Annotated in this window: 111 protein-coding genes, 3 tRNA genes and 4 pseudogenes; 69 read left to right on the top strand and 49 right to left on the bottom strand. The window is 39.0% G+C overall.

Annotated elements, in window-relative coordinates; all coding sequences use genetic code 11:
* The first annotated feature begins 63 nt into the window (after window positions 1-63).
* The 4 genes from hinT to rlmC are packed head-to-tail and all read left to right on the top strand — an operon-like array spanning window position 64 to window position 2,978.
* The gene (hinT, locus tag ACUXZ4_RS03100) at window positions 64-414 is read left to right on the top strand and encodes a purine nucleoside phosphoramidase (protein WP_464973586.1); all 351 of its coding nucleotides are present in this window, start codon (window positions 64-66) and stop codon (window positions 412-414) included.
* A 2-nt stretch (window positions 415-416) separates the two neighbouring features.
* The gene (locus ACUXZ4_RS03095; protein ID WP_464973585.1) at window positions 417-773 is read left to right on the top strand and encodes a putative periplasmic lipoprotein; all 357 of its coding nucleotides are present in this window, start codon (window positions 417-419) and stop codon (window positions 771-773) included.
* Window positions 773-1,822 (top strand): beta-N-acetylhexosaminidase, encoded by a 1,050-nt coding sequence (gene nagZ, locus ACUXZ4_RS03090; protein ID WP_464973584.1) that lies wholly within the window; start codon window positions 773-775, stop codon window positions 1,820-1,822. The genes ACUXZ4_RS03095 and nagZ overlap by 1 nt, the downstream gene beginning before the upstream one ends.
* 1 nt (window position 1,823) lies before the next feature.
* Window positions 1,824-2,978, top strand: a complete 1,155-nt coding sequence (gene rlmC / locus ACUXZ4_RS03085; protein ID WP_464973583.1) for a 23S rRNA (uracil(747)-C(5))-methyltransferase RlmC — start codon at window positions 1,824-1,826, stop codon at window positions 2,976-2,978.
* A 4-nt stretch (window positions 2,979-2,982) separates the two neighbouring features.
* On the opposite strand, the gene ACUXZ4_RS03080 is transcribed toward rlmC, so the two are convergent.
* On the bottom strand, window positions 2,983-4,368 hold the full coding sequence (locus ACUXZ4_RS03080) for a WG repeat-containing protein (RefSeq protein ID WP_464973582.1): 1,386 nt from the start codon (window positions 4,366-4,368) through the stop codon (window positions 2,983-2,985).
* Window positions 4,369-4,383: 15 nt separating this feature from the next.
* The gene (gene murJ / locus ACUXZ4_RS03075) at window positions 4,384-5,955 is read right to left on the bottom strand and encodes a murein biosynthesis integral membrane protein MurJ (RefSeq protein WP_464973581.1); all 1,572 of its coding nucleotides are present in this window, start codon (window positions 5,953-5,955) and stop codon (window positions 4,384-4,386) included.
* A gap of 239 nt (window positions 5,956-6,194) precedes the next feature.
* Here murJ and rpsT point away from each other — a divergent pair, with 239 nt between their 5' ends.
* Window positions 6,195-6,458 (top strand): 30S ribosomal protein S20, encoded by a 264-nt coding sequence (gene rpsT, locus ACUXZ4_RS03070; protein ID WP_464973580.1) that lies wholly within the window; start codon window positions 6,195-6,197, stop codon window positions 6,456-6,458.
* A 74-nt stretch (window positions 6,459-6,532) separates the two neighbouring features.
* Here the strand turns inward: rpsT and galU are convergent, their stop codons facing one another.
* The 7 genes from galU to tpiA form a co-directional block, all read right to left on the bottom strand.
* Window positions 6,533-7,420: a UTP--glucose-1-phosphate uridylyltransferase GalU gene (galU, locus tag ACUXZ4_RS03065; protein WP_464973579.1), complete on the bottom strand. Its 888-nt coding sequence runs from the start codon at window positions 7,418-7,420 to the stop codon at window positions 6,533-6,535.
* Window positions 7,421-7,479: 59 nt separating this feature from the next.
* A complete protein-coding gene (locus ACUXZ4_RS03060) occupies window positions 7,480-8,844 on the bottom strand; it encodes a phosphohexomutase domain-containing protein (RefSeq protein WP_464973578.1) in 1,365 nt (454 codons plus the stop codon).
* A 10-nt stretch (window positions 8,845-8,854) separates the two neighbouring features.
* Complete coding sequence (gene csrA, locus ACUXZ4_RS03055; protein ID WP_464973577.1) at window positions 8,855-9,043, bottom strand: carbon storage regulator CsrA; 189 nt, start codon at window positions 9,041-9,043, stop codon at window positions 8,855-8,857.
* 108 nt (window positions 9,044-9,151) lie between these two features.
* Entirely contained in the window at window positions 9,152-11,776 is a 2,625-nt protein-coding gene (gene alaS / locus ACUXZ4_RS03050; RefSeq protein ID WP_464973576.1) for an alanine--tRNA ligase, read from the bottom strand.
* Between the two features lie 67 nt (window positions 11,777-11,843).
* Window positions 11,844-12,323: a pantetheine-phosphate adenylyltransferase gene (gene coaD, locus ACUXZ4_RS03045; RefSeq protein WP_464973575.1), complete on the bottom strand. Its 480-nt coding sequence runs from the start codon at window positions 12,321-12,323 to the stop codon at window positions 11,844-11,846.
* 1 nt (window position 12,324) lies between these two features.
* Entirely contained in the window at window positions 12,325-13,602 is a 1,278-nt protein-coding gene (gene waaA, locus ACUXZ4_RS03040) for a lipid IV(A) 3-deoxy-D-manno-octulosonic acid transferase (RefSeq protein ID WP_464973574.1), read from the bottom strand.
* Between the two features lie 105 nt (window positions 13,603-13,707).
* A complete protein-coding gene (gene tpiA, locus ACUXZ4_RS03035; RefSeq protein ID WP_464973573.1) occupies window positions 13,708-14,502 on the bottom strand; it encodes a triose-phosphate isomerase in 795 nt (264 codons plus the stop codon).
* Between the two features lie 183 nt (window positions 14,503-14,685).
* On the opposite strand from tpiA, the gene ACUXZ4_RS03030 reads away from it, so the two are divergent.
* On the top strand, window positions 14,686-15,123 hold the full coding sequence (locus ACUXZ4_RS03030) for a GNAT family N-acetyltransferase (RefSeq protein ID WP_464973572.1): 438 nt from the start codon (window positions 14,686-14,688) through the stop codon (window positions 15,121-15,123).
* Here ACUXZ4_RS03030 and yggU read toward each other — a convergent pair.
* From yggU to ACUXZ4_RS03005, 5 genes are all read right to left on the bottom strand, one after another.
* On the bottom strand, window positions 15,115-15,414 hold the full coding sequence (gene yggU, locus ACUXZ4_RS03025; RefSeq protein WP_464973571.1) for a DUF167 family protein YggU: 300 nt from the start codon (window positions 15,412-15,414) through the stop codon (window positions 15,115-15,117). The two genes, ACUXZ4_RS03030 and yggU, sit on opposite strands and share 9 nt — an antisense overlap.
* Before the next feature lie 29 nt (window positions 15,415-15,443).
* Window positions 15,444-16,013, bottom strand: a complete 570-nt coding sequence (locus tag ACUXZ4_RS03020) for a YggT family protein (RefSeq protein ID WP_464973570.1) — start codon at window positions 16,011-16,013, stop codon at window positions 15,444-15,446.
* A 68-nt stretch (window positions 16,014-16,081) separates the two neighbouring features.
* Complete coding sequence (locus ACUXZ4_RS03015) at window positions 16,082-16,597, bottom strand: MltR family transcriptional regulator (protein ID WP_464973569.1); 516 nt, start codon at window positions 16,595-16,597, stop codon at window positions 16,082-16,084.
* Between the two features lie 85 nt (window positions 16,598-16,682).
* Complete coding sequence (locus ACUXZ4_RS03010; RefSeq protein ID WP_464973568.1) at window positions 16,683-17,834, bottom strand: mannitol-1-phosphate 5-dehydrogenase; 1,152 nt, start codon at window positions 17,832-17,834, stop codon at window positions 16,683-16,685.
* Window positions 17,835-17,892: 58 nt separating this feature from the next.
* A complete protein-coding gene (locus ACUXZ4_RS03005) occupies window positions 17,893-19,770 on the bottom strand; it encodes a PTS mannitol transporter subunit IICBA (protein WP_464973567.1) in 1,878 nt (625 codons plus the stop codon).
* Window positions 19,771-20,135: 365 nt separating this feature from the next.
* Here ACUXZ4_RS03005 and ACUXZ4_RS03000 point away from each other — a divergent pair, with 365 nt between their 5' ends.
* The gene (locus ACUXZ4_RS03000) at window positions 20,136-21,188 is read left to right on the top strand and encodes a rod shape-determining protein (RefSeq protein ID WP_464973566.1); all 1,053 of its coding nucleotides are present in this window, start codon (window positions 20,136-20,138) and stop codon (window positions 21,186-21,188) included.
* Between the two features lie 123 nt (window positions 21,189-21,311).
* Window positions 21,312-21,746 (top strand): hypothetical protein, encoded by a 435-nt coding sequence (locus ACUXZ4_RS02995; RefSeq protein ID WP_464973565.1) that lies wholly within the window; start codon window positions 21,312-21,314, stop codon window positions 21,744-21,746.
* Here the strand turns inward: ACUXZ4_RS02995 and ACUXZ4_RS02990 are convergent.
* Window positions 21,713-22,144, bottom strand: coding sequence for a hypothetical protein (locus ACUXZ4_RS02990; RefSeq protein WP_464973564.1), 432 nt, complete (start codon window positions 22,142-22,144; stop codon window positions 21,713-21,715). The genes ACUXZ4_RS02995 and ACUXZ4_RS02990 overlap by 34 nt on opposite strands.
* Before the next feature lie 9 nt (window positions 22,145-22,153).
* Window positions 22,154-23,191 carry an IS1595 family transposase gene (locus ACUXZ4_RS02985; protein ID WP_464973563.1) on the bottom strand — a complete coding sequence of 346 codons (1,038 nt, stop codon included), beginning with the start codon at window positions 23,189-23,191 and terminating at the stop codon, window positions 22,154-22,156.
* A gap of 118 nt (window positions 23,192-23,309) precedes the next feature.
* Between ACUXZ4_RS02985 and ACUXZ4_RS02980 the strand changes: the two genes are divergently transcribed.
* From ACUXZ4_RS02980 to mreD, 7 genes are all read left to right on the top strand, one after another.
* Window positions 23,310-23,645 (top strand): helix-turn-helix domain-containing protein, encoded by a 336-nt coding sequence (locus ACUXZ4_RS02980; RefSeq protein ID WP_464973562.1) that lies wholly within the window; start codon window positions 23,310-23,312, stop codon window positions 23,643-23,645.
* Window positions 23,646-24,869: a hypothetical protein gene (locus tag ACUXZ4_RS02975; protein ID WP_464973561.1), complete on the top strand. Its 1,224-nt coding sequence runs from the start codon at window positions 23,646-23,648 to the stop codon at window positions 24,867-24,869. It begins immediately after the preceding gene.
* Between the two features lie 278 nt (window positions 24,870-25,147).
* Window positions 25,148-26,278: a glycosyltransferase family 9 protein gene (locus ACUXZ4_RS02970; protein WP_464973560.1), complete on the top strand. Its 1,131-nt coding sequence runs from the start codon at window positions 25,148-25,150 to the stop codon at window positions 26,276-26,278.
* 248 nt (window positions 26,279-26,526) lie between these two features.
* On the top strand, window positions 26,527-30,225 hold the full coding sequence (locus ACUXZ4_RS02965; RefSeq protein WP_464973559.1) for a YadA family autotransporter adhesin: 3,699 nt from the start codon (window positions 26,527-26,529) through the stop codon (window positions 30,223-30,225).
* Between the two features lie 409 nt (window positions 30,226-30,634).
* On the top strand, window positions 30,635-31,753 hold the full coding sequence (locus tag ACUXZ4_RS02960; protein WP_464973558.1) for a transposase: 1,119 nt from the start codon (window positions 30,635-30,637) through the stop codon (window positions 31,751-31,753).
* Between the two features lie 304 nt (window positions 31,754-32,057).
* Window positions 32,058-33,110, top strand: a complete 1,053-nt coding sequence (mreC, locus tag ACUXZ4_RS02955) for a rod shape-determining protein MreC (protein ID WP_464973557.1) — start codon at window positions 32,058-32,060, stop codon at window positions 33,108-33,110.
* Entirely contained in the window at window positions 33,110-33,601 is a 492-nt protein-coding gene (gene mreD / locus ACUXZ4_RS02950) for a rod shape-determining protein MreD (RefSeq protein WP_464973556.1), read from the top strand. Before mreC ends, mreD begins: the two co-directional genes overlap by 1 nt.
* A gap of 37 nt (window positions 33,602-33,638) precedes the next feature.
* On the opposite strand, the gene ACUXZ4_RS02945 is transcribed toward mreD, so the two are convergent.
* Complete coding sequence (locus ACUXZ4_RS02945; protein ID WP_464973555.1) at window positions 33,639-34,973, bottom strand: NAD(P)/FAD-dependent oxidoreductase; 1,335 nt, start codon at window positions 34,971-34,973, stop codon at window positions 33,639-33,641.
* Window positions 34,974-35,149: 176 nt separating this feature from the next.
* Between ACUXZ4_RS02945 and rep the strand changes: the two genes are divergently transcribed.
* The 8 genes from rep to purT all read left to right on the top strand — a co-directional run bounded on the left by rep (window position 35,150) and on the right by purT (window position 40,653).
* A complete protein-coding gene (gene rep, locus ACUXZ4_RS02940; RefSeq protein WP_464973554.1) occupies window positions 35,150-37,168 on the top strand; it encodes a DNA helicase Rep in 2,019 nt (672 codons plus the stop codon).
* Window positions 37,169-37,260: 92 nt separating this feature from the next.
* Window positions 37,261-37,354: transfer RNA gene (locus tag ACUXZ4_RS02935), tRNA-Ser, on the top strand.
* Window positions 37,355-37,385: 31 nt separating this feature from the next.
* Window positions 37,386-37,462, top strand: a tRNA-Arg gene (locus ACUXZ4_RS02930).
* Window positions 37,463-37,513: 51 nt separating this feature from the next.
* A tRNA-Arg gene (locus tag ACUXZ4_RS02925) sits at window positions 37,514-37,590 on the top strand.
* 119 nt (window positions 37,591-37,709) lie between these two features.
* The gene (locus ACUXZ4_RS02920) at window positions 37,710-38,318 is read left to right on the top strand and encodes a beta-phosphoglucomutase family hydrolase (RefSeq protein WP_464973553.1); all 609 of its coding nucleotides are present in this window, start codon (window positions 37,710-37,712) and stop codon (window positions 38,316-38,318) included.
* A complete protein-coding gene (locus tag ACUXZ4_RS02915; protein WP_464973552.1) occupies window positions 38,311-38,790 on the top strand; it encodes a YqaA family protein in 480 nt (159 codons plus the stop codon). Before ACUXZ4_RS02920 ends, ACUXZ4_RS02915 begins: the two co-directional genes overlap by 8 nt.
* Before the next feature lie 163 nt (window positions 38,791-38,953).
* Window positions 38,954-39,460 (top strand): S-ribosylhomocysteine lyase, encoded by a 507-nt coding sequence (gene luxS, locus ACUXZ4_RS02910; protein ID WP_464973551.1) that lies wholly within the window; start codon window positions 38,954-38,956, stop codon window positions 39,458-39,460.
* A gap of 11 nt (window positions 39,461-39,471) precedes the next feature.
* Window positions 39,472-40,653, top strand: coding sequence for a formate-dependent phosphoribosylglycinamide formyltransferase (gene purT / locus ACUXZ4_RS02905; RefSeq protein ID WP_464973550.1), 1,182 nt, complete (start codon window positions 39,472-39,474; stop codon window positions 40,651-40,653).
* Window positions 40,654-40,665: 12 nt separating this feature from the next.
* Here the strand turns inward: purT and tsaA are convergent, their stop codons facing one another.
* Window positions 40,666-41,394 carry a tRNA (N6-threonylcarbamoyladenosine(37)-N6)-methyltransferase TrmO gene (gene tsaA, locus ACUXZ4_RS02900; protein WP_464973549.1) on the bottom strand — a complete coding sequence of 243 codons (729 nt, stop codon included), beginning with the start codon at window positions 41,392-41,394 and terminating at the stop codon, window positions 40,666-40,668.
* 81 nt (window positions 41,395-41,475) lie between these two features.
* Between tsaA and ACUXZ4_RS02895 the strand changes: the two genes are divergently transcribed.
* From ACUXZ4_RS02895 to ACUXZ4_RS02865, 7 genes are all read left to right on the top strand, one after another.
* The gene (locus ACUXZ4_RS02895; RefSeq protein ID WP_464973548.1) at window positions 41,476-42,372 is read left to right on the top strand and encodes a 1,4-dihydroxy-2-naphthoate polyprenyltransferase; all 897 of its coding nucleotides are present in this window, start codon (window positions 41,476-41,478) and stop codon (window positions 42,370-42,372) included.
* 51 nt (window positions 42,373-42,423) lie between these two features.
* Complete coding sequence (rraA, locus tag ACUXZ4_RS02890) at window positions 42,424-42,924, top strand: ribonuclease E activity regulator RraA (RefSeq protein ID WP_464973547.1); 501 nt, start codon at window positions 42,424-42,426, stop codon at window positions 42,922-42,924.
* Window positions 42,925-43,083: 159 nt separating this feature from the next.
* Window positions 43,084-44,469: a DASS family sodium-coupled anion symporter gene (locus tag ACUXZ4_RS02885; RefSeq protein ID WP_464973546.1), complete on the top strand. Its 1,386-nt coding sequence runs from the start codon at window positions 43,084-43,086 to the stop codon at window positions 44,467-44,469.
* A gap of 201 nt (window positions 44,470-44,670) precedes the next feature.
* Window positions 44,671-45,285, top strand: coding sequence for a PepSY domain-containing protein (locus ACUXZ4_RS02880; protein WP_464973545.1), 615 nt, complete (start codon window positions 44,671-44,673; stop codon window positions 45,283-45,285).
* 51 nt (window positions 45,286-45,336) lie between these two features.
* A complete protein-coding gene (locus ACUXZ4_RS02875; protein WP_464973544.1) occupies window positions 45,337-45,891 on the top strand; it encodes a hypothetical protein in 555 nt (184 codons plus the stop codon).
* A gap of 72 nt (window positions 45,892-45,963) precedes the next feature.
* Window positions 45,964-46,629, top strand: coding sequence for a response regulator (locus ACUXZ4_RS02870; protein WP_464973543.1), 666 nt, complete (start codon window positions 45,964-45,966; stop codon window positions 46,627-46,629).
* Between the two features lie 70 nt (window positions 46,630-46,699).
* Entirely contained in the window at window positions 46,700-48,064 is a 1,365-nt protein-coding gene (locus ACUXZ4_RS02865) for an ATP-binding protein (RefSeq protein ID WP_464973542.1), read from the top strand.
* Window positions 48,065-48,545: 481 nt separating this feature from the next.
* Here ACUXZ4_RS02865 and acrB read toward each other — a convergent pair whose 3' ends face one another.
* The 5 genes from acrB to priA all read right to left on the bottom strand — a co-directional run bounded on the left by acrB (window position 48,546) and on the right by priA (window position 56,726).
* On the bottom strand, window positions 48,546-51,653 hold the full coding sequence (gene acrB, locus ACUXZ4_RS02860) for a multidrug efflux RND transporter permease subunit AcrB (protein WP_464973541.1): 3,108 nt from the start codon (window positions 51,651-51,653) through the stop codon (window positions 48,546-48,548).
* 16 nt (window positions 51,654-51,669) lie between these two features.
* Window positions 51,670-52,866: an efflux RND transporter periplasmic adaptor subunit gene (locus ACUXZ4_RS02855; protein WP_464973540.1), complete on the bottom strand. Its 1,197-nt coding sequence runs from the start codon at window positions 52,864-52,866 to the stop codon at window positions 51,670-51,672.
* A gap of 27 nt (window positions 52,867-52,893) precedes the next feature.
* Window positions 52,894-53,460 (bottom strand): TetR/AcrR family transcriptional regulator, encoded by a 567-nt coding sequence (locus ACUXZ4_RS02850; protein WP_464973539.1) that lies wholly within the window; start codon window positions 53,458-53,460, stop codon window positions 52,894-52,896.
* A 159-nt stretch (window positions 53,461-53,619) separates the two neighbouring features.
* Window positions 53,620-54,450, bottom strand: a complete 831-nt coding sequence (ftsN, locus tag ACUXZ4_RS02845; protein WP_464973538.1) for a cell division protein FtsN — start codon at window positions 54,448-54,450, stop codon at window positions 53,620-53,622.
* A gap of 71 nt (window positions 54,451-54,521) precedes the next feature.
* Complete coding sequence (priA, locus tag ACUXZ4_RS02840) at window positions 54,522-56,726, bottom strand: primosomal protein N' (protein ID WP_464973982.1); 2,205 nt, start codon at window positions 56,724-56,726, stop codon at window positions 54,522-54,524.
* A gap of 204 nt (window positions 56,727-56,930) precedes the next feature.
* On the opposite strand from priA, the gene rpmE reads away from it, so the two are divergent.
* Window positions 56,931-57,143: a 50S ribosomal protein L31 gene (gene rpmE, locus ACUXZ4_RS02835; protein WP_464973537.1), complete on the top strand. Its 213-nt coding sequence runs from the start codon at window positions 56,931-56,933 to the stop codon at window positions 57,141-57,143.
* A 62-nt stretch (window positions 57,144-57,205) separates the two neighbouring features.
* Here the strand turns inward: rpmE and ACUXZ4_RS02830 are convergent, their stop codons facing one another.
* Window positions 57,206-57,868, bottom strand: a complete 663-nt coding sequence (locus ACUXZ4_RS02830; RefSeq protein ID WP_464973536.1) for a YtjB family periplasmic protein — start codon at window positions 57,866-57,868, stop codon at window positions 57,206-57,208.
* A gap of 71 nt (window positions 57,869-57,939) precedes the next feature.
* Between ACUXZ4_RS02830 and serB the strand changes: the two genes are divergently transcribed.
* Window positions 57,940-58,878 carry a phosphoserine phosphatase gene (gene serB / locus ACUXZ4_RS02825; RefSeq protein WP_464973535.1) on the top strand — a complete coding sequence of 313 codons (939 nt, stop codon included), beginning with the start codon at window positions 57,940-57,942 and terminating at the stop codon, window positions 58,876-58,878.
* Window positions 58,879-58,891: 13 nt separating this feature from the next.
* Window positions 58,892-59,383: a YajQ family cyclic di-GMP-binding protein gene (locus ACUXZ4_RS02820; RefSeq protein WP_464973534.1), complete on the top strand. Its 492-nt coding sequence runs from the start codon at window positions 58,892-58,894 to the stop codon at window positions 59,381-59,383.
* A 51-nt stretch (window positions 59,384-59,434) separates the two neighbouring features.
* Here ACUXZ4_RS02820 and ACUXZ4_RS02815 read toward each other — a convergent pair whose 3' ends face one another.
* From ACUXZ4_RS02815 to ACUXZ4_RS02800, 4 genes are all read right to left on the bottom strand, one after another.
* Window positions 59,435-60,160 carry a TerC family protein gene (locus tag ACUXZ4_RS02815; protein WP_464973533.1) on the bottom strand — a complete coding sequence of 242 codons (726 nt, stop codon included), beginning with the start codon at window positions 60,158-60,160 and terminating at the stop codon, window positions 59,435-59,437.
* 70 nt (window positions 60,161-60,230) lie between these two features.
* Window positions 60,231-60,899 carry a DNA mismatch repair endonuclease MutH gene (mutH, locus tag ACUXZ4_RS02810; protein WP_464973532.1) on the bottom strand — a complete coding sequence of 223 codons (669 nt, stop codon included), beginning with the start codon at window positions 60,897-60,899 and terminating at the stop codon, window positions 60,231-60,233.
* A 9-nt stretch (window positions 60,900-60,908) separates the two neighbouring features.
* On the bottom strand, window positions 60,909-61,397 hold the full coding sequence (locus ACUXZ4_RS02805; protein ID WP_464973531.1) for a methylated-DNA--[protein]-cysteine S-methyltransferase: 489 nt from the start codon (window positions 61,395-61,397) through the stop codon (window positions 60,909-60,911).
* Window positions 61,398-61,491: 94 nt separating this feature from the next.
* Window positions 61,492-62,850, bottom strand: coding sequence for an outer membrane protein transport protein (locus ACUXZ4_RS02800; protein WP_464973530.1), 1,359 nt, complete (start codon window positions 62,848-62,850; stop codon window positions 61,492-61,494).
* A 185-nt stretch (window positions 62,851-63,035) separates the two neighbouring features.
* On the opposite strand from ACUXZ4_RS02800, the gene ACUXZ4_RS02795 reads away from it, so the two are divergent.
* The 9 genes from ACUXZ4_RS02795 to ACUXZ4_RS02755 all read left to right on the top strand — a co-directional run bounded on the left by ACUXZ4_RS02795 (window position 63,036) and on the right by ACUXZ4_RS02755 (window position 69,911).
* Window positions 63,036-63,323, top strand: coding sequence for a DUF406 family protein (locus tag ACUXZ4_RS02795; RefSeq protein ID WP_464973529.1), 288 nt, complete (start codon window positions 63,036-63,038; stop codon window positions 63,321-63,323).
* Window positions 63,324-63,335: 12 nt separating this feature from the next.
* Window positions 63,336-64,001, top strand: coding sequence for a fructose-6-phosphate aldolase (gene fsa / locus ACUXZ4_RS02790; protein WP_464973528.1), 666 nt, complete (start codon window positions 63,336-63,338; stop codon window positions 63,999-64,001).
* A 245-nt stretch (window positions 64,002-64,246) separates the two neighbouring features.
* Window positions 64,247-64,798, top strand: a complete 552-nt coding sequence (gene srlA, locus ACUXZ4_RS02785) for a PTS glucitol/sorbitol transporter subunit IIC (protein ID WP_464973527.1) — start codon at window positions 64,247-64,249, stop codon at window positions 64,796-64,798.
* A 30-nt stretch (window positions 64,799-64,828) separates the two neighbouring features.
* Window positions 64,829-65,818, top strand: a complete 990-nt coding sequence (gene srlE / locus ACUXZ4_RS02780; RefSeq protein ID WP_464973526.1) for a PTS glucitol/sorbitol transporter subunit IIB — start codon at window positions 64,829-64,831, stop codon at window positions 65,816-65,818.
* A 44-nt stretch (window positions 65,819-65,862) separates the two neighbouring features.
* Window positions 65,863-66,228, top strand: a complete 366-nt coding sequence (gene srlB, locus ACUXZ4_RS02775) for a PTS glucitol/sorbitol transporter subunit IIA (RefSeq protein WP_464973525.1) — start codon at window positions 65,863-65,865, stop codon at window positions 66,226-66,228.
* Window positions 66,229-66,255: 27 nt separating this feature from the next.
* Entirely contained in the window at window positions 66,256-67,041 is a 786-nt protein-coding gene (gene srlD, locus ACUXZ4_RS02770) for a sorbitol-6-phosphate dehydrogenase (RefSeq protein ID WP_464973524.1), read from the top strand.
* A gap of 92 nt (window positions 67,042-67,133) precedes the next feature.
* Complete coding sequence (gene gutM, locus ACUXZ4_RS02765) at window positions 67,134-67,496, top strand: transcriptional regulator GutM (RefSeq protein ID WP_464973523.1); 363 nt, start codon at window positions 67,134-67,136, stop codon at window positions 67,494-67,496.
* Window positions 67,497-67,506: 10 nt separating this feature from the next.
* Window positions 67,507-68,277, top strand: coding sequence for a glucitol operon DNA-binding transcriptional repressor SrlR (gene srlR, locus ACUXZ4_RS02760; RefSeq protein ID WP_464973522.1), 771 nt, complete (start codon window positions 67,507-67,509; stop codon window positions 68,275-68,277).
* A 188-nt stretch (window positions 68,278-68,465) separates the two neighbouring features.
* Window positions 68,466-69,911, top strand: coding sequence for an alanine/glycine:cation symporter family protein (locus ACUXZ4_RS02755; protein WP_464973521.1), 1,446 nt, complete (start codon window positions 68,466-68,468; stop codon window positions 69,909-69,911).
* Between the two features lie 87 nt (window positions 69,912-69,998).
* Here ACUXZ4_RS02755 and ACUXZ4_RS02750 read toward each other — a convergent pair whose 3' ends face one another.
* Both ACUXZ4_RS02750 and greB read right to left on the bottom strand, forming a co-directional pair.
* A complete protein-coding gene (locus ACUXZ4_RS02750) occupies window positions 69,999-72,314 on the bottom strand; it encodes a Tex family protein (protein ID WP_464973520.1) in 2,316 nt (771 codons plus the stop codon).
* 116 nt (window positions 72,315-72,430) lie between these two features.
* Window positions 72,431-72,910 carry a transcription elongation factor GreB gene (greB, locus tag ACUXZ4_RS02745; protein WP_464973519.1) on the bottom strand — a complete coding sequence of 160 codons (480 nt, stop codon included), beginning with the start codon at window positions 72,908-72,910 and terminating at the stop codon, window positions 72,431-72,433.
* A gap of 138 nt (window positions 72,911-73,048) precedes the next feature.
* On the opposite strand from greB, the gene tatA reads away from it, so the two are divergent.
* From tatA to hemB, 4 genes are read left to right on the top strand one after another with little or no spacing between them, the layout of a single operon-like run.
* Window positions 73,049-73,270 (top strand): Sec-independent protein translocase subunit TatA, encoded by a 222-nt coding sequence (gene tatA, locus ACUXZ4_RS02740; protein WP_464973518.1) that lies wholly within the window; start codon window positions 73,049-73,051, stop codon window positions 73,268-73,270.
* A gap of 3 nt (window positions 73,271-73,273) precedes the next feature.
* Window positions 73,274-73,861, top strand: a complete 588-nt coding sequence (tatB, locus tag ACUXZ4_RS02735; RefSeq protein ID WP_464973517.1) for a Sec-independent protein translocase protein TatB — start codon at window positions 73,274-73,276, stop codon at window positions 73,859-73,861.
* Window positions 73,862-73,866: 5 nt separating this feature from the next.
* Entirely contained in the window at window positions 73,867-74,613 is a 747-nt protein-coding gene (gene tatC / locus ACUXZ4_RS02730; protein WP_464973516.1) for a twin-arginine translocase subunit TatC, read from the top strand.
* A gap of 50 nt (window positions 74,614-74,663) precedes the next feature.
* Entirely contained in the window at window positions 74,664-75,686 is a 1,023-nt protein-coding gene (gene hemB, locus ACUXZ4_RS02725; protein ID WP_464973515.1) for a porphobilinogen synthase, read from the top strand.
* A gap of 46 nt (window positions 75,687-75,732) precedes the next feature.
* On the opposite strand, the gene ACUXZ4_RS02720 is transcribed toward hemB, so the two are convergent.
* The gene (locus ACUXZ4_RS02720) at window positions 75,733-76,761 is read right to left on the bottom strand and encodes a glycosyltransferase family 9 protein (protein WP_464973514.1); all 1,029 of its coding nucleotides are present in this window, start codon (window positions 76,759-76,761) and stop codon (window positions 75,733-75,735) included.
* A 190-nt stretch (window positions 76,762-76,951) separates the two neighbouring features.
* Here ACUXZ4_RS02720 and rpsP point away from each other — a divergent pair, with 190 nt between their 5' ends.
* The 9 genes from rpsP to metH all read left to right on the top strand — a co-directional run bounded on the left by rpsP (window position 76,952) and on the right by metH (window position 89,576).
* Complete coding sequence (gene rpsP / locus ACUXZ4_RS02715) at window positions 76,952-77,200, top strand: 30S ribosomal protein S16 (RefSeq protein ID WP_464973513.1); 249 nt, start codon at window positions 76,952-76,954, stop codon at window positions 77,198-77,200.
* Between the two features lie 36 nt (window positions 77,201-77,236).
* Window positions 77,237-77,764, top strand: coding sequence for a ribosome maturation factor RimM (gene rimM, locus ACUXZ4_RS02710; RefSeq protein WP_464973512.1), 528 nt, complete (start codon window positions 77,237-77,239; stop codon window positions 77,762-77,764).
* A 55-nt stretch (window positions 77,765-77,819) separates the two neighbouring features.
* Window positions 77,820-78,557: a tRNA (guanosine(37)-N1)-methyltransferase TrmD gene (gene trmD / locus ACUXZ4_RS02705; protein WP_464973511.1), complete on the top strand. Its 738-nt coding sequence runs from the start codon at window positions 77,820-77,822 to the stop codon at window positions 78,555-78,557.
* 33 nt (window positions 78,558-78,590) lie between these two features.
* The gene (rplS, locus tag ACUXZ4_RS02700) at window positions 78,591-78,941 is read left to right on the top strand and encodes a 50S ribosomal protein L19 (RefSeq protein ID WP_464973510.1); all 351 of its coding nucleotides are present in this window, start codon (window positions 78,591-78,593) and stop codon (window positions 78,939-78,941) included.
* A gap of 179 nt (window positions 78,942-79,120) precedes the next feature.
* Window positions 79,121-80,497 (top strand): GntP family permease, encoded by a 1,377-nt coding sequence (locus ACUXZ4_RS02695; RefSeq protein WP_464973509.1) that lies wholly within the window; start codon window positions 79,121-79,123, stop codon window positions 80,495-80,497.
* Between the two features lie 228 nt (window positions 80,498-80,725).
* Window positions 80,726-82,093, top strand: coding sequence for an L-serine ammonia-lyase (locus ACUXZ4_RS02690; protein WP_464973508.1), 1,368 nt, complete (start codon window positions 80,726-80,728; stop codon window positions 82,091-82,093).
* Window positions 82,094-82,203: 110 nt separating this feature from the next.
* Entirely contained in the window at window positions 82,204-85,074 is a 2,871-nt protein-coding gene (gene polA, locus ACUXZ4_RS02685) for a DNA polymerase I (protein WP_464973507.1), read from the top strand.
* A 4-nt stretch (window positions 85,075-85,078) separates the two neighbouring features.
* Complete coding sequence (gene nudC, locus ACUXZ4_RS02680) at window positions 85,079-85,876, top strand: NAD(+) diphosphatase (protein ID WP_464973506.1); 798 nt, start codon at window positions 85,079-85,081, stop codon at window positions 85,874-85,876.
* Window positions 85,877-85,895: 19 nt separating this feature from the next.
* The gene (metH, locus tag ACUXZ4_RS02675) at window positions 85,896-89,576 is read left to right on the top strand and encodes a methionine synthase (RefSeq protein WP_464973505.1); all 3,681 of its coding nucleotides are present in this window, start codon (window positions 85,896-85,898) and stop codon (window positions 89,574-89,576) included.
* 90 nt (window positions 89,577-89,666) lie between these two features.
* Here metH and ACUXZ4_RS02670 read toward each other — a convergent pair whose 3' ends face one another.
* Window positions 89,667-91,340 carry an ATP-dependent nuclease gene (locus tag ACUXZ4_RS02670; protein WP_464973504.1) on the bottom strand — a complete coding sequence of 558 codons (1,674 nt, stop codon included), beginning with the start codon at window positions 91,338-91,340 and terminating at the stop codon, window positions 89,667-89,669.
* A 257-nt stretch (window positions 91,341-91,597) separates the two neighbouring features.
* Here ACUXZ4_RS02670 and ACUXZ4_RS02665 point away from each other — a divergent pair, with 257 nt between their 5' ends.
* Both ACUXZ4_RS02665 and ACUXZ4_RS02660 read left to right on the top strand, forming a co-directional pair.
* Complete coding sequence (locus ACUXZ4_RS02665) at window positions 91,598-92,419, top strand: DUF72 domain-containing protein (RefSeq protein WP_464973981.1); 822 nt, start codon at window positions 91,598-91,600, stop codon at window positions 92,417-92,419.
* A gap of 65 nt (window positions 92,420-92,484) precedes the next feature.
* Window positions 92,485-92,955 carry a hypothetical protein gene (locus tag ACUXZ4_RS02660; protein ID WP_464973503.1) on the top strand — a complete coding sequence of 157 codons (471 nt, stop codon included), beginning with the start codon at window positions 92,485-92,487 and terminating at the stop codon, window positions 92,953-92,955.
* A gap of 85 nt (window positions 92,956-93,040) precedes the next feature.
* On the opposite strand, the gene ACUXZ4_RS02655 is transcribed toward ACUXZ4_RS02660, so the two are convergent.
* The 8 genes from ACUXZ4_RS02655 to ACUXZ4_RS02620 all read right to left on the bottom strand — a co-directional run bounded on the left by ACUXZ4_RS02655 (window position 93,041) and on the right by ACUXZ4_RS02620 (window position 100,524).
* Window positions 93,041-94,234: an ATP-binding protein gene (locus tag ACUXZ4_RS02655; protein ID WP_464973502.1), complete on the bottom strand. Its 1,194-nt coding sequence runs from the start codon at window positions 94,232-94,234 to the stop codon at window positions 93,041-93,043.
* Window positions 94,235-94,337: 103 nt separating this feature from the next.
* Window positions 94,338-95,069 (bottom strand): ABC transporter ATP-binding protein, encoded by a 732-nt coding sequence (locus ACUXZ4_RS02650; RefSeq protein ID WP_464973501.1) that lies wholly within the window; start codon window positions 95,067-95,069, stop codon window positions 94,338-94,340.
* A complete protein-coding gene (locus tag ACUXZ4_RS02645; protein WP_464973500.1) occupies window positions 95,062-96,036 on the bottom strand; it encodes a FecCD family ABC transporter permease in 975 nt (324 codons plus the stop codon). The genes ACUXZ4_RS02650 and ACUXZ4_RS02645 overlap by 8 nt, the downstream gene beginning before the upstream one ends.
* Before the next feature lie 5 nt (window positions 96,037-96,041).
* A complete protein-coding gene (locus tag ACUXZ4_RS02640) occupies window positions 96,042-96,836 on the bottom strand; it encodes a substrate-binding domain-containing protein (protein WP_464973499.1) in 795 nt (264 codons plus the stop codon).
* A 41-nt stretch (window positions 96,837-96,877) separates the two neighbouring features.
* Complete coding sequence (locus ACUXZ4_RS02635) at window positions 96,878-98,824, bottom strand: TonB-dependent receptor plug domain-containing protein (protein ID WP_464973498.1); 1,947 nt, start codon at window positions 98,822-98,824, stop codon at window positions 96,878-96,880.
* Between the two features lie 362 nt (window positions 98,825-99,186).
* Window positions 99,187-99,399 (bottom strand): Gfo/Idh/MocA family oxidoreductase, encoded by a 213-nt coding sequence (locus tag ACUXZ4_RS02630; protein WP_005628486.1) that lies wholly within the window; start codon window positions 99,397-99,399, stop codon window positions 99,187-99,189.
* Between the two features lie 95 nt (window positions 99,400-99,494).
* Complete coding sequence (locus tag ACUXZ4_RS02625; protein WP_058652120.1) at window positions 99,495-100,181, bottom strand: DUF4405 domain-containing protein; 687 nt, start codon at window positions 100,179-100,181, stop codon at window positions 99,495-99,497.
* Window positions 100,182-100,230: 49 nt separating this feature from the next.
* A complete protein-coding gene (locus ACUXZ4_RS02620) occupies window positions 100,231-100,524 on the bottom strand; it encodes a flavodoxin (protein WP_005612106.1) in 294 nt (97 codons plus the stop codon).
* Between ACUXZ4_RS02620 and ACUXZ4_RS02615 the strand changes: the two genes are divergently transcribed.
* The gene (locus ACUXZ4_RS02615) at window positions 100,438-100,827 is read left to right on the top strand and encodes an IS1 family transposase (RefSeq protein ID WP_464973497.1); all 390 of its coding nucleotides are present in this window, start codon (window positions 100,438-100,440) and stop codon (window positions 100,825-100,827) included. The genes ACUXZ4_RS02620 and ACUXZ4_RS02615 overlap by 87 nt on opposite strands.
* A gap of 53 nt (window positions 100,828-100,880) precedes the next feature.
* A pseudogene (locus ACUXZ4_RS02610) lies at window positions 100,881-101,024 on the top strand (arsenical-resistance protein); the annotation flags it as partial.
* Window positions 101,025-101,093: 69 nt separating this feature from the next.
* Here the strand turns inward: ACUXZ4_RS02610 and ACUXZ4_RS02605 are convergent.
* Window positions 101,094-102,641, bottom strand: a complete 1,548-nt coding sequence (locus ACUXZ4_RS02605) for a multicopper oxidase family protein (protein ID WP_464973496.1) — start codon at window positions 102,639-102,641, stop codon at window positions 101,094-101,096.
* A gap of 10 nt (window positions 102,642-102,651) precedes the next feature.
* A complete protein-coding gene (locus tag ACUXZ4_RS02600; protein WP_279438880.1) occupies window positions 102,652-103,107 on the bottom strand; it encodes a DUF411 domain-containing protein in 456 nt (151 codons plus the stop codon).
* Between the two features lie 152 nt (window positions 103,108-103,259).
* On the opposite strand from ACUXZ4_RS02600, the pseudogene ACUXZ4_RS02595 reads away from it, so the two are divergent.
* Window positions 103,260-103,813, top strand: a pseudogene (locus tag ACUXZ4_RS02595) (zinc-binding dehydrogenase); the annotation flags it as partial.
* Window positions 103,814-103,865: 52 nt separating this feature from the next.
* On the opposite strand, the pseudogene ACUXZ4_RS02590 reads toward ACUXZ4_RS02595, so the two are convergent.
* Window positions 103,866-104,225 (bottom strand): annotated as a pseudogene (locus ACUXZ4_RS02590) (arsenical-resistance protein); the annotation flags it as partial.
* A gap of 14 nt (window positions 104,226-104,239) precedes the next feature.
* The gene (locus tag ACUXZ4_RS02585) at window positions 104,240-104,638 is read right to left on the bottom strand and encodes a Cd(II)/Pb(II)-responsive transcriptional regulator (RefSeq protein WP_010907411.1); all 399 of its coding nucleotides are present in this window, start codon (window positions 104,636-104,638) and stop codon (window positions 104,240-104,242) included.
* 72 nt (window positions 104,639-104,710) lie between these two features.
* On the opposite strand from ACUXZ4_RS02585, the gene ACUXZ4_RS02580 reads away from it, so the two are divergent.
* Window positions 104,711-105,325, top strand: a complete 615-nt coding sequence (locus tag ACUXZ4_RS02580) for a cation diffusion facilitator family transporter (RefSeq protein ID WP_078277646.1) — start codon at window positions 104,711-104,713, stop codon at window positions 105,323-105,325.
* 88 nt (window positions 105,326-105,413) lie between these two features.
* Here the strand turns inward: ACUXZ4_RS02580 and ACUXZ4_RS02575 are convergent, their stop codons facing one another.
* Entirely contained in the window at window positions 105,414-105,800 is a 387-nt protein-coding gene (locus ACUXZ4_RS02575) for a Cu(I)-responsive transcriptional regulator (RefSeq protein WP_464973495.1), read from the bottom strand.
* A gap of 407 nt (window positions 105,801-106,207) precedes the next feature.
* Between ACUXZ4_RS02575 and copM the strand changes: the two genes are divergently transcribed.
* The 4 genes and pseudogenes from copM to ACUXZ4_RS02555 all read left to right on the top strand — a co-directional run.
* Window positions 106,208-106,954, top strand: a complete 747-nt coding sequence (gene copM / locus ACUXZ4_RS02570; RefSeq protein WP_464973494.1) for a CopM family metallochaperone — start codon at window positions 106,208-106,210, stop codon at window positions 106,952-106,954.
* Window positions 106,955-107,237: 283 nt separating this feature from the next.
* Window positions 107,238-109,454 carry a copper-transporting P-type ATPase gene (locus tag ACUXZ4_RS02565; RefSeq protein ID WP_464973493.1) on the top strand — a complete coding sequence of 739 codons (2,217 nt, stop codon included), beginning with the start codon at window positions 107,238-107,240 and terminating at the stop codon, window positions 109,452-109,454.
* A 419-nt stretch (window positions 109,455-109,873) separates the two neighbouring features.
* Entirely contained in the window at window positions 109,874-110,140 is a 267-nt protein-coding gene (locus tag ACUXZ4_RS02560) for an alcohol dehydrogenase catalytic domain-containing protein (RefSeq protein ID WP_238327096.1), read from the top strand.
* Between the two features lie 53 nt (window positions 110,141-110,193).
* A pseudogene (locus tag ACUXZ4_RS02555) lies at window positions 110,194-110,625 on the top strand (helix-turn-helix domain-containing protein); the annotation flags it as partial.
* 34 nt (window positions 110,626-110,659) lie between these two features.
* On the opposite strand, the gene ACUXZ4_RS02550 reads toward ACUXZ4_RS02555, so the two are convergent.
* Window positions 110,660-110,746 (bottom strand): hypothetical protein, encoded by an 87-nt coding sequence (locus ACUXZ4_RS02550; RefSeq protein WP_464973980.1) that lies wholly within the window; start codon window positions 110,744-110,746, stop codon window positions 110,660-110,662.
* A gap of 186 nt (window positions 110,747-110,932) precedes the next feature.
* On the opposite strand from ACUXZ4_RS02550, the gene ACUXZ4_RS02545 reads away from it, so the two are divergent.
* A complete protein-coding gene (locus tag ACUXZ4_RS02545; protein WP_464973492.1) occupies window positions 110,933-111,331 on the top strand; it encodes a LysR substrate-binding domain-containing protein in 399 nt (132 codons plus the stop codon).
* Window positions 111,332-111,384: 53 nt separating this feature from the next.
* A complete protein-coding gene (locus tag ACUXZ4_RS02540; protein ID WP_464973491.1) occupies window positions 111,385-111,732 on the top strand; it encodes a LysR family transcriptional regulator in 348 nt (115 codons plus the stop codon).
* Window positions 111,733-111,969: 237 nt separating this feature from the next.
* On the opposite strand, the gene ACUXZ4_RS02535 is transcribed toward ACUXZ4_RS02540, so the two are convergent.
* Together ACUXZ4_RS02535 and ACUXZ4_RS02530 are read right to left on the bottom strand one after the other, a co-directional pair.
* Complete coding sequence (locus ACUXZ4_RS02535) at window positions 111,970-112,380, bottom strand: hypothetical protein (protein WP_464973490.1); 411 nt, start codon at window positions 112,378-112,380, stop codon at window positions 111,970-111,972.
* Window position 112,381: 1 nt separating this feature from the next.
* Window positions 112,382-113,176 (bottom strand): hypothetical protein, encoded by a 795-nt coding sequence (locus ACUXZ4_RS02530; RefSeq protein ID WP_464973489.1) that lies wholly within the window; start codon window positions 113,174-113,176, stop codon window positions 112,382-112,384.
* Between the two features lie 759 nt (window positions 113,177-113,935).
* On the opposite strand from ACUXZ4_RS02530, the gene ACUXZ4_RS02525 reads away from it, so the two are divergent.
* Both ACUXZ4_RS02525 and ACUXZ4_RS02520 read left to right on the top strand, forming a co-directional pair.
* A complete protein-coding gene (locus tag ACUXZ4_RS02525) occupies window positions 113,936-114,163 on the top strand; it encodes a replication initiation protein (RefSeq protein WP_464973488.1) in 228 nt (75 codons plus the stop codon).
* A gap of 60 nt (window positions 114,164-114,223) precedes the next feature.
* Complete coding sequence (locus ACUXZ4_RS02520; RefSeq protein WP_464973487.1) at window positions 114,224-114,871, top strand: primase alpha helix C-terminal domain-containing protein; 648 nt, start codon at window positions 114,224-114,226, stop codon at window positions 114,869-114,871.
* 68 nt (window positions 114,872-114,939) lie between these two features.
* On the opposite strand, the gene ACUXZ4_RS02515 is transcribed toward ACUXZ4_RS02520, so the two are convergent.
* Window positions 114,940-115,092, bottom strand: a complete 153-nt coding sequence (locus ACUXZ4_RS02515; RefSeq protein ID WP_464973486.1) for an excisionase family DNA-binding protein — start codon at window positions 115,090-115,092, stop codon at window positions 114,940-114,942.
* Window positions 115,093-115,343 lie beyond the last annotated feature (251 nt).

Below are 115,343 nucleotides of genomic sequence, written 5' to 3'. Positions count from 1 at the left end.
TTTTAGCTATTTTCTGATAAAAAAGCGGAAAATGATGGCTATCTTATATTGAGGAATATTGTTATGGCAGAAGAAACTATTTTCAGTAAAATCATTCGTAAAGAAATTCCAGCGGATATTGTATATCAAGACGATTTGGTCACCGCATTTCGCGATATTGCACCACAAGCTAAAACCCATATTTTAATCATTCCGAACAAGCTTATTCCAACCGTTAATGATGTGACGCAAGAAGATGAAGCCATATTAGGTCGCCTTTTCACTGTTGCAGCAAAAATTGCCAAACAAGAAGGCATTGCCGAAGACGGTTACCGTTTAATTATGAATTGCAACAAACATGGCGGACAAGAAGTTTTCCATATTCATATGCATTTAGTTGGTGGCGAGCCATTAGGCAGAATGTTAGCAAAATAACGATGATGAAAAAAATTACCTTAATTTTAACCGCACTTTTACTGGCTGCTTGTTCGAGTAAACCCAATTTAGTGCACACTCAGCAACCTATACTCAATATTTCAGCGGAATTACATCCGCTGATTGAGGCTGAGGTATCAAGTCATTCAGCTTGGATAAAAAATAAAACCGGCCAAAATCTAGGCGTTAAATACGATTTATTTTGGTATACAGAAAATGGGGTAACTCAGCCTGTCAGCACAACACAGGATCAATATAGCGCAACACTATTATTAACCCCTTTACAAAAACAGGCAATTTCGCTTACTCGTCCAACACCTGAAAGTGTAAATTATCGTCTATATTTAAGATTACAATAATGTCAACTTTGCTTATCGACCTTAAGGGTCAACAACTAGAATCGCAAGAAATTGAATTACTTGAACACCCTTTGGTTGCAGGATTAATTCTTTTTAGTCGCAATTTTTACGATCGCGAACAAATTCAAGCCTTAATAAAAGAAGTTCGCCAGCGCGTCAAGAAACCCTTATTAATAACAGTGGATCAAGAGGGAGGACGTGTTCAGCGTTTTCGCGAAGGCTTTACTGCACTACCAGCTATGCAATCCTTCGCTGAAATTTATGATGATCCATTTCAGCAAGAAATACTTGCTCAACAAGCGGGTTGGCAAATGGCCGCGGAAATGACCGCACTTGATATTGATTTAAGTTTCGCTCCAGTGCTTGATATGGGGCACCAATGTAAAGCTATTGGTGATAGAAGCTTTCATTGCGAATTACAACATACCCTTCGTTTAGCCACTGCTTTTATTAAAGGCATGAAACAAGTAGGAATGGCAAGTACGGGAAAACATTTTCCGGGTCATGGGCATGTCATTGCAGATAGCCACCTAGAAACGCCTTATGATGAACGTCCAAGCGCGGTGATTTTTGCGCAAGATATTCAGCCTTTCCAACAATTAATCCAGCAAAATTTGCTTGATGCAATTATGCCAGCTCATGTGATCTATACGAATTGCCATGATCAACCTGCCAGTGGTTCAACATTCTGGTTGCAACAAATTTTACGCCAACAATTAGGCTTTAATGGTGCGATTTTCTCCGATGATTTAGGTATGAAAGGCGCAAGTTTTATGGGTGATTTTGTTTCACGTTGTGAAAAGGCTTTATCTGCAGGTTGTGATTTATTGTTGCTCTGTAATGAGCCTGAAGGGGTTGAGCAAGTATTGGATAATTTAAAACTTGCTGAAAATCCACCGCACTTTGCTGCTCGCCAACAGCGTTTACAAACATTATTCAAAAAACAGCACTGCACTTGGTCCGAATTAACCAAAACACAACGTTGGTTGGATAATCATAAATCCTTGGCAGCATTGCAAGAACAATGGCTAGAGAAAAAAGCGAGCTAACATGCATTGCCCTCATTATCAAAATGGCCGCTGTCGTTCATGTGCTTGGTTAGAAAAAGACTACGCACAACAACTTGAAGAAAAACAACAGCATTTAAAACAACAATTGTCTGAACTGGATTTAACTGAAGTTGAATGGCAGATGCCTTTTCAATCTGAACAACACGCTTTCCGCAATAAAGCGAAAATGGTGGTCAGCAACAGTGTTGAACGCCCGATTTTAGGCATTGTCAATGCGGATAATAAAGCCGTTGATTTAACCGATTGTCCGCTTTACCCCACAACTTTTTCCGCATTATTCCCTGTGCTAAAAGATTTTATTGCTCGTGCAGGTTTGGTACCTTACAACATCATTAAACAAAAAGGTGAATTAAAATATATTCTGCTCACAGAAAGCCGTTATTCTGGGCATTTTCTATTGCGTTTCGTGTTAGCCTCAGAAAAGAAAATCCCGTTGATTCAACGAGAATTAGCCGGATTATTGACAAAATTACCGCAATTGAAAGTCGTCACTGCCAACATTCAACCACAACACGCTGCCATTTTAGAAGGTGAAAAAGAAATATTTTTGACAGAGCAAACTGTACTAGAAGAACAGTTTAACCAAATTCCGCTATTTATTCGCCCACAAGGCTTTTTCCAAACTAACCCTCGCGTTGCTGAAGCCCTATATTCCAGTGCACAACAATGGGTGAAAGATTTGCCTATTCATTCATTGTGGGATTTATTTTGTGGTGTAGGAGGATTTGGCTTACATTGTGCACAAGCATTATCAACCCAAAATTCTCATATTGAATTAACTGGCATTGAAATTTCCCCATCAGCTATTTATTCCGCCAATTTATCAGCGCAAAAATTAGGGTTAAATAATGTCAGATTTCAATCCTTGGATGCTGCACATTTTGCGCTTCATCAACAGAACAAACCCGATTTGGTTATTGTAAACCCACCTCGCAGGGGAATTGGTAAGGCCCTAGCAGAGTTTCTCAATCAATTACAACCGCAGTTTATTTTATATTCCAGTTGTAATGCCACAACGATGGGCGATGATCTACAATATCTGACCGACTATCGTATGCAGAAGATTCAACTGTTTGATATGTTTCCACATACGAGTCATTATGAAGTGCTCAGTCTATTGAAATTAAAGAATTGATTTTTTAATTAACCCAATTACCATTTCTATCTATATATCCAGTATAGCCTTTGTAAGTAACTTTAGCTTTTCCTTTAATAAATCTTTCTGCATAATCTAATTCTGGTCTAATTACCCAATTCCCTTGCAAATCAATAAACCCCCATTTTCCATCTAGACATTTACCATTCGAAATATACCCTCCACTATATACTCCAGCCAGCCCATCACTTTCACTAAATGCAGCAACACTACAAAAATGAGGAGGAAGAATATATTCCCCAGTTTGATTAATAAATCCCCATAAACCATTATCAATTTGCACCGCGGCTCTTCCTCTTGAAAAACGACCTACATTTGCGAATTGAGGTGTAATGACTATATTTCCTTTTTTATCAATAAATCCCCAAAGACCATTTTGTTCGAATTTAGCTAAACCATCATAATATTTACTCTTTTGAGCAATTCGTTTACTTCGCTTTTCTCTCATTTCATCAAATAAATACAAATTCTCAATAAAAAGTTTTGTATTTTTACTAATAATCTCGTCCATGACATTTCCATTCAATCCTTGGAACTCAGGTACAAATTGCAGTGCTCTATTTATAACATTTGGATAATTAAAAAATGTAACATTTTCATGTTGCGGATCTGTTTCTACTAAAGAATAATTAATAAAAGAACTTAACATATCAAAATCAAAACATCCCTTTTTATTATTAGATCTAGAGTAGCAATTATTTACCCATCTTGATAATTCAGAAAAATCTTTCACTTTATAGGATTCATGAACGAAGTCACTTATAGTTTGACGCAATTGCTCATTTGTCATAACAAACTTATCTAACTCTACATTATGAGAATTTGTAGATGGTTCAATTACAGTGTCTATATTATCAACTCTATCTGCTTTGATGTGGTTATATACAAACATACTAATTATTGTAATCAATATAATACTAATCAACGCTATATTTGGGGAAATAGAAAACTTCCTTTTTTTTGGCAAGCCCAGTTCATTAGGAATAGGAGAATTCCAATCTATGTTATCTAACTCAATCGGGTAAAAAATTAATTTTGTATTTTTCCATTGATATAATAACCAAAATAAAACAGCAGTACCGACTATATCCAATCGATAATGATTGGAAAATTTCCAACTACCTAAACCAAAAGCAGCTCCAGAAATAATTGCTAATATAACAACTAAGAACAAAATAAAAATAAAATTACACCAATAAGCAAATTTGAATTTTTTATATAAACTGTAAGTATGTACTATAAAAATAAATGATAATATCCATCCATCATGTTCAAGTTTAAACATAGATAAAATAATGAGAGAAGGATAAAAGAGATATGTAAAAAAACGATAAATATAAAGGTTAAGACGTGAATAAAGCTGTTCCATAAAATTATTCTCCGATCAATTAACTACTATCAAATGACGCTTACGAATTCCAGTAAACGCCAACATTGAAAAATAGCTGATTGCAGCGAGGCTGATTAACCACACTAACCAATGTACACGTTTAATAAAACCCATTGCATTCCATTGTTCAAGGTTTGGACTGAAATAATAGACTAAGCTTCCCATCACAATCGCAGCTAGCAAAACTTTCGCAAAAAACACCGCACTTTGACGGCTAAAATGATAGATATCATCTTTAACCAAGCCGCGATAAAGCAAATAAGCATTTAGGGTCGCCGACATCACTGATGCCATAGCCAAACCAACATAGCTGAACCAATAAGCAAGAATGTTAAAACCCATATTGCTTATCATAGCGATAATACCAATTTTTACCGGCGTTTTAGTATCTTGGCGCGCATAGTAACCATTCGCCAAAATCTTAATCAGCATAAAACTGAGTAAACCCGTATTAAACGCCCACAATGATAAGGAAGCCGATTTTACATCAGTTAGTGTAAACTCACCACGCATAAATAAGGTGAGTAACATAGGTTGTGCAAGCACCGCAATACCGATCATTGCTGGTACGCCTAGCAATAAAATCATTCGCACGCCCCAATCCATTGTATGACGAAAATCAACGACACTTTGTGGATTGTCGCTTTGATTAACATGCTGTCTGGCCAAAGTTGGTAGAATTACAGTAGAAATAGCGATACCGAATAAGCCGAGAGGAAATTCTAATAGACGATCGGAATAATATAGCCAGCTAATTGAACCTGTCATTAAGAAACTGGCAATAAAAGTATCAAGCAATAAATTAATTTGGCTAACGGATACGCCAAATAAAGCGGGAATCATCAGTGTTCTGATTTTTTTCACTCCCGGATCATTCCATGCCCATTTGGGTTTGACTAATAAACCCGCTTTTTTTAAGAAAGGGATTTGGAATAAAAATTGCAGTAAACCACCAATAAAAATACCTATGGCTAACGCTAAATCAGGGCTTTCTAATTGAGGTGCTAAAAAAAGTGCGGTGGAAATCATCGCAATATTTAGCAATACTGGTGAGAAAGACATGACGCCAAATTTCCCTAAAGTATTTAGAATAGCGCCAGATAGAGCAACAAAGGTGATAAACCACAAATAAGGGAAAGTAATTTTGAGTAGCAAAGAGGCTTGTTCAAATTTGGCTGCGTTGGGTCCATCATTTAACCAATCCATAAACCAGCCAGTACCAAAAATCGCCGCAACAACAGGGGAAAAGAACATAGCGAACAAAGTCACTATAGTTACTAAACCACCCAATGTGCCAGATACTTTAGCAATAAATTGCTGCGTTTTGCTTAAATCACCTGATTTTTGATATTCAGCTAGAACGGGAACAAACGCCTGTGAAAATGCCCCTTCAGCAAATAATCGGCGCAAAAAATTGGGAATACGGTTGGCAAATAAAAATACATCTGCGGCAGCTCCTGCCCCAATAATATTAGCTATCACTACATCACGCACCAAACCTAAAATACGTGATAATAAGGTCATTGTACTAACAATAATGCCTGATTTTAAAAGTCGTTTACTCAAAATAAAAGTCCGCTGTATAAAAAATTAGCTTAATTTTATAGAAATTTCACATTTTAGCTATATTCTAATGAAAAAAACTGATAAAATCTCGCCCACATCGTTATTTTGATCGCTTAACGGCTTATAGCGAAACCCAAAACGGTGGAAACATTCGGTTGTGTCTCACCGAAACCAACAAATTTTGTAGAGCCGATAATCGGTAATTCGTTTAATTAACACAGATTTTTAGGAGTTTGACCTTGGCTAATATCAAGTCAGCAAAAAAACGTGCGATTCAATCTGAAAAACGCCGTCAACATAACGCAAGCCAACGCTCAATGATGCGTACATTCATCAAAAAAGTTTACGCAGCAATCGCAGCAGGTGATAAAGCAGTAGCAGAAACAGCATTCGTTGAAATGCAAAAAGTTGTGGATCGTATGGCATCTAAAGGCTTAATCCACGCAAACAAAGCTGCAAACCACAAATCAAAATTAAGTGCTCGTATCAAACAATTAGCATAATTATTTGATTTAAAATTGCATAAAAAGAAACCGCAGTTCAAATGAATTGCGGTTTTTTTATTGCTAAGCAATCACTATAATGTTTTGACTAACTTTTTCAAGTATTCTTTAAACTCTTTACCTAACACATTATGTTGCAAACCATATTCAACAAAGGCTTGCATATAGCCTAATTTATCTCCACAGTCAAAAGATTCGCCTGTCATTTGGAAAGCTTCGACTGTTTCTTGATTAATAAGCATATCAATGGCATCTGTTAGCTGGATCTCATCGCCAACACCAACAGGTGTTTTCTCTAATAAATCCCAAATTGCTGCAGAGAATACATAACGCCCTACAACAGCAAGATTTGATGGTGCTTCTTCTACACTTGGTTTTTCTACCATACGAACAATTTTAGCACTCTCACCATTTTTAAAATCTACGCCATCACAATCAGCAATCCCGTAGCTACTCACATCTTTAGGATCGACCGCTGCAACCATAATCTGACTTGCCTGAGTTTGTTTAAAACGCTGAATCATCGCCGCTAAGTTCTCTGTTTTTTGGTTTGCGGTAAAATCAGCAAGTAACACGTCAGGTAAAACAACAGCAAATGGCTCACGACCAACCACAGGCAAGGCGCATAATACAGCATGTCCTAAACCTTTCGCATTACCTTGTCTAACGTGCATAATAGTCACATCTTTCGGGCAAATAGAACGTACTTCTTCTAAAAGCTGACGCTTAACGCGCTTTTCTAGCATGGTTTCCAGCTCAAAAGAAGTATCAAAATGGTTTTCGATCGCATTTTTTGATGAATGAGTAACAAGGACAATTTCTTTCACCCCTGCATTAATACATTCATTTACCACATATTGAATTAAAGGTTTATCAACCAAAGTTAGCATTTCTTTTGGAATCGCTTTGGTTGCAGGCAACATACGTGTTCCTAAACCCGCAACAGGAATAACAACTTTCATTTCTTTTTCCTTAAAAAAGACCGCACTTTGTATAAAGTGCGGTGTGTTTTATACTTATTTTATTGGCGTAATAACGCTAAAATTTCATCGGTTTTTTCTTTCATCAGCGCTTTATCACCGCGTGTTTCAAGATTCAAACGAACGACTGGTTCTGTATTAGAGCTACGTAAATTAAAGCGCCAATTTGGATATTCAATACTGATACCATCAATTTCATTCACATCTACTGCATCTTTCTCATAAGCTGCACGTACACGAGCAATAGAGGCTTTTGCATCCGTTAATTTACTATTGATTTCACCTGGTGATGGGTAAGTATCAATACTTTCATTCACTAATTCGCCTAATGTTTTACCGGAAGTGCACACTAATTCCATCACTAATAACCATGGAATCATACCACTATCACAATAGTAGAAATCGCGGAAATAATGGTGTGCTGACATTTCACCACCATATACTGCATCCACTTCACGCATTTTTTCTTTAATGAAAGAGTGACCGGATTTAGACATAACAGGTACACCGCCATTTCCTTCCACTAATTTAATCGTATTCCAAATTAAGCGTGGATCGTAAATAATTTTCGCACCTTGTTGTTTTTGGCTAAATGCTTGTCCCAATAAACCAACTACATAATAGCCTTCAATAAATCCGCCTTTCTCATCAAAGAAGAAACAGCGGTCAAAGTCACCATCAAACGCAATACCCATATCTGCTTTATGCGCTAACACCGCATCAATGGTGTCTTGACGGTTCTCATGCAAAATTGGATTAGGGATACCATGAGGGAAAGTACCATCTGGATTGTTATGGACTTTAATAAATTCCACAGGCACACGACGAGCTTTAAATTGTGCTTCGATCGCATCAATAACATGACCTGCCGCACCATTACCCGAATTGATCACTAATTTTAATGGTTTAATGTTGTCCAAATTAACATAGGAAAGTAAACGTTCAACATATTCGCCAATCACAGATTGTTGTTTGTAAGTACCGCGTTGCGTAACGGCTGGGAAATTATTTTCTTCCGCTAAGCGTTGAATATCAGCAAGACCTGTTTCAGAACTAATTGGACGAGATCCCTCGCGAACTAATTTCATACCATTGTAGTCCATTGGGTTATGGCTTGCGGTAACTTCAATACCACCATCTGTATTCAAGAAAGACGTTGCGAAATAAACTTCCTCTGTTCCCACTTCGCCTAAATCGATCACATTTACGCCTGAATCTAACAAACCATTTGTTACCGCACTTTTTAGCTCTTTACTTGTTAAGCGGACATCGCCGCCTACAACAATTGTTTTTGGTTTTAAGTATTGACCAAAAGCACGACCAATGCGATATGCAATATCAACATTTAATTCGTCACCTAAACGACCACGAATATCATAGGCTTTAAAACAAGTTAATTTAGACATAGGGATCTCCTTATTCAATCTCAGGCTGCTCGGCATGTTGAGATTTGATTCGTTGATAAATTTCTTTCCGATGAACGGAAATATCTTTTGGCGCTCTCACACCAATTTTTACTTGATTGCCACGTACATTTAATACAGTAACTTCAATATCATCGCCAATGAGCAAGCTCTCACCAATTTTGCGTGTCAAAATCAGCATACAAACCCTCCTTATATGATTTTAATAAGTGTTTGTAACATCCTTATTTGATAACACTCACTACCATATCCCTTACGTCTCCTTTAATATGGTAGCTTTTCGTTAAAATTACAGATTCCCTGTTAACCATTCCTGTGCAACACTTAATGCAGATGCAACATTCTCAGGTTGTGAGCCACCAGCCATTGCCATATCAGGACGACCACCGCCTTTACCACCCACATGCTGAGCCATCAAATTAACCAATTCTCCAGCTTTCACTTTATTGGTAAGATCAGAAGTCACCCCAACAATTAAATTCACTTTATCTTCTACAACAGAAGCAAAGACCACAACTGCGGATCCTAATTGATTTTTCAGATCATCCACCATTACACGTAATGCTTTCGCATCCAAACCATCAAGTTGCTGTACAATAGTTGAAACACCATTTATTTTCACCGCACTTTGCGCTAAATTTGCACCCGCCTGCATTGCGGCTTTTTCTTTCAATTGTTGCAACTCTTTTTCTGCTTTTTTCGCTTTATCTTGTAGCTGATGAATTTTCTCAGGCAGTGAAACCACATCAGATTTCAATAAGTCAGCGGCTTGCTGCAAAATAGATTGTTGTTCATGTAACCATGCCAATGCTTGCTCACCTGTCACCGCTTCCACACGACGAATGCCAGCAGCAACAGCCCCTTCAGATACTAGCTTAAATAGCCCAATTTCCCCTGTTTGTGTCACGTGTAAGCCACCACAGAGTTCAATAGAGAAAGGACTCATAGACACAACGCGCACCACATCACCATATTTCTCACCAAACAATGCCATTGCACCTTTTGCTTTCGCCTCATCAATGCTCATTTCTTCGGTGATCACAGGATGATTTGCACGAATATGATGATTAACAATACGTTCAACTTCCGCCAATTGCTCTTTTGTAACAGCCTCAGGTTGCACAAAGTCAAAACGCAATCCTGAATCTGTAACCAATGAACCTTTTTGTGCTACATGATCGCCTAACACTTGGCGTAATGCCGCGTGCAATAAATGGGTAGCACTGTGATTTAGTTTTATGTTCTGGCGTCTTACCACATTCACTGTCGCCGTCACTGTTTGTCCAACCGCTAAGTTGCCTTGCGCTAATTCACCAATATGTCCAACAACTTGACCATATTTTTGTGTATCTTTCACATCAAATTGCATACCAGATGCGATAATTTCGCCGCTATCGCCAATTTGACCTCCCATTTCTGCATAAAATGGCGTGTTATCTAAAATGATAACAGCACTTTGTCCCGCAGAAATAGATTCAACTGCTTCGCCACCTTGGAAAAGTGCGGCGACTTTTGCTTGAGTTTCTGATGCAGTATAACCTTCGAATTGTGTTTCGCCATCAACTCGAATGACATTATTGTAATCCATACCAAATTGGCTGGCAGATTGAGCGCGTAAACGTTGTGCTTCCATTTCTTTTTGGAAACCATCTTCATCAATACGGATATTACGTTCGCGACAAACATCTGCGGTTAAATCCAATGGAAACCCATAGGTATCGTACAATTTAAATGCTACTTGCCCAGACAGCTCACCGTTCTTCACATTGGCTAGCGCTTCATCTAACAGGGTTAAACCACGTTCTAACGTACGTGCAAATTGTTCTTCTTCTAAACGCAATAATTTTTCAACGTTGGCTTGTTTTTCTTTAACTTGTTTACCCGCTTCCGCCATAACCTCAATTAAGGTTGGCACAAGCTTATAGAAAAAGGTTTCTTTAGCACCTAATAAGTGACCATGACGTACCGCACGACGAATAATGCGACGTAATACATAACCACGACCTTCATTTGATGGAATCACTCCATCTGCAATTAAATAGGCACAAGAACGAATATGGTCGGCAATCACGCGTAATGATTTATTATCTAAATCTTTTACGCCGAGAATTTCTGCGGTCTTCGCAATTAATTTTTGGAAGATATCAATTTCATAGTTGGAATTAACGTGCTGCATAACAGCAGTCATACGCTCTAAGCCCATGCCAGTATCCACTGATGGTTTTGGTAATTTTTCCAAAGTCCCATCAGCCAAACGGTTAAATTGCATGAACACGATATTCCAAACTTCGATATAACGATCGCCATCTTCTTCAGGTGTACCCGGCAGACCGCCCCAATGTTGTTCACCATGGTCATAGAAAATTTCAGTACAAGGACCACAAGGGCCAGTATCACCCATAGCCCAGAAATTATCTGAAGCATAAGGTGCACCTTTGTTATCGCCAATACGAATAATATGCTCTGCAGGCACGCCTACTTCGTTATGCCAAATGTTATAGGCTTCGTCATCTGTTGCATAAACAGTGACATATAATTTTTCTTTTGGTAATCCCAGCCATTGTGGCGATGTTAAATATTCCCAACCGAATTGAATCGCATCATGTTTAAAATAATCACCAAAACTAAAGTTACCCATCATTTCAAAGAATGTGTGGTGACGAGCGGTGTAACCTACATTTTCTAAGTCATTATGTTTACCACCAGCACGAACACAACGCTGTGCAGTTGTCGCTCTAGTGTATGAACGTTTTTCTAAACCTAAAAAAACATCTTTAAATTGGTTCATACCAGCATTGGTAAAAAGTAAGGTAGGATCGTTTTCAGGAACTAAGGAACTACTTTCCACAATTTGATGACCTTTACTGTGGAAAAAGTCTAAAAAGGATTGTCTAATTTCTGCAGTTGTTTTCATAAATGTTATGATTTTTTTATTAATAATTTTTCATACCTATTTTGGCATAAATTTCACTTTTATAGAATTATTTTTTTATTCTATTTTTAAAGGCTTCCAACACAGGCGGAGGCACGAAATTATTCACATCTCCACCATGCAAATAAATTTCACGCACGATGGTAGAAGACACGTAAGACCACTGCTCCGTCGTTGGTAAAAATAAACTTTCAACACCTTTGGTCAGCACGCGGTTTAAATGCGCTAATTGTAACTCATACTCGAAATCCATGGTGGTTCGCATACCACGAATAATCACTGTCGCATTATGTTCTTGTACCACATTCGCCAATAAATTGGAAAAGCCAAGCACTTGAACATTAGGTAAATGCTGCACCGATTTTTGTACCAACTCAATCCGCTGCGCCAAATCAAATAAGGGTTTCTTACTTGGATTTGCCGCCACTGCGACAATAACTTTGGAAAAAAGCACCGCACTTCGCTCAATAATATCTAAATGCCCATTGGTTATAGGATCGAAAGTACCAGGATAAATTACTGTTGCCATATTATTTCTCTAAATAAGGTGTTAATAGCACTAATAAACGCTGCAATGCGCCTCTGTTTTCAATTAACACTTCATAGCCTGCCTGACCAAAGCGTTCGCACAAACTTGGTGAAGATAAAAAGCATTCCACTGCATCTGCAAGTGAATTCGAGTCAGAATTGACTTCCAATACAGCATTAACCATCAGCAATTTATGGAAAACTTCAGGAAAGTTGAAAGTATGCTGACCACTGATCACTGGTAACTTGAAAGCTAATGGTTCTAAAGGATTGTGCCCACCATGTTTAACTAAACTACCCCCCACAAACGCAATATCTGAGACACCATACATCAACATGAGTTCACCCATACTGTCTCCCAGTAAAACTTGGCTTTGCGCGCAATCCTTCAAATTTTGACTACGTCGACAATAAGTTAATTTTTCTTTCTCAATAAAGCCTGCAACTTGATTAAATCGTTCTGGGTGGCGTGGCGCTAAAATCAATAATAAATCAGGATATTTGTTTAGCAAAGTGCGGTGTGTTTCTAATATAATTTTTTCTTCACCTTCATGCGTACTTGCTGCGATCCATACGGGACGTGAACCTATCCATTCTTGCTTAAATTCCGTAATTTTTTGACGTAATTCATCAGTAATGACTAAATCATATTTTATATTACCAGTTAAGGTAAGCTGTCCTTTGTAGCCGAGATCTAAATAGCGCTGACCACTAATATCATCCTGTGGTGCAATTAAACGAATTTCATTTAAAACATTAGTTAAATATTGTTTAACCCAACCATAACGGCGCGCAGAACGTGCAGATAATCGCGCGTTAGCAATAATAAATGGCGCATTACGCAAATTCAATTGGCGAATTAAATTAGGCCAAATCTCTGTTTCAATCACAATGCAAGCTTTAGGTTGTATAAATGCTAAAAAGCGTTTTAATGCATCGGGCAAATCATAGGGCAAATAAAAATGTGCAACTGAATCACCAAATGCTGATTTAACCCTATCAGATCCTGTCGGCGTAACCGTTGTGACTGTAATGGCTAAATTGGGATATTCTGCTTGAATACGTCGAACTAATGGCGTTGCTGCAATAACTTCGCCTACCGAAGCAGCATGAACAATAATCCCATTCGGTTTTGTTTTTTGCTGCGTTGCATAAAAAAGTCCATAGCGTTCATTTAAACGTTTACGATAATTAGGTGATTTAATACTACGACCTAACATAAAAAGTAAAATGAACGGCTGCAATGCATACATTGCTAACGTATAACAAAGACGTAACATAAGTTAATTCAATTATTGATTGGCGTTAAGCATAGTATAAAGAATTTGGAAGCAATATCAAAAAAATGCGGTCAAATAGACCGCACTTTTTATCTCATTATTGAATTAAGCTTTCGCAGCTGCCGCTGCTTTTACGATCACTGCGAATGCAGGTGCTTTTAATGAAGCGCCGCCCACTAATGCACCATCAATATCAGGTTGAGTAAATAATTCCGCAGCATTTGCGTCATTTACAGAACCACCGTATTGAATAATCACTTGATCCGCTACTGCTTGCGATTTTGCCGCGATGTGATCACGAATGAATTTATGCACTGCTTGAGCTTGTGCTGGAGTTGCAGATTTACCTGTACCGATCGCCCAAATTGGCTCATAAGCAATAACCGCGCCGTTGAATGCATCCACACCTAATGCATTAATCACCGCATCGATTTGACGCGCACACACTTCTTGTGTTTTACCCGCTTCGTTTTCTGCTTCACTTTCACCGATACATAATACAGGGACTAAACCGGCTTCTTTTAACGCAGCAAATTTTTTCACGATGAATTCATCACTTTCATTGTGATAAGTACGGCGTTCTGAGTGACCAATAATAATATATTTCGCACCAAAATCTTTTAACATCGCAGTTGAAATATCGCCAGTAAATGCACCCTGTACATTCACATCAACGTTTTGTGCACCTAATTGGATTAAATCTTTACTGCCACAGCAGCAACTGCAACTTGCTAATGCTGCTTCTGCTTCAGCTAAATACATAACCGGTGGGGCAATTGCCACATCACAACCAGTTACGCCATGTAATTCTTCTTTTAAACCAGCAATTAATTCTTTAGTAAACGCTTTACTACCGTTTAATTTCCAGTTTCCCATCACTAATGGTTTACGCGCTGCCATTTGAGTTCTCCATAGTTAAATTAATAAAAAATAAACAGCATTAATATAGCAAATTTTCTCTTGCTGTTTTGATTTTTTTTATAGTTTTTTGATCTAGTAGATGATTATTTTATGTTTAACAGGTAAAATCTACTGTATAAATTTGTTATTTTTTAATCAATTCAACCTAAGACCAAGTTAATTATGCGTATCTTTAAAGCTGAACAATGGAACCTTGCTGTATTGCTTCCACTATTCGAAGAATATCGTTTATCCCATGGCATGGCAGAAAATCCCGATCGGACATTAACTTTTCTCAATAACCGTATTCGTTTCAGCGAAAGTATTTTTTTCATCGCATTTGACGATCAACAAAAAGCCGTTGGTTTCATCCAACTTTATCCTCGTCTCTCTTCTTTACAATTACAACGTTATTGGCAACTTACAGACATTTTCGTGCAAGAAGGCAGCAAAAAAACCGAAATTTACACCGCACTTATTGAAAAAGCGAAAGAATTTGTCAGTTTTACTCAATCCAATATGCTGACGGTTGAGCAAGATGAGAAGCAACGTCAAATGCTAGAAATGGAGGGCTTTCAACTTAATCCGAAGAAAGCCGTATTTGAATTAATCTTAAATTGATGAATTGATGAGATCCCTCACTTGTTGAGGGATTTGTTTTGGCGAAGGGATAAAAAGTTGTTTATGTCGTTGTAATTCGCCTTTTTCTAATTGAATACTGCTTTTCGGAACCTTAAATAGCTTACTCAAAAATTTCAATAAATGGGCGTTTGCAGCACCATCGATAGGCGGTGCAGTAATGCAAATTTTTAATTCACCATCATGCAAACCCACAATCGCATCTTTACTGGACTTAGGTTGTAAAAAAATGCGCAACCTTAATCCCTCTTGTAATTGTTCAACTGCAACCATAAAAAACGTCTTTTTATTTCACCGCACTTTTACACTAATTGCCACAAATGTGGAATAAGATCAAACATCACTTTATTTAACCAGAAGAGTAAGAATGCAACGACCATTGGCGAGAAATCAATCATTCCTGTTCTTGGTAAAAGGCGACGGATCGGGTTTAAAATAGGTTCACCTAATTGATATAACAAATAAGAAAGCGGATCATTGCCCCTTCTAAACCAACTTAAAATCGCACCAATAAACAACACATAAAGCAACATTTCACCAAATACTTTCAGCACGCTTAATACACCAACCAATGCTAATGTACTGATATTGGCAAGCATACCGTCCAACGACCAATTCCCGCCTAAAAAAGATAAAATTGGAAATTTGAAAAAACCGATTAAAAATACAAGCACTAATGCGGCAATATCAATGCCCTTTTTCGCATTTAAATATTTGCGCAACGGATTTAATACAGGATCAGTCATTTTCACTACTGATTGTGAAATAGGATTATAAAAATCAGCCTTGCAATATTGTAACCACATCCGCAACATTACCAACAGCATATATATGCCCAATATCGTATTTACCAAATATTGAATAGAATTCATACATTTTCCTCTAATCGAATCATATTTAGGCTAAAGATGGGGGTAAATGACAAGAAAATCAAGAAAAATTACAATGGACTTTCCACTTGTAACTTTTGATAAATATCACTAATAGTCAGAGTTAGGCAAGAACGTAACAATTTTTCGTGACGTAATTGTTTCATTTGAAAAACTAAAGAATCTGCACTTTCTTGGTTAGGTGGAAAATTCAAGAGTACTTTGTCCTGTAATAAATTTAACGAACGAGCAAACTCAACGATCACATCATCTGCAAACTCGTATTCTTTCTCATCATTATTTAATTTCTCTTTCATATGAATGAAAGTAAAAATATCTTCAAAAATGTCATGAGAAATCACACCTAGTCCTAATAAGACTTTTAGGCGGATAGAAAGATCGCATAAGGGACCTGAGGTTTCAAATAAACTATCCACCACTGATTTAACGGCAAAATCACTTTTGCGAAAAACGCGATTAATTAATTGATCCACAGCTTCATCGAAAATAGCGACAGTAGCGGTGATAAAACCCCGAATAGAAATGGATTCGTTTAATTTTTCATAAATTGGATCATCAGACAACACAACTTAAATCCCTAAAATACAAAGTGCGGTGTAAATTTCGTCTTTTTTAATTTAAAACTATATTAAAATACACCGCACTTTTTTATTATGCTAATTTATTATAAGCTTCAACGATTTTCGCTACAATTTCTGGCTGTTGTAACTCAGTGTATTTTTCCACCGTCGCCAATACGCCATTTTGCGCTAAAGATTGTTCTAATTCTAACGCTTGAGGATCATCTTGATTACGATAAGTTAAGGCATAAGCAATGGCTTGAATTAAGTTATCATGAGGTAAAACATACTCTAGAGTACCACGTAAAGGTTTAATTAAACGATCATTAAAACTTAATTTACGCAATGGTTGACGACCTACGCGATCCACATCATCCACTAAGTAAGGGTTAGCAAAACGTTTTAAAATCTTCTCAATATAAGCTGCATGTGCTTGAGCATCAAAACCATAACGTTGAATTAATACAGCACCACTTTCTTGCATAACCGATTTTACGAAATCCTTCACTTCAGCATCTTCAATACTTTCTTTCACAAATTGATGGCCTTTGAACTTGCCATAATAAGAAGTAATTGCATGACCAGTATTTAAAGTGAATAATTTTCGCTCAACAAATGCCATTAAATTATCCGTTAATTCCATGCCTTTGATATCAGGAATGGCACCTTTGAATTGTGTTTTATCCACAATCCATTCACTAAATTCCTCTACAGTAACCAATAATGGATCGCTATCATCCGCTTGTACAGGAGGAACAATACGATCTACTGCACTATCAACAAAACCAACGAATTGTTCGACTTGATCTTTTAACTCAGGTTTTAAATGACTGAACACCTCTTCTTTTAAAAAAGTTGTTCCACGTACCATATTTTCACAAGCAATGATATTTAATGGTTTGGTATTACCTGACGATAAACGCAATTCCAGCCCTTTAGCAATAGTGCTAGCAATTAATTTCAACACTGTTGGACCAACTGCTGTCGTCACAAAATCAACCTCATTAAATAATGCAACAACGCCAGCTTCATCTTTTGAATTAACACCCGTCACATTTTTCACTTGCTCAATTTGGTTGAGGCTATCACCAACAATTTTTACATTATAAGCTTGTTGGTTTTTTAATAGCTCAATGACTTTATCATTCACATCAGCAAAAATCACTTGTACACCACTATCAGCAAGTAGTTTACCAATAAAACCACGTCCGATATTACCTGCACCAAAATGTAATGCTTTCATATTTATTCCCTCTAGTAAGATGAATGGCGTGAAAATCACGCCATTTTTAACCGCACTTTTATGCTTTGAGTAATTCTAATACTTTATTTACATCATTGGTAGATGTGAGCAAATGAATTGCTTCTTCACTATCCAAGGCATTTGTAATTGCGGATACCACTTGAACATGCTCATTATTACGCGCTGCAATACCAATAACCAATTTCGCAACACCATCTTCATCTTCGGTAAAGCGAACACCTTCAGGATATTGACATACCACCACACCGGTTTTAATTACTGCATCTTTCGCTTCACTTGTACCATGAGGAACTGCCACACCCTCGCCCAAATAGGTAGAAACTAACTCTTCACGAGCAAACATTGCATCTACATAGCTTGGTTGAACAAAGCCGAATTTCACTAATTGCTCACCAGCAAAACGAATAGCATCTGCTTTATTATCTGCTTTTAAGCCCAAGAAGATTTGATCTTGCGTTAACGTAAATTTAGTACCATTTACTTCTACTTCATTTTCAACCGCACTTTCTGCTTTCTTATCACCTGAGAAATGCGCTTTTAAGTCATCCACTAAACCATCATAGAATTTGTTATCTAAGAAGTTATGTAATGAATAATGCATTGCAGTAGGAACTTGTTTTTGCGCACGTGGTGTTAAGTCTTGGTGAGTAATGACCATGCGTGCATCTGCTGGTAAATCATTAATTGCACAGTTAGTCACTTCAAGTGGTAAGCCAGCATCTTTTACTTTTTTACGTAACATGCTTGCACCCATTGCACTTGAACCCATACCGGCGTCGCAAGATACGAAGATTTTTTGTAAGCCATTAAAGTCAGTGACAACTGGTTGTGTCGCTTGGTTACCTTTCATTGCTTTTGATGCTGCTTGCATATCTTCTAATGAATTACCTTCACCTTCTTTTTGAATTTTTAAGAAAAATGCTGATACCACAAAAGAGACTACAGAAGCAGCAATAACAGAGCAGATTACCCCAACAAATGATGCTTTAGGTGTCATTGCTAACACAGCGATGATAGAACCTGGCGATGCTGGCGCTTGTAAACCTGCATTAAACATCACTAAAGTAAATACGCCTGTTGCACCACCTGCGATCACTGCAAGGATTAAACGAGGATTCATTAACACATAAGGGAAATAAATTTCGTGGATACCACCAAAGAAGTGGATGATCGCTGCACCACCAGAAGTTTGTTTTGCAGAACCTTTACCAAACAACATGTAAGCTAATAACACCCCTAAACCTGGACCTGGGTTTGCTTCAATTAAGAAGAAAATTGATTGTCCAAATTCTTGTGATTGTTGGATACCTAAAGGTGAGAAAATACCATGGTTAATCGCATTGTTTAAGAATAGAATTTTCGCTGGTTCAACAAAAACAGATGTTAATGGTAATAAGTGATTTTGTACTAATACATCTACACCTGAAGCAAGTACTTGGGAAATCACTTTTACAGCCGGACCCACTACCCAGAAGAACAGGATAGCTAAAATCATACCAATAATACCAGATGAGAAGTTATTAACTAACATCTCAAATCCGCTCTTGATTTTACCTTCTGACCATTTATCAAAAGATTTGATTGCCCATCCACCTGTAGGACCTGCGATCATTGCCCCTAAGAACATAGGAATATCAGTACCAACTATTACACCTGCTGTGGTAATCGCACCAACAACAGCACCACGTTCACCACCGACTAATTTACCACCAGTATAACCAATAAGTAATGGTAATAAGAAAGTGATCATTGGCCCTACTAGCTTAGCTAGCATTTCATTTGGTAACCAACCTGTAGGAATGAAAAGTGCGGTAATAAAACCCCACGCAATAAATGCCCCAATATTAGGCATCACCATATTTGATAGGAAACGTCCAAAACCTTGGATTTTCACTTTTGCATTTGCTGATAGCATATATAACCTCAATAAGAATTGACTGATTAAAATTGACGCAAAAATAGCATAGTGGCTATGTAATGCAAATTTTTTAATCAATAATTGTGAAGTTGATCACAAAATATTTTCAAACACAAAAAATCAAAATGTGATCAAGATCACATATTTACACTCAAGAAATTTATTGTGTGACAAAGATCACATTTTCATCCTTAATTTTTAATACATAATGAATTATGAACATTTCACTGATTTTTTCTGCCAACGTATAAAATTTACTGTAACAACTGATGATTTTTTGGTACATTAAGCACAATTTTTGCTATGCCTAAAATTAGGGCAAATTATCACCAAATATATCACCCAATAGTAGTGGAACACTTATGTTATTTAAAAAAATTCGCGGTTTATTCTCAAACGATCTTTCTATTGATTTAGGTACAGCCAACACCTTAATTTATGTAAAAGGTCAAGGTATTGTATTAGATGAGCCTTCTGTGGTGGCTATTCGTCAAGGAAAAGCAGGACAAAAAAGCCTCGCTGCAGTGGGTAAAGACGCCAAAATGATGTTAGGTCGTACATCAAATAATATTGAAGCTATTCGTCCAATGAAAGATGGCGTTATCGCTGACTTTTCTGTGACAGAAAAAATGCTACAACATTTTATTAAGCAAGTGCATAGTGGCAACTTTTTACGCCCAAGCCCTCGTGTGTTGGTTTGTGTTCCAGCCGGTGCAACACAAGTTGAACGCCGCGCAATTAAAGAATCTGCCATTGGTGCAGGCGCACGTGAAGTCTATTTAATTGAAGAACCAATGGCAGCAGCAATTGGTGCTGGCTTACCTGTTTCTACTCCTATCGGTTCAATGGTAATTGACATTGGTGGTGGTACCACAGAAATAGCGGTTATCGCCTTAAATGGTGTATCTTATTCTTCTTCTGTACGTGTTGGAGGCGATAAATTAGACGAAGCCATTATTTCTTATGTGCGCAAAACCTTTGGTTCAATCATTGGTGAAGCAACAGCTGAACGTATCAAACATGAGATTGGTACCGCTTATATTGAAAATGATGCTGATGTTTTATCAATGGAAGTGCATGGTTTAAACCTTTCTGAAGGGGTACCAAGACCATTTACTTTAACCTCGAAAGATGTATTAGAAGCGATTCAACAACCATTAAAAGATATTGTCGGCGCAATGCGTACCGCATTAGAAGAATGTAAACCTGAACACGCCGCAGATATTTATGAGCGCGGTATGGTATTAACAGGCGGTGGCGCGTTATTACGCAATATTGAAGTGTTATTAGCAAAAGAATCAGGCGTACCTGTGGTTATTGCTAAAGATCCGCTCACTTGCGTTGCACGCGGTGGTGGCGAAGCTTTAGATATGATCGACATGCACGGTGGCGATATTTTTAGCGACGACCTTTAATTAACGAAATCATAAAGTGCGGTCAAAAAATCCGGTATTATGTAGCAGTTGCACAAAGATTTAACTCACTAAAAATCATACAATCCTTATCAATATTCATCATTTGATAAGGATTTTTTTATTATGATAGATTCTGATGTCATTACAAGGTTAAGACAAGAAATTAAACGCTCTCAGAAAGCACATAAATCTGTCACTCAACAGATTAAATCATTGCAACAACAAGAAGAAAGATTAACTCGTATCATTGTAGCATTGAAAACGGTCGTAAAAAACTTTCAAGACTTCAATGAGCGTTTTGCACCCCCTCACCGCTCATATCAAAAAATCTTTTCACAACATGTCTGTGGTTTAATTGCTCAGGTGTTCAAGCAAGATAATGATTGGAAGGATGTTGAGAAGATTACTGAAATGGCAATAGCCTTAGACAAGCAAGAAGGGATAGCTTACAACAAGGCAAAACATGCGGTTTACACCGCACTTTGTCGATTGCATAAGAAAGGAATTGTTGAGCGGTCAGGCTCTCATTGGCGGTTAAAAGCAACGATTTGCCAATGAACTTCTCTACGGCTCACTTGCGTACGAGTGATTAAACCGTTTTGATGGAATACATTGAGTTGCTTGCGAACAGAATCAAGATGTTTTTCGGAAGGTGTATCGGTATTCCCTTCAATCTTAAAAATTCGTAGTGTGAGTTCGGCAATAGTAAAACCTTTGGTGGGTTCATTTCGCATAATCTGTAAGATATATTTGCGAATTTTCCCTTTAAATAGCTTGTATCTACGGCGATAGACAAAGTTTTCCGTATTGTATAATGTCACATCACTTTCACTTTGCATTAATGCTATTGCACGCTTTATTACGTCAATGTTAGCATCGAGTAAAGCGAGGTGATGTAGCACTTGCTTGCGTTCAAATTCAAGGTCTTTAAGTTTGCGGTCGAGTGTATAAGCCATATTGCTTCCTTACTGCAATATGACTTCTTGAGGAACAATTTTACGTTGCCAATAACCGCACCATTCATTGTTTTCATTGGTTGTATTCAGGCATTTACTGAGAATGTCATTAAATTGCCATCCATTCGGTTTTCTACGATTATCTTCACGATAGGCAACTTCATTGGCATAATTGAGTAAGTAGAGATTACTCATTTTATGCACTTGTCCGTAGTACATTCTTTTGAAACGTGAGAAGTAACTTTCTGCTTGGTTATTGGTTACCCCTAAATCACTGCGGTATTCTTCTTTGTGGTTGACGGTACAGAGATTGTAAAATGGCATGAGGACATCATAGGCATTACTTTCATCGGTATTGATTCTTGTCCCACGAGCCACGATGTTATCGGCTATCTGTTTAATGGTCGATTGGGTTTCGGCATAAGATACCGTCACGTAGGTCGATTTTGCCCCACGAGCATCACGATTAGCTTGTTTTTCCGCTTCGGTGTAATGCTCACGAGCCACAATAATGCAACGTTTATCAGGGTTTTGATTTTCTTTTAAACGATAGTCTATGCGGTCAGCTTTCTTATTCGCCTTGCGGGGTGCAGGGTGAACGTAAGTGCCGTCCATATCTACTTCCCCTGACATCATCGTAGATTGTCGATGAACCAATAAGGCTTTACGCAACTTTTGAGCCAACACGAAAGCGGCTTTATATTGCACATCTAATTCTCTGGATAATTGTAAAGCAGGCATACCTTTCACTGCATTGACGAACAAGGCAATCGCAAAGAGATACGTTTTTAACGGTAACTTATGATTGGCAAAAATTGTCCCTGATGTAATAGAAAAGGTATGTTTACAATGTTTGCATCGCCACTGCTTGCGAGTAGAGATAAAGTAGGCTTTATGTTGCACGCCACATTTCGGGCAAACCACATCTTCTTTACTTCCCCATCTGCGATAGCAAAGGTGATCGAATACTTGTTCGTCCGTCAAGGCTGCGACCTCTGTGATAGAGATGGTTCTTGATGCAGATGATATGAGAAAGTGTTGTGTCATTTTGCTATTTATTTTAATTAGGGGTAAACTACCAAATGTTAATAAGTACGCAACATTGTGTGTTATCTATTGTTTTATAATGCCACAAATAGCGTAAAAGTCAAGTCGGTATGTCATTATGTGTATAGCTAAGAGATTAAAAGATATAATTGAATCACAATCCTTGAGTATCAAGGCTTTTGCAGATAAAACAGAAATTCCATATCGTTCAGTGCAAAGCTATCTGTTGGGGGAACGTAGTCCAAGTGCTGAAATTTTAATCAAGGTAACAGAGTGTTTTGGGATAAATGCTAACTGGTTATTATTGGGCGAAGGTGAAATGTTTGCAAAAAATACCGCACTTTCTAAGCAAGAAATGCAGCTATTACACAGTTACAGCCAATGTAGTGATGACGTAAAACGTAAAATTATGGTGGCAATCAATGCAATTGCATTAGATTCAGTAGAGAAATAAATGAAAAAACTCATTCTAACTGCATTAGATGATAATGATGAAATTTGGTATCGTTGTTTTATCCCATTCATTCTAAGTTTAAGAAAAACAGATTACTTAGGCGATATTGGGGTTATTAGTTACCAATTATCATTAGAAAAACAACAAATATTGAAAGCGAATAATATTATTGTCTTTGAAGCGAAACATCAGTTTTCTGAAATGTTAGTTGATCGGCATTTTTCAGCGGCTGAAATTGCTCAAGATTATGATCAACTGGCTTTCTATGATGCAGATATTTGGTTTCCTTACCCCAAATTAACGGTTTTTGATCAAATTCGGGATAATCATTCTCTCTATTGTTGTTATGATGTAATCATTCCTCCATTCTTAGAAGAACCTTTACCTGACAAAATTTCAGAATCAACACGATTAAAATTTAATCGCCTGTTATCTTCTCAAAATGCTTTCTGGCAAGCAGGATTAATTATTGGCTCAAATCAGGCTTGGAACAATTATTTCCATTATATAAAGCAAGATCTACTCTGCTTATCTGAATTTAAAATGGTTTATGGCATAGATGCAACAATTTTGAATTTATATGCTTGCGATAAAAATAATGTAAAACATATATCGGAAAAATATAATTGTTTACCTTATTGGGGAATTAGCTTTGTAGGGCTGAATTATTTTAAGTTGAATGACAATACCGTTGAATCAGTGCATATTACTCGTTATCATAGAGATAGCAAAGAATATAATTATATTCACTTGAATAAATCAATCTATCTGAGTAGAGGGAAAGATTTTTCAATTGATGCACCAAAAATGTTGCATTATTTTCAATGCGGTCATCTATTTTCATCACTTCCTCAAAATACTAATTTTCCTGTCTTATCCATAGAAGAAATCTATTGTACATCTCTTTTTGCAAACACAGATACAGATGGAAAATTTTATAAGAAAGATAGCGTTATCTTGGATTGTAGTGCTAATGCTAAAATTGCACTGAGAAACCCATTAAACCAAGAGATTGAAATTTTATTTTACTTTCAGGAAAAACCTAATTCTGTTCTTCCTTGCCATATCGAATTTAAACAAAATGATAAACAACTTAATCTTGAGAGAAATACATTATATACAATAAGCCTTTTACCTTATGATCATCTTGAACTGATAACAAATGATATATGGCAGAATCGTTGTGGTATTCGTTATATTTTTAACAATGTAAGGTTTATTTAGATGAATAATTTTTCACTTTTAAATATTCTTAGAAAATTAGTTAAAATTGATACTTTACTATCAATTCATCATAGAAATCCAATGCTATTTCATCAGAGAGCAATATTGCTTGCTGACATAGGTTGCAATTCTCTTGCCATGAGAGATATATCACTTGCTACATTGTTAGAAAAACAAAATAATATTGAATCAATCAATCAATCAATCAATCAATCAATCAATCAATCAATCAAATTAAGTATAAAGACCTATCTAATTCTTTTTCAATATTATTTGAATTGGAAAAAGAGACTATTTATTACGATCTGGTCTATCAAATCGTTATTAACGACAAGTATTTTCATAAAGAAACCTTAGACCCAATGCACTATATCGCTCGTGCAGGTAATTTGAAAAAATTAGGTTTATTTCAACTTACCTTGAGAGATTATAAACAAGGGATGGAGTGTCTAGGGAGTTTTCCACAAGAGCTTGCCATTGCTTGTATGGATGCAGGTATGTTACTCAATCTATTAGGTGATTATGAGTTTGGTTGGCAACTTTATGAAAAACGTTGGGAGAGTAATTATAAGAGTTTCCAAAATCCGATTATATTTCCACGCCCTCGTTGGAATGGGGAAGATATTTCACAAGGCAGATTACTTATTCATTCAGAACAAGGAATAGGTGATAATATTCAATTTATCCGTTATGCTATTTATTTAAAACAGCAAGGTTTGGATGTTTTAGTTTGGAATAATGAGCATATTGACGATTTTTTGTCGTTTAATCTTGCAAAATATGGTATTGCTACTGCCAAAGGCGGAGATGAAGTACAATTTTCTCACTGGATTCCAATGATGAGTTTACCTGCAATATTGGAAACTCGCCTTGATAATATCCCTTATACAACAAGTTATCTCTTCTCAGAAAATAGCTATTTGCAAAAATGGAGAAAAAAACTACCGCTTAATAAATTCAAAATTGGGGTTGCTTGGCGTGGAGGGGCAGCCACAGATGTTGACAAAATTCGTAGTATTCCATTAGAAATATTCTCTCATTTATTTTCTCTTAATGCTGATTTTCACGTTTTACAGAAAGATATTAATGATAATGAACAGTCGATATTGGCTATATTTAATAATGTCTATGATTGGCATAACGACATTGATAACTTCTTCGATACATCTGCAATCATTGATCAAATGGATTTAGTGATTTGTGTAGATACTTCAGTTGCACACCTTGCTGCTGCAATGGGGAAACCAACTTGGATTCTCATTAATTATAGCCCTGATTTTCGGTGGTTACTCAATCGAGAAGATTCGGTTTGGTATGATAGTGTAAGATTATTTAGACAGGATTTAGATTATGACTGGAAGTCAGTGATAGATAGTGTTTTGAGTACGTATGCAATAAAATATTTTTAAATAATCAATAATGCTCTTGCCAACCGAGTTTAGTTCTTTTAGAATAGTATCACTCTCCAGAAACAAATAAACCACTCAGGTGAGTGGCTTATTTTCGTTTATTATGTCTGGTTTCTTTACCAGATATGTTTATTATGTCTAAATTTTCAAAGTAAAGCAATAGCTTTATCATTTTTATTCTGTTTTTTTGCCAGATATTCCACTCCACAAAATATTGTGGGTAATTATTTTCTATATAGGAATATTTTATGTATAAAAAACATAATAATACAGCAAAAACCGCAATTACTTTATTAACAGCATTAGCCACAGGGCAAATTTTTGCTACACCAATTTCTATTCAAGGTACTGCAACATCTGAAAACGCAGTGTCTATTGGAACAGATAGTTTTGCAACGGCATTAGATGGTGTTGCAACTGGTAAAGGTTCTGTTGCAACAGGAAATGGCTTTAACCGAGAGGATTTTGCCAATAAAGTCAATGCACAAAATGCGTTGTTGAGTGAAAAAGCCACTAAACAAGAGGAGCTTGACACTATCAATACCAATTTAGAAGCTAATGATAAAACCCAAGATAATCTGAATAAACAAATTGCTGACTTAACTAATCTTATTGATAGTAAAGAGCAAAAATCTGATCAACTTGATAATCTAAATGATGAGTTGGCTAATAAAGGTAATGAATTAACTGGGTTAACGCAAGATTTGGATAATGCTAAAAACAGTTTACCTAATGAGTATCTGATTGGTGAAAATAAAAATGTAGCTGTTGATTTTACACCTGTTCTTAATAGTTTAGATTACAACAAACTCAATAATGCTGATGGTCGTTCTGAGCTTACTCAGGACTTAAAGAATAAACTAGAGGGGGATTTTCCTGATATTCAAGGTATGTTCACCGATAAACAGTATCTTGACGTCTTGAATGAATTTATCAATAAACGTTCTTCTTATGATGCTTATCGTAATATTTATGATGCAGAAATGGGAAATGAAAAGTATAGAAATATTTCAGTTGGCAGTGATAATACAAGCGTGCCACTTAATACAGGGTTAGCACTCGAAAATATTTATTTAAGACTTGGTAAATCTATCCAAGATATTTCACGTGATGATATTTACACTCATTTAGAGAATGATGAATATAATCACACGAATTCTACTTACCAAGATAATAATAATTTGAGTAATAAAAATTTAACTCAAAATGATTGGGACAAGGCTCGGAACTTTAAACATTCTGATTTACAACGCAATCTTTATGATCAACTTATTCTTAGTCATTTGATAGCGGATACATCTACAAATACTCATGCCATTGCTACACAATATACAAATGTTCAGTATTTCAATCGTGAACGTAATGCATCAAACGGTCATGATAAAGATTATGTGTTTAAGCTAGCTCCCTTAAAAGGTAATTACGATCAAAGCAATCCATTTCAGATTATAAAAAAAGCTGTTAAAAGTGAAATTGCTCCTAGTAAAAAACAAACAGGTTTAATGGTATATGTTAGTGGAGTTGATGCTGTTGTAGAGCGTATTATCAAAGATAAAGCCTTATCAGATGAAGATTTAGAGTATATAAAGCACCGTTACGATCAGTTCAATCTTTACTCAGATACTATTGACTATGATTCAGATAAATGGGTTGTAGATAAAGATCATTATCGTGAGAATTTACAAAAAGTCTTAGATTTTAATGCAAAATTGGAAGAATACCGCCAAGTCAGTGAGCAAATTCGTAACGATGCTGTCACTAATAATGTAAGAGATGAATTGCTTGCTCGTCAGATTAACCTCAAAAAAGAAATTGAAGCCTTAAATGTTGATTCGTCTTATTTTGAAAGAATGTCTGTGAGATTTAATGAAACTGGTAAAAATGAAGTGAATCAAGGGATTGATTATGTCATTAAGCAAGAAAATTTCATTGATAAAAATTTACGTTATTATGATGGCAAAAATGTCATTATCACAAAGGTTCAAGAGAAAATAAAAGAAATCCAATCTGACATTTCTCAAGCACAGCAAGCTGTCGATAGAAAACAACGTGAAATTGACGAGCTTAATAAGCAAATTACAGATTTAGCTTTAACTCCAGACGAACAAGGTGCAGCAGACTTAAAAGCTGAAAAAGAACGTGAATTAGCGGATAAACAGGCTGAAAAAGCACAATTGGAAGATGATAAAGCAAGAAAGCAAAACGAACTTGATGAAATCAATCGCCAATTAGCGGATTCTAGTCTAAGAGATCTTGGTCTGCGTTCACAAGCTCATGGTTCAAATGCCTTTGCTTCAGGTAATGATTCCATTGCGATGGGGACTAATTCAACAGTAACAGCAAATGATGGTATTGTTATCGGACGTGATTCAATGGTAACTGGACTTGGTTCTGTAGCTATCGGAACGAACAATCAAGTACAATCAGCAAACGCAGTTGTACTCGGCAATAATATTACCGTTGGCTCAGGATTTGATAATGCTGTTGTATTAGGTAATAGTTCAACTGTCGAAGCTCCAAATCCAACCGAAAACATAGTGATTCGTGGTGTAACGCATAATTTTGCGGGTATTCAACCAACTTCTACGGTCAGTGTAGGTGCGGAAGGTGCTGAACGTCAAATTGTGAATGTGGCTGCAGGACGTGTTAGTTCAACTTCAACGGATGCAATCAATGGTTCACAATTATATGCTGTTGTTGATGCAGTAAATAGACTAGAGTTAGGTGCGGTAAATCCTGATGATGTATCTGATGCTATTAATAATGCGATTGCGAATAACATCAAAGCAGGGGATAACGTAACTATTGATGAAACAACTGATCCTGATAGTGGTGCAAAAACTTTCACTATTAATGCGATTGTACCAAAATCTCCATTAACAACAGTGAGTACGGGTGCAGGATTGGCATTAACTACTACCACAACCACTAATGATGAAGGTGTATCTGTTACCGATTATCATATTGTAGCAACAGGTAATGACAATCAAGAAGTTGTAGAGGAATCAGTCAGTGCAGGAAGTGAAAACTTAACCGTTAAACAAGAAGGCGTAAATGAATCGGGCGGTAAAAACTTTGTCGTGGATTTAAACAAAAATCTTGATTTAACCGATAAGGGGTCAGTGAAACTGGGTGATGTGTTGTTATCAAGCGATCAACTTAATATGGGTGGTCATACTATTACCAATGTTGGTGTACCAGTTAATGACAACGATGTAGTAAACAAAGCCTATGTGGATAATGGTAAACCAACGGTGACATCTAAAGATGCAACAGTCAGTATTACTGAAACCGTAGTTAATGCAACAACAGGAGCGATCAATTACGATTTATCTGTAACAGGTGGTTTACACGTTGAAACTGACGATGGTACATCTACTCAGCATAAATTGGGTGATACGATTTTTGTAACGGGTGATGGTAAAAATATTTCCACTGCAACAGTAGGTGGCAAAGTCCAAGTGAAACTCGCTGATGATGTGAAAGTGAACTCAATTACCGCAGGTAATGTTTCGCTTTCAACTAAAGGTGTAAATGCGGGTGGTAAAAAAGTCACTAACGTTGCCCCTGCGACTATCAGTCCAACATCAACCGAAGCAGTAAATGGTTCGCAATTATTCGCAACTAACCTACATGTTCACCAAAATACGCAAAATATTGCAAAATTAGGTGATCGAGTAAATCATTTAGATCACAAAATTAATCGTGTGAATAAAGATTTACGAGCAGGTGTAGCAGGTTCTGCTGCCATTGCAGGTTTGCCACAAGTTCGTGGTAATGGTAAATCAATGGTATCTGCTTCAGCAGGTAACTACAAAGGACAAAGTGCGATTGCCGTAGGTTACTCAAGAGCTAGTGATAATGGCAAACTATTACTTAAATTAAGTGGTAGTGCCAATACACAGGGGGATATTGTTAGTTCTGTGGGAATTGGCTATGAATGGTAAATAAAATTCATTCCTTCATGTAATTTAAACGTAAAAAGCAACGGTTCTTGAACCGTTGCTTTTGTATTTACGTTGTTCTAAAATAATTCACTATAAATTGGAATTGAAATAATAGATTTCAATTTATCACTTGCTTACGAATAATTTTCGCCTTTCGCCTTGTTTACAAGGCAAGATGGCTCGCTAGATAAGTGACTATTTCATTGCTTATCTATCATCGACAACGACCGCAATAGGCGGTCGAATGTTGGTTTGAGCTTATCTTGGCATTTGTCACTGAGTATTCAGTGCGGTACGGTATTCGAAGCACTAAACGCTTTGAGCCGACTTGAGTTTTCAGGTGGGCGATTTTTCATATCTGGCGTTTAAGAAAAGGGCTTTGAGTACCTTGTACACACAAGGAATACTTATGGCACAACATCATTTACTTTCAAGCAAATCAAAAACCTTATCTATTATAGACATTGCCCGTTTATCCGAAGAAGAAGCCTTTCATCGTTTAAAAGTCAATCGTTGGGGAAATCCTCATAATATCAAGGATGTCTGCTGTCCGCATTGTGGCATCCGCCATCACGCCTATTTCGTGAAATCTCGTAAACGTTGGCAATGCAAGCATTGTAAACGCTATTTTTATATCACCACGAATACCGCTTTAGTTTTCCACAAACTTTCTTTCGTTCAGATATTGGTAGCGATTCAGCTTTTTGTCAGTCAAGCGAAAGGCATGTCCGCTATTTCCATGAGCCAAATTCTCTGTATTAACCACAAAACCGCCCATGCCCTTTGCCAAAAACTGCGTGAAGTCTTATTTAAAACTCGTGATTTAAGTCCATTGCAAGGTGAAATTCATGAAGATGGAGCATGGATTAACTTCACGCTAAGAAAGCCAAACTTTCGCAAGAATCATTACAAACAGAAACAAAAAGCCGATAAACAAGGACGAAGATTCCCGAAATTTAGACCAACTAAACGTTGTATCATCAATTTTAGTCAACGTGCATCGAATGATAGTCACTTAAATGGTTCAGACAGAACCATTGTGGCAATGGATTACAGTGAAAGTGCCGAAACCATTTTGAAAATGAATCAACAATTTGTCAAACAAGGTAGCGATATTTTCTGCGATGGTTTAGACTTCCACTACACCAGATGGTCAGTCAATCATCAAGAGTGTTTTAGTAAGTGTAGCGTGAACAATAATCTTGCCGAATCCTTCAACGCTCGTTTTCGTGATTTACATCGTGGCGTACATCATAAATGCGACAATAGATATGCTTTACTGTATGCCAATCAAGCAGTCTATATGTCAGATAACCGTCACAAATCAAACGGTGAACTGTTTGAAGATGTCCTCAGACGTTGCTTATGGGTGTTACCACTGAAAGAATGTGTAGGTTACTGGCAAGGTAATCATCGTACTGAAGAACTTATCGGCATGGCTGCGTTCAGTCCTAAAGAAATTTCCCAATCGTATTTTCGCAATCTCAATGAGCGAATGAAGTATGAACAAGAGCAGTTAGTCGCTTAACGTCAGTTACCCACTTCAATTGACATTTCAATGAGGGAAAATAGCTTACCTGAATCAAGGTTGAGCAAATTGCCTACGTCTGTATGTAGGGAAAATGGGATGGATTGTGTGTAAATAAGGGAATGTTTAGGGAAAATTCCCCAAAATAGACCAAAAAAAATGCCCTTAACCTTGTTCATCAGGCTAAAGGCATGCTATTTTATTGCAGTTAAAATGCAGTTTTACGGCTTTGTGCAACTGCTACATAATACCGAAAAAATCCTTTGTTTTTAACCGCACTTTTTGTTTTTAGTTTGGACTGCCTATGAAACCTATTTTTGGAAAATCCCCGCCTCTCGGACTACGTTTATTTTTAGTCGTAGCGGCGTCGATTGCTCTAATTCTTTCCGACGGAAAAACCAATACGGTGATCAAAGCCCGATCAGTTATGGAAACAGCAATCGGTGGACTTTATTATTTGGCAAATACCCCCCACACTGTACTTGATAGCGTTTCAGACAACCTGATTGATACCAATAAACTGCAAATTGAAAATCAGGTACTCAAAAAACAACTGATTGAAAAAAATGCAGATTTGTTGTTATTAGATCAGCTCAAGGTAGAAAATCAACGCCTGCGTTTATTATTGAACTCACCATTGCGTAAAGATGAATACAAAAAAATTGCGGAAATTTTAACCGCAGAAAGTGATATTTATCGTCAACAAGCGGTGATCAATCAAGGACAAGGCTCAGGCGCTTATGTAGGGCAACCTGTGATTGATGAGCGCGGTGTGGTTGGACAAATCATTTCAGTAGGCGAACACAGTTCCAGAATACTGTTACTCACTGATGTTGCTCATGCCATTCCTGTGCAAGTATTGCGTAATGATGTGCGAACCATTGTGAGTGGTACTGGAAGAACCGATGAATTAACCCTTGATCATGTACCTCGCTCAGTGGATATTGTCAAAGGGGATTTATTAGTGACTTCGGGGTTAGGTGGACGCTTCCCTGAAGGCTACCCTGTTGCCATTGTTGAAAACGTATCGCGTGATGGATCTAATTATTTCGCTACTATTACAGCAAAACCCTTAGCTTCCTTAGAACGTTTACGCTACGTATTGCTTGTTTGGCCAAATGGCGAAGAAATGCGTAAGCTACAAGCACATTCACCAGAAGAAGTACGCAAAGCGGTACAGCAACGTTTAGCGAATAAAAATAATGTTCCAGAGCAACTGAAAAAAGAGCCTGTAACAGATGAACAAGAGCCGACACAACAAAGTGAAGAGCATTTAACGGAAAGTTTACCTGTTGAGATGAATTCAAATGATACTCAGCTTGATCCTGAACTTAAAGAACATCGGGAGGAAGACTAATGCAAACGCGTTTTCTCGTTCAATTCATTAGCTTGTGCTTGATCTTTATTATTGCATTAGTCATGGAAATTATGCCTTGGCCAGCGGGCTTTCAAAGCTTTAAACCCTCTTGGTTGGTCTTAGTACTGACTTACTGGGCATTATCTATCCCTGAAAAAGTCAGTATTGGCTCTGCTTTTGTTTTAGGTGTTTTATGGGATTTAGTGCTTGGATCAGTAATGGGGGTGCATGCTTTGGTACTTTCTTTATTTATGTACCTTGTCGCCAGAAACCACATTTTGCTACGCAACTTATCCATTTGGTTACAAAGCTTATTGGTCGTGGTGCTAGTGTTTGGTATTCGAATTGGCGTGTTTATCGTGGAACTACTCATTCATAACGCCACATTCCACTGGCAAGAAATTTTCGGCGCCCTGATTAGCGGTTTGTTATGGCCCTGGTTATTTTTGTTATTGAGAAAGATTCGACTCAAATTACAGTTAAGTGAATAAAAAAAGTGCGGTGGAAAACACCGCACTTTTTTCATCTTTAATAAAGTTTTAATGATGGGCGAATAAAGCGATTTAATCGGCCAATCAAAATGATTAATCCCGTTTTAAAACAACCATGTAAACGTTGTTGGTGTAAACGATATAGAGAAATATAAGCTAATCTCGCTAAGCGACCTTCAACGGTTAATGAGCTTTTCTTACCTGTAGTAATGTTACCTAATGCAGTAAATTTAGATAAAGACACTAACGAACCTTTATCGCGGAATTCAAAGGCTTTAAGATCGTTCTTGCCTGCAAGTAAGGCTAAAATATTTTGTCCACAGACTGTTGCCATTTGTGTCGCTGCCTGACCGCGAGGAGGCACCGGTGTACCATCTTTCTGCATTAAGAAAGCGCAATCGCCGATAGCAAAAATGCTATCATCAACTGTGGTTTGTAAAGTATCTTTCACCACAATTTGATTAATGCGGTTCAATTCTAAGCCGTCAAATTGTTGAGTAATTGGCGAAATACAAACACCAGCCGCCCATACCATTAAGTCCGCTTTAATCTCTTCACCGTCTTTTGTGAGCAATGAATTTGGGGTTGCTTCCGTAATCATGGTGCCAGTGCGCACATCCACACCTAGCTCTTCTAATTCCACGCGTACAGAATGTGAAATACGTTCAGTTAAGGCGGGTAATAAACGATCGCCTGCTTCAATTAGAGTGACTTTCAAGCAATCGCTACGAATTTTGCCATAACCATAAGAGGATAAGTGTTTCGCCGCATTAAAGAGTTCAGCTGACAATTCCACGCCAGTAGCACCACCACCAACAATGGCAATATTCACTTTATCTTCTTGAACTAAACTTTGTTTACTTTCATCTTCACCGATTTCTGATAACGCATTGTTTTCAGAGAATTTTAAGAATAATTCCAACATTTTGTGTTGGAAACGTAATGCTTGATTTGGCGCATCTAAGAAAATACAGTTTTCAGCAACACCTTTGGTATTAAAGTCATTTGATTTACTACCAATAGACACCACTAAATAATCGTAAGGGATACGACGAGCAACCACAATCATGTCGCCATCAGCGCCATAAACGGGTTCTAATTCAACGTATTTATTAACACGATCAATACGCGCAATGGATCCCTGCTCAAAGTTAAAACCATGATTAAAGGCGTGTGCGCGGAAACTTACTGCATCAGTTTCAGCATCTAATACCCCTGTTGCAACTTCATGTAATAAAGGTTTCCAAAGATGCGTTTGGTTACGATCTACTAACACCACATTGGCTTTCTTTTTACGTCCTAATTTGTTGCCTAAAAAGGTAGCAAGCTCAAGCCCGCCAGCGCCACCACCAACAATTACAATATTTTTCATAGGTTAGCCTCAAAAAATTTCACAAAATTTCAACAATTCTAATATGTAAGACATCGAAAGTCTATTGATTACGCCAAAAGCATTAAAAATAGGTATAATAATTTCCTTTTTATGCATTTTACAAAAAACCTTGTGAAGAAAACACGCATAATTTTAACCGCACTTAATCACAGAATATGAAACTGAATCCGCAACAACAACAAGCCGTTGAATTTACTACGGGTCCTTGCTTAGTTCTGGCTGGCGCTGGCTCAGGCAAAACACGTGTGATTATCAATAAAATTGCCTATTTAATTAATCAGTGCAACTATTCGCCAAAACAGATTGCCGCAGTTACATTTACCAACAAAGCCGCAAGAGAAATGAAAGAACGTGTTGCCCATTCTATTGGCAAAGAACAAAGCAAAGGACTCATTGTGTCCACCTTTCATACGCTTGGCTTTGATATCATCAAACGTGAATATCAGCATTTAGGTTTTAAATCGAATATGACCTTGTTTGATGAATATGATCAAATGGCGTTACTTAAAGAACTTACGGAAGATTTACTCAATGATGACAAAGAATTGCTACGTCAGTTAATTGTAGTGATCTCTCACTGGAAAAACGATCTCATTTTACCTAAACAAGCCAGCCAATTAGCGGCGGATCCGAAATATCAATTATTCGCTCAATGTTACGAACGCTATAATACTCAGCTGCGCGCATACAATGCCTTAGATTTTGATGATCTCATCATGCTCCCCACTTTATTGTTTAAACAAAACGCTGAAGTGCGGTCAAAATGGCAACAGAAAATTCGCTATTTATTAGTTGATGAATATCAGGACACGAACACAAGTCAATATGAATTAATCAAATTATTAGTAGGCGAGCGCGCTTGTTTTACGGTTGTAGGCGATGACGATCAATCCATTTATTCATGGCGCGGTGCGAAACCTCAAAATATGGTGCGCTTACGTGACGATTTCCCTAACTTAAATGTTATTAAACTGGAACAAAATTATCGTTCGACGCAACGCATTTTACATTGTGCCAATATTTTGATTGATAATAATGATCATGTATTTGCCAAACGTTTATTTTCCAATTTAGGCGAAGGGGAAAAATTACAGATCTTAGAAGCTAAAAATGAAGAGCATGAAGCAGAGCGCGTGGTGGCAGAATTAATTGCTCACCGTTTTATTCATAAAACCCAATATAAAGATTATGCCATTTTATATCGTGGCAACCATCAATCGCGCTTGCTCGAAAAAATGCTGATGCAAAATCGTATTCCTTACAAAATTTCTGGCGGCACTTCATTCTTTAGTCGCGCTGAAATCAAGGATATGATGGCGTATTTACGTGTTTTAGTAAATCAAGACGATGATGCCGCTTTATTACGCATTATCAATACGCCGAAGCGAGAAATTGGGCCTGCAACCTTGGAAAAATTAGGTTTATTGGCAAATGAAAAACAGATGAGTCTATTTGATTCGATTTTTGATTTTGAATTAATTCAACGTGTTACACCAAAAGCTTATAATGCCTTACAGCATTTCGCTCGCTGGATTGTGGAACTCAACGAAGAATTACAACATTCGCCAGAAAGTGCGGTCAAAAAAATGCTCGCACAAATTCAATACGAAGAATATCTTTATGAAACCGCGTCTACGCCAAAAGCAGCGGAAATGCAAAGTAAAAACGTAGCAACCTTATTTGAATGGGTGGCAGATATGTTACGTGGCGATGAATTTAATGAAGCAATGTCATTAAGCCAAGTTGTTGCACGTCTAATCTTACGCGATATGTTGGAACGAGGCGAAGATGACGAAGAAAGTAACCAAGTTCAATTAATGACATTACATGCTTCCAAAGGTTTAGAATTTCCTCATGTTTTTTTGATTGGCATGGAAGAAGGTTTATTGCCACATCAAACCAGTATTGATGAAGATAACGTTGAAGAAGAACGCCGCCTCGCTTATGTAGGCATTACCCGAGCGCAACAGAGTTTACATTTTATACTTTGTAAAGAGCGGCGACAATATGGCGAAATCATAAGACCAGAGCCTAGCCGCTTCTTATTAGAGCTACCGCAAGACGATATTCAATGGGAACGTGATAAACCTGTATTAACGGAACAAGAAAAAGCAAAATCCAACGCGGAAAATTTTGCCAGATTACGTGAAATATTGAACGGAACGAGAAAATAATTGTAGAGGAATTAAACAAACAAACGTTTTTTATCAAAAAGCATTTGACTTGTTAGCAGAAAACCGTATCATATCGCCCACAAACCAATTGCGGTGAGATGGCCGAGCAGGCTGAAGGCGCTCCCCTGCTAAGGGAGTATGGGGCTAAACACTCCATCGAGGGTTCGAATCCCTCTTTCACCGCCATTTTTGTAAAACCTAATTAATTGAAAAATCTGCACCCGTAGCTCAGCTGGATAGAGTACTCGGCTACGAACCGAGCGGTCAGAGGTTCGAATCCTCTCGGGTGCGCCATTTCATCTTCTACTCTGGATAAAATGGTTTAGATATCCAATCAATTCTTGAGCACCCGTAGCTCAGCTGGATAGAGTACTCGGCTACGAACCGAGCGGTCAGAGGTTCGAATCCTCTCGGGTGCGCCATTTCCCTTTTATTATCAATAACGAATTCCCTTTATTCTTATCCTTTTTATTATTTTTCGTCAAATTTCGTTCTAAAATCGTTATAATATTTCGTCTGATTAAATGGATGGAATAAAAATATGTTAGCGAAAGAAACCCTGCAAAATTACACCGCACTTATCTTTGATATGGATGGCACACTCATTGATACCATGCCAAGCCATGCAAAAGCTTGGGAAAAAGTAGGCGAGGTATTAGGCTATCCCATTAATGGTGATTTAATGTATCAACTGGGAGGTGCCCCTGTTTCTGTCATCGCCAAAATGGTCATGCAACGCTACGATATTCCGGCAGAATTATTAGAAGAAATCATCCGTTTGAAACGTGCCTTTGGTTTTGAAATGGTAGAACAAAATGCAACGCTACTCCCCGCTTTTGACATTGTCAAAACCTATCATCATCAATTTCCTATGGCATTAGGCACTGGCTCACATGGCAATATGGTCAATTTATTATTAGATAAATTTAATTTGCGTCCTTATTTTGATGTCATCGTCGATGCCGATCAAGTGACGCATCACAAACCTAATCCAGAAACCTTTTTACGTTGCGCCGAATTGTTACAGGTGCCACCCCAACATTGTTTAGTGTTTGAAGATGCAGATTTCGGCATACAGGCAAGCTTAAATGCAGGGATGGATGTGTTTGATGTAAGAATTCAACAAATTATTCAAGCGAAAAATGGTTGATTTTTTAACCGCACTTTTAGGCGAATACAGCCTTTGCTTGATGTTTGCTAGCGCCTTTCTCAGTGCAACCGTCTTGCCAGGCAATTCTGAAATCGTCTTTTTAGCTTTAGCCGCCAAAATTCAACTTGTTGCTGAGCAATATTTTAGTTTGCCTATCATTCAATTATTCGCAGCAGCTACCTTGGGCAATACATTGGGTAGCTTAACAACTTATTGGCTTGGGCGAATTTTCCCTTCGCCACAAATCAATCCGCAAACCAATACAAAAGCGCGGTGGATTTTAGAGAAGTTTTCCGCTTACGGTACCTTTTTATTATTATTGAGTTGGCTACCTGTGATTGGCGACTTAGCTTGTGCCGTCGCTGGCTGGCTACGCTTAAATCCTTGGCCTTCAGCTTTTTATATTCTCATTGGAAAAGGATTCCGCTATTTATTTTTACTGAGTTTAGTGATTGGTTATACCTTTTTATAACAATTTAAGTGTACAATATCCGCCATAAAAAAGCCGCTCACAAGGAGCGGCAAGTATAACCTAAGGAACCAATTTTTTATTATAAACACAACTATATGTTGCTTGTAATATAAGACCAACTAGAGGTTAGAAAGTTCAACTTTTTTTAATTAAAGGATCTTTTATGCCATTACTCGACAGTTTTAAAGTAGATCACACTATTATGAAATCCCCTGCGGTGCGTATTGCCAAAACCATGCAAACCCCAAAAGGCGATATTATTTCTGTTTTTGATTTGCGTTTTTGCCAACCCAACAAAGAAATCATTTCGCCAAGAGGTATTCACACCTTAGAACATTTGTTTGCTGGATTTATGCGCGATCACTTAAATGGCGATGATGTAGAAATTATTGATATTTCACCAATGGGCTGCCGCACAGGTTTTTATATGTCATTAATTGGCACGCCAGATGAACAACGCGTTGCAAAAGCTTGGTTAGCCGCAATGCATGATGCCTTAGCAGTGAAAGATCAACATGCTATTCCTGAATTAAATGAATATCAATGTGGCTCTTTCAAAGAACATTCATTAGAAGATGCACACAAAGCTGTTCAGCACGTTATTGATAGCGGCATTGGCATTAATAAGAATGAAGATTTAATGTTAGACGAGAAATTACTCAATCCCTAAGGAGTGAAAAAATGACGACAATTGGTACCGCACTTACCCCAAAAGCAACCAAAGTAATGATGCTAGGTTCTGGCGAATTAGGCAAAGAAGTAGTGATTGAATTAATGCGCCTCGGCGTAGAAGTGGTTGCAGTGGATCGCTATGCCAATGCGCCCGCTCAGCAAGTAGCACACCGCGCTTACACTATTTCTATGTTAGATGGCGCTGCATTACGCGCGCTTATCGAAAAAGAAAAACCAGACTACATTGTGCCAGAAGTGGAAGCCATTGCCACAGACACATTAATTGAGCTTGAGCAAGAAGGCTATAACGTCATTCCAACAGCGAAAGCCACCAAACTCACTATGAATCGCGAAGGTATTCGTCGTCTTGCCGCAGAGGAATTGGGTTTGCCGACCTCTAACTATCAATTCGTGGACAATTTTGACGATTTCAAAAGTGCGGTGGAAAAAATCGGTATTCCTTGTGTTGTGAAACCAATTATGTCTTCTTCCGGTCATGGTCAATCTGTGATCAAATCAGCCGATCAAATTCGACAAGCTTGGGACTATGCACAACAAGGCGGTCGCGCTGGTGCAGGTCGCGTCATTGTAGAAGGCTTTATCAAATTTGATTATGAAATCACCCTATTAACTGTTCGTCACATCGGCGGCACCTCATTCTTAGCGCCAATTGGTCACCGTCAAGAAGATGGCGACTATCGTGAAAGCTGGCAGCCACAAGCCATGTCTGAAGCCGCATTACAGAAAGCACAGCATATTGCAGAAAAAATCACTAGCGCATTAGGTGGACGCGGCATTTTTGGTGTCGAAATGTTTGTACATGGTGATGATGTTATTTTCAATGAAGTCTCGCCACGCCCTCATGACACAGGCATGGTGACGCTGATTTCACAAGAACTTTCCGAATTCGCTTTACATGCACGTGCGATCTTAGGTTTACCAATTCCTACCATTAATTTAATCAGCCCAGCAGCATCTAAAGCGGTTGTGGTAGAAGGGAAATCAACGCAGGTGCAATTCGGCAACTTAGCAGAAGTATTGGCAGAACCGAATACCGATTTACGCATTTTCGGCAAAGGTGAGGTGGATGGTCATCGTCGCATGGCGGTTGTTTTAGCGCGCGATATTTCCGTTGAAAAAGCCTTAGAAAAAGCGTTACGCGCCCATGATAAATTAGAAATTACCTTATAAAATCAAGGGCGTTTATAACGCCCTTTCATTTTTTTCGATGTCTATCACTTCAACCACGCCTTCCGCACAAAAGCAGAATTTCACATTATAATCCGCTAAATTGACACCATAAACACGCTCGCGGATTTGCCCTTGTTGATAGGCAGGGCGCGGATCTTGCTGTAATACGTCGCTGACAAAACGCTGAAAGTGCGGTTGAAATTGTTCGATTTTTTGCACCGTACTTTGTGCTTTTTCTTGCCACACCACTTGTAACTTCACTTCGGGTTTCTGCTGTGCAAAGCCTGAAATGGCATTAGGTTCGCTGTCAGCATAAGCAAGATAAGGTTTAATATCAAAAATCGGCGTACCATCCACCAAATCCACCGCACCTAAATGCAGCAACACTTTGCCATGTTGACATTCCACTCGACGCAATTCTACTTTGGATAACCCTAACGGGTTTGGACGATGTGTGGCTCGCGAAGCAAAAACTCCGACCCGTTGATTGCCGCCTAACCGCGGTGGTCGAACAGTGGGTTGCCATTTCCCCACAGGAATTTGATCAAACTGAAAAATCAGCCACAAATGGCTAAATTCTTCTAACCCACGAACTGCCTCGGGCGAATTATAAGGCGGTAACAATTCCACCACGCCTACGCCATCTCGCACCAAATTTGCTTGGCGCGGCACCGAAAACTTTTCTTTATAAGGCGTATGGATAATGGCAACAGGCTGTAATGTGAGGCTCAAATCAGACATATTTTATATTCTATGTTAAACTGTGTTCCTTATCATACCTGAAACCGCCTCAAAGTGCGGTAGATTTTTGAGTAGTTTTTTATGGCAACAATGAAAGCGTGGTTCGACACTGCTCGACCAAAAACCTTACCTCTAGCAGTAGCAATTATTTTAACAGGATCCGCATTAGCACAATGGGCAGGACAACACAATTGGGCTATTACGCTATTGTGTTTGCTTACTGCCACGTTATTGCAAATTGTCTCGAATTTTGCCAATGATTATGGCGATCATCAAAAAGGTTCGGATACAAGCGAACGCATTGGTCCTTTGCGTGGTATTCAACAAGGGCAAATGAGCGCAAAGCAATTACGCAATGGATTAATTGCTGTCAGCTTCGCCAGCTTCTTATCTGGCGCAACCTTAATCGCCATTGCTTATGAAAGTGTAAATGATCTAATCGCTTTTGCCATACTCGGCATATTGGCCATTGTTGCTGCGATTACTTACACTGTTGGCAAAAAACCCTATGGCTATTTAGGCTTAGGCGATATTTCCGTTTTCTTATTCTTTGGCTTGCTTGCAGTTTGTGGCACTTACTATTTACAAACGCATCAACTTTCAGCGGATATTTTCCTACCTGCAGCAGCTTGTGGTTTTCTCTCTACTGCTGTATTAAATATCAATAACTTACGTGATATTGAGCAAGATCGCAAAGCAGGGAAAAATACCTTAATCGTGCGTATTGGTGCTGAAAACGGGCGTATTTACCATTGCATCTTACTCTCAAGTGCGGTGATTTGTTACACCCTTTTCGCGATACAGCATAAACCCTTGCTACTTGCACCAATTGCAATGATTGCGATTTTATTAGCCAAACACGCTATTTTTGTTTATCAACATAAAGCGCCAACAGAATTACGACCGATGTTAGCCAAAATGTCGATGTTAGCTCTTCTTAGCACGATTCTATTTAGTTTAGGCTTGCTAATTCTATAAAAACAGGCATATACTAACCAAGCTGAAATAATTAATTTGAAAGGAAATCCTATGCATATTGATACTTCTGAACTCTGTGATATCTATCTTGATCAAGTAGATGTTGTTGATCCTATTTTCTCCAGTTTCGGTGGCTTAGCCTCATTTTATGGCAAAGTAACTACTGTTAAATGTTTTGAAAATAACGGGCTCATCGCTGAACTATTAGAGGAAGATGGCACAGGGCGCGTATTGGTTGTTGATGGTGGTGGTGCTGTTCGTCGCGCATTGATTGATGCGGATTTGGCACAGCTCGCAGCGAATAACGGCTGGGAAGGAATCATTGTTTATGGTGCAATTCGCCAATTGAGCGGATTAGAAAATATTGATATTGGTATTCAAGCGTTAGCGCCAATTCCTGTGGGCGCGGATAACCAAACTCATGGCGAGAGTGATGTGCCAGTAAATTTTGGTGGCGTAACTATTTTCCCTGAAGATTATGTTTATGCTGATTTAACAGGCATTATCCTTTCTCAAGAACCATTAGAATTGGACGACTTAGAGCAAGAATAACGTTAGTTTTTTTAAAAAGCGCGGTGAATTTCTAAATAAAATTTAACCGCGCTTTTTTATTTTTAGAACTCTGTCACAAAACCATAAAAAAATTGTTGCTTTTTTTTAACAATTAGATAACGTGAGACAATCAGTTACGATAAAACATAGGAGAACACTATGGAATTCACGCCAGAGAAGAAAACACTACTCAACCCTAAAGGCGTTATTTTACTTTTCGATATCGCTTTATTTTTCATCTTGCTTAACACCTTACCTTTTGCGCCAAATGAAAATAAAGGGCTTGCCTTACTCGCATTTGTTGCAGTGCTTTGGTTGACAGAAGCCATACATGTAACCATCACCGCCATTTTAGTGCCTTTATTAGCCATTGGTTTAGGTTTGGTTACAACCAAAGAAGCACTCGCCGATTTTGCTAACCCAACGATTTTCCTCTTCTTTGGTGGTTTCGCATTGGCCACAGCGTTACATATTCAAAAGCTCGATCGTATGATCGCTAACCGAATTATGTCTTTAGCACGTGGCAATTTAATGGTGGCTAGCCTTTATTTATTTGGCGTTACCGCGTTCCTTTCTATGTGGATCAGTAACACCGCAACAGCCGCAATGATGTTGCCATTAGCCATGGGCGTGTTAAGTCAATTAGACAGAGAAAAAGAACACAACACCTATGTTTTCGTGCTGTTAGGTATTGCTTACAGTGCAAGTATTGGTGGTATGGGAACCTTAGTGGGTAGCCCACCCAATGCCATTGTTGCTTCACAATTAAAACTCACTTTCTCTGATTGGCTCTGGTACGGCTTACCAATTGCCATTGCGCTTTTACCATTAATGGTGGGAATTCTATACCTTATTTTTAAACCTAATTTGAAAATCCGTTTTGATCAACAATTTGAAAAAATTGAAATGGATCGTCAACGCGTGATTACCTTAATTATTTTCGTCTTAGTGGCTTTATGTTGGATTTTCAGTAGTTCAATCAATCCGGCATTATCATCCGCCCTTGGATTAAGCAAAAAAATTGCAAGCTTTGATAGCGTAGTCGCCTTATTTGCAGCTGTGCTTGTGGCGATTTTTGGCGTAGCGTCTTGGAAACAAATTCAAGATAACACCGAATGGGGCGTGTTAATGTTATTCGGTGGCGGCTTAACCTTAAGTAGCGTGTTAAAAAATTCAGGCGCAAGCAAAATTATGGCGGATGGTATTGTCTTTATGATTGAAGGGGGACATTACTACCTAATCGGACTGATTGTTGCCGCCTTTATTATCTTCTTAACTGAATTTACCTCAAATACCGCAAGTGCTGCATTATTGGTGCCAATCTTTATTTCTATCGCACAAGCCTTAGGTATTCCAGAAACTGGCTTAGCCTTGATTATCGGTTTAGGTGCATCCTGTGCATTTATGTTGCCAGTGGCAACCCCACCAAATGCGATTGTCTTTGGTTCTGGTCAAGTTAAACAAAGCGAAATGGTACGTGCAGGTATTGTACTTAACCTACTCTGTGTATTTGTTATCGCAACCGTTGCTTACCTTTTCTGGTAATGAATTAAAACATAAAATAAATAGACCGCGCTTTTTAAAAGTGCGGTCTATTTTTTTGAAGAAAATTTATAAAAATTTTTATTTCCTAATTTTCCCCTAATTTTTCCTCTCTAAAATGCTCAACATCGAAAGGGCGAGAACATCAAACTTGCGATAAATAATCCTCTATTTATCAATTAATTTCCAAACAAGGAGCAAAAGATGAAAAGATCAGTAAAAACATTCGCAGCAACTTTATTAGCAGGCGTAGTGGCATTTGGTGCAATGAGTACAGTCAATGCTATGTCACCCAAAGAACAAGAAGCTCTAAGCAAAGCACAAATTACCGCAGTACAAGCCTTATCTACTGCACAAGCTAAAATTGGTTCAGATGCAAAAGTGAAAGAAATTGAATTCAAACATTCTTTTTACGGTAAAGATTATTTCCAAGTAGAAATGTTTGCAAATGGTCAAAAACATGAAGTAGATGTAGATGCGACAAATGGTGAAATTTTAGCAGTTGAAAGTAAAACACCGAAAAAAGTAAAACAACATGCAGATATTGTACCCAAAGTAACCTTTACTCAAGCAATTGAAACTGCTATTGCTAAAACGGGCGGTAAAGTAGCAGAAGCGGATTTCAAAAATAAACATGGTAAATCCTATTATAAAATTGAAACCATCAATAACGGTCAAGAATTTGTAGTAACTATTGATGCGGATAATGGGCAACTCATTGATTTGCCTAAAAAAGAGAAAAAAGACAAACACCATAAAAAACACGAACATCGTGAAGGTTATGTCAATACTGATACAGTAGAAGGGAAAACCAATTAATTTTAGTTAGCCCCATCTCAAATGGGGCATTTCAATAAGAAGGAATGAATTATGCAAAACATTAAAATTGATACAGTAAAACAAAATTTACAACAAATTATTGAACAAGAAAATGCAAAATTAACTGAGCAGCTCGAAGGTATTTTGAAACAAAATACACATTTCTCATTATTAGCTGAACAGTTACAGAAAAATCTCAATCAGGAAATAATGAAAAGCCAACAGTTACTTGAATTGATGGCAAGACGATATAGTGAAGATGTCGAAGTAGCATTACAAGGTTTTATAAACACAATAGAAATGGAAGATGAAATGCAACAAGCTCTATTATTACAGCGTGAATCACATCGCTTGGAGCAAGCAATTTATCAAAAATCGGCTGAGTTGGAAGTTGAAATTACATTATTAAATCAAGCCTTAACGACATTAATAAGAGATATTCATACTGAGCTTCAATATGCAGTTGAAACACCGAATAAATTTGATAAAGTGAAATTAGCATTTCAACAGAAATGTATGCCTAGCTTAAAGAAAAACTGGCGACATGGTAGTGTATGGTTAGGTACGGTATTAGAACGTTTTGCTTTAAAATTAAAAGCAGCATAAGTATAAATGGGTAGATTTATTTCTACCCATCCTTTTGTTAAACTCTAGTCAATTTTATTACTAATTTTTATTATGAGAATTTTATTAGTCGAAGATGACAAAATGATTGCTGATGCCGTTTATGAGGGGTTAAAGAACGCTCGTTATGCGGTAGATTGGGTAAATAATGGCAAAACTGCTGAACAAGCCCTCAATAGTCAACAATATGATTTAGTTTTACTTGATTTGGGTTTACCAGGTCAAGACGGTTTGCAGGTGCTTCGCCATTTACGACAAGATAAAAATAATGTTCCTGTACTTATAGTTACTGCTCGTGATGATTTGGATAGCCGATTATCTGGACTAGATGGTGGTGCGGATGATTATATTATTAAACCTTTCGATTTATCAGAACTATTAGCTCGTATTCGTGCTGTACTTCGCCGTCAAAGTGGGCAAAGTACCCCTTTACTGACTAATGGTGCGATCACATTAAACCCAACCAATTACCAAGTCACTATTGCTGATCAACCAACGCCCATCGAATTAAGTAATAAAGAATTTGCAATCTTACAAGCGTTAATGACACGTTCAGGGATTATCCATTCTCGTTCTGATTTAGAAGATAAAATTTATTCTTGGGGCGAAGAAGTTGAAAGTAATGCAATTGACTTTTTAATTCATAGCTTACGAAAAAAAATTGGCAAAGAACATATTAAAAATGTAAGAGGTGTGGGTTGGCTAGTTACCAAGCATTAATTGCAAAAACAAGCAAGTTATCTCTAATACTTATTATGACGACTGAATAAAGGTACTTAATTAGAAATCTATGAAAAATTCAATCCAATTTAAACTTACCCTTGCTTGTACCGCCTTATTTACATTAGTGGCTGCTATTGCTGGTGGTGTGTCTTTTTACGATACCTACCGAGAAACTTATAAATTACAAGATGACATGCTCGTACAACTTTCATCTTTTATTCACTTTTCAGATGATTCAACACCTTATTACCCACTTTCTGATAATGATGCTCGTGTGTTTGTTTATTTTGAACACCGAAACAAACACCTTAATACAATGCCAACAAACTTTCCGCAACAGATAGCTGATGGTTTTCATACGCTCAAAAAAGACGGTAAAAAATATGAGAAAGTGAATCCTCGCAAGGAAAACCGCTTTTGGTTTACTTTAAAAAACGCAGATGATTTATACCGCACTTATGTGCGAAGTACCCCAAAAGGTAAAATGATCATTACGCAAGAAAATGAGTATCGTGAGGATCTTGCTGTTCGCAGTGCATGGCAAAGCATTTTACCTTTGTTGATTTTATTACCTTTAGTCGTCTTACTTACCATTATCATTGTGCGTTTAGCAATGAAACCAGTCGATAGATTATCTCGTAAAATAGAAAAACGCCATGAACAAGATTTAACCCCGTTACCAACTCAAAAAATTCCTAGTGAAATTCGAGGTTTTGTGATAGAAATCAACCGATTATTAGGGCGTACAAATGATTTCATTCAGCAACAAAAACGTTTTATTGCAGATGCTTCACATGAGTTGCGTAGTCCAATGACAGCCCTTTCACTACAAATTGAGCAACTTGCATCACAAAATTTACCTATTGAAGCGAAAAAACAACTGATACAAGTACAAAAAGGCGTTCAACGCAGTCGAAATTTACTAGAACAACTGCTTTCGCTTGCTCGTATTCAAAATAAGGCGACACAACACTATACTCATTTTAATATACAAGATATTTTTAGACGTGTGATTGAAGATGTTTTACCTTTAGCCCTTAATAAAGAACAAGATTTAGGTGTAACAAACAATCAAACTGTCAATTTCTATGGTTCTGAAACCGATATTTATTTGCTCGTAAAAACACTGGTGGATAATGCTATACGTTATACGCCAAATGGTAGTCAAATTGATTTAAACGTAAAGAATAAAGGAAACAAGGTTATTATTCAGGTAGAAGATAATGGTAATGGTATTCCTAAAGAAGAACATGAACGTGTATTAGAACCTTTCTATCGTATTCTTGGAACAGAACAACAAGGCTCAGGTTTAGGTTTAGCGATAGCACGAGAAATTGTATGCAATTATTCGGGAACAATAGAGCTGAAAGAAAGTATCAATTTCAAGAAAGGGTTATTGGTAGAAATTTGTTTACCTAATGAAATGAAGTGAACTGTTTCTCATCAAGCCTAAGCCTATGTTATCACTCATTATAATCAAGTTATTGTACATTATTGACATCACATAGAAAACACAAAAAAATAAACCGCACTTTTTAAAAGTGCGGTCTATTTTTTGAAGTCTGGAACAAGGAAATACTTTTGAAGAAAGAAAATGTGCTTAGGTAGGGCTCCCCACACCTACACACGATCAAAGAAGATATTATTTCAATCCTCCGCCTGCGATCAGGGAGATTCATCGCTTTTCTAAGCACATTTTTGTCATTAGGTAGGGCTCGAAACACCTACACACGATCAAAGAAAGTAAAATCACTTTCCGCCTGCGATCCTCGAGATTATCATCGCTTTTCTAACGACAAAATAGAATATACTCTCGATAAAAATTGAAGTCAATCTTGCTAATTAGCTCGATAAAACACAAAAAAATAGACCGCGCTTTTTAAAAGTGCGGTCTATTTTTTATTAGTTTTATTTTAATGATGACTATCTGTAATCATTACAGGTTGGTTTTCATCAAATTCTGGTAATGGTTTATGTCTTGTTGCTACATAAGAATAAATCACCGGCAGAACAAACAAGGTAAATAGCGTACCAATGGCCAAACCTGACACAATCACAATCCCCATACTAAAGCGCATTGCTGCACCTGCGCCTGAGGCATAAAGTAATGGGATAAGACCCGCGATCATTGCCGCTGTTGTCATTAAAATTGGGCGTAAACGAATTCTTGCCGCATACATAATCGCATCAATACGGTTTTTGCCATGTAAAAGTTGCTCTTCTTTCGCTACTTCACACATCAAAATACCATGCTTAGTGATTAAACCAACTAATGTGATTAAGCCGACTTGCGAATAGATGTTCAATGTTGTACCCACGAAGTTGGCAATTTTCATTCCCGTTAATAAACTCAATACATTTAAAGTGAGCAAGGCTCCACTTAATGCAAGAGGAACGGATACAATAATCACTAATGGATCGCGTAAGGATTCAAACTGAATTGCCAATACTAAGAAAATAATCACAACTGCTAGTAAGAATGTAGTTGCTAAAGCATTACCTTCTTGTACTAATTGACGTGCTTCACCAGTCCAATCGTAGTTATAGCCTTGCGGTAAATCCTTAGCAGCTTCTTTTAACCATTTTACCGCATCACCAGTTGTTGATGTTGGAGATGCCACAGCTTGAATAGTCGCAGAATTTAATTGGCTAAAACGCGCCAATGAAGTTGGTTGAGTTTCCAATTTAATATTTAATAAACTACTTAAAGGAACACTTTCACCATTCGCCGCCGTAATATAATAATGTTTGAAACTTTCTGGTGATAAACGATCTGCGCGTTTTACTTGTGAAATCACTTTATAAGCGCGCCCATCAATATCCACACGCGTGATAGTCGCTGCCGATAAATAACTACCCAACGTAGAAGCAATCTGTTGCATACTAATGCCATAGGTACCCGCTTTTTCTTTATCGATGGTAATGTTCATCTCAGCGGTATCAAATTGTAAGCCCAATTTGGTGTAAACGAACTGCCCTGAACTTTTCATCTTAGTTAAGAAATTACCCGCTACTTCAGCAAGATCTTTTACACTATTCGGCGTACTGATAACAAAACCAATTGGTGGACCACTTTCCCCAGTATCAATTTCAGGGAACGCAAAGCCTGTTACTGAAATTTCAGGAATAGAAGCCGCTTTTGCATTCATCTCCGCCATAATCTGTGCTTGTGAACGAGAACGTTCTTTCCAATCTTTTAACGTCGTCACAATTAACGCACTATTTGACGATGGCACACCCGCAATTACTTGCGAATATTGACGCTCTGGTAAATCATCCAATAATTTTTCGTATTGTTTTGCTGCTTGCTGAATATAATCCACATTCACATTAGAAGGCGCTGTCGCCATACCTAAAAACGCACCTTTATCTTCCGCTGGCGTCAGCTCACTGGATAAGGCGTTGAAAAGGCTTGGCAAAGTAGCAAAAATAATCATCGCAAACACTAGCATAGTTTTACGTGCGCTCATCACTAAACCTAATACATAGCCATAAAAGTTGGTAAGTTTAGTTAAAGTGCGGTTAATTCTTTCCTCAAATTTTGAGCTTTCATGTTTTAGCAATCTGCTCGACATCATTGGTGAAAGGGTTAATGCCACTATCCCAGAAATAAATACCGCTCCCGCTAAAGTTAACGCAAACTCTTTAAAGAGTGTCCCTGTAATACCGCCCATTAATGCCATTGGTGAATATACGGCAATTAATGCAATGGTCATGGAAATAACAGGCACCGCAATTTCCCTTGTGCCAATAATAGCTGCGCGGAAAGGTGTTTCACCTTCTTTAATATGACGATCCACATTTTCCAATACTACGATTGCGTCATCCACTACCAAGCCGATTGCGAGAATTAAAGCAAGCAATGTCATCAAGTTAATCGAGAAATCGAAAACCTGTAACAACATAATTACCCCAATTAATGAAATTGGAATGGTAATAATTGGAATAATAATGGCGCGTAAAGAACCAATAAACAGCATAATCACCACAAGTACGATAATCACAGCTTCAACAATGGTGCTTACCACATCATTAATGGAGCTATTAATCGCAATAGTGCGGTCGTATAAAACCTGCCCTTTAATACTGTCAGGTAAATTCTTTTGAATAGATTCAAACAAAGGGCGAACATCAGCCGCAACGGTTAATGGATTAGCTTCAGCGGTAGGCTCAATAGATAACACCACCGCTTCCGCACCATTTGCTGTTGCTCTGGTGCTGTCACTTTCTTTATTTAATTCCACATCAGCCACATCACGCAAACGAACTAAGTTATCGCCTTTGGAGAAAACAACTAAGTTACGTAATTCTTCCACGTTTTTCGTAGTGGTTTCGACCTTATTTTTGTACACATTGTAGTAACCATTAAAACTACCCGCGGCAGTTTGTACGTTATTACTTGCCAATGCATTCATCACTTGTGTTGCAGATAAATTTTGCGCGGCTAGTTTTTGTGGATCTAACCAAATACGCATTGCATATTCTGATGCACCAAAAATTTCAACTTTCGCCACACCCTGTACAGTAAAAATCTGTGGTTTTACTACACGTTGAATATAGTCCGTTACTTGACTTGCATCTAATCGATCCGACGTAAAGCTGATATACATAATCCCCGTTCCCCCAGTTGATGAGGTCACTGTTGGATCTTCAATTCCTTTTGGTAATGCAGAACGCACTGAGTTCACTTTTGCCAATACATCGGCTAATGCGGTATTTGGATCCGTATTCAACTTCATTTTCGCCGTAATTCTTGAGGTATTTGGTAATGAAGTTGAAGATAAGTAATCAATGTTATCCGCCTGCGCAATGGCTTCCTCTAATTTTGAAGTCACAAACGCTTGGATTAGATTAGCATCTGCGCCTGGATATACAGTGGTTACGTTAATAACTGTTGTCGTCATTTTAGGGTATTCACGCACGCTTAATTTTGAAATCGCTTGCAGCCCTAAAATTACAATCAATAAGCTAATTGAAATAGCTAAAATCGGACGACGAATAAAAATATCCGTAAATTTCATTGACTATATCCTTAACTTATAGATTGGTATTCTTCGCAGGTTGAGTTGTACCTACACCTTCTTTCTCTGTCACAAGAACAAGGCTACCATTATTTAAACGTTGCATACCGCCAGTAACCACTTTTTCGCCTGGTTTGATATCATTGCCTTTCAATTGGGCATAAATTCCTTGACGATCTTTAGTAAAGACGGTGACTTGCTGTACTCGATAAAGCTTGTCTAAATTCTCATCCCCCGCCATTTTCTCTTTATCTTCATCAGATAATGGACGCAACACATAAGAAAATTCGCCATACATATTGTAGCTAATCGCTACTTGTGGAATGACAATCTGGTTACGTTCTGTTGAGAGCGCAAGGCGTAAACGGGTAAACATACCTGATAATAATTTCTTAGCATCACCATCTTCAAAAGTCGCCTGCACATCAACCAACCCAGTTGCTGCATTTACCGCAGGTTCAATCGCAGTCACTTTCGCTAAAAAGGTTTCGCCTGTTTTCGCATCTGAAGTAGCAGTTACTTTCTGACCGATAAAGAGTTGGTCTAATTGATTTTGCGAAATAGAAAAATCCACCTTCATTGAACTATTATCTTCTACGCGCACAATTGCTGTACCCGGTGAAATAAACTGCCCTTCATTTACTTGAACAATACCAGTTACCCCATCAAAAGGTGCCAAAATCTTACGGCGATCAATGCTTGCTCGTAATGCATTGATATTGGCAGACATTTGCTCAAATGCCGCTTTCGCTTTATCTAATTCAATTTGTGAGACGCTTTGTGACTTAATCAAATTCGCATAACGTTGGTAAGTTAAACGTAATGCTGGCAATTGCGCTTCGGCAGCACGTAAATTTGCCATTTCAACATTACTATCTAACTCTACAAGCACATCGCCTTTCTTCACAGATTGTCCTGATTTCACTAAAACTCGGCTAATAGTTCCTGATGCTTCTGCGCTTAACATCGCCCCTTGATTTGGGCGTACCAAGCCTGTTGTTTCAATTACGGGTGTCCACTCACTTGCTTTGACTGTTGTCACCGTAACAGGATTACGAGGTTCAGGTAAATTAGAAATGATTTCTTTTACTTTCATATTCTTAAGAAAATTCATTCCTATGACACCAGCAAAAATCAACACAGCAACAACTAAGCCCACTTTTAATAAAAAAACATGAGCGCGTTTTGGACGCTTGTTTTGTTGTTCAGTCATAAAAACTCCGTTATTTAAAAATAAAATTTATTGTTGAATAGCACGCCATGTCCGCTCAATAACGTTTTCTAATGTGCTTTCAGAGAACTCTTGATTAAAATAAATATGGGCATGAACTAAGTTCACCGCACTTTCAAGACTTAAAGAAAATAAAACCTTTATTGGCAAATCGCAAATTTGTTCACTCGCAATTGCTTTTTGACAAAATACCGCCCAATGTCCTTGATTTTGTTGCTCAGAACAGACCTTAACAAAGGAAGGTAAAGACCAATATTGCCCCATATTTTTAACTAAAATTGGGTTATTCGTGAGATGGTGCCAAATGTTCCACCACATAATGCGATATTGCTCAAAATAAGGTTTATTTTCGTCATAATCTTTCGCTAATTCTTGCGAAAAAATTGTAAATATACGACGAGCAAGTTGCTCTAACAGCTCATCTTTACTCTTAAAATAAAGATAAATTGTGCCTGCTGAGATTTTGGCTTCTTTTGCAATCTTGTGCATTGATAAATTATGTAATCCACCTTCTGCCATTAATCGCTCAGTCGCTAAAAAAATTTGCTCCGCCATATCAATTTCTGATTGACGCATAAATAATCCAATTTAGGTTAATAAAAAAGACAAACAGCGGTAAAAAACACCGCTGAATGAACGTTCGTTCATTTTAATGATTTTTAAAAATTAGGCAAGAAAAAGTGCGGTTAAAAAACAATAAATTTTTTAACCGCACTTAAATTCAACAGAAAATGGTTACATACCGATAATCACACAACCCGCAATGGCACTTGCTTGTTGTTGTGCAGCGGTTGCTGCTGCGCGATCTCCAACTGGCCCAATCAATACACGATTCCATTTGCCACTTTCCGTAATACGAGCATTTAACCCTGACATAGCAAGACGGGCTTGTAAATTCTCCGCTTTGCCACGATCATTGAAAGCACCACATTGTAAGCCAAATTTACCCACTTTCGATCCATCTGATTTTTTGCTTTCTTCTTTCTTCGCTGTTTCAACCTTTACAGCTTCTGCTTTTTTCGCTTGTTCCGCTTTTTTACGTTGTTCCGCAGCTTTGCGTTCTTGTTCCAGCTTTGCAGCCGCTTCTTTTGCCGCCATATCTTCAGTTGGAACAGCAGGTTTTGCTGTGGTTTCTACTGTTGAAGAAAGGTTATTTTCTGCCGCTTTATTGGCTTTCTCTAACTTCGCTTGCTCTTCTTGCTGTCTTAATTTTTCTAACGCAGCTTGTTTCGCTTTTTCTTCTTCCTCCAAGCGTTTTAATTCTGCTTTTTGGCTCTCATTTAATTGAATATTCTGGTTATTGGTAACTGTTCTACTTTCCAATTCTTTAATATAAGACCAAGTTTCTTCAGGGCGACTTGGCAACTGACTTTTTTGTTTCGCTTTCTCGTTTTTTACTTCCTGTTGCGCTTGCACCACTGCTTCAGGTGCATTTGACTTTAATAAATATAATCCCGCAGCAAAAGCAATGACGATACCCGCCGCGATCACAAATAAAAGGGGCTTATTTACGCCTGATTTTTTCTTTTTAGAACCGTTACGAACGGCATAATCTCGCTGTACCACAATATATTTCCGATAATCTATAGATAAATTGTTACAATTTTACTGAAAAATGGGCAATTTTACTAGAAAAATCAAGACAGATCTTGTGGATCCACATCCACATTTAACCGCACTTGACCGACTTTATATTCATATTGCAATGAAAAATCTCGCAGAGCCTGCTGTAAAACGGCGCGTGAGGCATGCTGTAATAGAAGTTGCCAACGATATTGATCAGCCTTTTTAGCAAAAGGCGCAGGCATAACGCCCAAAATCTGTAAGTGCGGTTGATTTTGGTTGAGTTTCCATTGCTGAAAAAATGCTTCAATCTGGTATAAGATCTGCTCTGCTGCTTGGCTTTGGCGACTCTGCGCCTTAAATAATACTTGCGAACTAAATGGTGGCAATCCCATTAATTGCCTGGTCTGCAATGCTTGTTCCGCAAAGGATGAATACCCCTGTTGCAATAAAGAGTGCAGCAAAGGGTGTTCAGGATAGTAGGTTTGTAAAACCACTTCACCCTGTTTTTCGCCTCGTCCAGCACGCCCCGCGACTTGAACATATAACTGCGCTAGGCGTTCTTCTGCACGAAAATCAAGGGAAAATAAACTGCTATCAACATTGACTAACGCCACTAAAGTGACATTAGGAAAATGATGCCCTTTGGCAAGCATTTGAGTGCCAATCAAAATTTGGCTTTTTCCTTGTTGAATATCACTTAAATGACTTTCCAATTTTCCCTTGCGCGCAGTGCTATCACGATCGATCCGCGTAATCGCATACTGTGGGAAGTATTGTTGCAAGCTTTGTTCTAATTGTTCTGTTCCAACACCCGTTGTGACCAAATTCGTCGAACCACATTCTGCACATTGGCGTGGAATAGGGCGTTGTGAAGCACAATGATGACAACGCATTGCTCGTTGTTGCTGATGATAAGTGAGCGGTTTATCGCAATGAGAACAAGTAGCAATCCAACCACATTCATGGCACAACAAAGCGGGGGCAAAGCCTCGACGATTAAGAAACAACAAAACTTGATTTCCTTTCTGCAAATGCTGTTCTATTTTTTTCAGTAAGCTGACCGACAAACCATTCACTAAATTTTGTTTTTTTAGATCAATCAGTTGTCCAACAACAATGTTTGCGTTACCCGCTCGTTTTGATAGCTTAATATGTTGATATTTGCCTAATTTTACATTGTTGAGGCTTTCCAAACTTGGCGTAGCCGAACCTAAGACAATCGGAATATTGAGTTGCTTAGCGTACACTAACGCTAAATCCCTAGCATGATAACGCCAAGCATCTTGTTGTTTAAATGAAGCATCATGTTCTTCATCAATCACAATCAAACCCAAATCATAAAACTGGCTGAGTAACGCAGATCTTGTGCCAATAATCACCGCACTTTGACCGCTTCTAACTCGTTGCCAAACCTGTAAACGCTGGGTGTCATTCAAATTGGAATGTAACACTTCAATCGGCACATTAAAACGTGCCATAAAACGCTGTACTGTTTGTGGCGTTAAACCAATTTCAGGTACCAACACCAAGGCTTGTTTACCTTTTTTGAGCGTTTCTTCAATAAGTTGCAAATAAATCTCGGTTTTGCCCGAGCCAGTTACGCCATCCAGTAAAAAAGCAGAAAAACCTTGTTGGAATAGCATTTGACTCATTGCAAGCGCTTGCTGCTGATTTAACACCAAACGATTTTCCGCTTTAACCATAGGCAAATCACCCAAAGCTTGTTGCCAAGAGATTACGTCTATGGTTTGCTCAATTTCCTCAATAAATTGTTTTGCTTTTAATTGTGACCAAATCGCCGTATTAAATGGATTATTGCCTTTCTCCAGTGGCGACTGCTTCAAGGATTGCAACGCCTCAAGCTGTTTTTTGGCTTTCTTCAAACTACCATTTTGCAAAGCTTGTTCACCAAGTGCGGTTAAATTCCACAAAGTTTTTGTTTTTTGCACCGCACTTTCGCCATTGCGCAATTTTACAGGTAAAGCGGAGATCAACACCTCACCTAAAGGGGCTTGATAATAAGCTGCAGCCCAAGTTAATAATTGCCAACTTGAAGGATTAAATAGCGTTTCCTGATCTAAAACAGCAATCACTTCTTTAAGTTGCTGTGGAGAGACATCTGATTTTTCAGGCAGATCGACCACAATCCCCACTTTTTTTTGCGCACCAAAAGGCACAACTACCCTTGCACCAACAACGGCATGGCAATCCGCTGGCAACAAGTAATCAAAAAAACGCATTAAAGGCACCGCTAACGCGACTCGTGCTAATCTCATCATTTATTCCAATCAGCTAAATTATGGGCATTATAACTAAAAATCTTGCTTGAATAATCCATTTTTTTCGGTATAATTTCTGCTCTTTTTAACGTGCCTTCAGAATTTCAATGGCAAATTCGAAGGTGTAATATTAATCACACGCGGTGTTTGAATATCGAATGATGATTCTTATAGCGGCGTGGCTTCAATTTGAGGTTCTCTATGAAACAAGGTATTCACCCAGAATATAAAGAAGTTACTGCAACTTGTTCTTGCGGCAACGTAATCAAAACTCGCTCAACTGTGGGCAAAGATTTAAACTTAGACGTTTGTGGCAAATGCCACCCATTCTACACTGGTAAACAACGTGTTGTTGACACTGGTGGTCGTGTAGAACGTTTCAACAAACGTTTCAGTATTCCAGGTTCAAAATAATTTGAATAAATAAACCCCACAATTGTGGGGTTTGTTTTATCTATCTTAGCGTGATTATTCCATCACATTCTACGTCTCCGGCGATGAAACATCGTTGCACTACTCAATTTTGATTTAGTAATTTTTATAGGCTCTGAAATAGCACGTCTGGCTCGACGATAATGGCTTAAAAAATAATGCACAGAACTGGCTAAAATAATTCCGGCTAGGAAGACGATAATTAGTTCACCATACAGGCGTGAAAAAATGTGATTAATTTTATTTTGTGTCGTCTGTCCGTATTTATCATCGAAGGTCACGCGTAAAAAACCCACAATGCCATTTGCTGAATAAATAGGTTCAACAATTTGTTGATTACTCAGCGTTTGAGTCTCGTCCAAACCAAGCTGATGCCGCAAACTTAAGGAATGACTACTCTGCGCTAACAGCTCGCCATTATGTCCATACAAAGAAGCGTCCAAGACAAAATTTTCTCGAGTTAAACTGTCCAAATTTTCCACTAATTTTTCTGTATTGGCATTATTGACTAATAAAATAGAAAACAAGTTTGTTTGTTGGCGCACCAATAAATGCGACAAATTCGCCACCTGATTGACACTAGCTAATTGCGATCCAATTTGGAATTGTTTTACACCGAATAAGATAACAGACATGACTGCAACACAAAGCATAATAATCATTAACATCATGGCTGACTTTGTGATTTTTTCTTTGATTATTTGCAAGTTCTTTTCCCAAAAATTTTCAAATATTGTATGATTGTAACACTATCGCCCAAAATTTACAGGATAAATTCATGCAAAGTATTATTCAAAAATTTCCTCAATTTCCCACCGCACTTTTACCCGATCAACCTTTTGAACAAAGCCATGGATATTCCATTTTATTCGGTCGCCATTTGGATGTAGAAAAATTAATGGCATTTCAGAAAAAGTGCGGTCAAAATTTTTATATTTTGGATGCTTGGACAATTTTAGACAATAATGTGGTGTTGTTTTCCAGTGAATTTAGTGCCGATATTATCACCAAAGCCCATGAATTAAGCATTGATTCTGCGGTGATTAATTTTAACGCCCGTTTAAGCCAAGCGGGTTTATTAGTGATGGATATGGACAGTACTGCAATCAAAATCGAATGTATTGACGAAATTGCTAAATTAGCAGGAACCGGCGATGAAGTATCAGCCATTACAGCTGCTGCTATGCGTGGTGAATTAGATTTTGAGCAAAGTTTACGCCGTCGTGTTGCCACCTTAAAAGGCGCACCTGAAAACATTTTAGAGCAAGTAAAATGTGATTTACCCTTAATGGAAGGCTTAATTGAAACCCTGCACGAATTAAAAAAATACGGTTGGAAAACAGCAATTGCTTCCGGCGGCTTTACCTATTTTGCTGATCACTTAAAAACGGAATTACAGCTCGACGCAGCGGTATCGAATCAATTTGAAATTATTGACGGCACATTAACAGGTAATGTAAAAGGTGATATTGTACATGCTCAATATAAAGCGGACACATTATTGCGCCTTGCTAACGAATTTAAGGTTGAAGCAAAAAATACCGTCGCTATTGGCGATGGCGCTAATGACCTTGCCATGATGGCTGTGGCAGATTTAGGCGCAGCTTTCCACGCGAAACCGAAAGTACAACAACAAGCACAAGTTGTGGTAAACTTTGCTGACCTCACTGGCTTAATTTGTTTATTAAGCGCAAATGATCGAATTCAACAGCTTTAATTAGGAGAAAATTATGCCTTCATTTGATATTGTTTCAGAATTAACTATGCATGAAGTGCGCAATGCCGTAGAAAATGCTAATCGCGTATTAAGTACACGTTATGATTTCCGCGGAGTTGAAGCAGTAATGGAATTAAATGAGAAAAACGAAACAATTAAACTCACAACAGAATCTGATTTCCAATTAGAGCAATTAATTGAGATCTTAATTGGTTCTTGTGTGAAACGTGGTATTGAAAGCACATCCTTAGATATTCCAACAGAAAGTGAACATCATGGTAAACTTTATTCCAAAGAAATTAAGTTAAAACAAGGAATTGAAACGGAAGTAGCGAAAAAAATCACAAAATTAATCAAAGACAGTAAGTTAAAAGTACAAACTCAAATTCAAGGTGAACAAGTACGTGTAACAGGTAAATCTCGCGATGATTTACAAGCTGCAATTCAGTTAGTAAAAGGGGCTGATTTAGGTCAACCTTTCCAATTTAATAACTTCCGAGATTAATCATCTTATTGTAAAAAAGGACGTCAATGACGTCCTTTTCTTTGTTCTCTGTTATTTATGATCCATTAATTTTCGCATCCGAATATTTAGAATTTCCACGACAACGGAGAATGCCATTGCAAAATACACATAACCTTTCGGGATATGTACGTCTAAACTCTCGGCAACAAGTAAAATACCAATCATTACTAAGAATGCTAATGCCAAAATCTTCAATGTTGGGTGAGAATCTACAAAATCGCCAATTGATTTCGCTGCAAGCATCATTACACCAACAGCTATCACAATCGCAATAATCATTACTTCGATATTATCTGCCATACCTACCGCGGTAATCACAGAATCCAAAGAGAACACAATATCTAAGATGGCAATTTGCACTAAAGTGAAGAAAAAGCTAGGGTGTTTAGGTTGTTTACCGTCCTCGTGTTTATCCCCATGTGGCGTCATTTCGTTATGAATTTCATGGCAACTTTTCACAATTAGGAACAATCCACCCAATAACAAAATCAAATCACGACCAGAAATTTCTTGCGCAAACAAGGTAAATAAAGGCTCTGTTAATCGCATTACCCAGGCCAATGATAATAATAATAAAATTCGCATTATCATTGCTAACGACAAACCGATAAAACGTGCAGATGGTCTGAGTTTTTCAGGTAGGTGTCCCACTAAAATACTAATAAAAATAATGTTATCAATACCCAATACAATTTCTAAAGCAGTTAGGGTTAATAAAGCAACCCAAGCTTCTGGGTTTGAAATCCACTCAAACATAGATAATCCTTAAAAGAAATAATAAGTTGTCGATTTTATAACTTTGGCTGAAAAAACCAACATTTATTTATCAACAATGGAAAAAATTTTGCAGAATTTGTGCAGTAAAAGGTTTACGCAGATAAAAACCTAATGGTAAGGTCTCTATCACTTCGCCATTTTTACCAATTCCTTTGGTTAATGCACGACTATTTGCCCCTTTTGGACGTAGCTGCAATACTTCGCCAATAGTTGCATTAATCTGTTCAACCTTGCCTAACACAATATAATCCATTAATTCTTCCCAATCTTGTCGTAATTGCTGCTCTTGCTGTGCATTGGGTTGCCACAAAACAGGATAACCAATTCTACGCTCAGCCAAAGGTAAATGGCGTTCCCCTTGCACTGGGATCCACAACACTTTGGCTAATTTATGTTTAACATGGGAATTATGCCAATCAATACCTGAATTCTGAATTAAAGGCGCTAAACAAACAAAAGTGGTTTCTAATGGATAACCTTCTGAATTGATAGGAATGGTTTTTAATTCAATACCTAAATGTGCAAAATCTTGCTCGGGTTTACTACCTGCCTTTGCTCCTAAAGACATTTCAATCAACTGACCAACCCAGCCTTTATCCCGTTTTAAATCAGGTGGCACGCTAATATTAAGCTCATCAGCAAGCTCGCCGAAACTTAAACCAGCAATAGCCTGTGCTCGTTGTAATAATTCAAATTCAGATTGAGGTGTTTTTGACATAAAGTGCGGTCAATTTTTGTATTGTTTTAGTAACTTTTGCTTAACGAATTCCACGCCTTTATCCACATAGTGAATTTGCTCTAAATTCAGTAAATAACGTTTAGCAGGCAAACCTCCTCCAAAACCTGTGAGTTGGCGTTGTTTACCTAACACGCGATGGCAAGGAATAATAATGCTGATAGGATTTCTCCCTACCGCTCCTCCCACCGCTCTCACCGCATTAGGTCGATGAATTCGTTGCGCTACTTCGCCATAGTGGCATATTTCGCCATAAGGAATTTGGCGTAGTTGCTGCCAAATAGCAAGCTGAAATGCGGTTCCTTTTGGTGCCAATGGAATAGCAGAAAACGTCTCTTTTTCACCGTTAAAATAGCGTTTCAACGCTGATTTTACTTGTAAAAATAAAGGAAGATCATTATTTTCTTGCCATTTTGCATTTGGCTCATACTGCTCCAATTCAAAATCAAGATTGGTGAGATGGTCATTTTCAGCCAGCATCAACAACCGCCCTACAGGCGACATATAGTAACTATAATAAATCATAAAATGAAAAAGGGCGTATAAAAATACGCCCGATTATATTTTAAATTGATTAGAAACGGTAGTTTAAGTTTAAACCATAGAGATTTGCTCTCGCTTTGGTTTTCACATCAGTTACGATACCTGCTTCAGTTTCTTTAAATTGGTTTTTCGCACCACGTAAGTGAGCAAAACCTGCATCAATTGATAGGTTCGGGGTGAAGCGATACGTTGCACCTACGCTGTACCATACACGATCTGTATCTGGAATTGAGATAGAATGATGTGTGCTTGCTGCAGTTTCATCATAAGCAATACCAGCACGTAAAGTTAATGCATCATTTACATTATAGGTCGCACCAATAGCTAAACGTGAACTATCGCGGAATTTTTCTGTTTTATCAAACAATACTTTACCTGTTTGAGAACCAACCGCTTTTAATTGATCTAATTTAGACCATTGCGTGTATTTCCAGCTATAGTGGAAAGCAAATTGATCTGTTACTTGGTGGAAACCAGAGAATTCCCAATAAGCAGGTAATGGCAGAGTTAAACCACCCGGTTCATTACCTTGAGATAAAGGACCTAAAATAGCTGCACCAGCATCACTGTATTGGCCTTTAAAATTAATATCAACTTGGGAATGATAAGCTAAACCAAAACGGCTACGTTCTGTTAATTGATACACTAAGCCAGCATTCCAGCCAAATCCCCATTTATCACCTTCGATTTTACGTAATAATGCGTCTGGAGAAACCATTGCTGCTTTTTGAGCTAAAGCACCATAATATTGCGCTTTCGCTAAATCGCCCGCAGCTGCAAATTGTTTAGCTGCTAGATCAGCTTTAGCCGCTGCTGCTTTACCTGCAACACCAACATGACGTTCAATTACAGCATCTGCATGAACAACATTTAAACCTACACCAAACGCAAGCTTATCTGTAATTTTATAAGAACCACTTAAATTAAAGTTTAATGCTGTTAATTCTGTTTTACCCGCAATAAAACCTGCCGCATAATCTGTTGGGTATTTAGTTGCTAAACCATAGTTCACATTTAAACCTGCACCCACAGCAAATTTGTCATTAATTGGGTAAACAGCATATAAGTTAGGCACAACCGCACCTTTTGCAATATCTTTTGCATTTGCGTTTGTTGCAAATGGTGTACCACTTAATGTTGTTGCTTCAATATCAATATTTGGATCTACATAGATTGCACCTGCTGCAATTTCTGGACGAGTAAATAAACTCATTAACGCTGGGTTAGTTGCAACTACACCTGCATTATCAGCGATCGCTGCTTCACCTGCATAAGCACGACCTAAACCAGAAGTTGAAACCTCTGCTAATTGGAACGCAGCAGCATTTGCTGCACCAGCAGCCACTAATAAAGCAGAAGAAAGAAGAGTTTTAGTAAAAAGTTTTTGCATAAAAATTCCCTATGTATTTGTCATCATTAGAGTAAACTTGCGGAATTCTAAAGAACGATCCCACTTCATTCAATGCTTTTTAGCGCTCCACTTGACTGTTCAGACCAGTGAAACGGGAACTTTTGAATCCAACCCAAAAGGGTGCTACACTCAATTTGGTTAAATTTTATAGAGGACAGAGTAAAATGAACTTATCTCAACGAATTGAGCAAACCAGTAAATGTTGCACTAAAAAAGAGCAACAATTTTTTGATGGCGTAGAAAGTGCGGTGCAAATTTCACAAATTTTTTCTGATGAAAAAGAAATCGATATGGCGCTAGATAAGATCGTTCAACTAGCACGTCAACTGGAAAGCGAACCTTGCAGCATAGAAAGCAAAACTACAGCGGTTGAGCAAGGTATTTTATTAGAGGTAAATTTACAATTTTGCTGCCAAGCAGAAGCAGTTCTTTTTCAGATGAAATACAGATAAAAGGAAAAGGTTATGCAAATTTTTTTAGATACCGCTAACATCAACGAAATTGAACGTTTGGCGAAGATTATGCCTATCGCTGGCGTAACAACCAATCCAAGCATTATCGCGAAAGAAAAACGAGATATTTTCACCGCACTTTCAAGTATTCAGAAAATCATTGGTAAAGATAAGTTGTTGTTTGCGCAAACAATGGGGCGCAATGCTGATGAGATGGTAGATGATGCATTGCAACTTTCTGAGCGTATTGATAATTTGATTATCAAAATTCCTGTTACAGCAGAAGGATTGGTTGCAATAAAAGCCTTAACAGAAAAACAAATTCCTACATTAGGTACTGCGGTATATGGTGCTGGACAAGGCTTTCTCGCAGCCTTGTGTGGCGCACAATATATTGCTCCTTATGTTAATCGCATTGATGCTCAAGGTGGCAGCGGAGTTGAGGTGGTCAAAGATTTACAACATTTATTGTCTCAACATCATTGTAACAGCATGGTTTGTGCCGCAAGTTTTAGAACTGCACGCCAAGTGTTAGATTGTATGCTAGCTGGTTGCCAATCCATTACGGTTAGTCCTGACATTCTGGCGCTTTTTATCCAAGATCCAGCAGTATTCAGTGCTATTGATAAGTTTGAACAGGATTGGCATAACGCATTTGGACGGTATAGCTTAAGTTGATTATTCTTCTAATATAAATGAGGGAAATTTATATAAACTTAAATCTTTCAAATTAAATTTTAAAATAAAACTTTTTTCTTTTATTTTAAAAGTTTTTGCTTTTTTGTGATCTAGGTCACAGTTTTAAACAAAATATTCCGGTATTATACAGAAGCTGAACATCCAAGCCTTATATTCAGCTCGCTAGAAAACTTTCACTCTAAAACTTAAAAACTTTCATTTTAAAACTTCTAAGAGGTCATTTTATGGAATACATCACTCATGGTGCAGAATGGTTCATTGGACTGTTCCAAGAAGGTGGTAAGGTTTTTGTTAGTATGGTAACAGGAATTCTCCCTCTCCTTATTTCATTATTAGTTGTAATGAACGCATTAATTAAATTTGTTGGTCAAGAACGTATCGAACGTTTAGCACAACGTAGTGCGGGCAACCCAGTTTCTCGTTATTTAATCCTTCCTGTTATTGGTACTTTTATTTTCTGTAACCCAATGACATTAAGCTTAGGTCGTTTCTTACCTGAACGTTATAAACCAAGCTACTACGCTGCAGCGTCTTATAGCTGTCACTCAATGAACGGTTTATTCCCACACATTAACCCAGGTGAATTATTCGTTTATTTAGGTATCGCAGCAGGTTTAACTAAATTAGGCTTACCATTAGGCCCTTTAGCGATCAGCTACTTATTAGTTGGGATGATCACAAACTTCTTCCGCGGCTGGGTAACTGACTTCACCACTGCATTTTTCGAAAAACGTATGGGCATCACATTAGATCGTGAAGTACATTTAGGTAAATAACGCACAGTAAAAAATTGATAGGTGAACATAATGAGTAAAGCACTTTATATTGAAAAAGGTAATGGCGGTTGGGGTGGTCCTTTAACATTACCTGTTGTTGAAGGTAAAAAAGTCCTCTATATGACAGGTGGAACAAGACCTGCTATCGTTGACAAAATTGTTGAACTTACAGGTTGGGAAGCTGTTGATGGATTTAAAAATGGTGAGCCTGCAAGCGAAGAAATCGGTATCGCAATCATTGACTGTGGTGGTGTATTACGTTGTGGTTTATATCCAAAACGCCGTATTCCAACAATCAACGTTCATGCAACAGGTAAATCAGGTCCATTAGCAGAATTCATCGTAGAAGATATTTACGTATCAGCAGTTAAAGAAAATAATATTAGTTTGGTTGATTCAGATGCACCTGCAGCTGCCGCAGCACCAAAAGCAGAAGCTGAAAAACCACAAGCAAAAGAATATGATACAACCAAGAAAATCACAGAACAAAGTGACGGCCTATTAGCTCGAATTGGTATGGGTATGGGTTCTATCATGGCAGTATTCTTCCAAGCAGGTCGTGATACTATTGATACCGTATTTAAAACAATTCTACCATTTATGGCTTTCGTTTCTGCCTTAATTGGTATTATTATTGCATCAGGTCTGGGCGATATCGTTGCAAAAGGTTTAACACCATTAGCGAGTAATCCTATTGGCTTAGTCACTTTAGCACTAATCTGTTCATTCCCACTATTATCTCCATTCTTAGGCCCTGGCGCAGTAATTGCACAAGTAATCGGTACACTTATCGGTGCGCAAATTGGTCTTGGTAATATTCCTCCTGCATTAGCATTACCAGCATTATTTGCAATCAATGCACAAGCAGCTTGTGACTTTATCCCAGTAGGTCTATCAATGGCAGAAGCAAAACAAGATACTGTACGCGTTGGTGTTCCTTCCGTATTAGTGAGCCGTTTCTTAACTGGCGCACCAACAGTATTAGTTGCTTGGGCTGTTTCAGCATTCATTTATCAATAAAATAGTGGGCGCTTAAGCCCACTTCTCAAAAAGGAACAGAAAGAATGACGACTATTTACGAAACTGAATTTACAAAAATTGGTGACCTTGCAGTTGAATCATTAAATGAAAATATGTTAATCACGTTCAAACAAGGCGCACCTGCTGATGTGGAAGAATACTGCTTCATGCACAATCCAAAAGAGCTTACCGCAACTTTACAAGTTGGCGATATCGCTGAATTTGATGGTGTAGATTACCCAATCACTGCACTAGGTGATGTTGCTAGCACTAACTTAAAAGAATTAGGCCATGTAACATTCCGTTTTGATAGCGCAGCTGCTGCGGAATATCCAGGCACAATTCATGTAAAAGGCACAACACCTACATCACTTAAAGTGGGCAGTGTGTTAAAAATCAAACGTTCATAATTTAAACTCAATCAGAAGGAAAATCATATGGAATCTTCTAAAGTAGCTATCGTTGTTGGTGGTGGTCAAACTCTTGGTGCATTTTTATGTGCGGGTTTAGCTGAAAATGGTTATCGTGTTGCTGTTGCTGACTTAAATGAAGCAAATGCACAAAAAACAGCAGCTGAAATCAACCAAAAAGTAGGTAAAGAAGTAGCCCATGGTTTCAAAGTTGACGCAACAAGCGAAGAAAGTGTTATTCAATTAGCAGCAAACGTTGATGCAACTTTCGGTCGTTCAGATTTATTAGTTTACAGCGCAGGTGTAGCAAAAGCAGCGCCAATCACTAGCTTTGCATTAAAAGATTTTGAATTCTCTGTTGCAGTAAACTTAACTGGTTACTTCTTATGTGCACGTGAATTCGCGAAATTAATGGTTCGTGATGGCATCAAAGGTCGCATCATTCAAATCAACTCTAAATCAGGTAAAGTGGGTAGTAAACACAACTCTGGTTATAGTGCAGCGAAATTTGGTGGTGTAGGTTTAACACAATCTCTAGCGTTAGACTTAGCGGACAACGGCATTACCGTAAACTCTCTAATGTTAGGTAACTTATTAAAATCGCCAATGTTCCAATCACTTATTCCACAATATGCGCAAAAATTAGGTATTCCTGAAAGCGAAGTTGAACAAGTATACATCGATAAAGTACCTCTAAAACGTGGTTGCGATTATCAAGATGTATTAAATGTTCTTATGTTCTACGCAAGTGAACAAGCTTCTTATTGCACAGGACAATCAATCAATATCACTGGTGGTCAAGTGATGTTCTAATATTAAGAGGGCACGTTAATGTGCCCTTTTATCTCCTCTCAAATTATTATAGAATAACCTTGTAAATCTATTTTTCAGAGAAAATCATCTTAATGTCCGCAACAAATTCATTAATCCTAATCGCCATTGTCGCTTGGGTACTTCAAATTATTTTAGGTGGCATACAGGTTAGCCGTTTTAATCGCGCTTTTAGTGCTTTATCAAAAAAAGGAAGAATTGGTGTCGGTCGAACCAAGGGGCGTTTTAAAGCTAAAGTCGTCATTGCTATCGCTTTCGATGATGATTTAACCGTTGTAGATGCCTTAATGATGAAAGGATTTACTGTATTTTCATCTCCACAGCCAGTTCCTGAATTAATTGGCTTAAAGCACCATGAAATCAAACCTGATTTGCTTTTCCCTAATAATCCCAATGCGCAAGATGCTTTATCAGAAGCGATACAAATAAAAGAATAAAGGATACGCAATGAAACCAAAAGAGCGACAACTGGAAATCCTCAATTACCTTCGCACGCAAGGTAAAACATCAGTTGAAGAACTTGCTAGTCATTTTTCCACCAGCGGCACCACAATTCGCAAAGATTTAACCGCACTTGAAGATGAAAAGAAAGTCGTACGCACTTATGGTGGCGTTATTCTGGTTACAAATGATAACGAAGATGATGATTTGCCGATTATCAATAAAGCCTACATCAATTTAGAAGCCAAAAAATTAATTGCAAAAGCAGCAGTTAGCTTACTTAAGAATGGCGATTCATTGATTATGGATTCAGGAAGCACAGTGCTACAAATGATCCCTTATTTTAATCAATTTGAGAATCTGACTATTATGACCAATAGCTTGCATATTCTCAACGCAATTTCTAATCTTAATACTGAGCATGAATTACTGACTTGTGGTGGCACCTATCGTCCCAAATCAGGTTCTTTCCATGGTATTTTGGCTGAAAAAACCTTTGAGTATTTTTCATTTGATAAACTCTTTATTGGAACAGATGGTTTTGATATGAATTTAGGTCTAACGACCTTTAATGAAGTGCATGGAGTGAGCAAAGCCATGTGCGATGCTGCAAAAAAAATCATTGTGCTGACAGATTCAACAAAATTCAATCGCCGCAGTCCCAATATCGTCTGCCCATTAGAAAAAATTGATACCATCATTACAGATAATGGCATTGAGCCTAAAATTCATCAAATGTTGACAGAGAAAGGCATAAATATCATCATCGCTGAATAAGTACCGCAATAAAGCATAAGAAAAAAGGAATTAGATTAATTCCTTTTTTTTCACCTTTTTCTTAAAAATCATTCAAATTTTCACCGCACTTTTATAAATTTTTATCCTGTTTTTCCAGTAATTCGATCACATTTGATCAGAATTATATTAGAATCCTTGCGATATTAACTTCAAGAGAGCGTCCAATTATGCATGATATTGTTCTAAAATTCGAAGAAATCTTAAGATGGATTGTTGATAATATTGATGGTCCATTGTGGGATATTACGGTCATTACCTTATTATTTACCGGCCTATTTTTTACTATTTCCACAGGTCTTGTTCAATTACGCTTATTGCCACAAAGTATTCGCGAAATGTGGTTTGGACGTGCGTCAACAGGTAGTTCATTAACGCCATTCCAAGCATTTGCCACTGGCTTAGCAAGCCGCGTAGGTGTTGGTAACATTGGTGGTGTTGCCACTGCAATTGCTTTAGGTGGTCCGGGAGCAGTGTTCTGGATGTGGGTTACTGCATTAATCGGTATGAGTAGTGCCTTTGCTGAATCTTCTTTAGCACAAGTCTATAAAATTCAAGATGCGGATGGTATGTTCCGCGGAGGCCCTGCTTACTATATTTCAAAAGGTTTAAAAGCCCCTTGGTTAGCGGTCGCTTTTGCTATCACCCTCATTTTCACCTTCGGTTTCGCCTTTAATGCAGTACAAGCCAACTCTATTGTAGAAGCAACCCGTAATGCTTGGGGTTGGAATCCAAACTACGTGGGTATTTGCTTAGTGATTTTAACTGGCTTAGTAATTTTCGGGGGGGTAAAACGTATCGGGCAAGTGTCATCTAAAGTGGTACCGACCATGGCGCTTTTCTATTTAATTATCGCCGTTATTATTCTTGGTATGAATATCAGCAAAGTGCCTGCTGTACTTGCAAATATTGTTACTAGCGCCTTTGATTTCTCTGCAATGGCTGGTGGTATGTTCGGTGCTTTATTCTCAAAAGCTATGTTAATGGGGATTAAACGCGGTTTATTCTCTAACGAAGCAGGTATGGGTTCTGCGCCAAATTCAGCGGCAACATCAAATGCAAAACACCCTGCGATTCAAGGTTTAATCCAAATGCTTGGTGTATTTGTGGATACCATCATTGTTTGTACCTGTACCGCAGTCATCATTTTAATGTCTGACGATTACGGTTGCGAAAGCTTAAAAGCGGTATCATTAACCCAAAAAGCGTTAACATTCCATGTTGGCGAGTTTGGTTTACATTTCCTCGCGTTCATTATTTTATTATTCTGCTACACCTCAATTATCGGTAACTACGCCTACGCAGAAAGTAATATTCGCTATATCCGCAACAAACCAACTATGGTCTTAATCTTCCGTCTCATCGTGTTGTTCTTCGTTTACTTCGGTGCAGTACGTGACGGTGGTATCGTGTGGGCATTCGCAGATACGGTAATGGCATCAATGGCAATGATTAACCTTGTGGCTATTATCTTGCTTTCCCCAGTGGTATGGTTAATTCTCAAAGATTACCGCAAACAACTTAAAGCGGGACAAGAGCCAGTATTCAGTGTGGAAGATCATCCTGAATTATTAAAACGTGGCGTTGATCCTCAAATTTGGGGCAAACAAGAATAACACCAAAACATTCAAAAAAAATCACCGCACTTCATCAAAGCGCGGTGATTTTTTATATTGTTTGTACTGATTTTTCAGATACAGAAATTACGACTTCTTCCAATCTTTCAACGCATTGGCAAAAGCGTTATTGCTGAATGAATTGCGCAGTGAATTCCCTTTGTTACTGGATTTTGGCGCTAAAGTGCGGTCCATTTTGGCCGAGTTTTTATCGTGATTTTTCACTGCAGTTTCATCCATACGCATGGTTAAAGCAATACGACGACGAGCAACGTCCACTTCTAATACTTTCACTTTCACTACATCGCCTGTTTTGACCACTTGATGTGGATCTTCCACAAATTTATCCGCCAAAGAAGAAATATGCACAAGACCATCTTGATGAACACCGATATCCACAAAGGCGCCGAAATTAGTGACATTGGTGATCGTTCCTTCCAATATCATGCCCGCTTTCAAATCCGTAATTTCTTCTACGCCATCCATAAAGGTTGCCGTTTTAAATTCACCACGCGGATCGCGTCCCGGCTTTTCTAATTCGTTGAAAATATCCATTACCGTTGGCAAACCAAATTGTTCGTCAACGAATTTTTTGGCATCTAACTGGCGCACTAAGCTGGCATTGCCCATTAGGGTTTGAATAGATTGCTCCGTTGCTTGTAAGATTTTTTCCACCACAGCATAGGCTTCTGGGTGAACACCTGAAGCATCCAATGGATTTTTTCCAGCTAGAATTCGCATGAATCCCGCACATTGTTCAAAGGCTTTTGCACCAAGTCTTGGTACTTTCTTCAAATCGTTGCGACTTTCAAAACGCCCATTTTCATCACGATAAGCCACAATATTTTGTGCAAGGGTTTTCGTCATGCCCGCAACACGAGCTAATAAAGGTGCAGAAGCGGTATTCAAATCGACGCCAACCGCATTAACACAGTCTTCCACTACCGCATCCAATTTACGCGCTAGCTGTGATTGATTGACATCATGCTGATATTGCCCCACGCCAATCGCTTTCGGATCAATTTTCACTAATTCCGCCAAAGGATCTTGTAAACGACGAGCTATGGAAATTGCGCCACGCAAGGACACATCCACATTTGGAAATTCTGTTGCCGCTAACTCTGAAGCAGAATAAACTGAAGCACCAGCCTCACTCACCACCACAGTTTGCGGTTTTTGACCATCAATTGCTTTAATCACATCTTTAGCAAAACGCTCAGTTTCACGAGAAGCGGTGCCATTACCAATAGCAATGAGTTCAACCCCATGTTTATTAATTAAAGCATAAATACTCGCCATTGCAGCGTTCATTTGACCTGAAGAATGTGGATAGACCGTATTAGTATCGAGCAATTTGCCTGTATTATCCACAACAGCAACTTTCACCCCAGTACGCAAGCCGGGATCTAATCCCATTGTCGTTTTCGCTCCCGCAGGTGCTGCCATTAAAAGCGCGGTTAAATTTCGGGCAAAAACATTAATAGCTTCATCTTCCGCTTTCTCACGCAAGTTTGCCATTAACTCTGTTTCTAAATGTAGGGCGACTTTGATTTTCCACGTCCAAGCAACCACTTGTTCACGCCATCTATCCGCTGGCTGCCCCGTAAAACGAACCTGTAAATGATCACGAATAATCTCTTCGCAATAGCTTGAACGGCTACTTTCTTCCGCATCAGGATCTGCATTTAAACTCAGTTGTAAAATGCCTTCATTACGCCCGCGGAACATGGCTAAAGCACGATGAGAAGGCACATTATTTAAGCGTTCTTGATGATCGAAATAATCTTGGAATTTTGCACCTTCCGCTTCTTTGCCTTCTAAAACTTTTGAAACTAGCACCGCACTTTGCAGTAAATATTGGCGAACTTTTGCTAATAATTGAGCATCTTCAGCAAAACGCTCCATTAAAATATATTTCGCCCCATCCAATGCAGCTTTGGTATCAGCAATGCCTTTTTCAGCATCGATAAAAGATGTCGCTGTCTGCTCTGGTTCATGCTGTGGTTCGTTCCATAACAAATCTGCTAAAGGCTCAAGCCCTGCTTCAATCGCGATTTGTCCTTTGGTGCGACGCTTCGGTTTGTAAGGCAAATACAAATCCTCTAATTCTGTTTTGCTTTGCACCTGTGCAATTTTATCGCGGAGGTCATCCGTTAATTTGCCTTGCTCTTCAATTGACTTCAAAATCGTTTGACGACGTTCGTCCAACTCGCGCAAGTAAATTAAACGGGTCTCAAAATGACGCAGCTGCGTATCATCTAAACCGCCAGTAACTTCTTTACGATAACGTGCAATAAAAGGAATGGTATTGCCTTCATCTAACAATTGGATCGCGGCTAAAATTTGTTGCGGACGAACGGTTAATTCAGAGGCAATAATTTGACTAATTTGTTGATTTAACATAAGGATACTTCTTAAATAAAAAATTGCGGGATAGCATAATATGTTTGCTTATAAAAAGAAAGTGGCGAATCAAGCCACTTTATCTGAAAGTGGGGGCTGAAAAGTGCGGTCGATTTTTATGTGGTTTCATACCAAATACGATTGACATAAAAAGTCATTTTCCCTGAAGGCGTTTCAACAGAGATATCGTCATCCACTTGCTTACCAATTAAAGCGCGCGCCACTGGTGAATCAATAGAAATCCAGTTTTTCGCAGGATCAAACTCATCACAACCGACAATGCGATATTGCTTTAATTCGCCCTGTTCTGTTTCCAATTCAACCCAGGCGCCAAAAAACACTTTGCCTTCTTGCTTAGGGCTATAATCCACAATTTGTAGCACTTCCAAGCGTTTCATTAGAAAACGAACTCGGCGATCAATTTCACGCAAACGGCGCTTACCATAAATATATTCCGCATTTTCACTGCGATCACCTAAGGCTGCCGCATCCGATACAGCCTGCGTGACTTTTGGTCGTTCTTCTTTCCAAAGATACTTCAATTCTTGATCCAAGGCATTCCAACCTGAACGCGTGATGTAATTTGATTTAGCCATTTTTACTTTATTTCCTAACATAAATTGCCCAGATTATAGCATAGTTAGACAAAATAATTCCTTTTGGCTATTGTTCAAAAAGGCTAAAAACGGTATATTCTCACTGTTTTTATCATTAACTCAAAATAAGGAAAAACTATGGGCGGAGTAAGTATTTGGCAAATTCTGATTATTCTTTTAATCGTTGTTGTATTATTTGGAACGAAAAAATTACGTACCCTAGGTTCTGATTTAGGTGCATCAGTCAAAGGTTTCAAAAAAGCAATGGCAGAAGATGAGCCAAAAGACGCTGAATTTAAATCATTAGAAACCCCTGAAGGTACTTCAGCGGAAAAGGCAAAAGAAAAAGAACAGGCTTAATCTGTGTTTGATATTGGTTTTTCTGAATTAATTTTAATCTTTATTGTGGGTCTAGTAGTGCTAGGTCCTCAACGTATGCCTGTTGCCATTAGAACCGTAATGAAATGGGTGCGCACTATTCGAGGATTAGCGGCTAATGTTCAAAATGAACTGAGTCAAGAACTAAAATTACAAGAACTACAAGAAAGCATTAAAAAAGCAGAACATCTTAATTTGAAGACCTTGTCGCCTGATTTGGCTAAAACAGTGGAAGAACTGAAAGAATCGGCGCAAAAAATGAAAGCCGATTTAGATAAACAAGCTGCGGACGCCAATAAATCCTTACAAGAACAAATTAAAGATGTAAGGGAAGCAAACTTCCAACAAACCCAAAAAAAAGCCATTGATGTTGCGCAACAAACTGAAAAGCCAACCGAAAGTGCGGTAAAAAATTCAGAAAATTTAACCGCACTTCATGACTCAACGCCAGAGGAAGCGCAGAACAATATTGAAGATGAAGTGGATCTTGATGCGCAATTAGCGAAATATATGGAGCAATATCATCCACTTGATGATCAGCAACCCTCAACCAATAGCAAATATAATGCATAAATCTCATGAGTAAAGTAGAAGAAACTCAACCCTTAATTTCTCATTTAGTTGAATTACGCAACCGTTTATTACGTGGCGTTATTTGCATTTTAGTGGTGTTCTGTGCATTAGTTTATTTTGCTAATGATATTTACCATATCATTTCCACCCCGTTACTCAATGCTATGCCGGCGGGCTCTACCATGATTGCGACCAATGTCGCAGCACCATTTTTCACACCGATTAAATTAACAGGAATTGCCGCGATTTTTATTTCTGTGCCTTATTTGCTCTATCAACTTTGGGCATTTGTAGCACCAGCATTGTATAACCACGAAAAACGCTTAGTGTACCCATTGTTAGTGTCTAGCACGATTTTGTTCTACACAGGTGTAGCTTTTGCCTATTATGTGGTATTCCCATTGGTATTTAGTTTCTTAACTAATACCACGCCAGAAGGTGTTGCGATGGCGACGGATATTAGCAGCTACCTCGATTTTGTGTTAACCCTCTTCCTTGCATTTGGTATTTGTTTCGAAGTGCCTGTGGCGATTATTTTACTCTGTTGGACAGGCATTACCACACCTGAAGATCTCAAAGCAAAACGACCTTATATTATCGTTGCCGCCTTTGTGATTGGGATGTTGCTCACCCCTCCTGATATTTTTTCGCAAACATTATTAGCCATTCCAATGTGCTTATTATTTGAAGTAGGCATTCTCTGCGCTAGATTTTATCGTCCGAAAGAGGATGAAGAAGAACAAAGTGAATAAAAAGAAAAGGGGCAATGCCCCTTTGTGCATTTTTGATAAAAGGAAACAACATGACTCAACAAATTTTCACAGGCTATCCTGCTCGTCGTTTACGCCGTATGCGTAAACATGATTTTAGCCGCCGTTTAATGTCAGAGAATAAATTAACCGTAGATGATTTAATCTATCCCGTCTTTATTATGGAAGGCGAAAATCATCGCGAGCTTGTACCTTCAATGCCAAAAGTGGAGCGTCTCACTCTTGATCAATTGCTGATCGAAGCCGGGTTATTAGTGAAATATGGCGTACCTGTTATTGCATTATTCCCTGTGATTGAGCAAGACAAAAAATCCCTAATGGCAGAAGAAGCCTATAATCCCAATGGTTTAGTACAGCGTGCGGTTAAAGCATTGAAGACTGCTTATCCCGAATTAGGCGTACTCACTGATGTAGCGCTTGATCCTTACACAGTGCATGGACAAGATGGCATTATCGATGACGAAGGCTATGTATTAAATGAAATCACTAGCGATATTTTGGTCAAACAAGCACTTTCACACGCAGAGGCTGGCGCCGATATTGTGGCACCAAGTGATATGATGGATGGTAGAATTGGCAAAATTCGCACCGCACTTGAGCAGCAGGGCTTTATCAACACCTTAATTATGGCTTATGCGGCAAAATATGCCTCAAATTATTATGGTCCATTCCGCGATGCAGTCGGATCAGCAGCTAATCTAAAAGGTGGGGATAAAAAGACTTATCAACTTGATCCAGCTAACAGTAACGAGGGCTTACAAGAAGTGGCGTTAGATATTGAAGAAGGCGCGGATATGGTGATGGTTAAACCTGGCATGCCTTATTTAGATATGGTCTATCGCGTAAAACACCAATTTGGTGTGCCAACCTTTGCTTATCAAGTTTCAGGTGAATATGCTATGCACTGGGCAGCCATTCAAAATGGTTGGTTAAAAGAGAAAGAATGTATCATGGAAGGATTGCTCTGCTTCAAACGTGCAGGTGCTGATGGTATTCTGACCTACTTTGCGAAACAGGTTGCTGAGTGGTTGTATGAAGAAGGTAAAAATAAATAATCTTTATTGAATAGAACAAAAGTGCGGTCTTTTTCACCGCACTTTTTTAATGCCATTGACGCTCAATAAACGGCAAAATATCCACTAAGCAGTCTTTAATGGAAATCACATGTAAATTCTTTTCCACTTCTTTTTTAAACGGTGGGCAGAAGGCAATGTGCTTATCTGGTGCATTAATCGGCTGCCAGCGGCGAGGAATAGCAGATAGACGGCTTGGATAAAAACCAATGGTCGCCACATTTAAAGCGCCACAAACATGTAAAGGCCCTGTTGAGCCAGCAATAAATAAATCAGCACAAGCAAGGGAATGCGTAAAATCCACTAACCCGTTATTTTGATCATAAACCACCACATTTTTATGATTAACCAATGTTGCTAATTGTTGTGCTTTTTCGCTTTCATTTGGCCCAGCGGTTAGCACAACTTGGCAATCAAAACCTCCTAAAATGCCTTGAATGAGCTCAGCATATTGTGATAAAGACAAATTATTGGCAGAGCCACCGGTTCCGCTATGTACAAATAACCATTTTTTATCTTTATCCAGTCCCAATTGCTCAGATAATAAAACTTTCTGTTTTTGCACCGCACTTTGTTCAAGCTGCAAATAAGGTGGTTGAACATCTTTCACTTCAAAATGATGATCTTGTAAAAATTGACGCGCCAAATCCATATTGTATGCAAATTCGGCTTTTTCAGAGCGGGAACGACGTTGCGTTAAACGCTGATTATATAAAAATTGAAATAATTTGGTGGCGGGCGCCAAACGATACGAAATGCCAGATTGCCAAGTTAATTTGGCATTATACCAATCAGAAACAAAGCTAATCACCGCATCAAATTTTGCTTGTTTAATTTGCTGTAAAGTGCGGTTAAATTCGGTTGAGTTTTTCTTATCCGTTGCATCAATAATGATGTCATCAATGTAAGGGCAAATTTCCGCTAAAGGTGCGGTATATTTTGGCACCAATGCGGTAATTTTAATATGAGGTGTGGATTGTTTGATTAATGCTAATGCAGGAAAAATCAGGATGAAATCACCTAATTTATCATTTCGGATAACAAGTAAATTTTGCATAATGAAAAGTAACCTTAATCAATTTAAGTGATTCATTCTAACAAAAGGCAATCATAAGATAAACCTTGCTTTTCTAATAAAAAAATGTATAATTTTCAGGCTTTTTGTCTATATATACAGAGAAAAAAGTAAGCATTCCTGCTCCTTCGATGCAGGTTTTCTTTTATTATTAAACACTTAGAGGAAGGTTATGGTAACCATTCGTTTATCTCGTGGCGGAGCTAAAAAACGCCCATTTTATCAAATCGTTGTTGCTGACAGCCGTTCACCACGTGACGGTCGTTTCATTGAGCGCGTAGGTTTTTTCAACCCATTAGCAACAGGTAAAGCTGAACGTTTACGTTTAGATTTAGATCGTGTTAATGCATGGTTAGAAAAAGGTGCAAGCCTTTCTGATCGTGTTAGCGTATTAGTGAAAGAAGCGAAAAAAGCAGCATAATTGCTAGCGATTTGAGCATTTAGATAGGTGGATAATATGGAACAACAAAGAATTGAAGTAGTTGGCAAATTAGGTTCAACTTATGGTATTCGTGGTTGGTTACGTATTTATTCATCAACAGAATACGCAGAAAGTATCTTTGACTATCAGCCTTGGTTCTTAAAAATTAAAGGACAATGGCAACCAACTGAATTAGAAAGCTGGAAACATCATAATCACGAACTTATTGTTAAATTAAAAAATATTAATGATCGTGAAACGGCACAAACCCTTGCCAATGTAGAAATTGGCGTGGATTTATCCGTATTTCCTGAGCTAGAAGAAGGCGATTTTTATTGGCATGATTTAATTGGCTGCCAAGTCGTTAATTTAGAAGGTTACAACATGGGCACTGTATCTGAAATGATGGAAACAGGTTCTAATGATGTGTTGGTAGTTCGCGCAAGCGCCAAAGATGCTTTTGGCAAACAAGAACGGTTAATTCCGTTTTTGTATGAACAAGTAGTTAAAAGAGTAGATCTCACCACTAAGACTATTGAAGTGGATTGGGACGCTGGTTTCTAATCTCAGGTATGCTGTTGCGCTTTGAGTAGTAACATTTTGACACAAAGGATTAACTATGTGGATTGGGATTATTAGTCTTTTCCCAGAAATGTTTAAAGCAATTACAGAATTTGGGGTGACGGGCCGAGCTGTTAAACATAATCTTCTGCAAGTGCGGTGCTATAATCCAAGGGATTTTACCTTTGATAAACATAGAACCGTTGATGATCGCCCTTATGGCGGTGGTCCTGGAATGCTGATGATGGTGCAACCTTTACGGGATGCAATTCAATTAGCAAAACAAGAAGCAGGAGAGGGAGTTAAGGTAATTTATCTTTCTCCTCAAGGACGTAAGTTAGAGCAAGCTGGTGTAAAAGAACTCTCACAAAATGAAAAAATCATTTTAGTGTGTGGACGTTACGAAGGCATTGATGAGCGGTTGATTCAAACAGAAATTGATGAAGAATGGTCAATCGGTGATTATGTTCTAACTGGTGGGGAACTTCCTGCAATGACGTTAATTGATGCTGTTGCAAGATTTATTCCTGGGGTATTAGGCAAACAAGCCTCAGCGGATGAAGATTCATTTGCTGTTGGTTTATTAGATTGTCCGCATTATACTCGCCCTGAAATGTTAGATGGCTTAGCAGTGCCACCTGTGCTGATGTCGGGTAACCATGAAGAAATTCGAAAGTGGCGATTGAAACAATCCCTAGAACGAACTTGGTTAAGACGCCCTGAGCTACTGGAAAAACTAGCTCTGACTGACGAACAAAAGAAACTGTTAAAGCAAATTAAAGCAGAAAACAGTTAATATCAGTTTAATCTAGTAAAAAAGGTTTAAAAAATGAGCAACATTATTAAACAACTTGAACAAGAACAATTAAAACAAAACGTACCTAGCTTCCGTCCTGGTGACACATTAGAAGTTAAAGTATGGGTAGTAGAAGGTTCTAAACGTCGTCTGCAAGCATTCGAAGGCGTGGTTATCGCAATTCGTAACCGCGGCTTGCACAGTGCATTTACGTTACGTAAAATGTCAAACGGTGTTGGTGTTGAGCGTGTTTTCCAAACTCACTCTCCAATCATTGATAGCATCAGCGTTAAACGTAAAGGTGCGGTACGTAAAGCGAAACTTTACTACTTACGTGAGCGTTCAGGTAAATCTGCACGTATCAAAGAGCGTCTTGGCGAATAATTCTAAGATCGCAATGAATATAAGCCTTGGGAAATCCCAAGGCTTTTTCTTTTCAAAAAGAAAACGACATAACAAATAACTTTCTACATCCATTTTTTAGAATTGTGATCTAACTCTCCTTTTCTTTATAGTAATTCTGCTAGGATATCTTTGATTTTATTTCAATTAAGGAGATAACTATGAGTGGAATGACGCTTATCATTGGCTTTATTATCGCCATCATTATTATGATATGGATGATTTCAAAATTAAAAGTCCATCCATTTCTTGCATTAATGACGATTTCTTTAGCACTGGCATTAAGTGCAGGTATTGATCTCAATAAAATCCCAGGTATTGTAGGGAATGGTTTTAGTGGTACCTTTAAAAGTATTGGGATTGTAATTATCTTTGGTGCCATTATTGGTACAGTTCTAGAAAAAACAGGGGCAGCCTTAAAACTTGCTGATATCATAGTTAAATTAGTGGGGCAAAAACGTCCTGAATTAGCTATGTTAATTATGGGTTGGGTTGTTGGTATTCCCGTATTCTGTGATAGTGGTTTCGTTGTTTTAAACCCAATTCGTGAAGCATTACGTAAAAAAATCGCTGCCAATCCTGTTGGCATGGCTGTTGCACTAAGTGCGGGTCTTTATGCTGCTCACGTATTTATTCCACCAACACCAGGGCCAATTGCAGCCGCAGGCGCATTGGGTTTAGGTTCTCAACTATTACTTGTTATTTTAATGGGTGTGGTTGTGTCAATTCCTGTACTTCTAGCTTCTTATTTATTTGCGAAATATATTGGCGGTAAAGTTAATATTGATGAATCAGAAGCAGATGCTGTTATCAATAAAAGCTATGACGAACTGCTCAAGCAATATGGAAAATTACCAAGTGGTTTTCTAAGCTTAGCGCCAATTCTTATGCCAATTATCTTTATGGCCTTAGGTTCTATTACCAAAATCATGGGCATTGAGGGTGGCTTTGGTAACATCATGTTATTCTTAGGAAATCCAATTATTGCTTTAGCAATTGGTGTGATTTTCTCTGTATTCTTACTAATTAGCACTGGCAAAATGGCAGATTTTGGCGATTTAACCAACGAGACGCTAAAAACAGTAGGTCCAATCCTCTTTATTACTGCTGCTGGTGGTGTATTAGGTAAAGTGATTACTGAAGCAGGCTTTGTAGAATATATTAAACAAAACGCGCATATTATTAGTATGGCAGGTATTTTCTTCCCATTCTTAATTTCAGCAATCTTAAAAACAGCGCAAGGCAGCTCAACTGTTGCAATTATCACCACAGCCTCCATTATGGGTATGTTTAATGCGGGCGACTCTTTAATGGCTGTGTTAGGCTTCACTAACGAGATTGCTGCAGCTCTTTGTGTTATGGCGATTTCTGCTGGTGCAATGTGCGTTTCCCATGCAAACGACAGCTATTATTGGGTAGTCACTAACTTCACCAAAATGACACCGCAACAAGGTTATCGTACACAAACAACGCTCACATTTATCATGGGTATCGTGGGTATGTTAACCGTTTATGTGTTGTCTTTAATCCTTCTATAACCACATCAAAGCAGGCTAGCTTATGCTAGCCTGTCAAAAATGATGCAAATTTTCTCAAAATATTTTTAAATGACCATTCCTATTTTAGTTCATTCAATACCTCGATAGGTTTAATCGCAATCTCTGCAGTTGTTTATGGATTATTTTTAAATTTCATTTAAAATGCCATTTTTCCTTTATTGCTAGTAAATTGGCCATAAAGGATTTTCTAAATTTGAGAAGAATAAAATGATTAGTGTATTTGATATGTTTAAAGTGGGCATTGGACCTTCTAGCTCACACACTGTAGGTCCAATGAAAGCGGGCAAACAATTTGTAGATGATTTAATCACCCAACATCTATTAGAAAAAACAAGCAGACTTCATGTTGATGTATATGGTTCACTTTCTATGACTGGACGTGGCCATAACACAGATACTGCGATTATTATGGGATTAGCAGGCTATTTGCCTCATGATGTAGATATTGAATTAATTCCTAAATTTATTCAGGAATTAAAACAAACTGCACATTTACCCATTGCACAGGGTGAGAAAATCGTTGATTTTAACTTTGATACCAATATGGTCTTTCATCAAAGTTTCTTATCCTTACATGAAAATGGCATGAAAATCACCGCACTTGATGATGAAAGTGCCCCCCTTTACCAACAAACCTACTATTCTATTGGTGGTGGTTTTATTGTAGATGAAGCACATTTTGGACAAGAACAAGAAACTGTCACACCAGTACCTTATCCATTCAAAAGTGCGGCTGATATTCTAAGACATTGTAAAGACAATGGTTTAGCGCTTTCCACTGTGATGATGGAAAATGAAATCGCCTTAAATGGCAAAGAAGCAACACAAAAACATTTATTATTGGTGTGGCAAACCATGCAAGCTTGTATTGATCGTGGTTTACATACTGAAGGGTTATTACCAGGGCCATTAAAGGTACCAAGACGTGCAGCTACACTCTATCGTATGCTACAAGCCAACACAAACTTAACCACCGATCCAATGCGTGTTATTGACTGGGTCAATATGTATGCTTTAGCGGTGAATGAGGAAAATGCAGCAGGTGGACGTGTAGTAACCGCGCCAACAAACGGTGCTTGTGGTATTATTCCTGCTGTATTGTCTTACTATGAAAAATTCGTCTCGCCATTGGATCAAGAAATTATTGAACGCTATTTATTAGCCTGTGGCATGGTGGGGGCATTATACAAAATGAATGCGTCTATTTCTGGTGCTGAAGTCGGTTGCCAAGGCGAAGTAGGCGTTGCCTGTTCTATGGCAGCAGCTGGTTTAGCCGAAATTTTAGGGGCAAGTCCAGAACAAGTTTGTATTGCGGCGGAAATTGCCATGGAGCATAACCTAGGTTTAACTTGCGATCCCGTTGGCGGTCAAGTTCAGGTGCCTTGTATTGAACGTAATGCGATTGCCTCAGTAAAAGCCATCAATGCAAGCCGCATGGCGTTGCGCCGCACCACAAACCCTCGCGTAACCTTGGATAAAGTGATCGAAACCATGTATGAAACTGGCAAAGATATGAATGCCAAATACCGCGAAACATCACAAGGTGGCTTAGCCATCAAAGTCATCTGTGACTAATTACTGAAAACCTAAAAGTGCGGTGGAAAAATTGCACGTTTTTACACCGCACTTTTTTATGGAAATTCAGCTATAATAGCGTCCAAGATTAGTTGTTCAAGAGAAATACAATGACGCAAATTGCTGAAAACCCACTGGTATTAGTGGACGGTTCTTCCTATTTATATCGTGCATTCCACGCATTTCCCCCATTAACCAATACCCAAGGCGAGCCAACGGGTGCCATGTATGGCGTACTCAATATGCTAAAAAGCCTGATTGCACAGGTGCAACCAAGCCATATTGCAGTGGTTTTTGATGCCAAAGGGAAAACCTTTCGGGACGAAATGTTTGAGCAATACAAATCTCATCGCCCCCCTATGCCCGATGAATTACGCAGCCAAATTCAACCTTTACACGATATTATTCGTGCTTTAGGTATTCCATTGCTTTCCATTGAAGGCGTTGAAGCAGATGATGTGATTGGTACCCTTGCGGTTGAAGCGTCTCGGGCGGGTAAAAAAGTCCTCATCTCAACAGGCGATAAAGACATGGCGCAATTAGTTGATGACAATATTATGCTTATCAACACCATGAATAATAGCCTGTTGGATCGTCAAGGTGTAATGGATAAATATGGCATTCCACCAGAATTAATTATCGACTATTTGGCATTAATGGGCGATAGTGCAGACAATATTCCTGGCGTAGCTGGCGTAGGTGAAAAAACAGCACTTGGACTATTACAAGGCATTGGTTCAATGGCTGAAATTTACGCTAACATTGACAAAGTTGCTGACTTATCCATTCGAGGTGCGAAAAAGCTGGGCGATAAATTATTGGAAGCCAAAGCAGATGCAGATTTATCCTATGCACTAGCTACCATCAAAACCGATGTTGAATTAGAAATCAGCGCAGAACAATTACAGCTCGGTGAAGCAAATAAAGATTTATTGATTGAATATTTTGCCCGTTATGAATTTAAACGTTGGCTCAATGAAGTACTAACGGGCGAAAGTTCCGTTACCAAAGGAGCGGAACAAGCAGTTAAAATTTCCCCTGCCGCAACAGAATCAAAATCAAGTGCGACGAACAAAAGTACGGTGAAAAAAAACATAAAAATTGACCGCAGTTTATATCAAATCATCCGCACAGAAGAACAACTAAAACAATGGATTACACAAATTGAACAAGCAAAATTTGTGGCAGTGGATACGGAAACTAATGCGTTAGATCCAATGCAAGCCGAATTGGTGGGCATTTCTTTCGCTTTAGAAAATGGACAAGCCTGTTACATTCCACTGGCACATATTCATCAAGTTGCAATTGAGCAAGAGCAAACAGATCTATTTGACGAAGTGCCTGAAACAACAGAAATGCAATGGCAACTTTGCCCAAATCAATTAGATAAAACCCTTTGCTTAAACTTACTCAAACCTTTATTAGAAAACCCTGACATTCAGAAAATTGGGCAAAACATTAAATATGATTTAACCATTTTTGCCAATAATGGTATTGAATTACAGGGAGTTGCCTTTGATACCATGTTGGAAAGCTATGTGTTGGATAGCACAGGTCGTCATAATATGGATGATTTGGCTGCGCGCTATTTAGGTTATCAAACCATTTCTTTTGAGACTTTAGCAGGTAAAGGCAAAAATCAACTGACTTTCGACAAGATCGACTTAGCACAGGCTGCCGAATATGCCGCAGAAGATGCGGACATTACCATGAAACTCCATCAAACCTTGTGGCAAGATATTGAACAAAGTGCTGAATTAGTTGAGCTTTATCAAAACATTGAATTGCCATTAGTGGAAGTTCTTTCTCGCATTGAACGTAACGGCGTGTTGATTAATAACCAAGCGCTTGAACAACAATCGCAAGAAATTGCCCAACGTTTAACCGCACTTGAACAAGAAGTACATCAACTCGCTGGTGAAACCTTTAATTTGGCTTCAACCAAACAGTTACAAGAAATTCTATTTGAAAAATTGGCGTTACCAGTCATTGCCAAAACGCCAAAAGGCGCACCTTCTACCAACGAAGAAGTATTAGAAGAACTGGCACAGCAAGGGCATGAAGTACCAAAATTATTAATGGAACATCGCGGTTTAGCGAAGCTCAAATCCACTTATACAGATAAATTGCCACAAATGTGCAATGCCAAAACAGGACGAGTTCATACCTCTTATCATCAGGCTGTAACCACAACAGGACGCTTATCATCCAGCGATCCGAATTTACAGAATATTCCTATTCGTAATGAAGAAGGTCGCCGTATTCGCCAAGCCTTTGTGGCAAGAGAAGGTTATAGCATTATCGCCGCTGACTATTCTCAAATTGAATTGCGAATTATGGCGCACCTTTCCAACGATGCAGGCTTAACACAAGCATTTAATGAAGGAAAAGATATTCACCGCGCCACTGCCGCTGAAATCTTTGGTATTCCTTTAGAGGATGTTAGTAGTGAACAACGCCGTAGCGCGAAAGCCATTAACTTCGGTTTAATTTATGGCATGTCAGCCTTTGGGCTTTCACGCCAATTAGGCATTTCTCGTGCTGATGCTACTAAATATATGAATCTCTATTTCCAGCGCTATCCGAATGTGCAGCATTTTATGACGGATATTCAGGAAAAAGCAAAAGCACAGGGTTATGTGGAAACGCTTTTTGGTCGCCGTTTATATTTGCCAGAAATTAATTCGAGCAATGCAATTCGTCGCAAAGCCGCAGAACGTGTGGCAATCAACGCACCAATGCAAGGCAGTGCCGCTGATATTATTAAACAAGCCATGATTGCGATTGATAAGGAAATTGCGCAGGATCCTGATATTTATATGATTATGCAAGTGCACGATGAATTGGTATTTGAAGTGCGTTCAGAAAAAATCGCACAATATAGCCAATTAATCAAATCATGCATGGAAAGTGCTGCCAAACTGAGCGTGCCACTCATTGTGGATGTTGGCGTTGGACAAAATTGGGACGAGGCGCATTAATAAAATGATACAACCAACGGATAATAAACAAGGTTTTTGGCTTATTACGCAAGCACAAAACATCTACTTCCCACAACATAATTTACCTTTTGGAACTGCGGAAGAATTAGGATTACAACATAAACTCACCACAAAAATTGGCGAATGGGATAATGCACCGCTCTATTTGCTATTAGAGGAAGACAATGCCCAATATGATTGGATTGCATTGCGTTCCTTATTGAATTTACCGAAGAGCAAATTCAATCTCTTAAACCGCGGTGTTGAATTAAATCATTTTTATAACACGCATAAATTCTGTGGCAAATGTGGGCATGAAACCGAAATGCCACAAAATGAATGGGCGGTGCAATGCAAAAATTCCTCTTGTTTACACCGCACTTATCCCGTCATTTGCCCGTCAATCATTGTGGCGATACGTAAGGATGACTGCATTTTGCTCGCAAGTCACCGTCGCCATATGAACAACGATGGCAGAGCCGGACTTTATACGGTGCTCGCAGGATTTGTCGAAGTAGGCGAAACCTTTGAGCAAACCGTTGAACGCGAAGTGTTTGAAGAATCCGGCATTAAAATTAAAAATATCCGCTATTTTGGCAGTCAACCTTGGGCATTTCCAAACGCACAGATGGTGGGTTTTTTGGCTGATTATGATAGTGGCGATATTCAAGTACAAGAAGAAGAGATCGTTGAAGCAAAATGGTTTAAATACAACGAGCCTTTGCCTCAATTACCTGAACATGGCACCATTGCCAGAGAATTAATAGAAACCACATTACAACTTTGTGCAAATGCAAACTAATTAATAACAGGAAAAAACTTTGAAAAATACAACCGCACTTTATAACGCCCTTGCTGAACGTATTTTAATTTTAGACGGTGCAATGGGGACGATGATCCAAGAATATAAGCTCACTGAAACCGATTTCCGCGGTGAACGCTTTAAAGACAGCACCATTGATTTACGTGGCAATAACGATTTACTCACCCTGACTCAGCCTTTGCTTATCAAGGCTATTCACGAGAAATATTTAGCGGCTGGTGCAGATATTATTGAAACCAACACCTTCAGTTCCACCACCATTGCACAGGCAGATTATGAATTGGAAAGTATTGCCTATGAACTCAATTTTGCAGGGGCAAAATTAGCGAGATTGGCTGCCGATAACTATTCTACGCCCGATAAGCCACGCTTTGTGGCAGGTGTGTTAGGTCCAACCAACCGCACAGCATCCATTTCCCCTGACGTAAACGATCCAGGCTTCCGTAATGTAACCTTTATGCAATTGGTCGATGCCTATGCTGAAGCGACCAAAGGTTTAATTGAGGGCGGAGCTGATATTATTTTAGTGGAAACCATTTTCGATACCCTTAATGCCAAAGCGGCAATTTTCGCCATTGAAAATGTATTTGAAGAATTAGGTGTGACCTTGCCTGTGATGATTTCAGGCACGATTACTGACGCTTCAGGTCGTACGCTTTCAGGGCAAACCACAGAAGCATTCTATAATTCGTTACGCCACGCCAAACCAATCAGCTTCGGCTTGAACTGTGCACTGGGTCCAAAAGAATTACGTCAATATATGGAACAGCTCTCCAAAATCTGTGAGTGTTATGTTTCTGCTCACCCGAACGCAGGTTTACCAAATGCTTTTGGCGGTTATGACTTAAGTGCGGTGGAAATGGCGGCACATTTGAAAGAATGGGCAGAAAGCGGCTTTTTAAATATTGTCGGCGGTTGTTGTGGTACCACGCCTGAACACATTAAAACCATCAGTGAAGCGGTTAAAGATTGCAAACCACGCCCGTTGCCAGAAATTAAAACCGCAATGCGTTTATCAGGGTTAGAACCCTTAACCATTGATGAAAACAGCTTATTTGTGAACGTGGGCGAACGTAATAACGTCACAGGTTCAGCGAAATTTAAACGTTTAATCAAAGAAGAAAAATACGCGGAAGCCATTGAGATCGCCATCGATCAGGTAGAAAACGGGGCACAAGTGATTGACGTCAATATGGACGAAGCCTTGTTAGATTCAGAAAAATGTATGACCCGTTTTCTCAATATTATGGCAACTGAGCCTGAAGCGGCAAAAGTGCCAGTGATGATTGACTCATCAAAATGGGAAGTGATTGAAGCTGGACTACAAACCATTCAAGGCAAAGGGATTGTAAACTCCATTTCTCTCAAAGAAGGCGAGGAAAAATTTATTCATCAAGCCAAACTCGTTCGCCGTTATGGTGCTGCGGTTGTGGTAATGGCATTTGATGAAGTAGGACAGGCCGATACCGAAGAGCGAAAAGTAGAAATTTGTACGCGTGCTTACCGCATTTTAGTGGATCAAGTCGGTTTCCCACCTGAAGACATTATTTTCGACCCGAATATTTTTGCTATCGGCACTGGCATTGAAGAACACAATAACTACGGGGTCGATTTCATCAACGCAACAGGTCGCATTAAACGTAGCTTACCGCACGCCAAAATTTCAGGCGGTGTGTCGAATGTATCCTTCTCTTTCCGCGGTAACAACCCAATGCGTGAAGCCATTCACGCGGTGTTCCTATATCACGCCATCAAACAAGGAATGGATATGGGGATTGTCAATGCAGGGCAACTTGCGATTTATGATGATCTCGACCCAGAACTACGCGATGTGATTGAAGATGCGGTGCTAAATCGCCGTTCTGACGCCACAGAACGCTTATTGGATATTGCCGACAAATACCGCAATACAGGTGCTGATGAACAAGATAATTCCGTTGCGGAATGGCGTACTTGGTCAGTGGAAGAACGTTTAAAACACGCTCTAGTAAAAGGGATTACCACGCACATTATTGAAGACACCGAAGAAGCGCGGTTGAAATTTAGCACACCTTTAGAAGTGATCGAAGGGCCGCTAATGGACGGTATGGACGTGGTCGGCGAACTGTTTGGCGACGGTAAAATGTTCCTACCGCAAGTGGTAAAATCGGCACGTGTAATGAAGCAGTCGGTTGCTTATCTTGAGCCTTTTATCAATGCCACTAAACAGAAAGGCTCATCGGCAGGTAAAGTGGTGATTGCGACCGTAAAAGGCGACGTGCATGATATTGGTAAAAATATCGTCAGCGTAGTAATGCAATGTAACAACTTTGAAGTGATCGACTTAGGCGTAATGGTGCCTGCGGATCGCATTATTGAAACCGCAATCCGAGAAAAAGCGGACGTGATCGCATTAAGTGGTTTGATCACCCCGTCACTCGATGAAATGGAATATTTCTTAAGTGAAATGACTCGCTTGAAATTAAACTTGCCAGTGATGATCGGCGGTGCAACTACTTCGAAAGAACACACCGCAATCAAACTCTATCCGAAATATGCACACGAAGTAGTTTACACCACCAATGCTTCGCGCGCTGTTACCGCTTGTGCTGCGCTGATGAACCCAGACACCAAAGCGGAATTATGGGAACGGATGAAAAAAGAATACGAGCAAATTCAGCACGCCTTTGCAAACCGCAAACCGCTACGCAAACAGCTAGCCATTGAAGAAGCACGTAAAAACCGTTTCAACGCGTTCGCAGGCGAATGGGCAGATTATCAAGTGCCGCAACCAAAACAAACAGGCATTATTGAATATAAAAATGTGCCTATCGCCACCCTACGCAAATTTATCGACTGGTCGCCATTCTTTATGCTATGGGGATTAATGGGCGGCTACCCTGATGCCTTTGATTATCCAGAAGGTGGCGAAGAAGCACGCCGCGTATGGAATGACGCCCAAAGAGTATTAGATGAATTAGAACAAAACGGAAAACTCAATCCAAGCGGTATTATGGGCATATTCCCAGCCTACCGCACTGGCGATGATATTGAAATCTATCAAAATTCTGACCGCACTTTATTGGCAGGCAAATGCTACCACTTACGCCAACAAACCGAACGCGGCAAAAACAGCAAAAGCCCATACAATCTCTGCTTGAGCGATTTTATTGCCGACCGAGAAAGCGGACAACGGGATTGGCTCGGAATGTTCGCCGTCTGTGCTGGCATTGAAGAACACGATTTAGTGGAAGGCTACAAAGCCGCAGGCGACGACTACAATGCCATTTTATTGCAAGCCGTAGGCGACCGCCTAGCCGAAGCAATGGCGGAATATCTCCACTTCGAACTTCGCACAAAAGTTTGGGGTTATTCAGAAGAAAGTTTTGATAATCAGGCCTTGATTGATGAAAAATACGTCGGCATCCGCCCTGCTCCCGGCTACCCAAGCTGCCCAGAACATACCGAAAAACAAATCATCTGGGACTTACTGGAAGTGGAACAACGCATTGGAATGAAACTTACCGAAAGCTACGCAATGTGGCCCGCCGCTTCCGTATGTGGTTGGTACTTCTCCCACCCTGCAAGTAACTACTTTACCTTAGGACGCATTGACGAAGACCAAGCGTTAGACTACGCAAAACGCAAAGGTTGGGATGAAAAGACAATGTTGAAATGGTTGAGTGTGGCGATGAAGTAGGATGTGAAATCGCTGGCTGAGAAGATGTGATTGTATGGAGGGCATAAGCCCACCTTATCGTAGTGGCGGGTTTTAACCCCACTACGATATTTATACAGGAATTCCTTTTTTATTTGGATTATTAACCCATTTAGAAATTTTTCCAATAAAATCCCACACATCTCCATCTTGTGGCTTTATATAACCACTTGAGCTAGGATTATCTCCCATTTTCTCAAAGATGTTCTTTAGCCAATGAGACTTTCCTCTTTCAATATCAAGGTCAGATAGCCACTGCTCAATTTCTCCAACAGGAACGACTGCACAACCATACTCAAATAAATTATCAAAAACATTTTCACAAAATTCTTTATCAGAATTACATAATAAACTTATTCCACCATTCCGTTTAAAATCTTGGCCTGTTGCATTAAAAGCAGTACATAAGTTTTCTCTATCTTTTCTATAAGAATCACAATTACGTTCAGGTAGAAAAATCCCATTTAGTACTTTATTCCAGTTTTCTCCACCTTCTTTAATTACATCAATATCAACAATTCCTACAGCAGGTATTCCTAACTCTCTTAATGGTTTTACAATATCCCAAACAGTTTGCTTATTTTGAGCATTTAGAAATAAGCACCCTTCAATCCCTCTGGGATCTCCAGCTTGTAATAAACGCTCGTTTATTTCTTGATAAAAAGCTCTGTCAGCATCCGCTTCGGTAACAACAACAGCATTATAAAAAAGAGCATTAAATACACCGATTGAACGTAGTAAAGGATTCTGCATTAATGGTTTTAATTTTTCTTGTGTTAAAACACGAGCTGTAGCCCCTTGTAGGTCATGAGTTAATCTAACTATATTGATTCCAACATTATTTTGTACGCATCCCATTAAAAAATTTGCACTATGTGTTGAAATAAATAATCTTTGATGATTCTCTACAAAACTAGATATTTCCTTACCTAACTTATAAGATAATGTTGGGTGTAAAAATGCTTCAGGTTCATCAATTAATACAATTTTAGATTCATCTACAAGTATAGATATAATCAGACCTATGAAAGCTTTTATACCGTCACTAGATTCTTCAACCAAGATAGCATCTTTCTGGAAAGCTATTCCTTCTTCTGTAAGGGATTTTTCTATATTATTTTTAGGTTCTTTTACAGATAATCTTAATCTTAAACTACCGAGATTTGTTGGATCTATAACTAAATATTTTTTAAATGCATCAAAGATAACTTCTCTTACCTTTTCCATTAATTTATCATTCTTGAATAACTTTGAAAAAACATTTGTTTCTTTTTCAATCAAATCTCCTGCTGATTTAGAATTTATCAAAGATAGTCGGTTATACCCATCAAGCTTTAAAGTATAATATGAAAAAACATCAAATATACCAGAGTTTTCTTTAGCCGAATTAATATCATCTATACTGTCTAATACACCAGGTAAATAAATTTGACACTTATTTTCATATTTTCCAATATATATATTACCTTTAAACAATGGTCTATTCCCTATAGTTTCTGGAAGTCTTAGACCATTTATAAATTCTGTTTCTAATCTATTCTTGTCTAAAGACTCAAACTCTATATGTCTAATTATTTTCAAGTTTTCTTTAATTCCTTTCGATACTAGCCCTTCTATCTCAATTAAAGTTTGAGACTTGCCGCTATTATTAGGACCAATAAAAATAGTAATTGGTTTTAATTCTAGTTCTAATTCATTTCCTGAATCTGGAGATGAACCTGATTTAAATACTATCTTTTGTAACATGCGAACTCCTTTTTAAGGTAAATTATACAATTTATGTGTTCTAAATTAAATATGTTACTCACAAGCGGTCACTTACCGATAAAATTTTGCAAATTTTACTCACAATCTGACCGCTTGCATTTCTCTAAATTCCCCCTAAACTTATTCTATTTCTCACTTTATAACAAAACCAAATGCATCATCCCCATATTTACATCGGCACTGGCGGTTATAGCGATACGGATTTAGTCGGTACGCTTTATCCTAAATCATAGGGGATCGGAACTTTATTTCGTTATAGCGATACGGATTTAGTCGGTACGCTTTATCCCTTTGGGACGGATAAAACGGAATTTTTGACGATTTATAGTCAGCATTATGATGCGATTGAAATCAACAGCACTTTTCACGCACCGATTGGGGCGAAGGCATTGCAGGGCATGGTGGAAAAGGCTCAGGGGCAGTTGCAGTTTTCGGTCAAGCTTCATCAAGATTTTAGCCATAAACGCACCGCAACAAAAGAACAAGCGGAAGCCTTTTTGAATGCGTTGCAACCTTTAACAGAACAGCATTGTTTGGCGAATTTATTTATTCAATTTCCGTCGAGTTTTGAACGAACGCACGCCAATCGTTACTATCTCGCTGAACTGGTTTCGTGGTTTCAAAATTATCCCTTAGCCATCGAATTTCGCCATCCGAGCTGGCATACGCAGTCGGTGTTAGGCTATTTTCAAGGCAAAGAAAATCTGATTTGGTGCAATGTGGATTATCCACAATATATCGGTTTGCCTGCCTTTCAGTTTTACGCCAATCAACGCACCGCCTATTTACGCCTACATGGTCGTAACCCAAACTGGTGGAAAGCTCAATCAGCTCAAGAGCGACACGACTACCGTTATAGCGACGCAGAAATGCAAGCGTTGGCGAAGTTGCTTCATCAACGCAAAAACGAATTTGATCAACTCTATCTCTATTTTCAAAACACCACCAAAAGCCACTCGTTCTACAATATCGAGTGTTTAAAAAGTTATTTGGCAGAATATGGATTTGACGTAAAAAGCAAACCTGAATTTTTAGTCGGTCAGCAAAGTTTGTTTTAAGTGCTTGTAACAGAAATTTCCGCTATCATAATGCGTTCAAATTAACTTCATTTTCTCGGCATTTTATGAATAAACTGAAACTTATTGTGCTAACGGCAACGATTTCTACCCTATTTGCTTGTACGCAGACCAAAACGCAAACGCAGCCAACCAAGCAAAAAGGCTATTTAAAAGACGACATTAGCTACGCAGAATTAGCAAATCCAGCCCATTACAAACGCTATTACTATTTTTGCCGTAACTTTGAAACAGGTGGCACATCTTATTTAGTGAATTATTTTCCACTCTCCAGAGAAAGTCGTTTACAGGAAAATTTTGGTATCTATTTCCAATTAGACGGTGGCAAAGCACAACCTTTCGACCATATCGAAAACAAAACCTTAAACGCCCGAGGCACACGCTTTGAAGTAGTTTACCGTTCATACCACCCAATTGAAGGGGCTTACATTGACCTAATCGCCCGCCACAGCAGTTCAATTTACTACAAAAACCACCAAGGCACCCGCACGCGTTGGTTAGAGTGTAGAGAGAATTAATCGACGATAAATGAATAAAAGTGCGGTTGAAAACAAATTTGTTTTTAACCGCACTTTAAGATAACTCACTAAGGTTTTATCGCAATCAGTCTGATAACAACCAATCCACAATGTAAATAATTTCTATCCCATTAATTTCTGTTTGTTCGTAATATTTACCTGTGATCAATATTTTTCGATAATTATCCTTAATATGTAATAGGTTATCCGTTTCCCTTGTATTTTCAGGGATTTCAAAAGCGACTTGGACATATAAAATTTCATCAGCTTTACGTGCGATAAAATCAATTTCCTTACTTTCAAGTTTTCCTACATCAATGGTATAGCCCCGTCTTAATAGCTCTAAAAAGACAATATTTTCTAAACGATTTGCATAATTTGCCCCTTTCTTACCAATCGCCTGTCGTCTTAAACCATTATCAACAATGAAATATTTGGCATTTGTTTTCAAATAACCTTTTCCGCGAATATCATACTGTTGTGCTTTATAGAATAAGAAAGCATTTTCAAGTAAATCTAAATATTTACTAATTGTGTGGTTAGATGTAGGAACACGCTCAGAAGTTAGTGTATTACTAATTTTACTTGGATTAACTAACTGTCCCACATTATCCGCAAGGAATAAGATCACACTTTTTAAAATATGAGTGTCTTTTACACCAGCCCGATAGGCAATATCATTTAATACAATCGAGTCAAATATACCTGATAAAATCGTCTCTTTAAGAGGCTCATCGGCTATAACAACACTTGGGAAACCACCATATTTTTCATATTCTTGATAAGACTTATCGACAAGTCTGGAATGATGATCGATATTTTTGGCATCCAAAAACTCTTTAAAAGATAAGGGATAAATTTTAATTTCCACATATCGCCCACTGAGTAAAGTAGCCAGCTCTCCCGAAAGGAGATTAGCATTTGATCCAGTAATAACAATATCTGTATCAAAACTCACTCTTAGTGAATTAATGATTTTTTGCCAATCTTCAACAAACTGAATTTCATCTATTAGGAAATAAACCTTTTCTGTCGAATTAGGCAATAGATCTCGAATAAGTTGTTGAAAATCTTCTGCATTTTTTACCCACTGATATTCGAAACGCTCAAAATTAATGTAGATAATATTTGTAGGTTGGATGCCTTGCTGCTGCAAATAGTCACGATACTGCATCAAGAGAACAGATTTCCCCGAACGTCGGACTCCAGTGATTATTTTAACGAAATCCGTATCTTTAAATTGGATAAGTTGTTGTAGATAGTGCTGTCGAGTTATCATATAAAACCCCATTAATTTTAGAAGTTAAGTTCCAATTTATCAAAATTAAAAATAAATTGGAAGTTGATTTCCAATTTTTTTTAATATTTCTATGATTTATGATCTAAACTTCCAATTTTCTTATATTGATAATCTCTTTCCTTTCCCGATCAATCTCTGCCTTAATTTTAAAGGCTTGGGCGAGATTGCTTTCTGTTAGCACTTGTTCGGTTTTGCCGCTTGCAATGATGTTACCTTTCTCCAACAAAATCACTTCGTCACAGAATTTATAAGCCAACGAGAGATGGTGGATGACCACCACACAGGTGTGTTGTGGGGTGAGGGATTTGAGTTGTTCCATAATATCGATTTGATAATAAGGATCCAGTGCGGCGATGGGTTCGTCTGCGAGCAAAATTGGGCTCTCTTTAATGCAGCAACGTGCCAGCTGAACTCGCGTTTTTTCACCGCCTGAGAGCTGTTGGTAAGGCTTGTCGAGCAAGTGTGAAATGGAAAACTTGTCGGAAATTGACCGCACTTTTTGTGCTTCATCGGCGGTGGGTTGATTTAAACCGAGAGCAATCACATCATACACGTTGAGATCCCAATGAATTGCGGTGCTTTGGGCAAGATAGGCGATTTGCTGGCTTTTCTGTTTAGGCGACATTGCACTTAATTTGCAAGAATTTAGCCAAATCTCACCGCTTGCAAGCGGTAAGATCCCCGCCATACTTTTCAACAGGGTCGATTTTCCTGCACCATTTGCCCCCATAATGCCGACTAATTTTCCTTGTGGAATTTGGCAACTGACTGCGTTCAAGCCGTAAGGCAAGCTGATATTTTCGATCTTAATCATACAATCTCCGTTGTTGTGTCAGCAAAATCCAAATCAGCACTGGTGCCCCGATAATCGCAGTGAGCGTGCCAATATAAATGTGAGAGAAGAAAGGCAGATGTAAAATCGCCAAATCGGCAATGAGCAACAGCAAAGCACCGATAAGTCCGCTCGTCAGATAGAGTTGCGATGGGCGTTTTTTCAGCAAAATGCGAGCAAAGTGCGGTGCGATTAAGCCGATAAATCCAATCGTCCCCGTTTGCGGAATAGTGGCACCCACTAATAAAGCGACACCGAAAGTAGTGATAAAAAAGCTGCGTTTTACATCCACGCCCATTGTGCTTGCGGTTTCTTCGCCAAAGGTGAGTAAATCCACATAGCGACGTTGGCGATAAATGCAGAAAAAGCCAAGTAAAACAATAGGTAAGGAAACAAGCAAAGTGTCTAATTTCGCCCAAACCAAAGAGCCTTGCAACCAGCGATAAAGCTCTGCCAATGCCCAAGGACTTTGTGCATTAGAAAGCAGCAAAGCGATAGCCGAACCGAGCAGCATATTGACCGCTAAGCCACTTAAAATCATCATCGTTGTGCCATAATTTTTCGCAATCAAATAGACCAACAGAAAGCTGAGCAGCGCCCCTGCAATGCCACCCAAGAGCAACAACGTGAAAGGGGCAGAAAAATAGTAGAGAATAAAAACGCTCGCCGTTGTCGCCCCATTCGCACTACCGAGCAAGCCCGGGCTGGCTAGCGGATTTTGAAAAATCCCTTGCATTGCATTGCCTGCCACCGCCAAACTTGCTCCTGTTAAAATGGCGAGTAGAAATCTCGGTAGGCGAATGTCAAATAGCACCAATGACCGCATATCCGTCAGCACACCATCGGCATTCAATAAAGCGGCAAAATCGCCCAGTTGATAACTGCTTGCTAAAGCAATAATGGCGATCAGCAAAGCAAACAAAATAAAATTTAACCTATTGATATTCATCCGTTTTATTTCCTTTCTTGCTGAAATTGTTGGTAAAGTTGCTCTGCCCCTTGCCATAAGCCTTGATCGACACAGTAAGTATATTTCAATGGAATTGTTGCAAGCGGTCGGTTTTGGAACATTTTTTGCAAAATTGGATGTTTTAGCAGTTCCGCTTGTTCGTTGTAGCCCTGTTTGTCGCTGATTGAAATCAGTTGGTTCGGCTGGCTCAACAGCACTTTTTCTAAGGAAAAATTTTGTGGCGTCAGCGTGGTTTTGGTGGGTTTTAAACCGAGTAAGTCGAGCAATATTCGGTATTGTGGAAAACTGGGCTCGACCACGCCTGTATCAGAGAGGATTAGCGTTTCTGCAAGCGGTCGGTTTAGCTTAAAATTTTGCGATGAAAGCTGAGCAATCAACTGCTCTGCTTGTGCCACGTTGCCCGTTAATTGCCCCAAGTGAGAAACGAATTCAATGAGCTGTTCGGGCGTTTGTGGATCGCTCATTGGCACAATTTTCACGCCAAGTTCTCTCAGTTTTGCCACTAATTGCGGGTAAAAACTTTCGTTAATCAGCAAGGTTTTATCCAAATAAGGTAAAAGTTGGCTCAAAGTTGGCTCAACGGTGGGTTTACTGACATTGACTTTATCCAACATCATCAAAGGATTAGTAGAATACGGCGATTGAGCCGCGATTTGCTCAGGGCGAGCAAGCTCAATCAGCAGGCGATCGCTACATAAATTCAGCGAAACAAATTGCTCCGCCTGTGCGGTGCCGAGAGAAGTAAAAAGTGCGGTGCAAATTAGGCAAGTTTTTTTCATTGCATAAAACAAAATGGTGGGCAAAACGCCCACCGAGTTGATTAGAAACTACCTTTTAAGCCAACGTAAACATTGCGTCCGTCTTGACCGTAGCCAATGGTATGCTCATATTTTTTGTTGAACAGGTTATTCAAATTCGCATAAACATTCAAATTCTTAGTGATTTGGTAATTCGCCCCTAAATTCACTAAGGTATAAGAAGGCAATTTCACGCGAGAAGCCGCATAAGTAACTTCATCAAAATGGGTATCCGCACGTTTTCCAACGTAGGCTAAATTCACATTTGTGCCAAATTGCTCTGTGACTTGGTAAGCAAGGCCTAAATTCGCGGTATGTTTTGCACGACGCACTAATGATACGCCTTTGCTATCCTTCGTATTGGTGTAAGTGTAGTTTGCATAGGCGGTTAATACGTCGTTTAATTTGCCGTTATAAGCCAGTTCTACGCCTTTGATTTTTGTTTTTCCATCAAGGTTAATCGCTTGTGTTGTGGATACATAAGTCACAGGATCAAAGGCAAGCACTTTAGAACTAATGAAGTTTTCTACGTTACGAGCGAAATAAGTCACATCTAAGCTGTGTTTTTTATCATTAGAAGTAATCAATAAACCGATATCGCCACCACGACTTTTCTCAGGTTTTAAGTTTGGATTGCCGATGAAAGAACCATTCCAACCAAAATATTCCGTCATTGTCGGATTTTGAATGGCTGAACCATAACTTGCGTGAGCTTGGAAGTTCGGTGAAAGTCTATAAGCCCCCGAAATTCTGCCCGTCCAAGCATTTTTATATTCTGAACTATCAATGTAACGACCACTAATTGCTAAGCTATGATCATCTTCGCTAAATAGACGATACTCCGCCGCCACACTTTTTTCAGTCAGGTGTTTTGGTACAGCATAAGCGGTTGAGTCATAGTCAGAACGTTGAAATTCGCCTAATAAACTGACCGCTTGGGTAATCGATCCTTCACGATCAAAATTGATATCTAATTGATAATTCGCATTTAATTTTTTCGCATCATAAGCACTTGCCCAAGCACTAAAGGTGTCGCTATCTGTTTTTAAATGGCTGATACTTGCTTGGTGTTTAAAGAGTTCTTGATCGTTACCGAAATAACCACTCAATTTGAATAGGGTATCACGAACACGCGTTCTATCATCGAATGATTTCTCGCCAGCTAAACTGCCGTCATAACGAGCCGTTTGAGATGAATGAGAAGCAAGCACTTCTAAACCACGTGTTTCCCCTGCATAGCCGAAGCGTAAAGAAGCGTTGTCACGATGGAATTTGTCTTTTTCTACCGCACCACCTGTTGTGATTTTATTGCCTTGTTCGCCTGTATAGTGGAATTTATTTGAGCTATAAGCAGAAATGCCTTTTGTTGTATGGCTATCCCCATGTAACGCATAGTAGAAACCATTCTGATAGCCAGAAACAGTCGCAGAACCATCAAAGGTGCCATTTGAACCTGCACCGAAATCAAAATCGATGTTAAAGGCTTTGTCTTTGTATAAGCCTTTCTTGGTGGTAATGTAGATTACGCCACCCATTGCATCACTGCCCCATAACGCAGATTGCTCACCACGTAATACTTCAATACGATCAATATTGCTTAATGCAAGACCACCGAAATCAAAGCCATAACCTGTAACAGGGTTCATTTTTACCCCATCAATGACCACTGCTAAATGGTTCGCATCCGCACCGCGTAGGTAAAAATTGGATAGCGTACCACGACCACCCGAAGCACTAAATGCCATACCCGGAACAGTTTTCAGCACATCGCTCACATAGGTAGCATTGCGATCGGCAAAATCTTTTTCAGTTAGAACAGTAACAGATGACGCGGTTTTATCTTGATTGATCGGTGCGGCATAAGCGGAGTACACCGTAATAGGTTTAAGTTCTGCTGCTTGCTCAGTTTCAGCAAAAGCAAGTGCTGGCAAAGCCAAAAGAAGTGATGTTGTGATGAGATTTTTTTTCATTGTTAGGTTCCTACAATAACAAGGTTAAAATTAATATGACGGGTTAATATAATCAGAAACAAACAAAAAAAGAAGACCTTGTTTATAAAAAGGTCTTCTTTTTTTTCATAATCAACGTTAAAAAAATTAATCTTTAATTTTAGAATGGTTGTTTCCATATTATTTGGGAATGTAAATTATAAAATTATTTTAAATCAATTAATTAAACACTAATCTACCCAGATTGAAGTATGAATACGTAAAAATAAAGTATAAAAAGGCTAGATTTCAGATTTTATTTTTACACAATGTATTTACTATAAAATACCAAACAGATAATATTTGTCCATAAATTCATTGGGTTGATGATGCCATTTTTACACTTATTGACTAATCACGATTAAATCCACCTCATCAGTCAGTAACTTTTCAAAATTTGACACAATATCAATGTTGGGGAACCATGCTAATGCCCGAGTGGTTGAACGCTCAAAAAATTTTATCACGTTAAACCGATGATCATTTTTAAAAAAGGGAACGTGGAAAATACGGGTAGAATACCCACTCCCCACAATGGCAACATTAATTTTCTTCATATTTGGCTATCCTTAATTAATAAAATTGTGGCGAGTATAAGATCGTTTCTATCTATCCGCCATTTAGGTTATTTATACAGAATATCTAAATAGATTTAACTTTTGACATCTTTTTTCCTAAATAAAAAGAACCAAACCAAAAATCTTGTGCTGTAAGCCAGCGCAATTAAAATCGCAAGAAAGTCAAAATAAAAGACCGCTTGCGGTTCATCATAATTGAAATAGGCAAAATCTACTTGTAGCAATAAATAGGGTAACAACTCTCGTTGCACAAAAACGAAAATACCATAAGCGGCAATAATCAGCCAACAAGCTGGAATAAGCCTGCGTGCAAGCCAATGTTCAAGATCTAAACGGTAGCCATTTGCGAATAAATTAGCAATAGGTTTCCAATGTAACCCCAAATGTACACCCACTAAAATTTGCAACCAATGGGTGCTGGTCATATGAATTTTTCGCATTAAATCTGTGGTAGAGTGGAATAGCATTTCCACCAATAGATGTTTAGAAAGCATAATGCCACTGATACAAGCGGTTAAAAATAACAAAAAAGTTGCAAAATTGACCGCACTTTGCAAAATGCGATAGCTGTTATAACTGCCTGAAAAGGTCTTTTTGAGCCACCATGTATTCAGTGAAAGATGTGAGATAATCAAAGCAAAAAAGACCAAGCCGAGCCATTCGTGCGTGATTTCTTCATAAAGATGATAGCCAAAAAGAGAAAGCAATATTGCCGTTAGAACCAAATCTTGAGCGAGTTGGAGGAGATATTTTTTCTTCATAAAATTGAAATTTAAATGGTAGGGACATACGCTGTGTGTCCCTACATTTTTATTTTGTATAACCATTTTCGGTTAAGAATTTAGCTAATCTTTTTTCCACTTGTTGTTCAGCCCTTACCGTTTTATGCAAATACGCCTCAAAACCGTTTTTCACGTTGGCTTGTGGTTGAAGTTGCTGAATATCTTTATCCGTTCCACCCAAACGACTGCCACCGTGACCAACCACCGGCACAATATTTTTCCCACTAAAGTCTACTTGCTCGAGCAAAGAATAAAGCGCCATTGGCATTTTGTACCACCAAATCGGATAGACCAAAAATACCGTATCTACATCGGTTATCATGCCAAGACAAGTGAAATCGAGGCATTTGTTTGGGGCAAACGTGATTTGCAAACCGCTTTGGCTTTAAAGCAGCGTTTAAAAGAACTCAAAGTAAGCTATGAACGTATTGCCGGCGATAATTGGGATGCTTTTGTAAATGCGTTTTCTGATACCGGTGACCAATGGGTGGGTAAGCAACATACTAAAGTGATTGAGGGTAATAACTGTCGGATTCGGCACAGATTAAGCAGAGCCGTCAGGCGCAGTTGCTGTTTTTCCAAATCAATGTTTTATCATGTTAAATCTTTTAATATTGGATTTTAGGCAATCAATCATCCCAAACAAATTTAACCCAGTACACTTTTCAGGACACCACCAGTAATTTTTTTGAATTGGCGGTGGCGATTTCCTTGTTTGGCTTGCATTCGGGCGCGGCGTTAGCGACTGTGGTTGGTGTATTGGTTGAAGTGCCTGTGATGCTCTCACTTGTTGCATTGTTAAACCGTTGGAATAGGCAGTGATAAGCAGTGGGATTTTCGCGATTTACAAATTTTCACGAAAATCCCTCTGTTTTTTATGGTTAGATACCACTATTCCACTTTAAACATCCCCATCATACCGAGATTTTCATGTTCCAAAATATGGCAATGGTACATTTTCAACCCAGTGTGTCCTTGCTTAAAGCGAATAATCACTTTTTCATAAGGGCGCAAATTGACTACATCTTTTAACGCCCTGCCTTCTGGCTTGAAGGTTTTGCCGTTTAATGTATGTTGAATCACTTCAAATTGAGTGCCGTGCAAATGGAACGGATGATCCATATGGCTTTCATTGAAAATTTCCCACTGTTCCACTTCATTCAATTTGGCAACAAAATCAATACGGTTCATATCAAAGGTTTGACCGTTGATTAAGAACATACCATTCATCATTGGTGGAATAGGGTTATCCGTTGGTGTTGTAGTAGCGTGATGTGTACCGTGATTCATCATTGGCATATTCGTATGGTTCATCATTTTTTCACTAAAGCGAATTTGGCGAACCTGCTTTGGCTCATCCCAGTTAGGCAAGGACCTTAAGCTTTCAGGTAACTGAACAGGTTCTGATTTCACCTGAATTGTGGCTAAAGTGAGATCTTTAGGCTGTTCTTGAACCATCATCTTACGGCGATCATAATAACCGCTTTGTAAATTGACTGTTCCTTGCGTTTCACCCACCATAATCACTTCAACGCGTTCGGCTGGTGTAAGTAGCAGTTCATCAACAGGCGAGCGAGGTTTTTCAAGTAAACCACCTTCGGTACCCACCACAATCCATTTCACCCCTGGAATGTTTAAACGAAAATAACGAGCGCTAGTGGCATTCCAAAGACGGATTCGTTCATTCGTTTTCACTTGAATCTGGGGCTGATATTGACCGTTGATTAACACAAATTCCCCCTCACGACCATTCATCCAATCTAACATCGTATTTGCTGGAATGGTGCCATCGGCATTTAAACGCAGATCGGAAATCACCCAATGTTGTTCAGGAAGGCGTGCAAGCGGATCATTTTTCGCTTTAACAACGAAAGTGCCTGCTAAGCCTTTATAGACTTGCTCGGAAACATGGTCATGTGGATGAGGGTGGTACCAATATGTCCCAGCACTGCCTTGAGGTAGCGTAAAGCGATAGACTTTTTTCCCTTGCGGTTCAACCATATCCATCGGGTTACCATCCGCTTCATTTGGTACATCTAAGCCGTGCCAATGTACTGTTGAGGGTTGTGGTAGGTGATTGATAAATTCAATTTCTACGGTGTCGCCTTCAAATACTTCAATTTGTGGCCCTGGTAGTTGTCCGTTATAAGCCCAAAATTCCGTTTCTTTATTGTCTGCGAGGCGAATTTTAATTGGCTCTGCTTTTAAAGTGGCTGTGAATAGCCCTGCTTGAGTCGATTGATTAGCAAGTTTTGGCAATATCCCATTAAGCGATAAACCTGAAGGCATTGCCTCAGTTGGCATTAGGCCAGTAGGTACTGAATGCATCATCGCCATATTGCCATGTTGTGCGTGGTTCATCATATTCGCAAGGCTATAAAGCGAGCTACTGGCTAAGCTAATTCCAATTCCATAACGTAAAAAATCTCGACGTTTCATTCTTTCCCCCCTATTGGTTATAGGATTTGAACACTTCACTTTCACCGTTTTTCTTAATTAAAACAACATCATAAGGATCTTTGCGTCCGCCGTATGCTTCACCGTCCATACCTGGTGAACCAATCGGCATGCCAGGTGCGGACAAGCCAACTGCATCGGGTTTTTCTGCGAGTAAACGTTTGATATCCTCAGCAGGTACATGTCCTTCAATCACATAGCCATCAATCACGGCTGTGTGGCAAGAAGCATGTTCATATTTAATGTTAAAGCGCTTATGAGCATCATAATTGCCTGTTTCGTTGACTTTAACCTCAAAACCGTTTTTCTGCATATAGCTGATCCATTCATTACAACAGCCACAAGTCGGGCTTTTCCACACTTCCATAGAAAGTGTTTGTGCTTGAGCAAAAGCGGTTATGCCTAAACTTAAAAGCAACAATGAGCGGGTGAATTTATGTAATTTCATAAGATGTCCTTATTTTTTATTGAGATTGAATGGACATCATTTTAAAGCTTAACCTAGGGTTAAGGTCAAGTAATCTGAAAAAATTCTATCATTTGAAAATTTTTCTCAAAATCCTACTGCTTGTAGTAGAGATATGCCAACGTACCATTACAGTGCAAAAAGGCGATTTTGTTGTATTGGGCGGAGCGACCAGCTCGGTAGGCATTGCCACCATTCAAATCGCCAAAATGCAAGGGGCAAACGTGATTGCTCTGTCTCGCACGCCAAAGGCGATGTGCTTTTACAGAAAGGGGCGGATTTTGTGATTGCCACCAAAGAAGATGACGTTACGGCTAAATTACTAGAAATTACAAACGGCAAAGGCGTGAATTTGGTGTTCGACCCTGTGGGTGGCAAAGAAGCAGCAAAAATTATCAACGCAATGACACAAGACGGCAAATACATCATCTACGGTGCATTAAGCCACGATGATATCGCCGTGCCTGTGTTCCCAATTTTAGGCAAACACTTAACCGTGCGAGAATTGTTTGAAATCACTACCGTACCAGAAAAACTCGCTCAAGCGAAAAAATTCGTGTTTGACGGCTTAGCAAGCGGTCAATTAAAACTAGAAATTGACAAAGTTTTTGCTTTTGATGAAATGGCGGAAGCTCACCGTTATATGGAAAGCAATGCACAGATTGGGAAGATTTTGGTAAAGGTTTGATTGTTTTAAGGTAAATATGCCGTCTGAAAAATAAGTTTCAGACGGCACATCGTTATTTTACCTGCCGATTAAGCCACCACACTAGCGAGAGCATCACAGGCACTTCCACCAGCACACCGACCACCGTTGCCAATGCCGCCCCCGAGTGCAAACTGAACAAAGAAATTGCCACCGCCAATTCAAAAAAATTACTCGTGCCAATCAAGCACGCAGGGGCGGAAATTTCGTGTGGTAATTTGAGCTATTTTGCCAAAACGTGAGCCAAGGCAAAAATGCCGTAAGTCTGTGCCAGCAAGGGAATGGCAATCAGCAAAATAATCAAGGGATTGGCAATAATGGTTTGGGCTTGAAAGGCAAACAGCAACACCACCGTCAAAATCAAACCCATAATGGAAAAAGGTTTCAGGCTGCCTGAAAAATATTCCGCTATTCTTTTTCTTTAATACCTTGAATAATCTGACACTTATCAACCGTTTTATTTTCACAACCCACAAATTGCATTAGAAAAGTTTTAACTTGTTGTAGTTCTGTGATTTGTTCGTCCAAATATGCCAAATGTTGCTCGGCAAGTGCATTGATTTCATTGCATTGTTTGTTAGGCGTTTGTTGTAATTGCAACAGCGTTTTGATGTTACTTAAAGAAAGACCGATATTACGGCAAGTTTTAATAAAGCGTAATTGTTCTAACTGATTTTCATCAAACACACGATAGCCGTTTTGTTGATGTGTAGGGGCGATTAAGCCTTGTTTTTCATAATAACGAATGGTTTCCAAATGTACGCCTGTTTGTTCACTGGCTTGTTTTATTTTAAAAAATTTTGACATTTTGGCTTGACCCTGTAATGACTACGGAGTTTATAGTATAGCAAATTTCATCTTAAAACAGGAGCAAAAAAAATGGCGTGCCAAAATTGTTGTGGTTCAAATCAGCCCATTCATCAATCGCCCAAGTACAAAAAAGCCTTGTGGATTGTCTTGATATTAAATTTATCAATGTTTTTTGTGGAAATTGTGATGGGGGTTAAATCAGGTTCAACTTCGCTGTTGTCGGACAGTTTGGATTTCTTGGGCGACAGTGCCAATTATTTGATAAGTTTGATTGTTTTGCCAATGGCGTTAAGTTACCGAGCCAAAGCATCTATGGTTAAGGGGCTAACGATGGGCGGTTTTGGTTTATTTATTTTAATGACAACCATTTATCGTGTGTTTTATGGGGAAATGCCCAGTTATTCTGAAATGAGCATTGTGGGATTTTTGGCGTTATTGATCAATGTGTCGGCATTGTTGATATTATTAAAATTTCGTGATGGCGACAGCAATGTCCGCAGTGTGTGGCTGTGTTCCCGAAACGATGCGATTGGTAATGTGGCGGTAATTTTAGCGGGTATGGCAGTTTATTTTTTTCAATCAAAATATCCTGATTTAATTGTGGCGTTTGTTTTGGCATTTTTGGCATTACAAGCCAGTCAAGAAATCATCAAAAGGGCTTGGGCGGAATTAAAAGTCAGTTAATTTAAAACACCGTTTTCGTTGGGTTGAAAGCGGTGTTTTTGTTTTTAAAATGGGTAAAATAAACTTTTTAAGGCTGCCTGAAAAAAACCTATCCCCCAAGCCCCTGTAAAATCGAACATTCTGGCATATCATCGCCACGACAGGCATCACGCCACGCCCCAAGAGTAGTTTTCATTTCTTCTAATTCCTTGATTTTATTTGATAAAAATTCAATGTGCGTATTTGCCAACGCTTTGACTTCACAGCTTTTGCGGTGTGGATTGTCTTGCAGTGCCAAAAGCTCGCCAATTTGGGCAAGCGAAAAGCCCACGCCCCTTGCTTTGGCGATGAATTTTAGGCGAGCGATGTCATTGGAGTTATAAATCCGATAACCTGCTTCACTGCGTGATGGGTTAATTAATAAGCCTGCTTTTTCATAATCACGGATTTGTTTGACGGAAAGTTGGGTAGATTTAGACGCTTGTCCGATGTTCATTGTTGCTCCTTATTGAGTGGTGTGTAAAAAAATGTTATCAAGTAAAAATAACCCTTGATCCTAACGCAAGGTTAGGGTTTATGATGCACACATCAAAACAAAAAAGCAATGCTTTTAATCGCTTAAAAGCACTTTGTTTTGATAATCCACTTTAACTTAACATTCGGAGAAACTGTTATGAACGCTGATTTTGTTCAAAACCGACACGCCCATTGCGGCTGCCAGTCTTGCACGGGGCAAAACTGCCGTCCGGACTGCCAATGCCAAAACGGCAAGCCCTGCATTTGTGATGACTGCACTTGCAACGGCTGTGCGTGTGAATCGTAAAACCAAATAGTGAAATGGACATTGGGCGAATCTGTCATTTGCCCAATGTTATCAATGCCCATTTTGACAAGGAGAATCCAATGACATTCATCAAAAACCGTGCCGTACATCTTGTCGCTGCCGCTGTTGTTTTGGCGACTTCAACCGCTTTTGCCGACGGCAAAAACGAAGTGCCGACGCACTCGATGGCGTGCGACAATAACTACACCCAAACCACCCACGACTGCCCAAATAACCAAAACGGGCACGCAGCGGTGAACCACGCCAATATGAACCACTCTGCTATGGCGATGGATACTCAAAATGCTCCGCCCCATACCCAAGCCTATCTTGCAATGATGAACAAGATGGGCGATGAGATGAGCAAAGCGGGCAATCTTGCCGATGCTGATACCGCTTTTGCCAAAGGTATGATTCCGCACCATATCGGAGCAGTTGAGATGGCAAAAGTACAGCTTGAATTTGGCAAAGACGAAACAATGAGAAAACTTGCCCAAGCGATTATTGATGGACAACAAAGTGAAATCGACCTGATGAACGCTTGGCTGCCGGGTAAAGACACCGCAACCCAAAACCCGCAAGCCCCGCACGCCAAGGCCTATGCCGCAGGCAAGGCGCACCACGAGGCGATGATGGCGGCAATCAATGAGCCAAACCCTGATGTTGCCTTTGCCAAAGCAATGATTCCGCATCATCAAGGGGCGGTCGAGATGGCAAAAGTGCAATTACAGTTCGGCAAAGACGAAAAAATGAAAAAGCTCGCTCAAGACATCATCAAAGCCCAAGAACCTGAAATCAAGCTGATGCAAGACTGGCTAAAACAGTAGGGGCAATAAGGCAAAAACACCGCTTTTGATAAAGCGGTGCTTTTGAGGTCGTCTGAAAACAGGTTTAAGGCTTTTTCAGACGGCATTTGGGGTTTTCAGGCAACCTTTAAAACAAGCCCCAAGGAAATGATGATGCCGACTTGTCGGACACATCGGCAAGCGATGTTCTGAACCTTCTGCTTTTTCAGACGGCATCGGTATTTGCAGGCAGCCTGAAAAAAACCGTCATTCTGACCGGCCCAATCCGTACCTGCTTTTTCGGTAAACGACCGGTGATGACCCTATGAACCCAACAGGAGAAATTGTGATGAAGCAAGAAACACACAAACCGCCCAAACACCACGAGTGCCGACACGGACACGGACAGCACCGCCCTGTGCAGACACCGTCCGATGCAGCGGCTGCTTCGGGCTACACCTGCCCGATGCATCCGGAAATCCGGCAAGACCGCCCCGGCAACTGCCCTCTTTGCGGTATGGCATTGGAGCCGCTGATGCCTGAATTGGACGACGACAATCCGGAGCTGCGTGATTTTTCCCGACGCTTTTGGTACACGCTGCCCCTGACGGCGGCAGTGCTGGTGCTGGCGATGTTCGGCGAGCGTCTGAACCTGATGGATATGGCCGCACAAAGCTGGGTAGAGCTGGTGCTGTCGCTGCCGATCGTGCTGTGGGCGGGGCTGCCGTTTTTCTCACGGGGTTGGCAGTCGCTGGCAAACCGTAGTCCCAATATGTGGACGCTGATTGCACTGGGAACGAGTGCAGCCTTCGTTTACAGCGTTGTTGCCACCGCTGCACCCGGCATCTTTCCGGCATCGTTTGTATCGATGGGGCGGGTCGGCGTGTATTTTGAGGCGGCGGCCGTCATCATCTCGCTGACCTTGCTCGGCCAGATGCTCGAACTCAAAGCCCGGTCGCAGACTTCGGCGGCAATCAAGGCCCTGCTCGGACTGGCGCCCAAAACCGCACGGCGTATCGGCCCGGGCGGTGCTGAAGAAGATGTGCCGCTCAGCCACATCCACATCGGCGACCTTCTGCGTGTGCGCCCCGGCGAAAAAGTGCCTGTCGATGGCGTGGTGGTTGAGGGCGCAAGCTCGGTAGATGAATCGATGCTGACCGGCGAGCCGCTGCCGGTGCGCAAAGCCACCGGCGACAAAGTCATCGGCGCCACGCTCAACACCGGCGGTGCGCTCGTCATCCGCTCCGAGCGCATCGGTTCGGAAACAGTGCTTTCGCAGATTGTCCAGATGGTGGCCCAGGCGCAGCGCTCCAAAGCACCGATGCAGCGTATGGCCGACGGGGTGGCAGGCTATTTCGTACTGGCGGTTGTCGCCGTCGCCGTTGCCACTTTCTTTGTCTGGGGCGTGTTCGGCCCGCAACCGTCTTGGGTGTTCGGGTTGATCAACGCCGTTGCGGTCTTGATTATCGCCTGCCCCTGTGCACTGGGACTGGCCACGCCGATGTCGGTGATGGTCGCCACAGGACGCGGGGCAGGCAGGGGCATATTGTTCCGTGATGCCGCCGCTATCGAAAACTTGCGGCGAGTAGACACTTTGGTGATTGATAAAACCGGCACACTCACCGAAGGCCGACCCGCCTTTGACCGTGCCGTTGCGGCAGCAGGCTTTTCCGCCGAAGAAGTGCTGCGTTTGGCCGCCAGCTTGGATCAGGGCAGCGAACACCCGCTGGCCGACGCCATTGTGCAGGCCGCACGGGCACAACAGCTGAAGCTGAGCAAACCCGAACAGTTTGATTCAGGCAGCGGCATCGGCGTGAGCGGCGTGGTTGAAGGGCGTGCGCTGGCACTGGGCAACACGGCGTTTATGCAGCAGAACGGGCTTAGCGTCGAACCACTGATCGAGCAGGCCGAATCCCTGCGCAGTGAAGGTGCCAGCGTGATATATCTGGCTGCGGACGGACATCTTGCGGGACTGCTTGCCGTCTCCGATCCTGTAAAAGACAGCACCCCCGAAGCATTGGCCTCGCTCAAAGCAGCCGGCCTGCGCATCATTATGGCAACCGGCGACGGATTGACCACGGCAAACGCCGTGGGCGCAAAACTGGGCATCGACGAAGTGCACGGCGAAGTCAAGCCCGCCGACAAACTGGCACTGATCGAGCGGCTTCAGAACGAAGGGCGGGTGGTCGCAATGGCAGGCGACGGCATCAACGATGCCCCCGCACTGGCCAAAGCCGATGTCGGCATCGCAATGGGTACCGGCACCGATGTGGCAATGAGCAGTGCGCAAATCACGCTGGTCAAAGGCGATTTGCGGGGTATTGCCACCGCACGCAAATTGTCTGAGGCCACCGTGCGCAATATGAAGGAAAACCTGTTATTTGCCTTCTTATACAACGGCCTGGGGGTTCCCGTTGCCGCCGGCGTGCTGTACCCCTTTACCGGCTGGCTGCTCTCGCCGATGATTGCCGCACTGGCGATGAGCCTAAGCTCGGCATCCGTGGTCGGCAACGCACTGCGGCTGCGCAAAAGCAAGTTGTAGACCACAGCCCCGCAGGCTTCTTCCAATGACAAAACGACCTCAAAAACACCGCTTTTGATAAAGCGGTGTTTTTTATGCCGTCTGAAAAGGTCTTTAATACTTTTTCAGACGGCATTGTGTTTTTCAAACAGTTTCGCAGTGTGCGTCATTGCACCAACCCAATATTTCATCAGGAAAATGGTGCAACAAGTTGCACCCTACATCTTTGATGCTTTTTTAAGACGGCATTGTTTTATTCAAACAGTTTTTGACAACCAAACCAGTCTGAAAAACAACCGCACTTTTTTAAGACGGCATTTTTTCAGACGGACTAAAACGCCCAATCTTTCCATTTTTAAAAACCAACTTCCCATTTTTCGCCATTCTTATTGTTATTTTAAAACGCTAAAATACGCCCATTTTTAATATAGGTCAAAACAATGAGCAAACAAATCCAATTTACAAAAACAGGTTCGCCTGATGTCCTGCAAATCGTTGATGTACAAATCCCCGCCCCAAAATCGGGCGAAGTGCAAATCCAAATGCACGCTTTGGGACTAAACCGTGCCGAGATGATGTATCGGGAAGGGGCGTATGTGATTGACTCTGTGTTCCCTGCGACTTTGGGTTATGCAGGGGCAGGTGTGGTCGTGGCGGTGGGCGATGACGCTGGCGAATTTCAAATCGGCGACAAAGTGAGCGTCTGATCTGCACCCCAAAAGTTGGACTAAAAACCAACTGATTAAGGTGCAGATTTTTTATGACGAAATACAACCAATCTTTCAAACAAGAAGTGATCGCATTTTTTCTCCAAAACGGGAAAAATTGCTCACTCACTCGCCAGCAATTTCAGCTTAAAGCCTCCACGCTACGCCGTTGGATTTCGCAATATAACTATAATGGAATCAATAGTTTAGCCGTACTGGGTAAGAAGCAAAAATATTCCCCAGAATTTAAATTAACCGTCATACAAGCGGTCAAAAAGGGGCAATTTTCTGCAGAAAGTGCTTGTCTGCATTTTGGTATTGCTAATTCAGGGGGGATTAGCCAGTGGTTGCAAGCCTTTGAAAAACAAGGTATAAACGGCTTATTTCCAAAGCCGAAAGGACGACCAGCAATGAAACCGAAATACCCGAAAATGCCTCCCCCACCCAAAACCGAAGAAGAACGCTTGCGTTATCGGATTTTGGAATACGTTCATAGCTTACTTTGAGTGCTTTTAAACGCTACTTTAAAGCCAAAGCGGTTTGCAAATCACGTTTGCCCCAAACAAATGCCACGATTTCACTTGTCTTGGCATGATAAGCGTAAATCAGCCAGATTTTGTTTTTCTTATTTCCAACAAATGTATGGAACTCATCAACTTGTAAAGTGTCGTAATGCTTTTGTTTGGGTGTGATTTGATGATGGCTGCGTTTTAAGGCAGCCTAGACTTTGTCACGACGGCTATAAGCCGTTATGGAACAAATAGCGCGGATACCGTTTCCGATGATATGCAAATGGCACTAATGGCGACCCCACAATATTTAGAAAAAAATGGTACGCCTCAAACAATTAGCGATTTAGTCAAACATAAATGTTTATGTGTACGTATGCCGACTTCTGAGGGCATTTTTGTTTGGGAATTTCGTTCCCCTGAAACAAAAGAGGTGATTAAATTTACCCCTTCGGGAAGATTGGTGGTTAATAATAATTTTCTGGCGAAAAAAGCGTGCCTTTCCCATTTAGGTTTAGCATTAATGCCTAAAGATCGAATGGCAAAAGAGCTAGAACGTGGGGAAGTAGTAGAGGTTTTAGATGACTACGCAATGAGTTATGAAGGCTATCATCTTTACTACCCAAACCGCCGCCAGAATTCGCCGTTGTTTAAGGCGTTGGTGGAGGTACTGAAAGGCTAGAAGTGCGGTCATTTTAGAACGTATCTTTATTGAGATAAATTAGGTTTAGTTTTGTGAAAGCAGGACAGCTATTGGGAATTTCTTCCTCATCCTTAAGCCATAGCATGAAAAATTTAGAGACACGGCTAAACCTACTACTATTCAACCGTACAACACGCAATGTATCGCTAACCAAAGCGGGACAACAGCTTTTTGAACAGCTTTTGCCGCTTTATCAAGCCATAAACCAAGAAGTCGATGCATTAAATGATTTTTTGAATACGCCATCGGGATTGATTCGCATCAACGCCCCGGCGATGGCAGCGGAAGCCGTGTTGTATCCAAAATTAAAGCCGATTTTGAACCAATACCCGAAAACCCGCTTGGAAATCGTGGTGGACGATCGTTGGCAGATATTGTGAAAGAAGGGGTTGATATGGGCGTGCACCTAGGCAACGACGTGGCGTAGTTCAGTACAATAGTGTTTGACGCGCCATTAAACTGCTGTATCTCTCCGGCCAGAAGAAGTAGATGTTGACGAAAATTGTTTTCTACTCTACCCATCAAGAAGTTTAATAGGTGTGAAGAGATTGTCTGAAAATTGATTTTCAGACAATCTTTTGTAGAGACTACTATTATAGTAAAAATCATCCTATAAATTACCTACGTTGACGGTTAACAGCAATAAGAGGCTTATTTAAAGTAATTTGGGTCATACCATGCATATATGCATTATATTGCCATACAATAAATTGCTGTTTATATCGCTCATTAATTTCTTCCAAACGTTGTACTTGAGCTTTTAAATTCTTAACTTGCTTTTGCAGATAATCCACAGTTACATTTGGTATAGGATTAGCTTTTGCTCTTTCTTTTATTTTTTGTTTTCGTCTAGTAAAGGCTGTTTGAATATCTGAATAATTTGCAAGAGACTGTCTCTCAATACTTTTAACATTCAGTAGTTCTGCCACTTTATGACAGAGTAAATCCCATGTTAATTTACCCTCCCAAGTATTAATCAACATGATTATATCTTCTAAATTTTCTTCTGTAATAAGAATTTTAGGCATACTATAACTCCATTAGTCTATATAAATCATCGTCTAACTTAGCTGTTTCTTTCTTCTGTATATCTAGATCCATTCCTCTTTCCAACAAAGCTAATTTAATAGGGGAAGGATCATACTCATCAGGCATCCTTAATAAGGAACCATTTGGGATGCTCTCATTTTCTAAGAATTTAATTTTAGTTTTTATGTGAGTTAGTCTCCATCCTAAATTACTTATCCAGCGATCTGCACCAAAAACACCTATTTTATGGTGTTCTTTAGCTTTATTAAATTGTTCGGTTATCTGGGCTTCACGCACCTTTAAGATTTCTAAGGAGTGCTCTAAACCTTTAATACAAACAAGCTCTTTACATGTTTCGCAATCTCCATGACGAGAACATGGAGACATTGCATAATCATGTTCACAGATCCCTATTTCTGTTACCGTTGCGATTCCAATTCTATCTTTCCCTAAGTCTTCATAGGTAATAGGAAGATTCAAATGAATTTTATCTAAGATAGAAATATCTTCGGGAATGAGTAAATTCCTAACTGATTCACTTTTTTCTTCTTCTGTTCTGTGATCATAAGCCTTGTTATCTGCAACTCTTGCTCGTCCTGCCCAATTAGCTAAAGTTAACTCATCCATTCCTCCTCGTTCAGCTTTTGTACTTAACCAATGTCTTGCATTGTGTGATGGTAATCTTATGAATTCTCCTTTGGATGTGCCTATACAATGTTTTTCCCATAATGATGTTTTAGGACGAGTTTCAGAATAGCAAAACCTATCATTAATTTGATTCACCGTTGGTAACACAAAAGAAAAACTTTTAGGGGAAAAGTCATCATGAAATTCATTTTCTCTAAATAATAATAAAGCTTCAGAAACCTTAACATTTTTATGTTTATCAACATAAGGCCAATTATGAAATTTTGATGTATATTTTTTATTTAAAAAATTGTTTTGATGTTATTAGATCTATATTAGGTATAGCTTTATCAATTTTAATATATAAATTTGGTTACTAATATGGTTACCATAATTCAATGTGCTTCAGCAATATGATCAAAAAATGATCTCTTTTCAATGTTCAGCTCAATCGCTGTAAAATTATACTAAAATTCACAAGAAAGTTAAATTTCAAGTTATTTTACGATAATTTTGGTGTAGGCTTGTAGTGCAATATTGGTCTTGTTCAGTTTACATCAGTTGTTGATGTATTCCTGTTTCAGTCAATATTGCGTATTGTTCATTAACAATATAATGTCATCAAATAATGTTTGGTATTCAATTATCATTATTTCATTTATTAATTTCTAATCATTAATATCTGATATGGGATAATAATTTGTTACTCATACATCATTACAATCATATTCAGCATTATTATCTGATATGGAATGACATTATGTTACTAAAATAAGGAGTAAAATGTACAATAGAAAAAATTACACGTTAGATGACTTTAACCGCAGTTTATCGCAACAGATAAAATAGACAGATTGCTTTGGTGATGGGGTTTGGTTAAATCAAAAAGAAGTCGCATTAACACATAAGTATATTCAATTTAACGATTTGTTTATTAAATTTATGGTGTTTGATGTAGACCGTGAAAATTCAGCAATGGATTGGGAATTAGTGGGTTTACCGAGTCCGAACATTGTGGTGCAAAATAAATTAAATGGCCGTTGTCATTACATTTATGCACTTGAATCACCAATTTGTAATACGAGCAATGGACGCATAAAACCAAAAGTTTACTTTGAAAAAATACGGCAAGCATACGTTGAAAAATTAGGCTAGGATAAACACTATGTGAATGTGTTTACGAAGAACCCTAATTGCGATTTTTGGCGGACATTTGTGTTTAATGTGCCTGCATACAGTTTAGACTATTTAGCTGATTTTGTTGATTTGTCGAATAAACCTGTGTTTTATCAACATATTGATGAAGTTGCTGAAGGTCGAAATTGTGATTTGTTTAATCAAATTAAACGCATTGGTTATCGTGAAGTATTACAATTTAAAAAAGCAAACAAAAATTTATCGCAGTTTAATGAATATTTGTTGTCGTTATTAGAACAACTTAATCAACATCAGCAGCCACCATTAGCCTATCGTGAATTAAAAGGTATCGCAAAAAGTGCGGCTCGTTGGATTTGGGAACGATTTAGTGAAGCACAGTTTCGTGAAATTCAATCAAATCGTTCGAAAAAACGTTGGAAAATACAACAACAAAATAAAGCATTATTCATTGCACAATTTAATCATAATCAACTGAGTGTGTCGCCTAAACAGCTTGCAGAACAATTTAATGTTAGCGTTAGCACAATACATCGTTGGTTAAAAGAAGTAAGGGTTATTAAGTCAAAAAATCAGTCGCAATCAATGTACGAACGCATTTTAGTGTTGAAAAATCAAGGGCTAAAATGGCAAGACATTGCACAACAATTATCTGTTTCAGTCGGTTGTGCAAAAATGTGTTTTAAACGCAATCACCAAATATCATAAAACAAAAGCCGCCAAAGTAATTTTGGCGGCTTTTTTTATAATTGGCAACTGTTAATGTAGTCTAAGACCTAAGATTCGGGAATGCGAACTTGTCGTCCGAGTTTAATTGCGGTGAGTTTTTTCGCTTCGATTAAACGTAAAATCGTTGAACGGCTGAGTCGTAAACGATTTTGTAGGTCTTGAATTGTCAAATAGTAGCCGACATTGTCTTGAATAAGCATAATAATCTCCTTTTTTCATTAGTATTTGTCAGGAGGTTAGCATAAAAATTTTTCAAGATAACTTTTTATTGACAATTTTTTTAATTTTTCGAGCAAGTAGATATTTTGCTTGAGGGGTACGTTGAAACAAGCGCAACAGGAAAATAAGGTCTTCGGGTTCAAGTTTGTTCAGCAAACATTCAAGTAAGACATCAGTATCTACATCATAGTGCGGTGGAAATTTACGCAGTTTTGTTATCATTTTTTATTCT

The sequence above is a fragment of the Reella acinonychis genome (assembly GCF_052828705.1).
Note: the sequence above shows the minus strand (reverse complement) of the source record. Positions and strands in the feature narration are given on the sequence as shown.

What these genes read in the sequence shown, in the direction of transcription:
- hinT (WP_464973586.1), top strand. Translation starts at nt 64, where the DNA reads ATGGCAGAAGAAACTATTTTCAGTAAAATCATTCGTAAAGAAATTCCA.
- ACUXZ4_RS03095 (WP_464973585.1), top strand. Translation starts at nt 417, where the DNA reads ATGATGAAAAAAATTACCTTAATTTTAACCGCACTTTTACTGGCTGCT.
- nagZ (WP_464973584.1), top strand. Translation starts at nt 773, where the DNA reads ATGTCAACTTTGCTTATCGACCTTAAGGGTCAACAACTAGAATCGCAA.
- rlmC (WP_464973583.1), top strand. Translation starts at nt 1,824, where the DNA reads ATGCATTGCCCTCATTATCAAAATGGCCGCTGTCGTTCATGTGCTTGG.
- ACUXZ4_RS03080 (WP_464973582.1), bottom strand. Translation starts at nt 4,368, where the DNA reads ATGGAACAGCTTTATTCACGTCTTAACCTTTATATTTATCGTTTTTTT.
- galU (WP_464973579.1), bottom strand. Translation starts at nt 7,420, where the DNA reads ATGAAAGTTGTTATTCCTGTTGCGGGTTTAGGAACACGTATGTTGCCT.
- ACUXZ4_RS03060 (WP_464973578.1), bottom strand. Translation starts at nt 8,844, where the DNA reads ATGTCTAAATTAACTTGTTTTAAAGCCTATGATATTCGTGGTCGTTTA.
- csrA (WP_464973577.1), bottom strand. Translation starts at nt 9,043, where the DNA reads ATGCTGATTTTGACACGCAAAATTGGTGAGAGCTTGCTCATTGGCGAT.
- alaS (WP_464973576.1), bottom strand. Translation starts at nt 11,776, where the DNA reads ATGAAAACAACTGCAGAAATTAGACAATCCTTTTTAGACTTTTTCCAC.
- coaD (WP_464973575.1), bottom strand. Translation starts at nt 12,323, where the DNA reads ATGGCAACAGTAATTTATCCTGGTACTTTCGATCCTATAACCAATGGG.
- waaA (WP_464973574.1), bottom strand. Translation starts at nt 13,602, where the DNA reads ATGTTACGTCTTTGTTATACGTTAGCAATGTATGCATTGCAGCCGTTC.
- tpiA (WP_464973573.1), bottom strand. Translation starts at nt 14,502, where the DNA reads ATGGCAGCGCGTAAACCATTAGTGATGGGAAACTGGAAATTAAACGGT.
- ACUXZ4_RS03030 (WP_464973572.1), top strand. Translation starts at nt 14,686, where the DNA reads ATGCGTATCTTTAAAGCTGAACAATGGAACCTTGCTGTATTGCTTCCA.
- yggU (WP_464973571.1), bottom strand. Translation starts at nt 15,414, where the DNA reads ATGGTTGCAGTTGAACAATTACAAGAGGGATTAAGGTTGCGCATTTTT.
- ACUXZ4_RS03020 (WP_464973570.1), bottom strand. Translation starts at nt 16,013, where the DNA reads ATGAATTCTATTCAATATTTGGTAAATACGATATTGGGCATATATATG.
- ACUXZ4_RS03010 (WP_464973568.1), bottom strand. Translation starts at nt 17,834, where the DNA reads ATGAAAGCATTACATTTTGGTGCAGGTAATATCGGACGTGGTTTTATT.
- ACUXZ4_RS03005 (WP_464973567.1), bottom strand. Translation starts at nt 19,770, where the DNA reads ATGCTATCAGCAAATGCAAAAGTGAAAATCCAAGGTTTTGGACGTTTC.
- ACUXZ4_RS03000 (WP_464973566.1), top strand. Translation starts at nt 20,136, where the DNA reads ATGTTATTTAAAAAAATTCGCGGTTTATTCTCAAACGATCTTTCTATT.
- ACUXZ4_RS02995 (WP_464973565.1), top strand. Translation starts at nt 21,312, where the DNA reads ATGATAGATTCTGATGTCATTACAAGGTTAAGACAAGAAATTAAACGC.
- ACUXZ4_RS02990 (WP_464973564.1), bottom strand. Translation starts at nt 22,144, where the DNA reads ATGGCTTATACACTCGACCGCAAACTTAAAGACCTTGAATTTGAACGC.
- ACUXZ4_RS02985 (WP_464973563.1), bottom strand. Translation starts at nt 23,191, where the DNA reads ATGACACAACACTTTCTCATATCATCTGCATCAAGAACCATCTCTATC.
- ACUXZ4_RS02980 (WP_464973562.1), top strand. Translation starts at nt 23,310, where the DNA reads ATGTGTATAGCTAAGAGATTAAAAGATATAATTGAATCACAATCCTTG.
- ACUXZ4_RS02975 (WP_464973561.1), top strand. Translation starts at nt 23,646, where the DNA reads ATGAAAAAACTCATTCTAACTGCATTAGATGATAATGATGAAATTTGG.
- ACUXZ4_RS02965 (WP_464973559.1), top strand. Translation starts at nt 26,527, where the DNA reads ATGTATAAAAAACATAATAATACAGCAAAAACCGCAATTACTTTATTA.
- ACUXZ4_RS02960 (WP_464973558.1), top strand. Translation starts at nt 30,635, where the DNA reads ATGGCACAACATCATTTACTTTCAAGCAAATCAAAAACCTTATCTATT.
- mreC (WP_464973557.1), top strand. Translation starts at nt 32,058, where the DNA reads ATGAAACCTATTTTTGGAAAATCCCCGCCTCTCGGACTACGTTTATTT.
- mreD (WP_464973556.1), top strand. Translation starts at nt 33,110, where the DNA reads ATGCAAACGCGTTTTCTCGTTCAATTCATTAGCTTGTGCTTGATCTTT.
- ACUXZ4_RS02945 (WP_464973555.1), bottom strand. Translation starts at nt 34,973, where the DNA reads ATGAAAAATATTGTAATTGTTGGTGGTGGCGCTGGCGGGCTTGAGCTT.
- rep (WP_464973554.1), top strand. Translation starts at nt 35,150, where the DNA reads ATGAAACTGAATCCGCAACAACAACAAGCCGTTGAATTTACTACGGGT.
- ACUXZ4_RS02920 (WP_464973553.1), top strand. Translation starts at nt 37,710, where the DNA reads ATGTTAGCGAAAGAAACCCTGCAAAATTACACCGCACTTATCTTTGAT.
- ACUXZ4_RS02915 (WP_464973552.1), top strand. Translation starts at nt 38,311, where the DNA reads ATGGTTGATTTTTTAACCGCACTTTTAGGCGAATACAGCCTTTGCTTG.
- luxS (WP_464973551.1), top strand. Translation starts at nt 38,954, where the DNA reads ATGCCATTACTCGACAGTTTTAAAGTAGATCACACTATTATGAAATCC.
- purT (WP_464973550.1), top strand. Translation starts at nt 39,472, where the DNA reads ATGACGACAATTGGTACCGCACTTACCCCAAAAGCAACCAAAGTAATG.
- tsaA (WP_464973549.1), bottom strand. Translation starts at nt 41,394, where the DNA reads ATGTCTGATTTGAGCCTCACATTACAGCCTGTTGCCATTATCCATACG.
- ACUXZ4_RS02895 (WP_464973548.1), top strand. Translation starts at nt 41,476, where the DNA reads ATGGCAACAATGAAAGCGTGGTTCGACACTGCTCGACCAAAAACCTTA.
- rraA (WP_464973547.1), top strand. Translation starts at nt 42,424, where the DNA reads ATGCATATTGATACTTCTGAACTCTGTGATATCTATCTTGATCAAGTA.
- ACUXZ4_RS02885 (WP_464973546.1), top strand. Translation starts at nt 43,084, where the DNA reads ATGGAATTCACGCCAGAGAAGAAAACACTACTCAACCCTAAAGGCGTT.
- ACUXZ4_RS02880 (WP_464973545.1), top strand. Translation starts at nt 44,671, where the DNA reads ATGAAAAGATCAGTAAAAACATTCGCAGCAACTTTATTAGCAGGCGTA.
- ACUXZ4_RS02875 (WP_464973544.1), top strand. Translation starts at nt 45,337, where the DNA reads ATGCAAAACATTAAAATTGATACAGTAAAACAAAATTTACAACAAATT.
- ACUXZ4_RS02870 (WP_464973543.1), top strand. Translation starts at nt 45,964, where the DNA reads ATGAGAATTTTATTAGTCGAAGATGACAAAATGATTGCTGATGCCGTT.
- ACUXZ4_RS02865 (WP_464973542.1), top strand. Translation starts at nt 46,700, where the DNA reads ATGAAAAATTCAATCCAATTTAAACTTACCCTTGCTTGTACCGCCTTA.
- acrB (WP_464973541.1), bottom strand. Translation starts at nt 51,653, where the DNA reads ATGAAATTTACGGATATTTTTATTCGTCGTCCGATTTTAGCTATTTCA.
- ACUXZ4_RS02855 (WP_464973540.1), bottom strand. Translation starts at nt 52,866, where the DNA reads ATGACTGAACAACAAAACAAGCGTCCAAAACGCGCTCATGTTTTTTTA.
- ACUXZ4_RS02850 (WP_464973539.1), bottom strand. Translation starts at nt 53,460, where the DNA reads ATGCGTCAATCAGAAATTGATATGGCGGAGCAAATTTTTTTAGCGACT.
- priA (WP_464973982.1), bottom strand. Translation starts at nt 56,726, where the DNA reads ATGAGATTAGCACGAGTCGCGTTAGCGGTGCCTTTAATGCGTTTTTTT.
- rpmE (WP_464973537.1), top strand. Translation starts at nt 56,931, where the DNA reads ATGAAACAAGGTATTCACCCAGAATATAAAGAAGTTACTGCAACTTGT.
- serB (WP_464973535.1), top strand. Translation starts at nt 57,940, where the DNA reads ATGCAAAGTATTATTCAAAAATTTCCTCAATTTCCCACCGCACTTTTA.
- ACUXZ4_RS02820 (WP_464973534.1), top strand. Translation starts at nt 58,892, where the DNA reads ATGCCTTCATTTGATATTGTTTCAGAATTAACTATGCATGAAGTGCGC.
- ACUXZ4_RS02815 (WP_464973533.1), bottom strand. Translation starts at nt 60,160, where the DNA reads ATGTTTGAGTGGATTTCAAACCCAGAAGCTTGGGTTGCTTTATTAACC.
- mutH (WP_464973532.1), bottom strand. Translation starts at nt 60,899, where the DNA reads ATGTCAAAAACACCTCAATCTGAATTTGAATTATTACAACGAGCACAG.
- ACUXZ4_RS02805 (WP_464973531.1), bottom strand. Translation starts at nt 61,397, where the DNA reads ATGCTGGCTGAAAATGACCATCTCACCAATCTTGATTTTGAATTGGAG.
- ACUXZ4_RS02800 (WP_464973530.1), bottom strand. Translation starts at nt 62,850, where the DNA reads ATGCAAAAACTTTTTACTAAAACTCTTCTTTCTTCTGCTTTATTAGTG.
- ACUXZ4_RS02795 (WP_464973529.1), top strand. Translation starts at nt 63,036, where the DNA reads ATGAACTTATCTCAACGAATTGAGCAAACCAGTAAATGTTGCACTAAA.
- fsa (WP_464973528.1), top strand. Translation starts at nt 63,336, where the DNA reads ATGCAAATTTTTTTAGATACCGCTAACATCAACGAAATTGAACGTTTG.
- srlA (WP_464973527.1), top strand. Translation starts at nt 64,247, where the DNA reads ATGGAATACATCACTCATGGTGCAGAATGGTTCATTGGACTGTTCCAA.
- srlE (WP_464973526.1), top strand. Translation starts at nt 64,829, where the DNA reads ATGAGTAAAGCACTTTATATTGAAAAAGGTAATGGCGGTTGGGGTGGT.
- srlB (WP_464973525.1), top strand. Translation starts at nt 65,863, where the DNA reads ATGACGACTATTTACGAAACTGAATTTACAAAAATTGGTGACCTTGCA.
- srlD (WP_464973524.1), top strand. Translation starts at nt 66,256, where the DNA reads ATGGAATCTTCTAAAGTAGCTATCGTTGTTGGTGGTGGTCAAACTCTT.
- gutM (WP_464973523.1), top strand. Translation starts at nt 67,134, where the DNA reads ATGTCCGCAACAAATTCATTAATCCTAATCGCCATTGTCGCTTGGGTA.
- srlR (WP_464973522.1), top strand. Translation starts at nt 67,507, where the DNA reads ATGAAACCAAAAGAGCGACAACTGGAAATCCTCAATTACCTTCGCACG.
- ACUXZ4_RS02755 (WP_464973521.1), top strand. Translation starts at nt 68,466, where the DNA reads ATGCATGATATTGTTCTAAAATTCGAAGAAATCTTAAGATGGATTGTT.
- ACUXZ4_RS02750 (WP_464973520.1), bottom strand. Translation starts at nt 72,314, where the DNA reads ATGTTAAATCAACAAATTAGTCAAATTATTGCCTCTGAATTAACCGTT.
- greB (WP_464973519.1), bottom strand. Translation starts at nt 72,910, where the DNA reads ATGGCTAAATCAAATTACATCACGCGTTCAGGTTGGAATGCCTTGGAT.
- tatA (WP_464973518.1), top strand. Translation starts at nt 73,049, where the DNA reads ATGGGCGGAGTAAGTATTTGGCAAATTCTGATTATTCTTTTAATCGTT.
- tatC (WP_464973516.1), top strand. Translation starts at nt 73,867, where the DNA reads ATGAGTAAAGTAGAAGAAACTCAACCCTTAATTTCTCATTTAGTTGAA.
- hemB (WP_464973515.1), top strand. Translation starts at nt 74,664, where the DNA reads ATGACTCAACAAATTTTCACAGGCTATCCTGCTCGTCGTTTACGCCGT.
- ACUXZ4_RS02720 (WP_464973514.1), bottom strand. Translation starts at nt 76,761, where the DNA reads ATGCAAAATTTACTTGTTATCCGAAATGATAAATTAGGTGATTTCATC.
- rpsP (WP_464973513.1), top strand. Translation starts at nt 76,952, where the DNA reads ATGGTAACCATTCGTTTATCTCGTGGCGGAGCTAAAAAACGCCCATTT.
- rimM (WP_464973512.1), top strand. Translation starts at nt 77,237, where the DNA reads ATGGAACAACAAAGAATTGAAGTAGTTGGCAAATTAGGTTCAACTTAT.
- trmD (WP_464973511.1), top strand. Translation starts at nt 77,820, where the DNA reads ATGTGGATTGGGATTATTAGTCTTTTCCCAGAAATGTTTAAAGCAATT.
- rplS (WP_464973510.1), top strand. Translation starts at nt 78,591, where the DNA reads ATGAGCAACATTATTAAACAACTTGAACAAGAACAATTAAAACAAAAC.
- ACUXZ4_RS02695 (WP_464973509.1), top strand. Translation starts at nt 79,121, where the DNA reads ATGAGTGGAATGACGCTTATCATTGGCTTTATTATCGCCATCATTATT.
- ACUXZ4_RS02690 (WP_464973508.1), top strand. Translation starts at nt 80,726, where the DNA reads ATGATTAGTGTATTTGATATGTTTAAAGTGGGCATTGGACCTTCTAGC.
- polA (WP_464973507.1), top strand. Translation starts at nt 82,204, where the DNA reads ATGACGCAAATTGCTGAAAACCCACTGGTATTAGTGGACGGTTCTTCC.
- nudC (WP_464973506.1), top strand. Translation starts at nt 85,079, where the DNA reads ATGATACAACCAACGGATAATAAACAAGGTTTTTGGCTTATTACGCAA.
- ACUXZ4_RS02670 (WP_464973504.1), bottom strand. Translation starts at nt 91,340, where the DNA reads ATGTTACAAAAGATAGTATTTAAATCAGGTTCATCTCCAGATTCAGGA.
- ACUXZ4_RS02660 (WP_464973503.1), top strand. Translation starts at nt 92,485, where the DNA reads ATGAATAAACTGAAACTTATTGTGCTAACGGCAACGATTTCTACCCTA.
- ACUXZ4_RS02655 (WP_464973502.1), bottom strand. Translation starts at nt 94,234, where the DNA reads ATGATAACTCGACAGCACTATCTACAACAACTTATCCAATTTAAAGAT.
- ACUXZ4_RS02650 (WP_464973501.1), bottom strand. Translation starts at nt 95,069, where the DNA reads ATGATTAAGATCGAAAATATCAGCTTGCCTTACGGCTTGAACGCAGTC.
- ACUXZ4_RS02645 (WP_464973500.1), bottom strand. Translation starts at nt 96,036, where the DNA reads ATGAATATCAATAGGTTAAATTTTATTTTGTTTGCTTTGCTGATCGCC.
- ACUXZ4_RS02640 (WP_464973499.1), bottom strand. Translation starts at nt 96,836, where the DNA reads ATGAAAAAAACTTGCCTAATTTGCACCGCACTTTTTACTTCTCTCGGC.
- ACUXZ4_RS02635 (WP_464973498.1), bottom strand. Translation starts at nt 98,824, where the DNA reads ATGAAAAAAAATCTCATCACAACATCACTTCTTTTGGCTTTGCCAGCA.
- ACUXZ4_RS02630 (WP_005628486.1), bottom strand. Translation starts at nt 99,399, where the DNA reads ATGAAGAAAATTAATGTTGCCATTGTGGGGAGTGGGTATTCTACCCGT.
- ACUXZ4_RS02625 (WP_058652120.1), bottom strand. Translation starts at nt 100,181, where the DNA reads ATGAAGAAAAAATATCTCCTCCAACTCGCTCAAGATTTGGTTCTAACG.
- ACUXZ4_RS02620 (WP_005612106.1), bottom strand. Translation starts at nt 100,524, where the DNA reads ATGATAACCGATGTAGATACGGTATTTTTGGTCTATCCGATTTGGTGG.
- ACUXZ4_RS02605 (WP_464973496.1), bottom strand. Translation starts at nt 102,641, where the DNA reads ATGAAACGTCGAGATTTTTTACGTTATGGAATTGGAATTAGCTTAGCC.
- ACUXZ4_RS02600 (WP_279438880.1), bottom strand. Translation starts at nt 103,107, where the DNA reads ATGAAATTACATAAATTCACCCGCTCATTGTTGCTTTTAAGTTTAGGC.
- ACUXZ4_RS02585 (WP_010907411.1), bottom strand. Translation starts at nt 104,638, where the DNA reads ATGTCAAAATTTTTTAAAATAAAACAAGCCAGTGAACAAACAGGCGTA.
- ACUXZ4_RS02580 (WP_078277646.1), top strand. Translation starts at nt 104,711, where the DNA reads ATGGCGTGCCAAAATTGTTGTGGTTCAAATCAGCCCATTCATCAATCG.
- ACUXZ4_RS02575 (WP_464973495.1), bottom strand. Translation starts at nt 105,800, where the DNA reads ATGAACATCGGACAAGCGTCTAAATCTACCCAACTTTCCGTCAAACAA.
- copM (WP_464973494.1), top strand. Translation starts at nt 106,208, where the DNA reads ATGACATTCATCAAAAACCGTGCCGTACATCTTGTCGCTGCCGCTGTT.
- ACUXZ4_RS02565 (WP_464973493.1), top strand. Translation starts at nt 107,238, where the DNA reads ATGAACCCAACAGGAGAAATTGTGATGAAGCAAGAAACACACAAACCG.
- ACUXZ4_RS02560 (WP_238327096.1), top strand. Translation starts at nt 109,874, where the DNA reads ATGAGCAAACAAATCCAATTTACAAAAACAGGTTCGCCTGATGTCCTG.
- ACUXZ4_RS02545 (WP_464973492.1), top strand. Translation starts at nt 110,933, where the DNA reads ATGGCACTAATGGCGACCCCACAATATTTAGAAAAAAATGGTACGCCT.
- ACUXZ4_RS02535 (WP_464973490.1), bottom strand. Translation starts at nt 112,380, where the DNA reads ATGCCTAAAATTCTTATTACAGAAGAAAATTTAGAAGATATAATCATG.
- ACUXZ4_RS02515 (WP_464973486.1), bottom strand. Translation starts at nt 115,092, where the DNA reads ATGCTTATTCAAGACAATGTCGGCTACTATTTGACAATTCAAGACCTA.